General features: G+C 71.4%; 103 protein-coding genes and 1 tRNA gene (1 of these 104 running past the window's edge). 62 read left to right on the plus strand and 42 right to left on the minus strand.

What is annotated here, in order from left to right; all coding sequences use genetic code 11:
* Window positions 1-652 precede the first annotated feature (652 nt).
* On the minus strand, window positions 653-1,144 hold the full coding sequence (locus ABD340_RS04470; protein WP_344587149.1) for a hypothetical protein: 492 nt from the start codon (window positions 1,142-1,144) through the stop codon (window positions 653-655).
* Between the two features lie 78 nt (window positions 1,145-1,222).
* Complete coding sequence (locus tag ABD340_RS04475) at window positions 1,223-2,176, minus strand: NmrA family NAD(P)-binding protein (protein ID WP_344587151.1); 954 nt, start codon at window positions 2,174-2,176, stop codon at window positions 1,223-1,225.
* On the opposite strand from ABD340_RS04475, the gene ABD340_RS04480 reads away from it, so the two are divergent.
* The 4 genes from ABD340_RS04480 (at window position 2,138) to ABD340_RS04495 (ending at window position 7,586) form a co-directional block, all read left to right on the plus strand.
* Window positions 2,138-2,824, plus strand: a complete 687-nt coding sequence (locus tag ABD340_RS04480; protein ID WP_344587152.1) for a serine/threonine-protein kinase — start codon at window positions 2,138-2,140, stop codon at window positions 2,822-2,824. The two genes, ABD340_RS04475 and ABD340_RS04480, sit on opposite strands and share 39 nt — an antisense overlap.
* Window positions 2,821-3,504 carry a hypothetical protein gene (locus ABD340_RS04485; RefSeq protein WP_344587153.1) on the plus strand — a complete coding sequence of 228 codons (684 nt, stop codon included), beginning with the start codon at window positions 2,821-2,823 and terminating at the stop codon, window positions 3,502-3,504. The genes ABD340_RS04480 and ABD340_RS04485 overlap by 4 nt, the downstream gene beginning before the upstream one ends.
* Before the next feature lie 102 nt (window positions 3,505-3,606).
* A complete protein-coding gene (locus ABD340_RS04490) occupies window positions 3,607-4,209 on the plus strand; it encodes a hypothetical protein (protein ID WP_344587154.1) in 603 nt (200 codons plus the stop codon).
* A gap of 80 nt (window positions 4,210-4,289) precedes the next feature.
* On the plus strand, window positions 4,290-7,586 hold the full coding sequence (locus tag ABD340_RS04495) for a DUF4132 domain-containing protein (RefSeq protein ID WP_344587155.1): 3,297 nt from the start codon (window positions 4,290-4,292) through the stop codon (window positions 7,584-7,586).
* A gap of 315 nt (window positions 7,587-7,901) precedes the next feature.
* Here the strand turns inward: ABD340_RS04495 and ABD340_RS04500 are convergent, their stop codons facing one another.
* Both ABD340_RS04500 and ABD340_RS04505 read right to left on the minus strand, forming a co-directional pair.
* Window positions 7,902-8,561 carry a response regulator gene (locus ABD340_RS04500; protein WP_344587157.1) on the minus strand — a complete coding sequence of 220 codons (660 nt, stop codon included), beginning with the start codon at window positions 8,559-8,561 and terminating at the stop codon, window positions 7,902-7,904.
* The gene (locus ABD340_RS04505; protein WP_344587158.1) at window positions 8,549-9,823 is read right to left on the minus strand and encodes a sensor histidine kinase; all 1,275 of its coding nucleotides are present in this window, start codon (window positions 9,821-9,823) and stop codon (window positions 8,549-8,551) included. The genes ABD340_RS04500 and ABD340_RS04505 overlap by 13 nt, the downstream gene beginning before the upstream one ends.
* A 190-nt stretch (window positions 9,824-10,013) precedes the next feature.
* Between ABD340_RS04505 and ABD340_RS04510 the strand changes: the two genes are divergently transcribed.
* The 12 genes from ABD340_RS04510 (at window position 10,014) to ABD340_RS04565 (ending at window position 21,205) form a co-directional block, all read left to right on the plus strand.
* The gene (locus tag ABD340_RS04510) at window positions 10,014-10,238 is read left to right on the plus strand and encodes a hypothetical protein (RefSeq protein ID WP_344587159.1); all 225 of its coding nucleotides are present in this window, start codon (window positions 10,014-10,016) and stop codon (window positions 10,236-10,238) included.
* On the plus strand, window positions 10,235-10,999 hold the full coding sequence (locus ABD340_RS04515) for an ABC transporter ATP-binding protein (RefSeq protein ID WP_425547312.1): 765 nt from the start codon (window positions 10,235-10,237) through the stop codon (window positions 10,997-10,999). Before ABD340_RS04510 ends, ABD340_RS04515 begins: the two co-directional genes overlap by 4 nt.
* Window positions 11,000-11,002: 3 nt before the next feature.
* Window positions 11,003-13,531, plus strand: a complete 2,529-nt coding sequence (locus ABD340_RS04520; RefSeq protein ID WP_344587160.1) for an FtsX-like permease family protein — start codon at window positions 11,003-11,005, stop codon at window positions 13,529-13,531.
* Window positions 13,532-13,585: 54 nt separating this feature from the next.
* Complete coding sequence (locus ABD340_RS04525) at window positions 13,586-14,146, plus strand: serine hydrolase (protein ID WP_344587161.1); 561 nt, start codon at window positions 13,586-13,588, stop codon at window positions 14,144-14,146.
* 157 nt (window positions 14,147-14,303) lie between these two features.
* Window positions 14,304-15,536 (plus strand): serine hydrolase domain-containing protein, encoded by a 1,233-nt coding sequence (locus tag ABD340_RS04530; protein ID WP_344587162.1) that lies wholly within the window; start codon window positions 14,304-14,306, stop codon window positions 15,534-15,536.
* 231 nt (window positions 15,537-15,767) lie between these two features.
* Window positions 15,768-16,400 (plus strand): TetR/AcrR family transcriptional regulator, encoded by a 633-nt coding sequence (locus ABD340_RS04535; RefSeq protein ID WP_344587163.1) that lies wholly within the window; start codon window positions 15,768-15,770, stop codon window positions 16,398-16,400.
* A 301-nt stretch (window positions 16,401-16,701) separates the two neighbouring features.
* Window positions 16,702-17,586, plus strand: coding sequence for an SDR family NAD(P)-dependent oxidoreductase (locus ABD340_RS04540; RefSeq protein ID WP_344587164.1), 885 nt, complete (start codon window positions 16,702-16,704; stop codon window positions 17,584-17,586).
* A gap of 5 nt (window positions 17,587-17,591) precedes the next feature.
* Window positions 17,592-18,041, plus strand: coding sequence for a cytochrome P450 family protein (locus ABD340_RS04545; RefSeq protein WP_344587165.1), 450 nt, complete (start codon window positions 17,592-17,594; stop codon window positions 18,039-18,041).
* Window positions 18,042-19,535, plus strand: a complete 1,494-nt coding sequence (locus ABD340_RS04550) for an aldehyde dehydrogenase family protein (protein WP_344587166.1) — start codon at window positions 18,042-18,044, stop codon at window positions 19,533-19,535.
* Between the two features lie 415 nt (window positions 19,536-19,950).
* Entirely contained in the window at window positions 19,951-20,349 is a 399-nt protein-coding gene (locus ABD340_RS04555; RefSeq protein WP_344587459.1) for a phytanoyl-CoA dioxygenase family protein, read from the plus strand.
* Between the two features lie 17 nt (window positions 20,350-20,366).
* A complete protein-coding gene (locus ABD340_RS04560) occupies window positions 20,367-20,663 on the plus strand; it encodes a phytanoyl-CoA dioxygenase family protein (protein ID WP_344587456.1) in 297 nt (98 codons plus the stop codon).
* Window positions 20,663-21,205 carry a P-loop nucleotide/nucleoside kinase family protein gene (locus ABD340_RS04565; RefSeq protein ID WP_344587167.1) on the plus strand — a complete coding sequence of 181 codons (543 nt, stop codon included), beginning with the start codon at window positions 20,663-20,665 and terminating at the stop codon, window positions 21,203-21,205. The genes ABD340_RS04560 and ABD340_RS04565 overlap by 1 nt, the downstream gene beginning before the upstream one ends.
* Before the next feature lie 140 nt (window positions 21,206-21,345).
* Here the strand turns inward: ABD340_RS04565 and ABD340_RS04570 are convergent, their stop codons facing one another.
* The gene (locus ABD340_RS04570; RefSeq protein WP_344587168.1) at window positions 21,346-23,652 is read right to left on the minus strand and encodes an ATP-binding protein; all 2,307 of its coding nucleotides are present in this window, start codon (window positions 23,650-23,652) and stop codon (window positions 21,346-21,348) included.
* Between the two features lie 325 nt (window positions 23,653-23,977).
* On the opposite strand from ABD340_RS04570, the gene ABD340_RS04575 reads away from it, so the two are divergent.
* Window positions 23,978-24,415 (plus strand): hypothetical protein, encoded by a 438-nt coding sequence (locus ABD340_RS04575; RefSeq protein WP_344587169.1) that lies wholly within the window; start codon window positions 23,978-23,980, stop codon window positions 24,413-24,415.
* Window positions 24,416-24,550: 135 nt separating this feature from the next.
* Here the strand turns inward: ABD340_RS04575 and modA are convergent, their stop codons facing one another.
* The 3 genes from modA to ABD340_RS04590 all read right to left on the minus strand — a co-directional run bounded on the left by modA (window position 24,551) and on the right by ABD340_RS04590 (window position 26,373).
* A complete protein-coding gene (gene modA / locus ABD340_RS04580) occupies window positions 24,551-25,351 on the minus strand; it encodes a molybdate ABC transporter substrate-binding protein (protein ID WP_344587170.1) in 801 nt (266 codons plus the stop codon).
* A gap of 39 nt (window positions 25,352-25,390) precedes the next feature.
* Entirely contained in the window at window positions 25,391-25,798 is a 408-nt protein-coding gene (locus tag ABD340_RS04585) for a TOBE domain-containing protein (protein WP_344587171.1), read from the minus strand.
* Window positions 25,799-26,121: 323 nt separating this feature from the next.
* Complete coding sequence (locus ABD340_RS04590) at window positions 26,122-26,373, minus strand: hypothetical protein (protein WP_344587172.1); 252 nt, start codon at window positions 26,371-26,373, stop codon at window positions 26,122-26,124.
* A 186-nt stretch (window positions 26,374-26,559) separates the two neighbouring features.
* Here ABD340_RS04590 and ABD340_RS04595 point away from each other — a divergent pair, with 186 nt between their 5' ends.
* The 15 genes from ABD340_RS04595 (at window position 26,560) to ABD340_RS04665 (ending at window position 42,611) form a co-directional block, all read left to right on the plus strand.
* Complete coding sequence (locus ABD340_RS04595) at window positions 26,560-27,876, plus strand: acyl-CoA dehydrogenase family protein (RefSeq protein ID WP_344587173.1); 1,317 nt, start codon at window positions 26,560-26,562, stop codon at window positions 27,874-27,876.
* The gene (locus ABD340_RS04600) at window positions 27,873-28,241 is read left to right on the plus strand and encodes a carboxymuconolactone decarboxylase family protein (RefSeq protein WP_344587174.1); all 369 of its coding nucleotides are present in this window, start codon (window positions 27,873-27,875) and stop codon (window positions 28,239-28,241) included. Before ABD340_RS04595 ends, ABD340_RS04600 begins: the two co-directional genes overlap by 4 nt.
* Window positions 28,238-29,374 carry an acyl-CoA dehydrogenase family protein gene (locus tag ABD340_RS04605; RefSeq protein WP_344587175.1) on the plus strand — a complete coding sequence of 379 codons (1,137 nt, stop codon included), beginning with the start codon at window positions 28,238-28,240 and terminating at the stop codon, window positions 29,372-29,374. Before ABD340_RS04600 ends, ABD340_RS04605 begins: the two co-directional genes overlap by 4 nt.
* A complete protein-coding gene (locus tag ABD340_RS04610) occupies window positions 29,364-30,290 on the plus strand; it encodes an acyl-CoA dehydrogenase family protein (RefSeq protein ID WP_344587176.1) in 927 nt (308 codons plus the stop codon). The genes ABD340_RS04605 and ABD340_RS04610 overlap by 11 nt, the downstream gene beginning before the upstream one ends.
* A gap of 11 nt (window positions 30,291-30,301) precedes the next feature.
* Window positions 30,302-31,435, plus strand: coding sequence for a thiolase family protein (locus ABD340_RS04615; protein WP_344587177.1), 1,134 nt, complete (start codon window positions 30,302-30,304; stop codon window positions 31,433-31,435).
* On the plus strand, window positions 31,432-31,833 hold the full coding sequence (locus ABD340_RS04620) for a Zn-ribbon domain-containing OB-fold protein (RefSeq protein WP_344587178.1): 402 nt from the start codon (window positions 31,432-31,434) through the stop codon (window positions 31,831-31,833). Before ABD340_RS04615 ends, ABD340_RS04620 begins: the two co-directional genes overlap by 4 nt.
* 41 nt (window positions 31,834-31,874) lie before the next feature.
* Window positions 31,875-33,131: an amidohydrolase family protein gene (locus ABD340_RS04625; RefSeq protein WP_344587179.1), complete on the plus strand. Its 1,257-nt coding sequence runs from the start codon at window positions 31,875-31,877 to the stop codon at window positions 33,129-33,131.
* The gene (locus tag ABD340_RS04630; RefSeq protein WP_344587180.1) at window positions 33,128-34,330 is read left to right on the plus strand and encodes a CaiB/BaiF CoA transferase family protein; all 1,203 of its coding nucleotides are present in this window, start codon (window positions 33,128-33,130) and stop codon (window positions 34,328-34,330) included. The genes ABD340_RS04625 and ABD340_RS04630 overlap by 4 nt, the downstream gene beginning before the upstream one ends.
* Window positions 34,330-35,217, plus strand: a complete 888-nt coding sequence (locus ABD340_RS04635; protein WP_344587181.1) for an HpcH/HpaI aldolase/citrate lyase family protein — start codon at window positions 34,330-34,332, stop codon at window positions 35,215-35,217. Before ABD340_RS04630 ends, ABD340_RS04635 begins: the two co-directional genes overlap by 1 nt.
* Window positions 35,214-36,668 carry an aldehyde dehydrogenase family protein gene (locus tag ABD340_RS04640; protein ID WP_344587182.1) on the plus strand — a complete coding sequence of 485 codons (1,455 nt, stop codon included), beginning with the start codon at window positions 35,214-35,216 and terminating at the stop codon, window positions 36,666-36,668. The genes ABD340_RS04635 and ABD340_RS04640 overlap by 4 nt, the downstream gene beginning before the upstream one ends.
* Window positions 36,669-36,711: 43 nt before the next feature.
* Window positions 36,712-37,836 (plus strand): NDMA-dependent alcohol dehydrogenase, encoded by a 1,125-nt coding sequence (locus ABD340_RS04645; RefSeq protein ID WP_344587183.1) that lies wholly within the window; start codon window positions 36,712-36,714, stop codon window positions 37,834-37,836.
* 78 nt (window positions 37,837-37,914) lie between these two features.
* Entirely contained in the window at window positions 37,915-39,099 is a 1,185-nt protein-coding gene (locus ABD340_RS04650; RefSeq protein ID WP_344587184.1) for an ABC transporter substrate-binding protein, read from the plus strand.
* A 53-nt stretch (window positions 39,100-39,152) separates the two neighbouring features.
* On the plus strand, window positions 39,153-40,034 hold the full coding sequence (locus ABD340_RS04655; RefSeq protein WP_344587185.1) for a branched-chain amino acid ABC transporter permease: 882 nt from the start codon (window positions 39,153-39,155) through the stop codon (window positions 40,032-40,034).
* On the plus strand, window positions 40,031-41,845 hold the full coding sequence (locus ABD340_RS04660) for an ABC transporter permease subunit (RefSeq protein WP_344587186.1): 1,815 nt from the start codon (window positions 40,031-40,033) through the stop codon (window positions 41,843-41,845). The genes ABD340_RS04655 and ABD340_RS04660 overlap by 4 nt, the downstream gene beginning before the upstream one ends.
* A complete protein-coding gene (locus ABD340_RS04665) occupies window positions 41,838-42,611 on the plus strand; it encodes an ABC transporter ATP-binding protein (protein WP_344587187.1) in 774 nt (257 codons plus the stop codon). Before ABD340_RS04660 ends, ABD340_RS04665 begins: the two co-directional genes overlap by 8 nt.
* A gap of 5 nt (window positions 42,612-42,616) precedes the next feature.
* On the opposite strand, the gene ABD340_RS04670 is transcribed toward ABD340_RS04665, so the two are convergent.
* Window positions 42,617-43,375: a FadR/GntR family transcriptional regulator gene (locus ABD340_RS04670; RefSeq protein WP_344587188.1), complete on the minus strand. Its 759-nt coding sequence runs from the start codon at window positions 43,373-43,375 to the stop codon at window positions 42,617-42,619.
* 61 nt (window positions 43,376-43,436) lie between these two features.
* Between ABD340_RS04670 and ABD340_RS04675 the strand changes: the two genes are divergently transcribed.
* Genes ABD340_RS04675 through ABD340_RS04685 form a run of 3 tightly spaced genes read left to right on the plus strand, consistent with a single transcriptional unit; the run spans window position 43,437 to window position 46,092 of the window.
* The gene (locus ABD340_RS04675; protein ID WP_344587189.1) at window positions 43,437-44,234 is read left to right on the plus strand and encodes an SDR family oxidoreductase; all 798 of its coding nucleotides are present in this window, start codon (window positions 43,437-43,439) and stop codon (window positions 44,232-44,234) included.
* A complete protein-coding gene (locus tag ABD340_RS04680) occupies window positions 44,231-45,187 on the plus strand; it encodes a phosphotransferase family protein (RefSeq protein WP_344587190.1) in 957 nt (318 codons plus the stop codon). Before ABD340_RS04675 ends, ABD340_RS04680 begins: the two co-directional genes overlap by 4 nt.
* Window positions 45,184-46,092 (plus strand): LLM class flavin-dependent oxidoreductase, encoded by a 909-nt coding sequence (locus ABD340_RS04685; RefSeq protein ID WP_344587191.1) that lies wholly within the window; start codon window positions 45,184-45,186, stop codon window positions 46,090-46,092. Before ABD340_RS04680 ends, ABD340_RS04685 begins: the two co-directional genes overlap by 4 nt.
* Before the next feature lie 214 nt (window positions 46,093-46,306).
* On the opposite strand, the gene ABD340_RS04690 is transcribed toward ABD340_RS04685, so the two are convergent.
* On the minus strand, window positions 46,307-47,425 hold the full coding sequence (locus ABD340_RS04690; RefSeq protein ID WP_344587192.1) for an RICIN domain-containing protein: 1,119 nt from the start codon (window positions 47,423-47,425) through the stop codon (window positions 46,307-46,309).
* Between the two features lie 100 nt (window positions 47,426-47,525).
* On the opposite strand from ABD340_RS04690, the gene ABD340_RS04695 reads away from it, so the two are divergent.
* The 3 genes from ABD340_RS04695 (at window position 47,526) to ABD340_RS04705 (ending at window position 50,483) form a co-directional block, all read left to right on the plus strand.
* Window positions 47,526-48,770, plus strand: coding sequence for a sensor histidine kinase (locus ABD340_RS04695; RefSeq protein ID WP_344587193.1), 1,245 nt, complete (start codon window positions 47,526-47,528; stop codon window positions 48,768-48,770).
* Window positions 48,767-49,441, plus strand: coding sequence for a response regulator (locus ABD340_RS04700; RefSeq protein WP_344587194.1), 675 nt, complete (start codon window positions 48,767-48,769; stop codon window positions 49,439-49,441). The genes ABD340_RS04695 and ABD340_RS04700 overlap by 4 nt, the downstream gene beginning before the upstream one ends.
* 157 nt (window positions 49,442-49,598) lie before the next feature.
* Window positions 49,599-50,483, plus strand: coding sequence for a glycoside hydrolase family 16 protein (locus ABD340_RS04705; RefSeq protein ID WP_344587195.1), 885 nt, complete (start codon window positions 49,599-49,601; stop codon window positions 50,481-50,483).
* A 46-nt stretch (window positions 50,484-50,529) separates the two neighbouring features.
* Here the strand turns inward: ABD340_RS04705 and ABD340_RS04710 are convergent, their stop codons facing one another.
* Complete coding sequence (locus ABD340_RS04710; RefSeq protein WP_344587196.1) at window positions 50,530-51,039, minus strand: hypothetical protein; 510 nt, start codon at window positions 51,037-51,039, stop codon at window positions 50,530-50,532.
* Window positions 51,040-51,295: 256 nt separating this feature from the next.
* Between ABD340_RS04710 and ABD340_RS04715 the strand changes: the two genes are divergently transcribed.
* The gene (locus tag ABD340_RS04715; RefSeq protein WP_344587197.1) at window positions 51,296-51,835 is read left to right on the plus strand and encodes a hypothetical protein; all 540 of its coding nucleotides are present in this window, start codon (window positions 51,296-51,298) and stop codon (window positions 51,833-51,835) included.
* 715 nt (window positions 51,836-52,550) lie between these two features.
* Here the strand turns inward: ABD340_RS04715 and ABD340_RS04720 are convergent.
* On the minus strand, window positions 52,551-53,117 hold the full coding sequence (locus ABD340_RS04720) for an NUDIX hydrolase (RefSeq protein ID WP_344587198.1): 567 nt from the start codon (window positions 53,115-53,117) through the stop codon (window positions 52,551-52,553).
* A gap of 410 nt (window positions 53,118-53,527) precedes the next feature.
* Between ABD340_RS04720 and ABD340_RS04725 the strand changes: the two genes are divergently transcribed.
* Window positions 53,528-54,187 carry an LOG family protein gene (locus ABD340_RS04725; RefSeq protein ID WP_344587199.1) on the plus strand — a complete coding sequence of 220 codons (660 nt, stop codon included), beginning with the start codon at window positions 53,528-53,530 and terminating at the stop codon, window positions 54,185-54,187.
* Between the two features lie 876 nt (window positions 54,188-55,063).
* On the opposite strand, the gene ABD340_RS04730 is transcribed toward ABD340_RS04725, so the two are convergent.
* From ABD340_RS04730 to ABD340_RS04755, 6 genes are all read right to left on the minus strand, one after another.
* Window positions 55,064-56,086 (minus strand): LacI family DNA-binding transcriptional regulator, encoded by a 1,023-nt coding sequence (locus tag ABD340_RS04730; protein WP_344587200.1) that lies wholly within the window; start codon window positions 56,084-56,086, stop codon window positions 55,064-55,066.
* Window positions 56,087-56,138: 52 nt separating this feature from the next.
* Entirely contained in the window at window positions 56,139-57,617 is a 1,479-nt protein-coding gene (locus ABD340_RS04735) for a purine-cytosine permease family protein (protein ID WP_344587201.1), read from the minus strand.
* A complete protein-coding gene (locus ABD340_RS04740) occupies window positions 57,607-58,308 on the minus strand; it encodes a gamma-glutamyl-gamma-aminobutyrate hydrolase family protein (protein WP_344587202.1) in 702 nt (233 codons plus the stop codon). Before ABD340_RS04740 ends, ABD340_RS04735 begins: the two co-directional genes overlap by 11 nt.
* Window positions 58,305-59,654: a glutamine synthetase family protein gene (locus tag ABD340_RS04745; protein WP_344587203.1), complete on the minus strand. Its 1,350-nt coding sequence runs from the start codon at window positions 59,652-59,654 to the stop codon at window positions 58,305-58,307. The genes ABD340_RS04740 and ABD340_RS04745 overlap by 4 nt, the downstream gene beginning before the upstream one ends.
* Window positions 59,655-59,666: 12 nt before the next feature.
* Entirely contained in the window at window positions 59,667-60,905 is a 1,239-nt protein-coding gene (locus ABD340_RS04750) for a YlbE family protein (RefSeq protein WP_344587204.1), read from the minus strand.
* 82 nt (window positions 60,906-60,987) lie between these two features.
* Window positions 60,988-61,647 carry a flavodoxin family protein gene (locus ABD340_RS04755; protein WP_344587206.1) on the minus strand — a complete coding sequence of 220 codons (660 nt, stop codon included), beginning with the start codon at window positions 61,645-61,647 and terminating at the stop codon, window positions 60,988-60,990.
* A gap of 244 nt (window positions 61,648-61,891) precedes the next feature.
* Here ABD340_RS04755 and ABD340_RS04760 point away from each other — a divergent pair, with 244 nt between their 5' ends.
* The gene (locus tag ABD340_RS04760) at window positions 61,892-62,104 is read left to right on the plus strand and encodes a hypothetical protein (protein WP_344587208.1); all 213 of its coding nucleotides are present in this window, start codon (window positions 61,892-61,894) and stop codon (window positions 62,102-62,104) included.
* 61 nt (window positions 62,105-62,165) lie between these two features.
* Here the strand turns inward: ABD340_RS04760 and ABD340_RS04765 are convergent, their stop codons facing one another.
* Window positions 62,166-62,519: a hypothetical protein gene (locus tag ABD340_RS04765; RefSeq protein ID WP_344587209.1), complete on the minus strand. Its 354-nt coding sequence runs from the start codon at window positions 62,517-62,519 to the stop codon at window positions 62,166-62,168.
* Here ABD340_RS04765 and ABD340_RS04770 point away from each other — a divergent pair.
* From ABD340_RS04770 to ABD340_RS04780, 3 genes are read left to right on the plus strand one after another with little or no spacing between them, the layout of a single operon-like run.
* Window positions 62,518-62,964, plus strand: a complete 447-nt coding sequence (locus ABD340_RS04770; RefSeq protein WP_344587210.1) for a type II toxin-antitoxin system Phd/YefM family antitoxin — start codon at window positions 62,518-62,520, stop codon at window positions 62,962-62,964. The genes ABD340_RS04765 and ABD340_RS04770 overlap by 2 nt on opposite strands.
* Complete coding sequence (locus ABD340_RS04775) at window positions 62,954-63,412, plus strand: type II toxin-antitoxin system VapC family toxin (protein WP_344587211.1); 459 nt, start codon at window positions 62,954-62,956, stop codon at window positions 63,410-63,412. The genes ABD340_RS04770 and ABD340_RS04775 overlap by 11 nt, the downstream gene beginning before the upstream one ends.
* 30 nt (window positions 63,413-63,442) lie before the next feature.
* The gene (locus ABD340_RS04780) at window positions 63,443-63,604 is read left to right on the plus strand and encodes a hypothetical protein (protein ID WP_344587212.1); all 162 of its coding nucleotides are present in this window, start codon (window positions 63,443-63,445) and stop codon (window positions 63,602-63,604) included.
* A 298-nt stretch (window positions 63,605-63,902) separates the two neighbouring features.
* Here the strand turns inward: ABD340_RS04780 and ABD340_RS04785 are convergent.
* Both ABD340_RS04785 and ABD340_RS04790 read right to left on the minus strand, forming a co-directional pair.
* Window positions 63,903-63,975 (minus strand) — tRNA-Glu (locus ABD340_RS04785).
* Window positions 63,976-64,045: 70 nt separating this feature from the next.
* Window positions 64,046-65,632: a metallophosphoesterase family protein gene (locus ABD340_RS04790; RefSeq protein ID WP_344587214.1), complete on the minus strand. Its 1,587-nt coding sequence runs from the start codon at window positions 65,630-65,632 to the stop codon at window positions 64,046-64,048.
* Between the two features lie 40 nt (window positions 65,633-65,672).
* On the opposite strand from ABD340_RS04790, the gene ABD340_RS04795 reads away from it, so the two are divergent.
* Together ABD340_RS04795 and ABD340_RS04800 are read left to right on the plus strand one after the other, a co-directional pair.
* Complete coding sequence (locus ABD340_RS04795; RefSeq protein ID WP_425547317.1) at window positions 65,673-66,005, plus strand: metallopeptidase family protein; 333 nt, start codon at window positions 65,673-65,675, stop codon at window positions 66,003-66,005.
* A gap of 103 nt (window positions 66,006-66,108) precedes the next feature.
* On the plus strand, window positions 66,109-67,569 hold the full coding sequence (locus ABD340_RS04800) for an MFS transporter (RefSeq protein WP_344587216.1): 1,461 nt from the start codon (window positions 66,109-66,111) through the stop codon (window positions 67,567-67,569).
* 76 nt (window positions 67,570-67,645) lie between these two features.
* Here ABD340_RS04800 and ABD340_RS04805 read toward each other — a convergent pair whose 3' ends face one another.
* The gene (locus ABD340_RS04805; RefSeq protein WP_344587217.1) at window positions 67,646-67,975 is read right to left on the minus strand and encodes a PspC domain-containing protein; all 330 of its coding nucleotides are present in this window, start codon (window positions 67,973-67,975) and stop codon (window positions 67,646-67,648) included.
* Window positions 67,976-68,431: 456 nt separating this feature from the next.
* On the opposite strand from ABD340_RS04805, the gene ABD340_RS04810 reads away from it, so the two are divergent.
* A complete protein-coding gene (locus ABD340_RS04810; protein ID WP_344587218.1) occupies window positions 68,432-69,451 on the plus strand; it encodes an aspartate-semialdehyde dehydrogenase in 1,020 nt (339 codons plus the stop codon).
* Between the two features lie 25 nt (window positions 69,452-69,476).
* Here the strand turns inward: ABD340_RS04810 and ABD340_RS04815 are convergent, their stop codons facing one another.
* From ABD340_RS04815 to ABD340_RS04830, 4 genes are all read right to left on the minus strand, one after another.
* Entirely contained in the window at window positions 69,477-69,689 is a 213-nt protein-coding gene (locus ABD340_RS04815) for a DUF2277 domain-containing protein (RefSeq protein ID WP_344587219.1), read from the minus strand.
* A 105-nt stretch (window positions 69,690-69,794) separates the two neighbouring features.
* Window positions 69,795-70,778 (minus strand): M28 family metallopeptidase, encoded by a 984-nt coding sequence (locus tag ABD340_RS04820; RefSeq protein ID WP_344587220.1) that lies wholly within the window; start codon window positions 70,776-70,778, stop codon window positions 69,795-69,797.
* 100 nt (window positions 70,779-70,878) lie between these two features.
* Complete coding sequence (locus tag ABD340_RS04825; protein ID WP_344587221.1) at window positions 70,879-72,525, minus strand: M4 family metallopeptidase; 1,647 nt, start codon at window positions 72,523-72,525, stop codon at window positions 70,879-70,881.
* Window positions 72,526-72,965: 440 nt separating this feature from the next.
* Window positions 72,966-73,997 carry an alpha/beta hydrolase gene (locus ABD340_RS04830; RefSeq protein WP_344587223.1) on the minus strand — a complete coding sequence of 344 codons (1,032 nt, stop codon included), beginning with the start codon at window positions 73,995-73,997 and terminating at the stop codon, window positions 72,966-72,968.
* A 285-nt stretch (window positions 73,998-74,282) separates the two neighbouring features.
* Here ABD340_RS04830 and ABD340_RS04835 point away from each other — a divergent pair, with 285 nt between their 5' ends.
* Entirely contained in the window at window positions 74,283-74,702 is a 420-nt protein-coding gene (locus tag ABD340_RS04835; protein ID WP_344587224.1) for a T3SS (YopN, CesT) and YbjN peptide-binding chaperone 1, read from the plus strand.
* A 209-nt stretch (window positions 74,703-74,911) separates the two neighbouring features.
* Window positions 74,912-75,673 carry an isocitrate lyase/PEP mutase family protein gene (locus ABD340_RS04840; protein ID WP_344587225.1) on the plus strand — a complete coding sequence of 254 codons (762 nt, stop codon included), beginning with the start codon at window positions 74,912-74,914 and terminating at the stop codon, window positions 75,671-75,673.
* Between the two features lie 172 nt (window positions 75,674-75,845).
* Here ABD340_RS04840 and ABD340_RS04845 read toward each other — a convergent pair whose 3' ends face one another.
* Genes ABD340_RS04845 through ABD340_RS04865 form a run of 5 tightly spaced genes read right to left on the minus strand, consistent with a single transcriptional unit; the run spans window position 75,846 to window position 81,006 of the window.
* Complete coding sequence (locus tag ABD340_RS04845; protein WP_344587227.1) at window positions 75,846-76,799, minus strand: 2-hydroxyacid dehydrogenase; 954 nt, start codon at window positions 76,797-76,799, stop codon at window positions 75,846-75,848.
* Window positions 76,796-78,244 (minus strand): xylulokinase, encoded by a 1,449-nt coding sequence (locus ABD340_RS04850; RefSeq protein WP_344587228.1) that lies wholly within the window; start codon window positions 78,242-78,244, stop codon window positions 76,796-76,798. The genes ABD340_RS04845 and ABD340_RS04850 overlap by 4 nt, the downstream gene beginning before the upstream one ends.
* A 27-nt stretch (window positions 78,245-78,271) precedes the next feature.
* Window positions 78,272-79,105 (minus strand): class I fructose-bisphosphate aldolase, encoded by an 834-nt coding sequence (locus tag ABD340_RS04855; protein WP_344587229.1) that lies wholly within the window; start codon window positions 79,103-79,105, stop codon window positions 78,272-78,274.
* A gap of 33 nt (window positions 79,106-79,138) precedes the next feature.
* Window positions 79,139-80,182 carry an alcohol dehydrogenase catalytic domain-containing protein gene (locus ABD340_RS04860; RefSeq protein WP_344587230.1) on the minus strand — a complete coding sequence of 348 codons (1,044 nt, stop codon included), beginning with the start codon at window positions 80,180-80,182 and terminating at the stop codon, window positions 79,139-79,141.
* Window positions 80,182-81,006: a DeoR/GlpR family DNA-binding transcription regulator gene (locus ABD340_RS04865; protein WP_344587231.1), complete on the minus strand. Its 825-nt coding sequence runs from the start codon at window positions 81,004-81,006 to the stop codon at window positions 80,182-80,184. Before ABD340_RS04865 ends, ABD340_RS04860 begins: the two co-directional genes overlap by 1 nt.
* 357 nt (window positions 81,007-81,363) lie before the next feature.
* On the opposite strand from ABD340_RS04865, the gene ABD340_RS04870 reads away from it, so the two are divergent.
* From ABD340_RS04870 to ABD340_RS04885, 4 genes are all read left to right on the plus strand, one after another.
* The gene (locus ABD340_RS04870; RefSeq protein WP_344587233.1) at window positions 81,364-82,695 is read left to right on the plus strand and encodes an MFS transporter; all 1,332 of its coding nucleotides are present in this window, start codon (window positions 81,364-81,366) and stop codon (window positions 82,693-82,695) included.
* 303 nt (window positions 82,696-82,998) lie between these two features.
* Window positions 82,999-84,600 (plus strand): CocE/NonD family hydrolase, encoded by a 1,602-nt coding sequence (locus ABD340_RS04875; protein ID WP_344587234.1) that lies wholly within the window; start codon window positions 82,999-83,001, stop codon window positions 84,598-84,600.
* Between the two features lie 19 nt (window positions 84,601-84,619).
* Window positions 84,620-85,240: a TetR/AcrR family transcriptional regulator gene (locus ABD340_RS04880; RefSeq protein WP_344587235.1), complete on the plus strand. Its 621-nt coding sequence runs from the start codon at window positions 84,620-84,622 to the stop codon at window positions 85,238-85,240.
* Between the two features lie 124 nt (window positions 85,241-85,364).
* Window positions 85,365-85,877, plus strand: coding sequence for a hypothetical protein (locus ABD340_RS04885; protein WP_344587236.1), 513 nt, complete (start codon window positions 85,365-85,367; stop codon window positions 85,875-85,877).
* A 4-nt stretch (window positions 85,878-85,881) separates the two neighbouring features.
* Here ABD340_RS04885 and ABD340_RS04890 read toward each other — a convergent pair whose 3' ends face one another.
* Window positions 85,882-86,496, minus strand: a complete 615-nt coding sequence (locus ABD340_RS04890; RefSeq protein ID WP_344587237.1) for a class F sortase — start codon at window positions 86,494-86,496, stop codon at window positions 85,882-85,884.
* Between the two features lie 569 nt (window positions 86,497-87,065).
* On the opposite strand from ABD340_RS04890, the gene ABD340_RS04895 reads away from it, so the two are divergent.
* A complete protein-coding gene (locus tag ABD340_RS04895) occupies window positions 87,066-87,206 on the plus strand; it encodes a hypothetical protein (RefSeq protein ID WP_344587238.1) in 141 nt (46 codons plus the stop codon).
* Between the two features lie 8 nt (window positions 87,207-87,214).
* Here ABD340_RS04895 and ABD340_RS04900 read toward each other — a convergent pair whose 3' ends face one another.
* Window positions 87,215-87,775, minus strand: coding sequence for an OmpA family protein (locus ABD340_RS04900; RefSeq protein WP_344587239.1), 561 nt, complete (start codon window positions 87,773-87,775; stop codon window positions 87,215-87,217).
* Window positions 87,772-88,317: a hypothetical protein gene (locus ABD340_RS04905; RefSeq protein WP_344587240.1), complete on the minus strand. Its 546-nt coding sequence runs from the start codon at window positions 88,315-88,317 to the stop codon at window positions 87,772-87,774. The genes ABD340_RS04900 and ABD340_RS04905 overlap by 4 nt, the downstream gene beginning before the upstream one ends.
* A gap of 239 nt (window positions 88,318-88,556) precedes the next feature.
* On the opposite strand from ABD340_RS04905, the gene ABD340_RS04910 reads away from it, so the two are divergent.
* Window positions 88,557-90,476: a TolB family protein gene (locus tag ABD340_RS04910; protein ID WP_344587241.1), complete on the plus strand. Its 1,920-nt coding sequence runs from the start codon at window positions 88,557-88,559 to the stop codon at window positions 90,474-90,476.
* Between the two features lie 225 nt (window positions 90,477-90,701).
* On the opposite strand, the gene ABD340_RS04915 is transcribed toward ABD340_RS04910, so the two are convergent.
* Window positions 90,702-93,584 (minus strand): helix-turn-helix transcriptional regulator, encoded by a 2,883-nt coding sequence (locus ABD340_RS04915; RefSeq protein WP_344587242.1) that lies wholly within the window; start codon window positions 93,582-93,584, stop codon window positions 90,702-90,704.
* Window positions 93,585-93,777: 193 nt separating this feature from the next.
* On the opposite strand from ABD340_RS04915, the gene ABD340_RS04920 reads away from it, so the two are divergent.
* Window positions 93,778-97,899: a HAMP domain-containing protein gene (locus ABD340_RS04920; protein ID WP_344587243.1), complete on the plus strand. Its 4,122-nt coding sequence runs from the start codon at window positions 93,778-93,780 to the stop codon at window positions 97,897-97,899.
* Between the two features lie 175 nt (window positions 97,900-98,074).
* Window positions 98,075-98,935, plus strand: coding sequence for a sensor histidine kinase (locus ABD340_RS04925; protein WP_344587244.1), 861 nt, complete (start codon window positions 98,075-98,077; stop codon window positions 98,933-98,935).
* Between the two features lie 10 nt (window positions 98,936-98,945).
* On the opposite strand, the gene ABD340_RS04930 is transcribed toward ABD340_RS04925, so the two are convergent.
* Both ABD340_RS04930 and ABD340_RS04935 read right to left on the minus strand, forming a co-directional pair.
* Complete coding sequence (locus ABD340_RS04930; protein ID WP_344587246.1) at window positions 98,946-99,629, minus strand: ABC transporter ATP-binding protein; 684 nt, start codon at window positions 99,627-99,629, stop codon at window positions 98,946-98,948.
* Window positions 99,630-99,718: 89 nt separating this feature from the next.
* On the minus strand, window positions 99,719-101,017 hold the full coding sequence (locus ABD340_RS04935; RefSeq protein WP_344587247.1) for a sensor histidine kinase: 1,299 nt from the start codon (window positions 101,015-101,017) through the stop codon (window positions 99,719-99,721).
* Between the two features lie 88 nt (window positions 101,018-101,105).
* Here ABD340_RS04935 and ABD340_RS04940 point away from each other — a divergent pair, with 88 nt between their 5' ends.
* Window positions 101,106-101,798, plus strand: a complete 693-nt coding sequence (locus ABD340_RS04940; protein ID WP_344587248.1) for a response regulator transcription factor — start codon at window positions 101,106-101,108, stop codon at window positions 101,796-101,798.
* A gap of 123 nt (window positions 101,799-101,921) precedes the next feature.
* On the opposite strand, the gene ABD340_RS04945 is transcribed toward ABD340_RS04940, so the two are convergent.
* On the minus strand, window positions 101,922-103,097 hold the full coding sequence (locus ABD340_RS04945) for a hypothetical protein (protein WP_344587249.1): 1,176 nt from the start codon (window positions 103,095-103,097) through the stop codon (window positions 101,922-101,924).
* Between the two features lie 220 nt (window positions 103,098-103,317).
* On the opposite strand from ABD340_RS04945, the gene ABD340_RS04950 reads away from it, so the two are divergent.
* Together ABD340_RS04950 and ABD340_RS04955 are read left to right on the plus strand one after the other, a co-directional pair.
* Window positions 103,318-104,325, plus strand: coding sequence for a hypothetical protein (locus ABD340_RS04950; protein WP_344587250.1), 1,008 nt, complete (start codon window positions 103,318-103,320; stop codon window positions 104,323-104,325).
* A gap of 12 nt (window positions 104,326-104,337) precedes the next feature.
* Window positions 104,338-104,838: a hypothetical protein gene (locus ABD340_RS04955; protein ID WP_344587251.1), complete on the plus strand. Its 501-nt coding sequence runs from the start codon at window positions 104,338-104,340 to the stop codon at window positions 104,836-104,838.
* A gap of 63 nt (window positions 104,839-104,901) precedes the next feature.
* Here ABD340_RS04955 and ABD340_RS04960 read toward each other — a convergent pair whose 3' ends face one another.
* Together ABD340_RS04960 and ABD340_RS04965 are read right to left on the minus strand one after the other, a co-directional pair.
* Window positions 104,902-106,407 (minus strand): hypothetical protein, encoded by a 1,506-nt coding sequence (locus ABD340_RS04960; protein ID WP_344587252.1) that lies wholly within the window; start codon window positions 106,405-106,407, stop codon window positions 104,902-104,904.
* Window positions 106,408-106,461: 54 nt separating this feature from the next.
* On the minus strand, window positions 106,462-108,018 hold the full coding sequence (locus ABD340_RS04965) for an AAA family ATPase (protein ID WP_344587253.1): 1,557 nt from the start codon (window positions 108,016-108,018) through the stop codon (window positions 106,462-106,464).
* Between the two features lie 156 nt (window positions 108,019-108,174).
* Between ABD340_RS04965 and ABD340_RS04970 the strand changes: the two genes are divergently transcribed.
* Window positions 108,175-110,700, plus strand: a complete 2,526-nt coding sequence (locus ABD340_RS04970; RefSeq protein WP_344587254.1) for an ATP-binding protein — start codon at window positions 108,175-108,177, stop codon at window positions 110,698-110,700.
* 136 nt (window positions 110,701-110,836) lie between these two features.
* Here the strand turns inward: ABD340_RS04970 and ABD340_RS04975 are convergent, their stop codons facing one another.
* Window positions 110,837-111,247 (minus strand): hypothetical protein, encoded by a 411-nt coding sequence (locus ABD340_RS04975; protein WP_344587255.1) that lies wholly within the window; start codon window positions 111,245-111,247, stop codon window positions 110,837-110,839.
* Window positions 111,248-111,256: 9 nt separating this feature from the next.
* On the minus strand, window positions 111,257-111,433 hold the full coding sequence (locus tag ABD340_RS04980; protein WP_344587256.1) for a hypothetical protein: 177 nt from the start codon (window positions 111,431-111,433) through the stop codon (window positions 111,257-111,259).
* On the opposite strand from ABD340_RS04980, the gene ABD340_RS04985 reads away from it, so the two are divergent.
* Window positions 111,432-113,159, plus strand: the 5' portion of a protein-coding gene (locus ABD340_RS04985) for a hypothetical protein (protein ID WP_344587257.1). Its footprint extends 1,554 nt past the window's final position; only the first 1,728 of its 3,282 coding nucleotides appear in the window; it begins with the start codon at window positions 111,432-111,434; the stop codon falls past the right edge of the window. The two genes, ABD340_RS04980 and ABD340_RS04985, sit on opposite strands and share 2 nt — an antisense overlap.

Here is a 113,159-nt window from a genome sequence, read left to right on the forward strand (position 1 = left end):
TGCGCGACACCGACGAGGACGTCTTCCGCGCCGCGGAGGAGCTCGGCATCGACCTGTCCCGGCGCCCCAACGAAGGCGCGATGAACGTCGACGACATCTGAGGAACGACGGCCCGGCCCGAGAACCGTCCGCTGCGATGAGCGGCGGACGCTCGGGCCGGGCCGGGCTCCACCTGCTTCGGCGACGCCGGGCGCACCGGCATCCGCTGGGGCGTCTGGCCACCGTCGATGCCTCCGGGCAGCGGCCCTCGCCGTCGACGACCTGTCGTCGGCCTGCGGAATCGAGATCCGCGGCACTGCCGCGCTGAGCACCGGCTCCCACCAGCTCGGCAAGCACTTCAAGTTGGAACTCGACGCCTGAGCCTGCGCCGCATGCCTGAACAAAACGAAGCGGCACCCCGGTACGAAAGGCAACTCGTGGGTGCCGGTTCCGATTCAGGCTCATGTCCGAGCACCGGCGACAGCCCGACCCAGCCGAATCACCCCACGTTCGGCCGCCCGCGCAGATGGCGAGCTGCGAACGCGGTGGGCTGAGCAGATGAAGCGGGACAGGATCGCCGACGAGGCGCGGTGGCCAGATCAGCGTCTGGGGGTCACGGAACCGGTGTGGTGACGCTTGACCGTAAGGGGCCGCAGCAGCGGTTTGCCAGCCGTTAGAGGGTGGAGATCGCCTTTGTGGTCAGTTGCTGGGCGATGGCTGGTTGGCGGTTCTGGTCGTGTTGCGGTGTGCCTGGGCCCTTGTAGCCGATGCGGGCGAAGACCGGGCCTTTGAAGAGCATGACGCCCGAGTCCATGGGGGCCTTGTAAGCGCATGCCTTTGAGCGGCCGGCGCGGGGGATGGTGAGGGTGGTGTGGCACTCCCAGGTCTGCGCGGATCGGTAAAAGTCGGCCTCGGCGGTTTTGGTGTCGTTGGGGTCGTAGACCTTGGCGTCGACGGTCAGGGAGTCGGTCTTGTTGCGGCCGGTCCAGTAGCAGCCGGCGTAGTTGTAGGCCTGATCGTTGCTGATGATGCTGGGTTCGCCGGCGCGGTCGCCGACCAGGGACTCTGCCAGGGACGGGTCGACGAGGGCGCATGCGTCCAATGATCTCCTCGTGCCTCCGCCGCAGGAAGTAATGGGCAGCAGGCCGACGAGCACGGAGATCACCAGGAATGACCGCATAGAGCCTTCAGGAACGAGGGGTCGGGCTCATGAGCGTATCGCTCTGATGTCGCGGCAGTCGATTTATGCGCTGTTTGTTGCGATCCCGATTTGCTGAAATTGGGAAATATTGGCAGTTGTCCAGGTTTTGAAGGTTCGGGGTGGGTTGGTGGTGATTTGTTCTACCGTGCGGAGGACTTCCGCAGGGGTGTTGACGGCGGCGGCATACATGCTCAGGAGGGCGTCGACGACTTCAGCGGGAGCGAAGCCGCCGGTCATGGCCTCTCGGGCGGCTTCGGGGGATATTTCTTCGTAGCGGACGGGACGGCCAAGTGTTTCGCCGATGATTCTGGCCTGGTCGGCGTTGGTGAGGGACTCGGGGCCGGTCAGCAGCGGTTTCGTGCCGATGTGGGCGTCGGTGGTCAGGGCCTTGGCGGCCACGGCGGCGATGTCGCGTTCGTCGATGGGGGCGGTGTGCGCGTCGGCGTACGGGCCGCGGACGACGCCGTCGGCGCGGATCTGGTCGGCCCACTGGAGGGTGTTGGCGGCGAACGCGCCCGGCCGGAGGAAGGTCCATTCGAGGCCGGACGCCTCGATCTGGTTCTCGAACTCCAGGTGGTGCGCGCCGATGGGGTTGGGCGGGGCGGCCGCGGCCAGCGACGACAGCAGGACGACGCGGCGGACGCGGTTCTCGACGGCCCGGGTCAGGAGGTCGCCGAGGCCGTTCCAGAACACGGCCGGATTCATGAAGATCGACGTCACGCCGTTCAGGGGCAGGTCTTCGGTGCGGGCGACCTCGACCTCGGGTGGAAGGCCGGCGGTGGCGGGGGTGCGGGTGAGCGCGCGGACCTTGTGGCCGGCGCGGGCGAGTTCGTGGACGAGTGGGCGGCCCACGGCGCCGGTGGCGCCGGTGATGAGGATCATGAGATCCATCTTCATCTGAACGGTTGAACTTGTCAAACGAATGGATGAGTCAGCTCGCGGACACCTTTCGACAGGTTGCGGGCCGAGGCGCGTGCGCTGGCCCGTTTCAGTCATCCGCACGTTGTCACCCTGTACGACGCCGTACGTGAGAAGGGCACGTCCTGGCTTGTCCTGGAGTACGTGCCGAGCGGCAGCCTCGACAGGTGGCCGACCATCGAACCCGCGCTTGCCGCGCGTATCGGGGCGCAGATAGCGGACGCGTTGGCGGCGCTGCATGCCGAGGGCATCGTCCACTGCGACATCAAGCCGGGCAACATCGTCATCACCGAGAACGGGTCGGCCAAGCTGACCGACTTCGGTGCCGCCTACCGGGTCGAGGGCAGGGAGACGATCACCCCGAACGCAGGGATCGGTTACACGCGCGCTTTCGCCGCGCCGGAGGTCGTGCGGCGGCGTCCCGAGCCGGCGTCGGACGTGTTCTCGCTCGGCGCGACGGTCTACGCGCTGGTGGTGGGCGAGCCTCCGCGCCAGGGCGACGGCGATCGCTTTGCCGACGTGGGGCCGCTGGGCGAGGTGCTGGAGGCCATGCTCCGCCCAAGCCGGAGTCCCTCATCCGCGATCCCCGGATCGCCGACCCGTGCGCCCTCACCGAGCCCGCCGCGCTCCGCCGTTCCGGCCAGACCGAGCTCGACCGCGACTACGGCAACTTCGACCGCTGCGACGTGCTCGTGTACTCGGGCAAGGACCGCGTCGTTGACGTGAAGGTCGAGCTCAACAACGCGTCCGAGCCGGAGACGGCGGCACCGGCGAAGAGCGTCGGCACGGTCCGGCTCTTCGAGGATCCCGCGGAGAGCGACGAGTGCAACCGCACGCTGATCCTGACGACCGACCCCGGCACCAACGTCACGGTGACCGCGCGGCAGACCGAGGACGGCAAGGCGCCGCTCTGCGAGATCGCCGACGTCGCCGCCGCCGGTGCGATGGGCGTGCTGAACAAGGGGCCGATCGCGCGGCGTTCGCCGCCGTTCCCGGCGCGCTCGCTGGCGCATCGGAACGCCTGCGCGCTGCTCGGCGCCGACGCGCTCGACATCGTCCCCGGGATCGATGCCGGCGACCCGGACGTCGGGTTCGGCGGGTGGGACTGCGAGTGGCACAGCACCACCCGCGACCTCGACATCGAACTGCGTTTCGACCGGGACCAGCCCCTGACCGCGGCCGACGGCAACCCGACCAGGCTGCGCGGCTACCGCACGTTCATCGAGGCCGAGGGGGACGGCGAGGAGACCTGCCTGGTCAGGACGGTCGTCCGCGAATACGTCGACCAGAAGGGCCGGACCGCGATCGAGATGCTGTACCTGGTCGTGTCCGGAGAGCAGCCCGCCGACCGGCTCTGCTCGATGGGGACCCGGCTCGCCGATTCGGCCGCCGCCGCGCTCCCCTAGGAACGTTCCTGTTCACGTAAATGACAGGTTTCGCCGCTGTATGTGATCGTTATGATGCCTGGCCGGGACAAACCAGAGCATGACGACCACAGGGGTGAGACAGTGACGGATTCGGAGCAGGCGCCCGCGAAGCAGGGGCAGCGCCCTGCCGGGCAGAGCGGCGAGCGTCAGTGGGGCAGGGTACTGGGCGCGCTGGCGGGAGGGGCCTTGATGCTCTTCATGGGCTGGGGCTTCTTCGACGACAACTACCGGCAACCCCAGAGCGCCCTCAAGGAAGGCGTGCCAGGGGTGTACACCCTGGGCCACTGCACCAAGTCCAGGGGGAAGAGCTACTGCGGCGGCTCCTGGCGTTCCAACGACGGACGGGTCGTACGGGACCAGGTCGAGCTTCCCAACAAGAACGACGCCTCGGGTCTGAAGGAAGGGCAGACATTCCCCGCACACATCCGGGTCAGGGAGAGCGGAATCGAGCCGTTCGCACGTTCCGATGACGAGGGCCGCTCCAACATCACGCAGAAGGGGATCAGCGCGGCCGGGGTCGGCGTGATCGGCCTGATGCTGGTGGGCTTCGCCGGCCGCGGTGCCGTCCTTCGCCGGGACGCGAAGGCGTGGGGAGCGGTGGGCGTCCCGCTTTGGCTGGGCGTTGCCGCGGGCATCGTGATCTACGTGGTCTGGGCCGTCATGGGCGGTGGTTTCTGGGCTTGACGGCGGGGAGGCCGGCGCGGTTCACAGCGAGTGAGGGAGCTCGCGGCAGAGTGTCACACCCATCCCGTACGTTGCTCGCCATGGAGGAACAGCTCTCGGACATGCCGGACACCTGGCTGGCGCGGGCGCACCCGCGGCACGGCGGGCGGCACGTCCCGAAGGTCGAGATCGACGGCTCGGCGTCACGCCGGCTCGCCGAAGGGGTCGAGAAGGAATCGCACCGCGTCCAGAAGGCACTGGGGGCCAGCGGCGATCCTGGCATGATCGAGAGGACCCGCCGCTACCTGGACGGCCACGCCGATCCGGTGGGGGCCGCCGCGGTCGCGCTGCTCATGGTCACGAACCCGCTGGGCCGCCGCGGGTTCGTGCCGAGCTGGGTGGTGGACGCCTGGGCCGCCGACCACGGGGTCGCCTTCGCGGCGTGCGCCACCGCGGAACTCGACGAGGTCGAGGTCGTCAAGACGGGCGGCGGGGAAACTCCGATCATTCATTACCGGGACGGCGGCCTGCGTCTCCGAGGCAAAGACTGCCTGCTCCGCGCCCGCGCGCTCCTGGCGGCGGCCGGCGCGGGAGAGTACCGCGAAGCCGTCGAGGGTCTGGCGCGCCATCGCAGGTCACCGGGGCAGCGGCTGGAAACGGCCTACCTGGCGCCCACCCGGCTCGACTGGGTGGAGCACTGCTGCACCGATCCCGTGATCACCGGCCGCGACGCGCGCATGCACCATTGGATGCTGATCTGCGCGGTGAGCACGCCCGTCCACGCCGACCTGCTGGAACGCAATTTCAGCCCGAACAGGTACGTCTTGGCCGACGACAACATCGCCACGATGGTCGACGCGCTCGGCGAGGCGGCCGTCCCGCTGCTGACGAAGTGGATGCACGGCTGCGAGGTGGACACGGTCAAGATCCTCCTCCGCGGCCTGGCCGCCGTGCCGTCGGACGAGGCGGTCCAGGTCCTGGTCGACCGGGTCGGCGACAAGCACGCCCAGCCCGCGCTGATCGAGGCGATGCGGCGGTTCCCGGTGCGGGCGCTGCGGCTGCTGGGGCCGGTCGCCGCCGGTGCGAGCCGTCCCGCCGAGGTGGCCGCCGACATGTTGCGCGGTCACCTGCGCGCCCATCGCGACCTGGCCGTGTCCGCGCTGCCCGGCCTCCCCGACGAGGCCCGCAAGGTCATCGAGCCGATGCTGGACGCCATGGCCACCGACCTCGTTCCGGACGCGCCCGCCGACGCGCTGCCGAAGCTGCTGGTCGAGCCGCCGTGGACGGCCCGCCGCAAGAAGGCCAAGCCGGTCGTCATCACAGGCTTGACGGCGCCCAGCACCACGTCGATCGTCTGGGCGCCCGGTGAACGCGACCGGTGGGCGAACCTGTACAACACCCCGAGATTCGATGCGGACGACCCGGACGAGGTCATCGCGCGGTTCCGCCGGATGGGATCCTATGAGGTGGTCAACAGGCTCGCCGGAGGCCCCGAAGACGTGGCCCGGTGGCTGCTGGAACGCTGGAAGCCCGACCCGCGCTACCTCCACCCTGACTACTACGCGACGCGGGCCGTCCTCGCGAGGTTCGAGTACGACGCGCTCCATCTCGTCTCGGAGGTGCTCAACGCGCACAAGTCCGAATGCGGCGACCTGCTGCTGCCGTACCTGAGCGCGGAGACGGCGGCGCTCGCGGCCCGCTGGCTCGCCCGGGTGCGGCGGCAGCGCAAGGTCGCGCTGGCCTGGTTCGACCGGCACGGCCTCGAAGCCGTCCCGTTCCTGGTGCCCGCGGCCCTGGCCAAGCCCGGCGCGGCCCGGGGCGACGCGGAGGCGGCGCTGCGGCTGCTGGCGTCCCGGCATGGCGCCGCACCGATCGTCGAAGCCGCCCGGGCGCACGGCGACCAGGCCGCGGACGCGATCGCCGCGATGCTGGACACCGACCCGCTCGACGCCCTCCCGCCCCGGATGCCCAAGCTCGGCGCGTGGGCCGACCCCGGGCTGCTCCCCCAGGTGCTGCTGCGCGGCCGTGACCGCGCCCTGCCCGCCGAGGCCGCGGGGCACCTGCTCACCATGCTGGCGATCTCCAAGCCGGACGAGGTGTACCCGGGCGTGTACGCCGTCCGCGACCTGTGCGACCCGGAGTCGCTGGCCGGGTTCGCGTGGGAGGTCTTCCGCCGCTGGGACACCCACGGCGCCCAGTCCAGCGACGGCTGGGCGCTCACCCAGCTAGGCATGCTCGGCGACGACGGGACGGTGCGGCGCCTGTCGCCGCTGCTCCGTGCCTGGGCGACCGAGAAACGGACCCCGAGAATGGCCGCCGGCCTGGACGTCCTGGCCGCGATCGGCTCCGACGTCGCCCTCGTGCACCTGAACGGCATCGCGCTGTCGGCGCGTTCCGCGGCGCTGAAAAAACAGGCCCGCGAGCGTCTCGGCCAGGTCGCCGCCGACCTGGAACTGACCCCCGAGCAACTCGACGACCGCCTGGCCCCCGCCTTCGGCTTGGACGACGACGGCGGCATGACCCTCGACTACGGGCCGCGCCGCTTCAGGGTCGGCTTCGACGAGCAGCTCAAGCCGTACGTCATCGACCCCGACGGCAAGCCGCGCAAGGCGCTGCCCAAGCCGTCCGCGTCCGACGACCCGGAGCTCGGGCCCGCCGCCCACAAGCGGTTCGCCGCGCTGAAGAAGGACGTGGCCACGGTGGCGGCCGACCAGATCCGCCGCCTGGAACGCGCGCTGGCAGACCAGCGCCGCTGGCCGGCCGCCGAGTTCCGCGCGTTCGTCGTGGAGCACCCGCTGGTCTGGCACCTGGCCCGGCGCCTGGTGTGGACCGGCGAGGCGGAGGGACGGACCTTCACCTTCCGCATCGCCGAAGACCGCACCTTCGCCGACGTCACCGACGACGCGGTCACCCTCCCCGCCGAGGCCGAAGTCGTGATCGCCCATCCCGTCCACCTGGGGGAAGAGCTGGCGGCATGGTCGGACGTGTTCGCCGACTACGAGATCATCCAGCCGTTCCCCCAGCTCGGCCGCCGTGTCCACGCCCTCACCGACGAGGAGGGCGCCGGCGACCGCCTGGCGCGCTTCGAGGGCCTGGAGGTGCCCGGGGGCAAGCTCCTGGGCCTGCGCAACCGCGCCTGGGACGCGAGCGAGGCCGAGTACGGCAGCATCGACGAGATCTCCCGCAAGATCGCCCCCGGCCACCGCGCCGTCATCGCGTTCCGGCCCGGCTTCCAGGGCGAGCTCTACAGCCCCGACCTCGAGCAGAAGATCACCCGGGTGTCCGTGGTCGCCGCCGACTCCCCCCGCCCCCGCCCCCGCCTCGCCGACCTGGACCCGGCCGTGACCTCCGAGATCATCGCCGACCTGACCAACCTGACCTTCCAACCCCCAACCTGACCACCCACGCCAAGCCCCCAACCTGACCACCCACGCCAAGCCCGCCGACCTGTCCGATCGCGGACGGCTCCAACCGGTTCCGCTTCGCCGACCTGGACCCGGCTGTGACCTCCGAGATCATCGCCGACCTGACCAACCTGACCTCCCAACCTGACCACCACTGCCAAGCCCGCCGTCGCTGCGCGCGCACGCCCGCGCTCTGGCGCATCATGCGCCGCCGACGTCCGACGCGCTGCGGGAAGGGGGCCGTGCTGGGCGTGCCGCCTATCGCTTGCGGCCTGACACCGGGGTCATTGCACGCGGGGGTGCTCGTCGTCAGGGGCGGGGCTGGGTGCTTTCCAGGTAGCGGAGGACGGCGGTGACGCGGCGGTCGGCGCGGTCGGTGGGGGCCAGGTCGAGCTTGGCGAAGATGTTGCGGATGTGCTTGTGGACGGCGCCCTCGGTGACGAAGAGGCGTTCGGCGATGGCGGCGTTGCCCAGGCCCTCGGCCATCACGGCGAGCACGTCCCGCTCCCGGGGGCTCAGGCGTTCGAGCGCGGTGTCGGGGCGGGTGCGGGTCAGCAGTTGGGCGACGACGTCGGGGTCGATGGCCGTGCCGCCGTCGGCGACCCGGTGGAGGGCGTCGAGGAACTCTTCGACGCGGCCGACGCGCTCCTTGAGGAGGTAGCCGAGCCGGACGGCGCCGCTGGAGAGCAGTTCGGTGGCGAACGCCTGCTCGACGTACGCCGACAGCACGAGCACTGCCAGGTCGGGCCGGCGGCGCCTGGCCTCGACGGCCGCGACGATGCCTTCATCGGTGTGCGTCGGCGGCATCCGGACGTCGACGATGGCGACGTCGGGCTTGTGGGCGTCGACGGCTTCCAGGAACGCGTCCGGACGGTCGGTGGTGGCCACCACGTCCAGCGACTCCGCGCGCAGCAGCAGCGCGAGGCCTTCGCGCAGCAGCAGATCGTCCTCGGCGATCACAATCCGCATGGCAGTTCCACCTGGAGAATCGTCGGCCCACCGGCCGGGCTGGAGAGGGTGAGACGGCCGTCGTACGCCTCGATCCGGCGGCGGATGCCGACGATGCCGGAACCGTGGTGCTCGTCCGCGCCGCCCTTGCCGTCGTCCTCGATGCGCAGGGACAGCCGGTCGTCGTGGCGGCGGACGGTGACGGCCGCGTCGCGGGCGCCGCTGTGCTTGGAGATGTTGGTGAGCGCCTCGGCGACCACGAAGTAGGCGGTGGCCTCGACGGAGGCGGCGCACCGGCCGGGGACGTCCACGTCGAGCCGGCACGGCACGCCGCAGGACGCCGCGAGCCCGGCGAGCGCGCCGGCCAGTCCTCGGTCGGCCAGGACGGGCGGCAGGATGCCGCGCACGACCGTGCGGAGTTCGGCCAGTGCCTGCTCGGAGGCGGCCTGGGCGCGTTCGAGCATCTCCTCGGCGGCGGCGGGGTTGCGGGTGAGGGCCCGGCGGGTCGCGCCCAGCATGACGGTGACGGCGACGAGCTTGTTCTGCGTGCCGTCGTGCAGCGCCCGTTCGATGCGCCGCAGTTCGGTGGCGTGGGCGTCCAGTGCAGCGGCGCGGGTGGCGGACAGTTGCGCGATCCGCAGCGACAGGTCGGTGTCGGAGGTGGGGGCCAGGAGCCGCCGACCGGGCCACGCCTGGAGCCGGGCCATGCCGGGCCCGAGGCCCACGAGGACGGCGGCCCACACCAGGCCCATGAGCGCGATTCCGAGGGCGCCGACGAAGTCGTGCACGGCCCACAGTTCGGGGGAGCGGTCGGCGGCGTCGCCGGGGACCAGCCACCAGTACAGCGGGTACGTGAGGTTCCGCATGATCCAGATCGGCAGTGTCAGGCCGAGCACGCCGACGACCAGCCCGAGGGTGGCGTGCGCGGCCACCCAGCCCAGCTCCCGCCGGACGGCCGGATCCTTGAGCGCGGTGAGCGGGCGGGACGGGACCCGCTCCGGTCCGATGATCTCCGGGCCCCAGCGGGAGAGCCGGGCGCGCTCCCGGTCGGCGACGCCGCGCACCCCGCGCAGCGTGATGGGGACGAGCAGGAGGCCCACGCCGAGCAGGCAGGCCAGCGCGACCGCGACCAGCCAGGCCAGCGCGGTCAGCGCCAGGACGGCGGTGCCCAGACCGCCGATGAGATGTTCGAGCGCGTCCAGCGTGGCCCGGCCGGCGGCCATCACCTGCGGCCGGCCGATCCGCCGTGCTGAACCGGCCGGCGCGGACTCGCGGGTCGGCATCCGCACCTCCTCAGCGATCGCATTCCCCTCGGCCGGAGACGATATGGCACCTTTCGGACGCCTGTCAGGCCGTCACGCAAGGAGTACAGCCTGCTGTACCAAGGCTGACTTGCGTGCTGGATCGTCCCTGATGGCCGCGGCTCCTAGCGTGATGGCGCATTGAGCAGTCGATCGGTGAAGGAGTAACGCAGTGAGCGACCCGTACCGGATTTCGGAGGTCACCGAGGGGCCGCGTGCCGCTCGGCAGGGCGGGGCTCTGCGCCCGCTGCTGTGGCTGCTGCTGGTGATCTGCGCGTCCATCAACGCCCTGACCTCGGCCATCGGCCTCATGGCCGTCAGCGTCGTGTTCGGGGTGGCGGCGATGGGCTGCGTCGCCGCGCTGATCGTCCACCACTACAAGCACCGGCGCCCGTGAGGACCGCGGCCGCCGAGCACGGCCACCGGCAGGCGCCGGCGCAGGCGCCCGCCGTGGCGCTGGAGCGCGTCACCAAGACCTACGCCGGCGAGGTCCGCGCGCTGGACGAGGTGTCCCTCACCGTGGAGCCGGGCACTTTCGTCGCCGTGATGGGCCCGTCGGGGTCGGGCAAGAGCACGCTGATGCACTGCGCCGCCGGCCTGGACAAGCCGTCCAGCGGAAGCGTCTTCATCGACGGCACCCGGATCGACGGGATGAACGAGACCCGCCGTACCGAGCTGCGCCGGGAGCGTGTCGGGTTCATCTTCCAGTCCTACAACCTGGTGCCGTCGCTGAGCATCGCCGACAACATCACGCTGCCGCTGCGGCTGGCGGGCAAGGCACCGGACCGGGACTGGGTGCGGATGCTGGTCGAGCGGGTCGGGCTGGCCGAACGGCTGGGACGCCGTCCCGCCGAGTTGTCGGGCGGCCAGCAGCAGCGCGCCGCGATCGCCAGGGCGCTGGTCACCAGGCCGGCGGTCGTGTTCGCGGACGAGCCGACGGGCGCGCTGGACCTGCGCACGGCCCGCGAGGTGCTCGCCCTGCTGCGCGACCTGGTCGAGGGCCTCGGCCAGACCGTGGTGATGGTCACGCACGATCCGGCGGCCGCCGCGCGGGCGGACCGGGCGCTGGTCATGGCCGACGGGCGGGTCGTCGACACGATGGAGTCGCCGACCGCCGCCGACCTGGCCCACCGCATCACCACACTGGAAGTGGGGTAGGCGATGCTGCACCTGGCATTGCGGATGGCCCGCCATCGGATCGCCGCGCTCGTGGCCATCGCCTGCGCCACCTTGGGCGGCGGCGCGTTCGTCACCGGCATCGGCGTGCTGGCGGAGTCGGGGTTGCGGTCGCACGCGCCGGTCGACCGGCTCGCGCGCGCCGACGTCGTCGTGACGGCGAACCAGACGTACAGGCCGGGCGGAGACCTGCCGATCGCGCTGCCGGAACGCGCGCGGGTGCCGGGCGACCTGGCCGGACGGCTGGCACGGCTGCCCGGTGTCACCGCCGCGATCGGCGATCTGAGCTTTCCCGCCGCCGCCGTCGACGGGCGCGGCCGGATCGTCGCATCGGTGCGGGATCCGCGCACCGCGGGGCACGGCTGGTCCTCGACCGCGCTGCTGGACGCACCGCGCGTGGCCGGCACGGCACCGGCCCGTCCGGACGAGGTCGCCGTGGACGACGACACCGCGGCCGCCGCGGGCGTGGCGCCGGGCGGCCGGCTGACGGTGGTCGCGTCCGGCCGGCAGGCCACGTACCGCGTCTCGGCCGTGGTCACCGCGTCCGGGGGCGGGATCTTCTTCGCCGACCGGACGGCGATGGCGCTGGCCGGCCGTAGCGGGGGCACGGCCGACCTCGTCGCGTTGCGCACCGCTCCGGGCGCCCGCGAGTCGGTCGCCGAAGCGGCCCGGAAGATCGCGGGCGGCGGGCTGACGGTGTCCACCGGGGCGGACCGCGGTGACGCCGAGACGCCCGAGGCGATGTCCGCCCGGAACGTCCTGCCGCTGATGGCGGGCTCGCTCGCCGGGGTCACCCTGCTGGTCATCGGGTTCATCGTCGGTGGCGCCCTCGCGGTGTCGATCGGGGCGCAGCGACGGGACCTGGCCCTCATGCGGGCCGTGGGCGCGACCCCGAAACAGGTCCGCAGGCTCATCGCCCTGCAGGCCGCACTGGTCACGTTCGTGACGCTGGTTCCCGGTGTCCCGCTCGGCTACCTGATCGCGGAACGGTTGCGGGTGCTGCTGGTCAAGTCCGGGATGCTCGCGTCCGAGCTGCCGCTGACCGTCGGCCCGGCGCCCGGGGTCGCTGCGGTGCTCCTCATGGTCGTCGTCGTGCTGGCGTCGTCCTGGTGCGCGGCCTGGCGCGGCTCCCGGATGCCCGCGACCGAAGCGGTCGCCGAATCGCGCAGCGAACCCCGTACCCCTTCGAAGCGGCGCGGTTTCGCCGGGCTGCTGCTGCTCGTCGGGGCGAACATCGTCGCGGTCGCGCCGCTGCTGGCACGGTCGCAGGCCGGCGCGGCGGTGACGGCCCTCGCCGGCATCCTCGCCACCATCGGCCTGGCCCTGGCGGGCCCGGTCATGGTCAGCCGGCTCAGCCATGCGCTCGCTCGCAAGCTCCCCCCGCGCGCGTCGGCGCCGACCTGGCTGGCCGTGGCCAACACCCAGGGGTACACGCTGCGCGTCGCCGGCGCCGTCACCACCCTCGCCATGGCCGTGGTCTTCACCCTCACCTACGCCCTGAGCCAGACCACCATGCTGGGCGCCACGTCCGGTGACATCCGCGACGCAGGCCGCGCACAGTTCAGCCTGAGCGCGCCGGGCCTCGGTGGCCTGCCGGACGGCCTGCCCGCCGCGGCCGCGGCCACGCCCGGGGTGCGGGCGGCGGCCCCGGTCACCTCCACCACGGTCCTGTGGCCGTACAAGATGCTGGGTGAGACCGAGGTCGACAGCCGGTCCGCGCTGATGCTGACCCCGGCGGCGCCGGGCGTCCTCGACCTGGACGTGCGGTCCGGCAGCCTGGCGAACCTGAAGGGCAACACCGTCGCCGTCGACGCCGACGCCGCCAGGACGCGGAACGCGAAGGTCGGCCGCACGATCAGCCTGGTGCTCGGGGACGGTGCCCGGGTCGAGGCCCGGGTCGTCGCGGTCTACTCCCGCGGCCTCGGCTTCGGCCCCGTGGCGGTCTCCCGCGACCTCGCCGCCGGGCACACCACCACGGGACTCGACCAGAAAGTCCTGATCCGTACCGACGGGACGGACACCGCCCGGCGCAACGTCACCGCGCTGGCCGCGTCCCGTCCGGGCCTGGCCATCGGCGTCGAGGACGCGGGCCACGGCCCGGAGGGCGCGGACAGGATCCCGCCCGAACTGTGGATCAACATCGCGGTGCTCGGGGTGCTGCTCGGCTACCTCCTCCTCGGCATCGCCAACAAGCTCATCGCGACCACCGTCCAGCGCCGCCACGAGATCGCCGCGCTCCAGCTGATCGGCGCCACGCCGCGCCAGATCCGGTCGATGATGCGGCGGGAGGCGGCACTGATCTGCGCCGCCGCGCTCGGCACGGGCGTCCTGCTGTCGGTCGTGCCGCTGGTGTTCCTGGCCATCGGCTTCCTGAACCGGCCCTGGCCCGCCGGACCGCTCTGGCTGCTGCCCGCCGTCGCGGCCGTCGTGACCGCGATCGCGTTCCTCACCACCGAGATCCCCACCCGCCGGGCGCTGCGGACCCCGCCCGCGCAAGCCTTCACCCGTGCCTGACAGGCACAGCGGGCCGCCGCTCCCGACCAGTCTGATTCCAGAGGAAGTGTTCCCATGCCAGCCCCCCACGCCGAACCGCACACGACCGGCCGGAGCGATCGGTCTCGTCGACGGCGGCGGGTCATCGACCGCGTCGGGCTGCGGCACACCTACTGGCCCGGAGTCGGGGAGCAGCGGATCCGCGGCCGCCACCCGCACGGCTACCACCCCAAGAAGCCCGGGGGACCGCTGCTCGACGTCACCACCATGGACCCGTCCTGGGGCTGGGCGGCCGGCCAGCTGGTCACCCGTCCCAGCGACATCAACCGCTTCCTGACCTCGCTGCTGGGCGGCGAACTGCTCAAGCAGCAGCAGCTCAAGCAGATGCAGAAGACCGTCAAGGCGCCGGGCTTCCCGGCCGGCTGGCAGTACGGGCTCGGCCTCATGAAGATCTCGCTGAGCTGCGGCGGGGTGGCCTGGGGGCACGGCGGCGACATCCATGGCTACGAGAACCGCAACGCCGCCACCACCGACGGCAGGGCGGCAACGGTCGCCGTGACCGCACTGCCCCCCTCGGACGCCGCCGGCGAACACGTCAACGCCGTCCTCGACACCGCCATTTGCGACCGCCGTTAGGCGGGGGTCGCGGGCCTTCCCCGGAACGGCACACGGCGAGAGCCCCGAGTACAGCCAGCTGTACCAAATGCTGTGCAGCCAGCCGGATCGATCGCACAGGCCCCCGGCGACATCCTGATCAAGTCAGACGATCGCTCCCCTCCAGCAAGGAGTTCCCGTGCCCCTCCGGGATGAAAAATCATCGCGCACCGACGCCCCGCGGCCTTCCAAGCGCCGGCGGCCCCGGTTCGCACTGGCCGCCCTGAGCGGCGTCGTTCTGGCCGGCACGCTGACCGCGCTTTCGGCGAATTCCGCCCATGCCGGTGCGCCGCCCGCGCTCGCGGCGAATTCCACGCGCACACCGGCAACGGCCGATCGCGTGCAGCAGAGCCTCGACAAGCTCGTCCAGAGCGAATACCCCGGCGCCCTCGCCGCGGTGCGGGGACGCGACGGGCGGACCCGCCACTACACCGCCGGCGTGGGCGACGTGAAGACGAAGGCCAAGGTGCCCGTCAACGGACGAGTGCGCATTGCCAGCAACACCAAGATGTTCACGGCGACGGTCGTCCTGCAGCTGGTGGGCGAGGGCAAGGTCGAGCTCGACGCGCCGATCGAGAAGTACCTGCCGAACCTCGTCCGCGGCGACGGCATCGACGGCCGGAAGATCACCGTCCGGCAGATCCTGCAGCACACCAGCGGCCTGGCCGACTACGACGAGGAGATCATGCAGGGCTTCCCGGAGTCGCGGCACACCTATTACGAGCCGCGCGAACTGCTCGACGTCGGCATGGGGAAGAAGGCCCTGTTCGCTCCCGGCAAGGGGTGGAGCTACAGCAACACCAACTACATCCTGGCCGGCCTGCTCATCCAGAAGGTCACCGGGCGCCCCGTCGCCGAAGAGATCACCAGGCGGGTCATCGACCGCGCCGGGCTGCGGCAGACGTACTGGCCCGCCGTCGGCGACCAGACCATCCGCGGCCCGCACCCGAAGGGCTACTTCGCCGCCAAGCCCGGCGAGCCGTGGGTCGACGTCACCGACATCGACCCGTCCACCGCCTGGGCCGCCGGGCAGCTCATCAGCACCCCGAGCGACGTCAACGCCTTCCTCACCTCGCTGCTGGGCGGCGGGCTGCTCAAGCCGCGGCAGCTGGAGCAGATGAAGACCACCGTCGCCGCGCCCGACTTCGACGTCACCGGCGGGGCACGCTACGGGCTCGGCATCGGCACGTTCAAGCTGAGCTGCGGCGGCTTCGCCTGGACGCACGGCGGCAACGCCCCCGGCTACAGCACCATGAACGCCGTGACCGGCGACGGACGGGCGGCCACCGTCGCCGTCACCGCCCTTCCCACGTCGCTGCCCGCCGCCCAGCACCACGCGGCCGCCCTCGACACCGCCCTCTGCGCCGGCTGAGACGTGCCGATGACCCCCGGCGGACTCGTCCCCGACGAGTCCGCCGGGGGTTTCGGCTGACCGCCCGCAATGCGGGCGGCGACTGGGGAGCCCCCGCCGCCCGGAGGCAGCGCGCCGGACTCGCCGCCGCCGACCGCGGGCCGGCGTGTCCTCTCCCGAGGATCTGTACGAGCCGTTCCGCAGTGGGCCCGTGGTCTGCCGGGGGACGCCCATGGGCAATGATGGCTGGTAATGGATTCTGGTCTGCCGAGAGTGCGGCGCAGTCCGGCGACGGTACGGGCGCTGGTACTGGAGGCCGCGCGGGAGCTGTTCGCCGAGCAGGGATACGCGCAGGTCTCCACGCGGGAGATCGCGCGGCGGGCAGGTGTCACGCAGGCGCAGGTTTTCCGGCACTTCGGCTCCAAGGCCGTGTTGTTCGTGGAGGCCGCTTACCGGCCGTTCGGCGACTTCGTCACCGACTACGTGCACCGCTGGGCCGAGCAAGGGCACGGCGCGAACACCTCCGCCCACGACACAGAGGTCTTCGTCGGCGGTCTGTATCGGCTCCTGCGGGAGAACCACGGGCTGCTGGGAGCGATGGCGGGTTCGGCGGCGGGGGACGCGCCTGAACTGGCCGCCGCGACGGCGCAGTTCTTGCGTGCGGTCTTCGACCGGCTGGAAGGCGAGGTCGCGCTCGAGAGCGGGGCCAAAGGCAGCAAGTCCATGGACCCGGCCTACGCGGTGCGGTTCTCCTTCGCGCTGGTCTTCGGCGTGTCAGTGCTCGACCAGGCGCTGTTCCCGCTCGACGGCCGGCCGAGCCAGGCGCGGACCGTCGAGGAGATGGCCGGCTTCATCCTGCGCGGAGCGTCGATCCCAGAGTCCTGAATCGTCGATCGCGTCGTCCTGCCCGTGCCCGGCGAGGTACGGCAGCAGCCGGTTCCCGATCAGTGCCAGGTCGACGGGATGGACCGTCCCGCGCGTGCGTGACCGCCGCGCCTCGGCGCAGGCTCTCGGAAGATAGCAGCGATATCTTGACGATCCCACCCTCGGGTGGCAGTGTGACCTAGCAAGAAATAATTCAGCTATTTCAGATCTTTTGCTGGTCTGGTTGCCCTCGCCGGCCGCCGATCACCTTTCCGGTCCGCTGGGCCCCGGCGGCACCGCGGCACATGACGGGAGACTCAGCATGAGCGGAAGGCTGGACGGCAAGGTCGTCCTCATCACCGGCGCCGGCTCCGGCCTGGGACGGGAGAGCGCGCTGCTGTTCGCCGCCGAAGGCGCGGCGGTGGTGGTCACCGATCTGATCCCCGACCGCGTCGACCGCGTCGTCGAAGAGGTGCGGGCCGCCGGCGGGCAGGCCGTCGGCGCCAAAGCCGACGTCCGCGAGGCGCCGGACAGCGCCGACGCCGTGGCCCTGGCCGTGGACGCCTTCGGGCGGCTGGACGCGCTGATGTGCTCGGCGGGGGTGCCCGAGGAAGGGTTCGGCACGCTGGCGTTCGAGGACATCAGCGTCGAGGGCTTCACCTCGATGCTGGCCACCAACCTGACCGGCGTGTTCCTGGCCGCGCGGGCCGCGGTTCCGGTGATGAAACGGCAACGGCGCGGCACGATCCTCGCCGTCTCCTCCATGGCCGGCTTCGTGGCCTACCCGGGTTTCCCCGGCTACGCCGCCGCGAAGCACGGCGTCAACGGGCTGGTGAAGGGCATGTCGCTGTCACTCGGCGGCTATGGCATCCGCGCCAACGCGCTGTGCCCGGCGCACGGGATGAGCGTCAACTTCGCGATGCCGCCCAGCGCCGAGGTGCTCGGCAAAAGCTATGAGCAGATGGAGCCGTGGGATCCCGCCGCGACCTCGATCCCCCTGAAGCTGGACCGCCCGCCGAGCCTGCGTGACAACGCCAACGCCGCGCTGTTCCTGGTGTCGGACGAATCGGCCTACATCTCCGGCGTGTGCCTGCCGGCGACCGACGGCGGCAACCTGGCCCGCACATCGATCATCTTCCCCGGCGATCTCGGCGGAGAGGCCGGCGTGCTCCCCCCGCGCCTGTCCGACGAGATCGGCGAAAGGTGATCACGATGGGGTCGGAAAGATTCGACACACGGCTGTCGGCCCTGATGCCGGCCGTGCGCGAGATGCCGTCCCCGCAGCGGCTCTACAGGGACAAGGCGACGCTCCGGTTCGAGCGCGTGGACGGCGTGCTCCACCTCTACCGGCACGGCGACATCATCACGATCAACCGGCACCCGGCCGTCCTGGGCCCAGGCGGGCGCGGCGGGACCTTCGCCACCGACTCGCCGCTCATCCCGCTGGAGATCGACGGGGACGCGCACGCGATGTGGCGCCGCCTCCTGGACCCGCTGTTCGCGCCCAAGCGGGTCAAGCTGCTGGAGGACGCGGTCCGCGGCCTGGCGCGGGAACTCGTCACCGGGTTCATCGCCAAGGGGGAGGTGGAGCTCTACTCGGAGTTCTGCGTGCCCCTGCCCTGTCTGACCTTCCAGCGGGCACACAACTCCGAGGAGGACTGAATGGTTACCGTGGACGTCGCGTTGCACCAGCGCAAGGCGGCCGAGGACCTGCCGAAGCCGCGGCTGATCATCGGAGGCGAGGACGTCTTCGAGGGGAGCGGGGGTGTTTACGGGCACGTCAACCCGGCCACCGGCTTGGAGCAGATGGGCGTCCCGCTCGCGGGAGCGCAGGAGGTCGCCCGGGCGGTGCGGGCGGCGCGGCGCGCGTTCGACGAGGTGTGGGGGCCGATGCGTCCGGCCGAGCGGCGCCGCCTCCTCACCCGGTTCGCGGAACTGATCCGCGAGAACATCGACTCCTTCGCCGCGATCTGCCCGCTGGAGAACGGGGTCTGCGTCGGCGGATGGGTCGAAGGCGTCGGCCCGCACGTCGCGGAGTGGACCGAGTACTACGCCGGATGGGCCGACAAGATCGAAGGGACCGTCGGCGCGGCCTACAGCCCGAACGAGCACGTGGAATACACGATCGCCGAGCCGTACGGCGTGATCGGCCACATCATCACCTGGAACTCGCCGGCCCTGTCGCTGGCGATGAAGGTGCCGGCGTCGCTGGCCGCGGGCAACACCGTCGTGATCAAGCCGGCGGAGAGCACCCCCTTCTCCGCCATGCTGTTCACCGACCTCGCCCGGCGGGCGGGCATCCCGGACGGAGTGATCAACATCGTCACCGGGCTCGCCGACGCCGGAGAGGCCCTGGTCACCCACCCGGGCATCGACAAGATCTCCTTCACGGGCGGTCCCGGCACGGCGCGGCACATCATGGCCTCCGCGGCTCGCAGCCTCAAGCCGGTGGTCTTCGAGCTGGGCGGGAAGTCGGCGAACCTGCTGTTCGCCGACACCGACCTGGACGCCGTCGTCCCGTACTGCGCCGCCTTCTCCATGAGCAACTCGGGCCAGGGGTGCGCGCTCCCGACCCGTCTGCTGGTCGAGCGCTCCATCTACGACGAGGTCGTGGAACGCACGGTGGGCGTGGTGGCGTCCCTCAAGGTCGGGGACCCCCTCGACGCCGGCACCTACATCGGCCCGCTGATCAACGCCGCCGCGCGGGACCGAATTCGGACCGCGGTCGAGAAGGCCGTCGCCGAGAACGCCGGCCGGCTGGTGTTCGGCGGTGAGCGCATCGAGTCCGACGGCTACTTCGTGGCCCCGGCCGTCTTCGCGGACGTCGACAACAGCAGCGAACTGGCCCAGCTCGAGCTGTTCGGCCCCGTCCTGGCCATCACGCCGTTCGACACCGAGGACGAGGCCGTGGCGCTGGCCAACGACAGCCAGTACGGGCTGTCGGCCTACATCCAGTCACCCGACATCGAGCGGGTCAACCGTCTCGTCCCGCGACTGAAGGCCGGAACGGTCTTCGTCAACCCGGGACCCAACCCGATCACGTGCGCCGGCACCCCCTTCGGCGGGGTGGGGATCAGCGGGTTCGGCCGTGAAGGCGGCAGGGCAGGGCTGAACGAGTTCCTCCACATCAAGGGCGTCGGCGTCAGGCGTTCCTGAAAGGAGAGAACAACTGTGCGCATTCGCTTCGATCGTGAACGCCGCGCCGGACGCGCCCAGTGCGCCGCGCACGGTCGCAGAACGCCGATCGGCTGCGAATCACCGGCCGTGTCTTGATGCACGCCGCAGAGCACCACCACCGGCCGATCGGGTGCTCCGTGCCCGGTGACGCTGCCACCAGTGCCGGAGTGATGGCCGTGAACGGTGCTGCCTACCGCCGCGCGTTTGAGCAGTTCGCCCGGTCCGCAGGCGCAGGTGGGCCCGTCGACCTCTACCGGGAATTGGTGCCCTGGTTGCTTGGCCACGACCATCCGGTTCACGTGTGGGACATCGCCTGTCCCGCACCCGATCTGGGCACCCCCGAACGACTCCAGTGGCTCGGTCTTCCGTCCGGCGATAGTTGAGAGAGCTCACCGTGCGACTCACCGATCTGCACATTCGGCACTTCCACGACACCGGCTACCTGCTGGTCCCACATGCCGTCCCCGTCGCGTTGTGCGAGCGGCTCATCGCGTTCATCCGGCAGGAGACCCGGCGAGAGAACCCGCCAGCCGGCAAGCTCCACCGCTTCCACGACCGGGCGCCTGCCCTGGTCCGTGACGTGATCGCCGGCCCTGCGCTGGTGGGGGCTCTAACGCGCCTGCTCGGCCCGAACGTCGTGTGTGTCACCAATCGGCACAACCATGCCGGCCTCAACCCGCCGGGCGCTGCGATCGTCCGCTACCACCGGGACATCCTGCAGCCCACCCGCGGCCTGGTCACCGCCATCCTCTACCTACAGGAATCCACCTCGCCAACGGCTGCACACACCTGATCCCCGGTTCTCACCGGCTGCCGAGTGTTGGCGTTCCGCAACGTGACGGGGGCGGCACCTGGATGGACGAGCACCCGGTTCTCGACGGCTTCGCCCACCAGGGCCTGCCCGTCCCTGCCGCCGCCGGTGACGTACTGCTGTTCGACGCCCTGACCTTCCATACCCCCGGCGCCAATCACAGCCATGCCGACCGGCCGAGCCTCACCCTGGGCTACCGTGCCGTTGACGAACTCGACCGCCGCGCCGCCCCACCCGATCAAGTACTGGTGGCTGGCAGCAATCTTTACCGCGGAAACAGCTGCTGGAGGCGCTGATGCCTGGTCCGGCATTGCTCGTCAACGGGATCCCCGGGGCAGGCAAGACCACGCTGGCGCGCGCCCTGTCACAGCGACTTGGCCTGCCCCTGATCAGCAAGGACGTGATCAAAGAAGCGCACGCCGATGTGCTGGGCTGCCAACCCGGCGACGGCGGGTCCCAGCGGGCCTGGAGCCGGAAGCTGGGCGTGGCGGCCAGTGAGACGATGTGGTCGCTGCTGGGCGATTCGCCCTGCGGGGCGGTGCTGGAGTCGGTCTGGTCGGCTGAGTCCGCTCCCTTCGTCCTCGCCGGCCTGCGCCGTGTGGGGGCCGAGTGGCCCATGGAGATCTGGTGCCAGGTACCGGCCGCGACGGCCCGTGCCCGATTCGAACAGCGTGGGTCAGATCGGCATGCCATTCACGGCCAGACCGACGCCGCCTGGCAGGACGACTGGGCGAAAGCCCAGCCTCTCGGGCAGTTCCCGCTGCTGCGAGTGGACACGACCCGGCCGGTAGCGCTTGCCTCCGTCATTGCCTGGATCAGTCAGAATCGTGCAGAGTGATCACACATTTTTGTCAGGAGCGGCCGGTGTAGGCGGCGCTGCCCCAGGATCTCCTGGTAGCTCTCTTCCCAGATCATCGACGTCCTCGCCATGAACGAACACCGCGTGCGCCTGTGGGAGAGCCCGCTCGGTGGGGCTCGTCACCCGGCTTCGCCCTTGCCGGGCGGTCGGTCCTGCTCGGTGACCCAGGTGGCGATCTGAGCGCGGCAGGTGAAGCCCAGCTTGGAAAGGATGTGTTCGACGTGTGCTTCCGCCGTGCGCTGTGCGATGACGAGTTCGGCGGCGATCTGCTTGTTGGACATGCCCCCGGCGATCAGCGCGGCGACCTCCACCTCGCGCCTGGTCAGCGTGCCGGCGGACGCCTGCGCGGACGGCGCGCCGGCGCTGGGCGGCGCGAAAGCGTCCGCGCCCAGCGCGTCAGTGATGAGTTCCGGCTGTGCCAGCTGCGCGCCTTGCTGTGAGATGGCCGTGAACGCCGCATCCCCGAGCGCCTTGCGGCAGTCGGTTTCGCACTGCCGGGACCAGTCGAGGAACCTCTGTGCCCCGAACAACGGGTGGTCGATCGGCTCGCGCATGCGGGCCGCGGCGCCGTACAGCACGGCCGCGCGTTTCCAGTCGCCCTCGGTGCCGGCGACCAGGGACAGCATCTCGAGGCAGTACATGATGCCCAACTGGTCGTCGAGGTCCGCCTTCTCCCGCAGCGCTTCGATCAGCGGCTCCCTGGCCTTGGCCGGTACTCCCGCCATCCACCACATGACGCCGACGCCCCACCCGATACAGGACAACATCCAGCGGTCACCCAGTGACGCGCCGAGGGAACGGGCTTCGGCGACCAGTTCCATCGCCTCGTCCATCCGCCCCTGCCGGGAGGCGGCGTCGGCGCACAACGCGAAGATCAGCAAGGCGAACGCGGTCCAGTCACCCGAAGCGCGATGGCGGGCCAGCACCTGATCCAGCAACGGCAGCGCCGCGTCCAGCTCACCGGACCACAGGAGCACGCCGGCGAAGCACTGGGTGGCGTAGGTCAGTGCGGTCTCGTCGCCCAGTTGCCCGGCCAGCTCGCGGCTCTCCTCATCCAGCCTCAGGGAGGTGGTGCAGTTGCCCTGGAGATGGGCGATGAAGCCGTTGACCCACAGCGCTCTGGCCCGCTCGGAACTCGGCGCGGTGTCCAGTGCGAGGAGGCGGTCCAGCCACCGTCGGCCATCGCGGACGAAGCCACAGGCGAACCAGTAGTACCAGAACCCTGTCGCCAGCCGCAGTCCCGCCCTGGCCTCACCGGGCGTCGTGCAGCAGTAGTCCAGCGCGGCCCAGATGTCGGCGCGGTCCGCCCTCGCCCGTCCGGCCAGCTCGGCCTGGCGGGGACCGGAGGCGTCAATGTCCGTCTGCTCCGCCAGCCGCAGATAGTGGTCACGGTGCCGCCTGCGCAGGATGGCTTCCTCGCCGCGTTCGGCGAGCCGCTCCTGCCCGAACTCGCGGATCGTCTCCAGCATCCGGTACCGGACCCGCAGGCCGTGTTCCACCCGGGTCAGGACGGACTTGTCCACCAGCCCCGCCACGGACGACAGCACCTGATCCGCGGGCAGCTCGTCGTCCGAGCACACCGCCTCGGCCGCGTCCAGGTCGAACTCCCCGGCGAACACCGAGCACCTCGCCCACAGCGTCCGCTCGGACGGCGTGCACAGGTCGAAGCTCCACTCGACGGCGGCGCGCAGCGTGCGATGCCGCGCCGCGGCGAGGGGGGCGCGCGCGGCCAGCAGCCGGAAACGGTCATCGAGCCGCGCCAGGATCTGCTCCACCGACATCACGCGCATCCGCCCCGCGGCCAGCTCGATCGCCAACGGCAGACCGTCCAGCCGCTGGCACAGCCGGGCCACGTCCGTCACGTTGTTCTCGTCGACGGCGAAGCTCGGCGCCACGGCCGCGGCCCGCTCTCCGAACAAGGTGATCGCCTCGTGCGCGGCATCCGGCCCGGTGGACGAGGTCCCGTCCGGCCGGTTCACCGTCGGCAGCGACAGCGGCGGCACCGGCCAGACCCGTTCCGCGCCGATGCCCAGCGGCTCGCGGCTCGTGGCCAGAACCCGAAGCCCCGGCGCGGCCGACAGCAGCCTGTCCACCAGGTGGCCACAGGCGTTCAGCAGGTGCTCGCAGTTGTCGAGGACCAGCAGCATCCGCCGGTTCGCCAGGCCGTTCAGCAGGACGGTCTCGGCGTCGAGGTTCGAATGGTCGATCAGCTCCAGTGCCGCGGCCACGGCGCTGGGCACCAGCGTCGGCTCCGTGATCCCGGCCAACTCGATCAGGACGGCGCCGTCCGGGAAGGCCCGCCGCACCCGACGGGCGACCCGCAACGCCAGGCGGGACTTGCCCACGCCGGCGGGCCCGGTCAGCGTCACCAGCCTGGCCCTGGACAGGGCAAGCCTCAGCTCGCCCACCGCTTGGCGACGGCCCACAAAGCTCGTCACCTCATACGGAAGGCGGTCTACCTTCAGCTCAGCCTGTTGCACCATGACCTGCACCTACTCACCGATCCTACTACCGGATATCTACGTAAAACCTTCGCCAAAATGAGTAAGAAGCACGTCATAATTCGCAGCGCCGATTCGTCCGAGCGACCCCCAGTCCGGCGCCGGGGGAGCTCGGAAAGGCCGCCGCCGGCATTCCCGAGCAGGCATCTGCTCAGCGCTAAATGTCTGTGACACAGAGTTCATGGCTCTGTCGCTCTTTCGGTGGCGTGTCGGCTAAAATGGCATACTGGCCGGAAGTTGATCATTCTGAGTGAATGGCCGTTATTTACCGTTCGTAAGTATTTCGACGCAGATAGTCGGCATCCGCGTCGAGGGCGGTGAACTCGTGGCGGAGGGCCCGACCGGAGGTTTCGGCGATCTCCCGGGCGGCATCGTGAATCCCTGGGACCGGCAGGTGTCCCACGGCGACCTGTCCTTCACCGACAAAAAGCTGTACAAGCTGTCTTTCGACGCCCGGGCCACCCGCAACGTCACGATCGCTGCGACCGTCAACACCTTTACCGACGGCCAGTACATCCCCCGCTGGGAGCGTCCCATCACGCTGACGACCGGCATGCGGCACTTCGAGCTTCCCGTCGCAGTCTACGGAACCGGCACCCGCACATTCAGTTTCAACGTGGGAACGTACGACGTCTCCTACACCCTGCACCTCGACAACGTCTCCCTGACGCCCGTACCAGAAAGCTGACCCCAGCTCTCAAGGGGCAGCCGCTCGACTCCGTTAAAACGCGCACTCGCGAGACTTCGGCCGGATCACGTTCCTGCTGCGGCTCCGCGACACCGCCTGAACTGACCACGAGCGTTCACCAGGGCTGCTGTGCTCTTAGGGTGCGTCGAAGCCGGCCCCGGTCAGCACGGTTCGGCCTTGGGGGGAGAGCACCAGTTGGAGGAACTGCTTGGCCAGGTCGGGTTGGGGGGCCTTGGTCAGAGTGGCGATGGGGTAGTCGTTGATGGCTTGGGCGGATTCAGGGAAGTCGATGCTGTGGACTTTGGCGCCGGCGGCTTTGACGTCGGTGCGGTAGACGAGGGCGGCGTCGGCCTCGCCTAGGGTGACCTTGTTCAGGGCGCCCTTGACGTCCTGTTCCAGCGACACCGGCTTGACCCTGACGTTGGCGGCGGCCAGGGCTTTCTGGGCGGCCGCGCCGCAGGGGACCTTCTGGGCGCAGAGCACCACTTTCGCCTTCGGGTCGGCCAGGCCCTTGATTCCGGTGATCTTGGCGGGGTTGTCGGCGGGGGTGGCGATCTGGAGCCGGTTGCGCACGAAGGTCTGGGGTTGCCCGTTGGCCAGGCGGGCGTCGGTGACGGGTTTCATGGTGGCGGGGCTGGCTGCGGCGAAAACGTCGACCGGGGCGCCCTGGGTGATCTGCTGGGCCAGGGTGGAACTGCCGCCGAAGTTGAAGCGGACCTTCACTCCCGGATGTGAGCCTTCGAAGCTCTTGCCGAGCGCGGTGAACGACTCGGTCAGGGACGCGGCGGCGAAGACCGTGACCGTCTTGTTTCCCCCAGAACCGGTGTCGCCGCAGCTGGTGAGTGCGGTGGCGAGCAGGGCCAGGCCGGTGACCCCGATGCTCAGGCGAACCTTCGGCCGGGTCGCCAGACGGGCCGCGAGGTCTTTGGAGGGCATGGTGACTCCTTGGGCACGGGGAGAGCCAGGCGGGTGCGCTCAGGTGGGGTCGGGTGGGGTGGGGCGTTCGACGACGACGTTGGTGGACTTGATCACTGCTTCGGCGAGCACGCCGACCTGCAGGCCGAGTTGGTCGGCCGCCTCCCGGCTCATCAGCGACATCACCCGGTAGGGGCCGGTGGCGATCTCCACTTGGGCCATCACCTGGTCCCGGACGACCTCGGTCACGATCCCGCGCAGCCGGTTGCGTGCCGAGGAGGTGGTGTTGCGGTCCTGCCCGGAGGTGAGCTGGGATCGGGCGAAGGCGGCCAGGTCCACGCCCTCGACCACGCGCCGCCCTGCTTCGTCGCGATGTGCGGGCAGCCGCCCGGCGTCGATCCAGCGGCGCACGGTATCGGGGCTGACTCCCAGCACCGCCGCCATCTCGTTGATCCGGTACGTCGCCACGTCTGTCACCTTCCCGCAGAAGCAATCTGTTAAGCCGATCTGGCATCGCATCTGCCCTGCAATTCGCTTGAGAAGGGCGGTAGATGCGTGACCTTATCTGGCAGTGGGTCGTGCTGGGTGGTCCACCCCCCGTGCTCATGGACGAGCTGATGCCGACCCTCCTCTCAGTCGGCGCCCCCACCCGACGGCGCAGGGTGTGCACAGGTGCACTTGCTCGGAGAATTGGACCATCCGGCAGCGTTGCCTGTCGCCGATCTCCGGCGGGGTACGTGTGCGCGCGCCGGGGACACCAGCCGCACACCTAAGACCGGGTCCGCCGTCGCTCACCCAAGCTGGAGGTGCCCACCGCTACGACCCTCATGCTCGGGTGCAGGCGGCAGGTCCGTCGCGCCTGGGAAGGCGGATCGGGCTGGGGTGAGGGTGCCCCGTTCGAGGGCGGTCTCCTGGGCGGCGATCTCCTTCGCCGGACGGTCGCAGCAGGCCGAGGTGAGCTGTTCCGGTGGCGGCTGGGCGACCCGGCTCTCCCGGGTCGCGCCGCACCCGGAGCACGTGAAGTCGACGAGGATCTGGCCCATGGGTCGAATTATTGCCATAGATGGTGGGCAGGAACAAGGATGGAGCACCGCTGATCACCTCTGGTCGGAGCGTTGCTCGCGGGCTGACCTGCGAAAATGATGATCTCCGAGTAGAGGGTTGCTTCTAATCTATTTATCCGCATAAACTCGCCGCACCCCGAGGAACGCAGGGAGGCGGCACAGTCGATGTGGGACTTCGAGACCGAACCCGGCTACCAGGAGAAGCTGGATTGGGCGGATCGGTTCATGCGCGAGCACGTCGAGCCCGTGCAGTACGTGATCAACCACCCGCTCGATCTGGCCGACCCGGTCCGGCAGGAGCTCGTCCCGCCGCTGCAGGAAGAGGTGCGGCGCAACGGCCTCTGGGCCTGCCACCTCGGCCCTGAGCTCGGCGGCCCCGGCTACGGCCAGGTCAAGCTCGGTCTGCTCAACGAGATCCTCGGCCGGACGGGCCCCGGACCCACGATCGGCCCGGTGGTCTTCGGCTGCGCGGCCCCCGACACCGGCAACACCGAGATCCTCGCCCATTACGGCACTCCCGAGCAGAAGGAGCGGTATCTCGGGCCGCTGCTGGACGGGACGATGTTCTCGGCCTTCTCGATGACCGAGCCGCAGGGCGGGTCCGATCCCAAGGTGTTCACCACCACCGCCCGCCTCGATGGCGACGAGTGGGTGCTGGACGGCGAGAAGTGGTTCTCCTCGAACGCGCGCTGGGCGTCGGTCCTGTTCGTGCTGGCCGTCACCGACCCGGATGCCCAGGCGTCCCGGCGGATGTCGATGTTCCTGGTCCCCGCTGGCACCCCGGGTGTGGAGTTCGTGCGGCACGTGGGCGTCGCCGGGTGGGTCGAGGGTGAGGGAGGCGGCGACCACTCCTACATCCGCTACCGCGAGGTGCGGCTGCCGCGGGACGCGCTGCTCGGCGAGCGCGGATCCGGGTTCAAGGTCGCGCAGACCCGCCTGGCGGGCGGCCGGATCCACCACGCGATGCGCAGCGTCGGGCACATGCGCATGGCGCTGGAGGCGATGTGCGAGCGCGCGGTCTCCCGCGTCACCGACGGCGAGCGGCTCGGTCGCAAGCAGCTCGTCCAGGACATGGTCGCCGAGGCGTGGATGGAGATCGAGCAGCTGCGCCTGTTCGTCCTGCACACCGCCTGGAAGATCGACAAGTACGACGACCACCGCCGCGTGCGGCGCGACATCTCGGCCGTCAAGGTGATGGCCTCGCGGGTGCTCACGGACGTGGCCACCAAGGCGGTGCAGCTGCACGGCGCGCTCGGCCTCTCCGACGAGATGCCGTTCGTGGCGATGCTGGTCAACGGGCTGCACGTCGGGCTCGCCGACGGCCCGTCCGAGATCCACCGGCTGCTGATCGGCCGCGAGCTGCTCGCCGAGGCCGAGCCCGCCGAGGGGCTGTTCCCCTCCGGGCACCTGCCCGCGCGGCGCGCTCTGGCCGCCGAACGTTACGCCGCCACGCTCGCGGCGCACGGAAGGAGCATCGCGTGACAGCGGAAGCGGGCCGCGCCCGGCGCCGCCTCGCCCAGGGCGCGAAGGCCGACGCACTGCAGTCGTCGCTCACCGCGGTCGATCCGCGGCTGGCCGGGTGGGCGGACGAGTTCATCTTCGGCGATGTCTGGGAGGACGAGGACCTCGACCACGAGGCCAAGATGCTCGTCGCGATCACGGCGCTGGCCGCCACCGGCAAGGTCGGGCAGCTGCGCAACTACCTGCACGGCGCGCTGCAGTCGGGCGTCCCGGAGCCGCGCCTGCGGGCCGCGCTGCGCATGCTCGTCGTCTACGTGGGCTTCCCGACCGCCATCGCGGCGATGGACGAGCTGCGCCAGGTCGCGGACCGGGAGGAGTACCGGTGAGCTCCGTCGCCGACCGGCATGGCGGCGTGCTCCGCGCCTGGCTGGAGGAGCGGCGCGAGGCGCTCGACCCGTTCCGCCGCCCATGCGGCATCGAGGACGACCGCCGTCTCATGCGGATCCTCTTCGACGCGGGCTGGTCGCGGTGGGGCTGGCCGGAGCAGGCGGGCGGGCTCGGCGGGTCCGCGGTGCTGCGGGCCGTTCTGTACGACGAGCTGGCCGCCGCGGGCGTGCGGATTCCGGAACCGTTCGTGCTGCTGGAGACGCTCGGGCCGGTGCTCACCCGGTACGCGCCCGAGCTGGCCGGCCGGCACCTGACCGACTACCTCTCCGGAGAGCGGCTCTGGGGCCAGGGGTTCTCCGAGGCCGAGGCCGGCAGCGACCTGGCGAGCGTGCGCACGAGGGCCCGGCAGGACGGCGACGGGTTCGTCCTCAACGGGCACAAGCTGTGGACGACCCTCGGCCAGTTCGCCCGGTGGGCCGCTGTGCTGGCCCGCACCGGCGCACTCGACAGCGGGCATCGCGGACTGTCGCTGCTGTGGGTGGACCTGACGGCGCCCGGCGTGACGGTGCGTCCGATCCGTGCCGCGAACGGCCGGGACGAGTTCGCCGAGATGTACTTCGACGACGTCCGCGTGCCGGCCGGCCATCTGATCGGCGGAGTCGACGAGGGCTGGGCCGTCGCGATGTACCTGCTGCAGTTCGAGCGCGGCACGTACGCCTGGCTGCGGCAGGCGGTCCTGCACCACCGGATCGGCACGATCGCGGCGACGGCACCCGAGGGAGCCGGCCGGACGCGGCTCGCCTCCCTCGGCCGCGCGCATCTGGCGGCGACGGCGCTGCGGGCCAAGTCGCGCGGGACCGTCCACCGGCTGGCGGCGGGCCTGAACCCGGGGCCGCTGATCTCGGTGGACAAGCTGCTGTTGTCGCGGGCCGAGCACGCCGTGTTCGACGCGGCGCGCCGCCTGCGCTGGGCCGACCTGGCGCTCTCGGACGACGAGGAGGCGGCGGCGCTGCGCGCGGAGTGGTTCTGCAGCCGCGCGTCCTCGATCTTCGGCGGCGCCGCCGAGGTGCAGCGCGACATCGTCGCGGACCACGTGCTCGCGCTGCCCAAGGGGGACCGCCGTGGACGCTGACGAGATCGCCCTGCTCGCCGAGACGGCCGAGCACGTGTTCGCGGGCGACGACCCGGAGCGGATGGTCGCCGAGCTGGCCGAGGCGGGGATCGGCGATCCGGTCGCGGACCCTGCCGTCGCCGCCGCGCTGCTGGGCACGCAGGGCCGCGTCGTGGGCCGCTCGACGCTGCTCGACCTGGCGCTGGCGGGCGACGATCACGCCGGCGGCGTCCGGGTGGTGCTTCCGCTGCCCGGAACCTGGCGGCCGCCCGGTTCGCGGGACGGCGGCGCGATCGATGTCGACGGCATCGTGCTGATCCCGGAGAAGGCCACCCGGTATCTGGTGCACACGGGATCCCACGTGGTGCCGGTGGCCCCGGAGGCCCTGCACGGCGGGCCGGTGGAGGGCTTCGATCCGGGTCTCGGCGCGCACCGAGTGATCGGAACGCTCCCATCCGGTGCCGCGGCGGAACGGGCATGGCATCGGGTGGTCGGCACCGGCCGCCGGGCGATCGCGCACGAGCTCGCCGGCGCCGGGCAGCGCGCCTTGGACCTCGCGATCGAGTACGTCGGCACCCGGCACCAGTTCGGGCGGCCGATCGCGGCGGCGCAGGCCGTCCGCCACCGGCTCGTGGACGCGCACGTCGGGCTGGAGGCCGCGCGGGCCGCGCTCGACGCGATCCCCGCCGACCCCGGCGGCGAACTCGGGGCGCTCACCGTGAAGGCCCTGGCCGGACGGGCCGCGCTCGCGGCGGTGGCCGCCGCCCAGCAGCTGTGCGGCGCGATGGGCTTCACCGCCGAGCATCCGCTGCACGCCGTGGTCCGACGCGCGTACCTGCTCGATTCGCTGTTCGGCTGCGCCGAGGACCTGGAACCGGAGATCGGAGCGCTGCTCGCCGCGCGCGGAGCCCGATCCGCGCCGCTCGTGGCGCTCTAGGAGGGAGATCGATGCGCAACGTTGTCGTGGCGGGGGTGGGCATCCATCCGTTCGGCCGGTTCGAGTACGGCTACCGGGAGATGGGCGCCTACGCCGCGCAGGAGGCGCTGGCCGACGCGGGCGTCCCCATCGAGGACGTCGAGATGGTCCTGGTGGCCAATGTCGGCGCCGAGATGGCCAAGGGGCACAACCTCGTCAACCGGCTGCGGTACCTGAGCAAGCCGGTGATCAACGTGGAGGCGGCGTGCGCCTCCAGCGGGTCGGCGCTGGCGCTGGCGTCATCGCTGATCGAGTCCGGCTCGCACGGTGTGGTGCTGTGCGTGGGCGTCGAGAAGGCGGCCCGCGGCTTCATTCCCGAGTCGGGCTTCGAGCGGTGGCAGATCGAGACCGGGCTCGGCGTGAACCCGCTGTACTTCGCCGTCCAGGCGCAGGAGCTGCTGCGGGACACCGACGCGACCGTCGAGGACCTCGCCGACGTCTCGGTGAAGAACCACCGGCACGCGGTGCACAACCCGAACGCCATGTACCGCAAGGAGGTCTCCCGGGAGGAGGTGCTGGCCAGCCGGGACGTGTGCCCGCCGCTGCGGCTGCTGATGCTGTGCGCCCCCAACGAGGGCGCCGCCGCGACCGTTCTGATGAGCGCGGACGAGGCGCGCCGCAGAGGCGTCGGGGACCCGGTGCGGCTGGCGGCGGTCGGGCTGGTCTCGCGGGGCCCGGACGACTGGTTCGTGCCCGCGCCGTCCTTCCAGGCCGAGCGCACGAACCTGACCGCCCGCGCGATGGCGCTCGCCGCCGAGCAGGGCGGGATCGGCGCGACGGACGTGGACCTGGTCGAGTGCCAGGACACCGACGCGGCCTCCGAACTGCTGGCCTACCGCGAGCTCGGGCTTTGCGAGCACGGGGAGGAGGCGCGGCTGCTGCGCTCGGGTGACACGGCGCTCGGCGGGCGGATTCCCGTCAACGTGTCGGGCGGCCTTTTGTCCAAGGGGGAGCCGCTGGGCGCCTCCGGGCTGGGCCAGCTGCACGAGCTGGTCACACAGGTACGGGGGCGCGCGGGCGCCCGTCAGGTCGAGGGCGCGCGTACCGGGCTCGGGCACGTGATGGGCGCCGGTCACAACGCGTGCGTGGTGGTGGTTCAGCGATGACGATGTCCTTCGAGCCCGTGGACCTGCTCCAGGAGGCGGAGCGGTTCGTCCTGGCCGCGCCCGGCGAGCCGACCGCGCTGATCGCCTCGCGCTGCCCCGCCTGTGGCCGGACGGCGTTCCCGCGTGCCGTGTGCTGCCCGGCGTGCGGCGCGGCGCCCGAAACGGTGGAGCTGCGCGGACCGGCCGTGCTGGACGTCCGGACCGCGGTGCTGAGCCCGCCGCCCGGCGCGCTCGTCCTGGCCCCGTACGACGTGGGCGTCGCGCGGTTCCCCGACGCGGGCCTGTGCGTCATCGGCCTGCTCGCCGGGCCGGCCGAACAGGGCGACGCCGTGGACGTGGTGGCGCACGCCTACCACGAGGACAGGCTCACCTTCGCCTTCCGGCGCCACCCCGAGTGACCTTCAGTGACCTTCCGACACCTACTGAACGAGGAGCGGAGATGACGGCGACCCTGCCGGAGACCGGAACCGACGTCCTGGCCGACATCAAGATCATTGATGCCGACGCGCACCTGACCGAGCCCGCCGACCTGTGGACCTCGCGGGTGCCGGCGTCCAGGCGCGACCGGGTGCCGGTGCAGAAGACCATCGACGGCATCACCGCCTGGTACCTGCACGACGAGCTGTGGGCCAGCACCGGCGGCAACACGATCTCGACCGGCCGGGAGAAGATCCTCGGCTCGCACGTGGTCCAGCCGTTCGAGCGGGTGGACGTGTCGGCGTGGTCGGTGCGCGAGCGCCTGGAGCTGCTGGACTCGATGGGGATCTACGGGCAGATCCTCTACCCGAACGGCATCGGCTTCGCCTCCAACCACATCTTCGCCATCGAGGACGAGGCCGAGCGCGCCGAGATCCTGCGGATCTACAACGACTTCCTGGCCGAGTCGCAGGAGGAGTCGGGCGGCCGGCTGTTCCCGCAGGCGCTGCTGCCCATCTGGGACATGGACCTGACGGTCAAGGAGATGACGCGCCTGGTCGACAAGGGCATGCGCGGCTTCACCCTGTCGGACAAGCCGGAGCTGCTCGGCCTGCCGGAACTGATCGACCCGTACTTCACGCCGATGTGGGACGTGTTCAACGAGGCCCGGCTCGTCGCCAACTTCCACATCGGGGCCGGTGCGCGCCGCGAGGAGATGGAGGCGATGCGCGGCAACATCGGGCAGAAGGCGCCGAACACGTCCGGCCCCGGTGTGCCGTCCGTGGCGCCGCCGGCGTGGAAGTACTACGGCAAGCAGCGGCGGCTGGCCGTCGGCGCGACGCAGATGTACATGAGCAACGTCCGCATCATCGTCAACCTCTGCATGAGCGACCTGTTCGACCGCCACCCCAACCTCAAGATCGTCTCCGCGGAGAGCGGCATCGGCTGGATCCCGTTCATCCTGGAGGCGATGGAGTTCCAGTTCGACGAGATGGTCACCGACCCCGCCGAGCTGGCGCTGGCGCGGCGGCGGCCGACCGAGTACTTCCGCGACCACCTCTACGTCATGTGGTGGTTCGAGCAGGTCGCCCCGGCCAAGCTGATCCACGACATCGGCGTGGAGAACGTGCTCGTCGAGACCGACGTCCCGCACCCGACCTGCCTGTACCCGGGGCCGCGCGAGCACTTCACCCGCGTCATGGGCGGGCTGGACGCGCGCTCCCAGCGGCGCGTCCTGCAGGACAACGCCGCCGAGCTCTACCGGATCGAGCTCCCGTGACGGCGCGGGCGGGCGCCGGCCAGCTGGCCGGTGTGAAGGTCGTCGAGCTGGCCCACGTCATCGCGGGCCCGCTCGCCGGCACGCTGCTGGCCGACCTCGGCGCGGACGTCGTGCACGTCGAGGCGCCCGGCACCGGCGACACCGCCCGGCGGCAGGGACCGGCGAAGGACGGGGTGCACCTGTGGTGGAAGGTCGCCGGGCGCAACAAGCGCTCGGTGACCCTCGACCTGCGCACCGCGGCGGGCCGCGACCTGGCGCGCGAGCTGGTGGCCTGGGCCGATGTGCTGATCACCAACATGCGGCCGGACACGCTGCGCGGCTGGGGGCTGGACTGGGAGACGCTGCACGCGGCGCACCCGCGGCTGGTCATGCTGCAGATCACCGGCAACGGCGCGTCCACGAGCGTGGCGAACGAGCCGGGGTTCGGCAAGGTCGGCGAGGCGCGCAGCGGCGTGGTGCACCTGACCGGGTTCCCGGACGGCCCGCCGGTGCACACCGGGTTCTCGCACGGCGACAGCGTGACCGCGCTGATGGGCGCGTACGGCATCTGCGCCGCGCTCGTCCGGCGGCACGAGCCGGACTTCACCGGCGAGTGGATCGACCTGGCGCTGTTCGAGCCGCTGTTCCGGCTGATCGAGTGGCAGGTCATCGTCGCCGACCAGCTCGGCGTGACGCCGGCGCGGGCCGGGAACCAGCTCGCGGTCGCGCCCGCGGCGGTGGTCAACACCTTCCACAGCGCGGACGAGGTGTGGATCACCGTGACGTCCGGGACGCCGCGGTCGGTGCGCAACATCGCCGTCCTGCTGGGCGAGCCGGCGGCGGAGTACGCGACCGTCGAGCAGCAGACCGCCCGCAAGGAGCGGCTGGACACGCTGCTGCGCGCGTGGATCGGGGCGCGGAACGCCGCGGACGCGCTGGCGGAGATGACCGCGGCCGAGGTGACCGCCTCGCGGGTCTACACCGCCGCCGACATCCTCGCCGACCCGGTCTACGCCGAGCGCGAGGACATCGTCGAGGTGGACGATCCCGAGCTGGGCCCGGTCCGGATGCAGGCCGTCGTCCCCCGGATGGCGGAGCGGCCCGGGCGGGTGTGGCGCACCGGCCCGGACCTTGGCGAGGACAACGGCCTCGTGCTCGGCGAATGGCTCGGGCACAGCGCCGAAGAGATCGAGAAGTTCCGCGCGGCGAAGGTGATCTGATGACCACGAGCGGGCCCGGGCGGCACGACTATCGCGCGCTGCGCAGCATCCTGGAGACGCCCATCCTGGACGACCGCAAGTGGGGCAAGCTGCCGGGCATCCCGGCGGACGCGGTCTTCCTCGACCTGGAGGACTCCGTTGCCCCGGCGGGAAAGGAGGAGGCGCGCGAGCGCGCGGTGCGGGCGCTGCGCGAGCGCGCGTTCGACGGGACGAAGCTGCTGCTGCCCCGGCCGAACCACCTCACCACCCCCTGGGGCGCCGACGACATCGAGGCGCTGGCCGGGTGCCGGCCGGACTGCGTCGTCTACCCCAAGATCTCGTCGGCCGACGACGTCCGCGAGGTGCAGGAGCTGTTCCGCGGTCACGGCGCCGACCCGGACATCTTCGCGATCATCGAGACCAGCCGGTCGGTGCTGGAACTGCGGGACATCGCGACGGTGCCGGGCGTGGTCGGCCTGATGTCGGGTCCCGGCGACATCAGCGTCGACGCGGGGGTGCCGCTGTACGAGCCGGACGGCGCCCTCAACGGGATCTTCCACGTGACCAAGACGCTGACCGCGCTGGCCGGCGCCGCCTACGGGCTCGCGACCACCGACATCGCCTACGCCCACGACATCCGGGACCTGGCCGTGATCCGCGACCGGGTGCGCGCGTCGCGGCGCATGGGGTTCACCGCGATGACCACGTTCTATCCGCCGCACGTCGACATCATCAACGACGAGTTCACACCGGGCGAGGAGGAGCGGCGGGCCGCGCGGGAGTGCGTCGCCGCCTACGAGGAGGTGCTGGCCGGGAACCGGGCGGCGGCGCTCTCCCCGGACGGCGAGCCGATCCTGGTGCACGACTACGAGAAGGCCCGCAGCCTGCTCGCGAGGGCCGAGCGGTGAGCCGCGCGGCAGCCGTCCGGGCCGACCTGCGCCTGCTCATCGACGGGCAGGCCGTGCGCGGCGAGGGCGAACCGCTGCACGTCGTGAACCCCGCCACCGAGGACGAGTGCGCCGTGGTGGCGGGCGCCTCGCCGGAGCAGGTGGCGGCCGCGGTCGAGGCGGCGGCCGCGGCCTTCGGCGAAGGGCCCTGGGGATCGCCCGAAGAACGCGCGGGCGCGCTCGAACGCCTCGCCGACGGGATCGAGCGGCGGCATCGCGAGCTGGTCGAGGCGATCGTGACCGAGGTCGGCTCCCCGGTCGCCCTCGCCGAGTCGCTCCAGGTCGCCGTCCCGGCCGCGCACCTGCGCCACTACGCCAAGCTGGCGCTGGAGGACAGGACGGAGCGGCTGCCGCCGGATCCCGGGCCGCCCGGCTCGGCGAGCATCGTGGCCTACCGCCCGGTGGGCGTCGTCGCGGCGATCGCCGCCTACAACTACCCGCTGCTGCTCGCGGTGCACAAGCTCGGCGCCGCCCTCGCCGCCGGCTGCACCGCCGTGCTGCTGCCGTCGCCGCGCACCCCGATCGCGACCCTGCTGTTCGGGGAGGCCGTCCGCGCCGCCGGGCTGCCGGCGGGGGTCGTGAACGTCCTGGCCGGCGGCGCGGAGGCGGCCCGGGCGCTGACCGAGCACCCGCGCGTCGACAAGATCGCGTTCACCGGATCCGAGGCGGTCGGCACGCAGGTGATGCGGCAGGCCGCCGCCGGGACGCGCGGGGTCGTCCTCGAACTGGGCGGCAAGTCGGCGGCGCTCATCGCCCCGGACGCCGACCTCGCGGCGGTCGTGCCGGGCATCCACTTCCGGTACGCGCGCAACGGCGGCCAGGCGTGCGCCGCGCCGACCCGGCTGCTCGTCCCGGAGTCCGCCTGGGACGACTTCGCCGCCATCAGCGAGGCCGCCTACCGCGACCTGCGCGTCGGCGACCCGTGGTCGGCGGACGTCACCGTCGGCCCGATGATCAGCGCCGCGCACCGCGACCGGGTCGAGCGGTTCGTGGCCGACGCCGTCGCCGGCGGCGCGCGGATCATCGCCGGCGGCGGCCGGCCGCCGGTCGAGCGCGGCTGGTTCACCAACCCGGTCCTGCTCGCCGGTGCCGCGCCGGGCTCCCCGGTGGCGCAGGAAGAGATCTTCGGCCCGGTCGCGGTGGCCTTCCCCTACCGCGACCTGGACGAGGCGGTCGCGCTGGCCAACGGCACCCGGTACGGCCTGCACGCCTACGTCTACACCGCCGACACCGAGTCCGGCGTCGCGCTGGCCGCCCGGCTGCGCAGCGGATCGGTGTCGGTCAACGGCGGCGGCGCGTTCCGGCCGGACGCCCCCATGGGCGGATTCGGGGCCAGCGGCGTCGGGCGCGAGCTCGGCCGCTGGGGAGTCCACGAATACCTCGAACCTCAGCACGTCCAGTGGGCCCGGTAGCGAGGGCCCGTCCACCCACCCCCAGGGATCGAAAGGAAGATCCATGAAGACGCGTGCGGCCTTGCTCTGGGAGGCACCGGGCAAGTGGGACGTCCGGGAGGTCGACCTCGACCCGCCCCGTGACGGCGAGGTCCTGGTCAAGATGATGGCCAGCGGGCTGTGCCATTCCGACGACCACTTCGCCCAGGGCGACATCCTGTTCCACAACTATCCGGCCTGCGGCGGGCACGAGGGCGCCGGCATCGTCGAGGCCGTCGGGCCGAACGTCACCCGGGTGAAGCCCGGTGACCACGTCGTCGCCTCGTTCATCCCGTCCTGCGGGCACTGCCGGATGTGCACCGGCGGCCACCAGAACATCTGCGACAACGGCGCGCTGATCACCGTCGGCACGCAGCTCGACGGCACGTTCCGGATGCACGCCGACGGCCGGGGCGTGGCCCAGAACGCGTGCGTCTCGACGTTCTCGGAGTGGACGGTGATGCCGGAGGTCTCGGCCACCAAGATCCGCAAGGACGTCCCGTTCGACGTGGCCGCGATCGCCGGCTGCTCGGTGCCCACCGGGTGGGGCTCGGCGGTCCGCGCCGCCGAGATCGAGCCCGGCGACGTGGTGATCGTCATGGGCACCGGCGGCATCGGCATGAACGCCGTGCAGGGCGCCCGCCACGTCGGCGCGGAGCGCGTCATCGCGGTCGATCCCGTGGACGCCAAGCGGGCACTCGCCCTCGAACTCGGCGCCACCGACGCGTTCGCGCACATCGACGAGGCCGCCGAACTGGCCCGCGGCGTCACCAACGGGCAGGGCAGCGACGCCACGATCCTCAGCGTCGGGGTCGTCACCGGCGAGCACATCGGCCAGGCCTTCTCGACCATTCGCAAAGGCGGCACGCTGGTCCTCACCAGCGCGGCCAGCCACGAGCTGACCGACATCCCGATCCCCGCACTGGACCTCACCATGCACCAGAAACGCATCCAGGGCGCGCTGTTCGGGATGGGCGCCCCCGCCCGGGAGATCCCGCTGATGCTCGACCTGTACGAACGAGGCTCGATCAAGCTGGACGAGCTGATCACCCGTCGCTACCCGCTGGACCAGATCAACGAGGCGTACGCCGACATGCACGCCGGCCGCAACATCCGCGGCGTGGTCACCTTCGGAGGCGGCGATGCCTGACCGGGCTGGCGCCGCGGTCTGGATCGCCCACGATCCGACGCACTGGGAGCGGTTCCGAGGCAAGGACGGGCTGCTGACATGAGGGAACGGGCGTGGCGACGCGCCGTCGCGTGCGCCGCCGTCGCGGCATGCTTCCCGGCCGGCGGGTGCGGCACCGGCGGGAGCGACGGCTATCGGGTCGGGTTCACCACCGACCTTTCCGGCAAGTACGCGCTGAACGGCGTCGGCCAGCGCGACGGGTTCAAGGCCTACTTCGACCTCCTCAACGCCGAGGGCGGCATCAACGGCCGCAAGGTCGAGGTGACCTACCTCGACGACGGGGGCGAGGTCGGCCGCGGCTCGGCCAACGTGGCCCGGCTCGCCGCCTCGCCGGACACCTCCGCGATCGGCGGGCTGCTGGTGAGCAACGGCTGCGGGGCCGCCGCGCCGCGCGCGACCCGGCTGCGGGTGCCGCTCGTGTGCAGCGCGGTGGCCGACGACCTGCTGCGGCCGGTGTCGCCGTACGTGTTCGCCGCCCGGACGTCGCAGGGCAACCAGGCCGCCCCGATGATCCGGTTCGCCGGGACGCTCGTCCGCGCCGCCAAGCCGCGGATCGCGATCATCTACTTCGCGTCCGCGGCCAGCGCCAACCTGGAGAAGAACCTCCGGGCGTCGGCGCAGAAGCGCGGCTGGCAGGTCGTGGCCGACGAGAGCGTCCCGCTGACCGCGACCGACGTGAGCGCGCAGACCGCGCGCATCGTCGCCGCCAAGCCGGACATCGTCGTCGGAGCGCTGTACGACCCGCTCGCGATCCTGTTCCTGCGCAACATGGCCGCCCGCCAGGTGCGGGTGCCGTTCGTCAACTACGACGGCACCACGGCCGCGGGCAGCCTGCTGCCGCTCAAGAACCCGGACTACTACGGCCTGTCCAACGCGGCGATGAGCGGTGACGGGACCGGCGCGGGCGTGCGGCGGTTCGCGCGCGCGATGCAGCGCAACGGCAAGCCCGCGACCACCGCCTACGCCAACATCGGCTACCTGCAGGCGGCCGAGATCGCCGAAGGGCTGCGCGTCTGCGGCCACCCGTGCCCGGGGGCGAAGATGCGGCACGCCCTGGAGAACCTGAGGTTCGACTCCGGCGGGTTCGCCAGCGGGCCGGTCGGCTTCTCGCCAGATGATCACGAGGGTGTGCGCGCGGTCAGCTTCTACGCCTGGGATCCGCGTGCCAAGGCGCTGCGCGAAGTCGCGTCGAACGTGCCGGCGGGCGGGGGCCCCGGGGCATAGCCGGACAGCGGGCGGCCCCCCGCTGCCGTTCCCCTTCTCTCCTAGGAGTCGGTATGACCCCTGAATTGGCTCAGGCCCTGGTCGGCGCGCTCGTGCTGGCCGGGCTGTACGCCGCGGTCGGCGTCGGATTCGTCATCCTGTACAAGGCGACCGGAGTCCTCAACTTCGCGCAGGGCGGCCTGATGCTGCTCGGCGCACTGATCTTCTACAGCGTCACGACCGGGCTCGGCGTCCCCTGGGCGGCCGCCATCCCGCTGACGCTGCTGGCGCTCACCGCGATCGGCGCGCTCACCTACGGCCTGCTGTTCCGCAGGCTCGTCGGCGCCGCCGAGTTCTCGCTGGTCATCGCCACGCTCGGGCTGAACGTGGTGCTCGTCGTCATCGTCCTGATGATCTGGGGGCCGAGCACCCGGACGATGCCGGAGCCGCTGTCGCGGTCCCCGTGGTTCTCCCTCGGACCGGTGTCGTTCTCCCGGCTGGACGTCTTCCTCATCCTGTTCGCGCTCGCGACCGTGATCGTCTTCGACCAGCTGATCCGGCGCAGCCGCGTCGGGGTGAAGATGCGCGCGGTCGCGGACGGGCCCCTGCTGGCCGCCCTGACGAAGATCAGCGTGCATCGGATGTCGGCGATCGCGTGGGGCGTGGCGGCGCTGTGCGCCGGGGTCGCCGGGATCGTCCAGGCGATGCGGCTGTCCATCGACCCGACCGGGATCCAGGCGCTCGGCCTGACCGCGTTCCCCGCGGTGCTGCTCGGCGGCCTCGACTCCATCCGGGGCGTGGTGCTGGGCGGGGTCGTGCTGGCCGTCGTGCAGACCGGGGCCACCTACCTGATCGGGGGCGCCTGGTCGGACGTGCTCGCCTACGCCGTCCTGCTCGCCGTGCTGCTGGTGCGGCCGCAGGGATTCTTCGGGAGCCAGAAGGTGGTGCGGCTATGACCGCGGTGGACACGACGGCCGGCGGCGGGTTCCGCGGACGCGTCCGGCTCGGCGGGCGCGGCAGGGCGATCCTGCGGTGGGTGATCGGCGGCATCGCGCTGGTCGCGTTCGCCGCGACCGCGAACGACTTCCTGCTCCTGGTCGGCGGCACCGTGCTCATCTACGCGATGAGCGCCGTCGGGCTGAACTGGCTGATGGGCGAGGCCGGGCTGGTGTCGCTGGGCAACGCCGCCCTGATGGCGACCGGTGCCTACACCACGGCCGTCCTCGGCGACCTGCCCTTCCCGGTGCCGCTGCTGGTCAGCGGGGCGGTCGGCGCCGCGACGGGCTTCCTCGTCGCGATCCCCGCGCTGCGGCTGCGCGGCATCTACCTCGCGCTGGCCACGCTGGCCCTGCAGTACTTCGTCGCGTTCGCCGGCGACCGGTACCAGACCGCGACCGGCGGCGCGTCCGGGCTGCAGGTGCGGCCGCCGAGCGTCGGCGGGTACGAGCTCGACCTCGGCGGCCCGCTGATCGTCGTGCTCGGCGGGTGCCTCGGCCTGACGATCCTGGTCGTGCGCGGGCTGTCGCGGCACGCGCCGGGACGGATGTGGAACGTCATCCGGGAGAGCGAGCTGGCGGCCGGCGCGATCGGCGTCAACGTGGTCCGGTGGAAGATCAGCGCCTTCGTCGGCAGCTCGATCGTCGTCTCGGTCGCCGGGTCGCTGCTGGCCTACCACGCGCAGCTGGTCTCGTCCGACATGTTCTCGCTCGACTTCGCGATCTCGTTCATCGTGATGCTGATCATCGGCGGGCTGGGCACGGTCTCCGGCGCCGTGCTGGGCGCGGCGGTCGTGGTCGTGCTGCCGTACCTGCTGTCCTCGCTGCCCGGCGCGCTGCCGTCCACCGGGGCGGGCGAGTGGCTGAGCGAGAACATCCACTACATCAACAACGGCCTCTACGGCGTCCTGGTGCTCGGCTTCCTGCTGTACCGGCCGGAGGGCATCGCGCCCACGGTGCGCGGGGCGTTCCGCCGCCGTGACCGCGACCGCGACCGCGGCCGGACGCCGGCGGACGAGCCGCGGCCCGAACGCCCGCGCGTCCGCGAGAACGACGGGCGACGACCCGCCGCGCTGGAGATCCGGGACCTGCACGTCACCTACTCCACCGGTGCCCGCGCGGTCGACGGGCTGGACGTGCTCGTCCGGCCCGGCGAGATCGTGGCGGTGTACGGCCGCAACGGGGCGGGCAAGAGCAGCACCCTGCGCGCGGTGACCGGCTTCCTCGCCTGGGAGCAGACGCGCGTGCGCGGGGAGATCTCGGTGTGCGGCACCCCGGTCACCACGCTCCCGCCGGAGAAGACCGCGGCGGCCGGTGCCGTCCTGGTGCCCGAGCGGGACAAGGTGTTCCCCAGCCTCACCGTCGGCGAGCACCTCGCGCTCGCCGATCCGGACGGTGCCGCCCAGCTGCTGGAGCGGCCGTACTTCGCGGGGCTGAGCGAGCGGCTCGACCAGCAGGCCGGGCTGCTCAGCGGCGGTGAACGGCAACTGCTGGCGCTGTCGGTCGCCGCCCTGCTGCGTCCCGATCTGCTGCTGGTCGACGAGTTCTCGCTCGGCCTCGCCCCCGCGATGATCCAGCGGATCGGCGACGTCATCCGGGAACTGCGCGACGAGCAGGGCATGAGCGTGCTGCTGGTGGAGCAGAACGCGGCGGCGGCGCTGCGGCTCGCCGACCACGTCTACCTCATGGAGGCCGGCCGGATCGTCGCCGCCGGGCCGCCGTCCGAGATGGCCGATCACGAACTGCTGAGCGGGGTGCCGGGCAATGTCTGACGAGATCGCGCTGAGCGTGCGCGACGCGGTGCTGCGCTTCGGCGGGATCACCGCGGTGGACGGGGTGGGCTTCGACGTCGAGCGCGGCGAGACGTTCGGGATCATCGGGCCGAACGGCGCGGGCAAGACCGCGCTGCTGAACTGCGTGTCCGGCGTGTACCGGCTGGACGGCGGGACGATCTCGCTGTTCGGGACGCGCGTGGACGGCCTCGCCCCGCACCGCGTCTCGGCCCTGGGCCTGGCCCGGACGTTCCAGAACACCGAGCACTTCAAGCGGTTCACGCTGCTGGACTACGTCCTGCTCGGGGCCGTCCACCGCGGCCGCGCGTCGGCGCTGTGGTCGGTGCTGGCGTGGCCGGTGATGGAACGTGCCGAGCGGCGTGAACGGGCCGCGGCCCGCGAGGTCCTGGACCTGCTCGGGCTGGCCCCGCTCGCCATGGAGGAACTCGCCGAGCTGCCCTACGGCGTGCAGAAACGGGCCGACATCGCGCGTGCCCTCGCCGCGCGTCCCCAGGTGCTGCTGCTGGACGAGCCGACCTCGGGCACCACGACCGGGGAACGGGCCGACGTCGCGGACGCGATCGACCAGGTGTGCGCCGCCGGCGTCACGACCGTGCTGGTCGACCACGACGTCGACTTCGTCTCCCGGCGCTGCGGCCGCACGCTCGTGCTCGCCCACGGGACACCGCTCGGCGTGGGCACTCCGGCGGAGATGCTGGCCCGGCCGGACGTCGTCGAGGCGTTCCTCGGGGTGCCGTCCGCGTGAGCCGCTCAGCCCCAGTCGACGATGTCGTCCAGCCTGGCCGGATACCGCAGCTCGCAGTACTGCTGGTAGAACTCCATGTGCTGGCGCATGAGCCATTCCGCCTCGCGCCGGTCGTGCGCGACGATCGCGCGGGCGACCGTGTCGTGGGCGGCGGCGATGCTCGGGCGCTGGTCGGGCGGGAACAGCACGGCGGTGACCCGGACCGACCAGATGTGGCGGAACGCGTTGGCCGACAGCGCCAGCACCGGGTCGCCCGCCGCCTGCGACACGGCGGCGTGGAACTCCGAGTGGGAGTTGGCGTAGGTCGTGTCGTCGCTCTGCGAGTTGAGCTGGCCGGCTTCGAGGGCGGCGGTGACGAGCCGCCCGGCCTCGGGGCCGGGACGCGCGGCGGCGAGCCCGGCGAGGAGCGACTCGACGTTGACCCGCGCCTGCAGCAGCTCCCGGTAGGTGGTGCCCATCGCCTGCAGGTGCAGGGTGGTCATCTGCCCGTAGTCGCTGGTGCTCGGGGTGGCCACCACCGGACCGCCGCCGGGGCCGGTCTTGATGGTGACCAGCCCGTTGATCTCCAGGATGCGCAGCGCCTCGCGCACCGACGCGCGCCCGACCCCGAACGCCTCGGCCATCACGGCCTCGGACTCCAGGAACGTGCCGGGGGCGAGCCGACGCTCGCCGATGTCGCGCAGGATGCGGCGCGCGATGCGCTCGGAGGTCTTCTCCGTACGGCGCGGCTCGTGCCGGAGGAGCGGTTCGCCTGCCTTGCTCACCGTTTCTCATCCATCCGTCGTCGCTATTTGTTGCAACTATACCGATAAATTGGGGAACTACGTGACCACCACACCCACCGGGGAGTTCGACGGGCGGGTCGCCATCGTGACCGGAGGAACGCGGGGGATCGGCCACGCGATCGCCGTGCGGCTCGCCGCCGGAGGCGCCGCCGTCGTCGTCAACGGCCGCGACGCGGACGCGGTCGAGCGCGCCGCCGCTGAGCTCCGCGCTTCCGGAGCCCGCGCCGCCGGCGTTCCCGGCAGCGTATTCGACGAGGACGTCCCGCGGCGGCTGGTCGACACGGCCGTCGCGGAATTCGGCGTCCCGGACGCGCTGATCAACAACGCCGGCACCAGCGCGCACTACGGCCCCCTGCTCAAGGCCGGCCGGGCCGCGTTCGAGAAGACGATGCTGGCCAACACCTGGCCCGCGCTCGCGCTGGTCCAGGCCGCGGCGGAGGCGGGCATGGGACCCGGCGCCGTGGTCAACATCACCACCACCGGGGCCCATCGCGTCCACCCGGTGGCCGGCCCCTACACGGCGAGCAAGGCGGCCCTGGAAATGCTCACCGCGACCCTGGCCAGGGAACTGGGGCCGCGAGGCATCCGGGTCAACGCGGTCGCGCCGGGACTCGTCCGCACCGACATGGCACGCGTGCTGTGGGAGGGGCAGCGCGGGCTCGCCGAGCAACAGCTCGTACCGCTCCAACGGCTCGGCGAGCCGGCGGACATCGCGGAGGCGGCCTGCTTCCTGCTCAGCGCCCGCGCGGACTGGATCACGGGCGCGACCCTCTGCGTCGACGGCGGCCGCATGCAGGTCGGCGGCGAGCCCGCGGACCTGATCGGGGTGTTCGCATGACCCGCCTGGCCGACGCGATCCGCGCCGAGATCGGCGACGCGGAGCTCTCCGAGCTGACCCCGATGGCCGGCGGACGGTCCGGAGTCACACTGGCGGGCCGGCTCACCCGCGACGGCGTGACGCGGGAGATCGTGGTCAAGGCCAAGCCCCCCGGCCGTCCCGCCACCGGCAGGCACGACGTCCTGCGCCAGGCCGACGCCCTCGACCTACTGGCCACGGTGCCCGGCGTGCCCTCCCCGCGGGTGCTGGCCCGAGTCAATGGCGAGGAGGTCTGCTTCGTGATGGAACGCAGCCGCGGTTCCGTCACCGAGCCCATCCTCGACGACGACGACCGGCCGCCGCCGGACATCGTGCGGGAACGAGCTTTGCGGTCCGCCGGGATCCTCGCCGCGCTGCACCGGTTCGATACCGCGCCCCTCCGCGAGCCGATCTCTGACCTGGCCGACGAGGTCGGCCGCTGGTCCGGCACGGCGAAGTCGGCCGGGATGGCGCCCGGCATCGATCGCCTGGCCGAGTCGCTGGCCGCGTCGGTACCGGCCGTGGACGGCCCGCCGGTGCTGGTGCACGGTGACTTCCGGCTGGGCAACCTCGTCTTCGACGGGGCCGAGCCGACCGGCCTCATCGACTGGGAGATCTGGGGGCTGAGCCGGCCCGGGGTCGACCTGGGCTGGTTCCTTGTCTTCTGCGACGCCTCGGCCTTCCCCGGGGTGGGCCGCCCGGTCGATGGCCTGCCCAGCGCGGACGAACTCGTCGAGGCCTACCGCCAGGCCGGCGGCGACGTGCCGGACGACCTCGCCTGGTACGAGGCGTTCGGCCGCTTCAAGATGGCCGCCATCATGGCGCACAACCTCCACCGCCACCGTGCGGGCCGCCATGTGGACCCGTACCAGGAACGCCTCCCGCCGACGATCGCGCGGCTCGTCGAGTCGGGCGCCGAAATGCTGAAACGATGAGCCCGTTGAATGCGGGGTCGGTGTCGCTCGGCCTGTCGCTGCCGCCGGGATACGCGCGGGACGCGGTCGCCCAACTCAAGCGCACCGCGCGGCTCGCGATCGACGCGGGCTTCGACGGCGTGACGCTCAGCGAGCACCACGGCGGGTTCCCCGGGTACCCGCCGACGCCCATGCTGCTGAGCGCGCTGCTGCTGGAGCATCTCCCCGCAGGCTGGGCGATCCCGTGCCCCACGATCCTGCCGCTGCGGCCACCGGCTCTCGTGGCCGAGGAACTGGCCTGGCTCGCCGCCGCGCACCCGGGACGCGTCGGGGCCGGATTCGTCCCGGGCTATCAGGAGCGGGACTTCGCCGTGGCGGCGGCGGACTTCGCCACCCGGCGAAGCCGGCATTGGACGGCGCTCGCCGAGGTCACCGCCGCCCTGCGGGGCGAGAACGGACTGCGGGACGATCCCGCCGTGGCCCAGTGCGCGCCGTCGGGTTTGCCCATCGTCACCGGGGTGGCGGGGCAGGTCGGCGCCCGCCGTGCCGCCGAGGCGGGCGCGGGCCTGCTGCTCATGTCGCTGACGCCCGCCGCGGATCTCGCGCCGCTCGTCCAGGCGCACCGCGACGCGGGCGGCGGCGGGCCGCTGGTGCTGATCCGCCGGGTCGGTTCCGTCGACGGCATGGTGGAGCGCTGGCGCAGCCGCGGGTCCGGTTCGTGGCTGGCGGCCGAGCCCGCTGCGATCGTCTCGGGCCCGCCCGAAGAATGGGCCGACACCCTCGCCGCCGACCTCCGCGAAAGCGGGGCGACCGCGCTGAACGTGCGTCTCGACGGCGCCGCCGCCGAGACGCACACCCGAATCGAACGGTTCGCAGCCCAAGTGCTACCTGAACTCAGGAGCGGCATCGCCTCACCGGCCAGGTAGCGCGCTCGCGCGGTACCTGGGGTTACCCCGAGACAGGCCCTAGGCTGTGTTTCAAAGTCCCGGCCTACGGCGCTCGCCTAGCGGCTCGCCCCTAACCGGGCCTTGGCGAGCGCGACATCGCTTCGCGATCTGGCCGGTGAGGCTCGCCTCCGGCGTCACCTCGCCGGCCAGGTAGCGCGCTCGCGCGGTACCTGGGGTTACCCCGAGACAGGCCCTAGGTTCCTGCGGGGGCCATGGTCGGCACGAATGTGTAGCCCCAGATCGTCGTCTTGGTGCAGGTCGTGTGCACTGCGTGGATGGTGCCCGGGTGCGAGGAATCGATGCCCACGCACATTTCGTTCCGACGGGTCTGGGCGGACTGCAGGTTGTAGAGGGGCGTCGGCTGGGACGTCCCCTGCTGTGCTGTGGTTTGGGCCTGTGGCTTGGTTCTCTCCAGGTTGAAGCGTTGCCACTTGTTTCCGCTGTCGCAGACGCTCAGGTGCAGGCGGGCGCCGTCGTTGGGGGTGTCTAGCGTGAGGCACCAAAGCTGGTCTTTGTTCGTACGGGCCTGGACGACATAGGTGCCGTTGGAATGGGTTTCAAGCCGGATGCGCTGCAGTCGGTCCTCGTCGTCGCACTTGTCCTGGGAAAGCGTCGGCGCGAACTGGTCGTCGGGAAGGATCGTCAGGCAGTTCCCGGCAGACACGGCGGTTTCGGGTTGGACGAAGTACCAGCCGGTGGTCGGCGGGGCGGAGGCGGACAGTTCGCCGCTGTGCTTGTTCTCGTTCTTGCCGGAGTCGTCGTCGAGCGCGGTGAACATGGCCACCCCGATGACCGCCACGGTGATGAACGCCGGCGCGGCCACCAGCGGGGAGAGTGAACGGCGCGTTCGCTTTGCGGAGGACTTCCGATGCCGGGGGCGGCGCCGTTTCGCCTGCTCCTCTGGTTGCGTCTTGTCCGGCGGCGGGGGCACGGTCGGCTCCGAGGCGGCGGCAGGCTTCGCCGGTGGGCGGGGCTCGGAATCCGGTGACGGTGAGGCGACCCTCGTATGCACACGCAGCCATTCGGCCTGAATCTCGGGCACGCATCCGCAGGCGCTGATGAACGCCGACACCAGGTCAGGACTTGGAAGAGTGCCGCCGTCCAGCATTCCGGCGAGCCCGTCCGGAGGGAGCGCGTGGATGTTCGCCGTCCGGGCCTCAAGCTCCTCAAGGCTCAGTCCGGACCAGTGCTGAAGCTGCCGCATCAGGGCGACGAACTCGGCGGGGGTGCGGACGTCGTCCGGCTGCGGGACGGCCCTGCGAGTCGGCACTCTCGGCCCTTCTTGAGTGGAAATGTCGTTTATCGTGGGCATCGTAGCGACCTCCACTAAAGATTTGGCTAGGGTTTCCTTCGCAGAAACCCGCGCCGACCGGTTCCGGGCCGACGGAACGAACTCGCGGAGGGGCACCCCGATGGCCGACCTCACCGACCACGCCTCCGGGTCTTTGCGCAGGTCCGTCCAATCCCGGATCAGCACGACGTTCGTGCTGCTCATCCAGGTGCGGGTGCTGGTCGTGGGGGTGACCGTTCTGGTCGACCGCCAGGTCCGCGGCAACTTCTGGGCGCTGGGCGTGCTGGCCTTGGTCGCGCTTCTCTCCGGGCTGATGCTGCTCGGCTGGGAACAGGTGGTCTCGCGGCTGTACGCGCAGCCCGCTCTGCTGGCCTGCGACGTGCTGGTCGGCTACGCGGTGCTCGAAGCCGGCGGGATCATCGGCCCGTACTTCCTGGTCACGGTGATCGCCGCCGGTCTGGCGGGTCTGCTCTACCGTTGGCCGACGACCGCGGTGCTCTGCCTTCAGCAGGCCGTTCTGTACTACGTCGCGCTCTTCCAGGGCGGTGCGGACGACATACGGAGCAGCGCCGCCCTCCCGCTGCTGCTCGCGATGCCCGCGTTCTACGGGATAGGCGCCCTGGTCGGGGCCGTGATCCGGCGGCTGTTCGACGAGCAGGCCGCGGCCGAGGAAGCGCTCTGGCGCTCGGAGGCGCTGGCCATGGCCGCCGACGAACGTTCCCGCCTGGCCCGGGAGATGCACGACTCGCTGACCGGAACGCTGTCCGGCATCGCGCTGACGGCGACCAGCCTCCCCGCGTTCGTGCGGAAGTCGCCGGACCGAGCGGAGAAGGAGGCCCAGCGCATCGCCGCCGCCGCGCAGATCGCCACCCGGCAGGCGCGTTCGCTCATCGGCGAACTGCGCGCGGACGCCGTGCAGCGCCCTCTCCACGTCGTGGTCCGCGAACTGGCCGCGGAGTGGGGCCGGACGACCGGCGTCCGGGTGCACGACCGAGTCCAGAACGGTGCCGACCTGCCGCTGCACCCCCGGCACGAGACCGTGGCGATCATCAAGGAGGCGCTGGAGAACGTCCACAGGCACGCCGGGGCCTCGGCCGTGGAGGTCGCCGTGACCGACGGTCCGGACGGCCTGCGGGTGGTCGTCCGGGACGACGGCCTCGGCCTCCCCGGACGCCCCGGCCGGAACGGCTGGCTGGACGCGCTCGCCGACGACGGCCACTACGGCCTCCTCGGCATGCACGAACGAGCCCGGCGGGCGGGAGGAGAGCTCACCGTGGACTCGACCCCGGGCGGCGGCACCGGCATCACCGTCCGGTTCCCCCGCGCGACCAGGACCGCCGTGCCGATGGACCGGAGGAGCCGATGAACGTGGACGCACCGTGCCGGGTGCTGGTGGTGGACGACAATCCGTTCATCCGCTCCGGGCTCACGCTGGCGCTCGAGGCGAGCGAGGAGATCGAGGTCGTGGGGGAGGCGGGCGACGGCCGCCGGGCCGTGGAGCTGGCGCGGGAACTGGTCCCGGACGTGATCCTGCTGGACGTCCGCATGCCGAACGTCGACGGAATCGCCGCCGCGGCCGTGCTGAGCGAGATCGGCCGGGTCATCATGCTCACCCAGGTCGATGACCCCGAGGTGGTGCTGGCGGCCGTCCGGAACGGGGCGGTGGGCTATCTGGTGCACAACACCTTCACCCCCGGGGAACTGGCCGCGGCGGTCGTGGAGACCGTCCGGCAACGGGCTCACCCCCTTTCCCAGGCGGCGTCGGCGGCCCTGATCGACGCCGCTCGGACGGACCGGGCCACCGCGCCGGCCGCGGTCGACCCGGCCGAACAGCGGAAACGCTTCGGGCTCTCGGAACGCGAGGCCGAGGTCATGGACCTCATCGCGCAGGGACATCCGAACTCGACGATCGCGGCCAAACTATTTCTCACCGAGAAGACCGTCAAGAATTACATCAACCGGCTCTATGCCAAACTCGGCGCCCCCAACCGTTCCACAGCCATCGTGACCTGGCTCGGAATGCCGCCGCGGGGCTGACCGGCTCCGTCGAATTGAGGTCCCCCCGTCCCGTTCCCAGGGCTCTAGGGCCCTAGGGCCCCGGTGCGCGCCCCGAGTAGATTTTCGCCGAATTAGTCGAGTGCGGAACGGCCGGAGTCCGCGGCCGGCGCAATTCGTTCGGTTCGGAGGTTGTAGCGTGCCTTTTTCTTTCCGAAGACGGGCCGTCGTGGTGGCGGTCACCGCGGTGACCGTCGGAGTCTCGGCGTTCGCCGCCCTGCACGAGAGCTCGGCCGACGTCGGTTACGCCGGCGCGAGGACCGACGCCCAGCGGCTGCCGGCCCCCGGCAAAACCAAGAAGCCCGGCAAGCCGACCGCGGCGCAGCGCCACGGGTGGGGGCGTCCCCTGGCGGCAGACGAGTTCAACGGCACCCTCGACACGAAGGCCTGGGAGGTTTACGACGGCGCTGGACACGCCGGGAAGGGGCGGCGCAGTCCGAGCGCGGTGACCGTTCGCGACGGGGCGCTGCGAATCACCGGCAGGACCGACGGGACCACCGGCGGGCTCGGCTGGCGCCGCGGCAGCCGGATGCTGGGCCGCTGGGAGGCACGGCTGAGGATCAACCGCTCCTGCGCCTGCTACAACGCCAACATGCTGCTGTGGCCCGTCGGCGGCGGGGGCGGCACCGCGCCTGAGGGCGGTGGCGGCGAGATCGACTACATGGAGACCTACGGCGACAACGGTCTCCGGAAGGGCGCGAACTTCTTCCTCCACTACGACCAGCGGGAAGGGTCGACGCAGAAGGGGCGGGAAGGCAACTCGGGCCGCATCTCCGACCGAGTGGAGGTCGACCTCACCACCTGGCACTCGTTCGCGGTCGAGTGGACCGAGAAGGAGATCAACGGGTACGTGGACGGCCGCCGCTGGTTCCACACCTCCAGGCGGGACGTGCGGCCGCCAGGTCCGATGGGCCAGGCGATCCAGCTCGACTGGATGCCCGAGCTGGCGGGGAAGAGCGCGCCCGGCATCCGCCGCAGGGCAGCGGTCCTCGAAGTCGACTGGATCCGGATGTACGGCGCCTGAACGACCCGGTGAACGCGGCCTCCGGGAGGCCGCGTTCACCGGTGCCTCAGCGAATGATCTGCCACATTCCCTCGGCGTCGCGGCGCAGCACGAACTTCGATTGCAGCGACGACTCCGTCAGGTGCCCGTCGGTCCAACGCAGTCCCGAGAACGGCAGGACGGCCTCGCCGTCGGTGATCTTGCCGCCGGTGACCATGACCTGGCCGAGCGCCTGCCTTTCCTTCGGCCTGAGGAAATGCGGGGTGTTCTTCACACCCTTGCGGCAGTCGCCCTTCAGAGCCGGGCTGTTCACGAAGTCGCTGTCCTTCACTACATACCGGCACACCGAACTGTCGCCCGCGGCCTGCCCCTGGAGGAACCCCTTCAGCGCGGCGCGCGCCCCCGGAAGACCAGGCGCGGCTCCCGGATCCGACTGGGCCGTCCCCGGCGGCGTGGTCGTCGGCGCGGGCCGTCTCAAGGACGGCTGCGTGTAGACCTCGCCGTCCTTCGACCCGCCGCAGGACGTGGCGGCCAGCATTCCGATGAGGAGAAGGCCGGCTGTTTTCCGATGAGCCATCGAACGCCTCCCTGGAACCCGGATCAGCCGGATGATCATACCGTGCCATATCAAATTCTCGCAATGGATTCCAGAATGGCCATCTGGCCTCGTCCGATGGCGGCATTGGGGCCCCCTTCGCAACCCCTAGGGCCCTTCGGCCCTGGCCGCGGATTCTCCGCCATTTCTATCCTTCTGGCCATTGGGTGCAACATGGAACACAGAAAGGCGGAGGGCAATGAACCGGAAGGTAGCGGTCGTCGCCGCATCCGGAGTCGTGGGCACCGCCGCGGCGGTCGGACTGGCGGTCCTGCCGGGTTCGGGCGGGCAGCAGGCGGCGGGCCGCGTTTCGAACACCAAGGCCGCCGGCCTTCCCTGCAAGGCGGAGCGGTTCGTGAAGAACGGCAGGTTCGTCGGAACCCAGAAGACCTGGCCGAACGAGGGCGCCTGGCGCGTGTCGGGCTGGGGTCCGGACAGCACGCTGGAGATCAGGAAGATAGTCCAGATCAGCAACAGCGTCAGCGCCACGTTCGGCTTCACACATAGGGACATCAGCGCCGCGGTCGGCTTCGACGTGACCAAGACCGAAGCCACCGAACTCGCCCATACCGCGAGCCTGAAGAAGAAGGCCCACTACACGCTGCGCGCGGGTGCGGTCTACAAGCTGTACAAGTTCGACATCTACGAAGATGACGGCCATATCGACGAGGCCCTGGGGCGGTGTGTTCCGAACGGCCGGCCGCTGCGCATGACCACGGGCACCGCCAAGAAGTTCTGGACGCTCGACTACCGGCTGACCAAGGGCCGCAAGGCCTGACAGCCGCTCGCCGACTCGTGGGGAGTGAACGCGGGGGCGACTCCCCCAACGATCACTGAGCGCATGGGCCACCTCCGAAGCCCGGGGGTGGCCCTCGGTCGGACCATGCGCAGCAGCGCGGCGCAGAACCGGCTGACCTCGGACACCATTGCCCAGGCAGCCGGTGTCCTGCTCGGTCACGTCGATGTAGCCGCGAGGGTGCGGGCGGTACGAGTGTCGCAGGTCCAGCGGACGGACCGACCTCGTCGCGCCGGCTCCGCGCGCCCGTGACCGCCTCGCCAGGTAGCCGGTGTACGACCAGGGGGCCGTGGTGGGTTCGCGGGTGAGCGCGTACCGGATCGGCTCGTCCCGGGTCGCGGTGCCGGAACCGCTGGTCGGCCCATTCCCTGCTGAAGGTGAGAGCGGGCCCGACCCCTGCCGGATCACAATCGGAGCGCGGCTCCATGAGTGAACCCGGCATCATGAGAAACTCCCGGGTGGCAGCTGAACGCTGCCCACCCGGGAGTTCATTGGATCGGAATCCGCCCGTTGGGCGGCCCCGGGTCCGTGCGGAGGCCTCTCCGCCGCCGGCGTGGCAGACCATGTGACCGCGCACTCCACGCGATCAACGACGTGAATTCATTCCACGTCGTCCAGCGAGATCATGCGCCTGTCTTGCTGAGGTCGGCCCGGCACGTGCGTCTGGCCCGCCCGGATGTCGTGCCCTGAGAGATCGTTACGCTTTCTCCCAGTTCTTGATCGCCAGGTTGACCAGTTTGCGGCCTTCCTTGCTCAGGTCGATGAGGCCGGCCACCGAGAGGAAGGGCAGCCACATCGGGTCGATGAACGTGCCTTTCCGGCCCAGTCGACGCGTCCTTCCCGATGTTTCGTGGAGGGACTCCAGCGTCCGGTACCCGAGAGACCGCACCTTCTTGGGAGCGAGCAGGTAGGCGGTCTCGAAGGCCTTGCCTTCGAGAACCGGCTCCCCTTGGACCCGGGCCCGGTACAGGTGCCAGTGGTGTCCACGCTCCCTGAAGCTGTACGGGCGCCCGCAGGTGTTCCGCGTCACGAGCATCCTTTCGTTCAGCTTCTCCAGACTGCGGGCCCTGAAGCCCATCTCCTCCCGGAGTTCAGCCCTGGCAGCATTGACGGATTCCTTGAACCTGTCGAAATGCCCGGCGGGGCAGTAGAGCCCGCCTGTCTTGGGGCTGACGCCGAGCCACAGGTTCTCATTCTCGTCGACCGGCAGGATTGTGACGCACAACCCGTCACACCTCTGCCGACTGATGGTGGCGTTGCTCATTCCGACCAACTCCTGTCTTGGCTTCGTTTTGCGTCTGCTGTGCGGCCATGGACCGCAGCAACTACCGTCCGGAGCGGATGAGCTACGGCAACCTGGGAGTAGAGCGGCAGAAAGATCTGAGGCGACCCCACCAGCCGTACGCCAGAATTTCCATTCTGTTCACGAACTCGTAATGAGTCGGATCTGCACACCGCCATGTTTGTGATCCCTGCGCCGACTTCGTGGGATCTGCGGTCCCGGGGCTTTGCACGGTCTGGAGCGGCTGCGATCAGCCGCCCGGTCGCCCATGGGTTTCCTCGGCTTCAACGGTGGTTGCAAGTGGCTGCCGTCGCCGGACGGTCTCGCGTGGCACCTGAGACGCAGGTGCCACGCGACGCCATGGGCGTCGTCCGGCAACAGAGAGGAAAACCATGACCGCGGAACTGAATCTCTCCCCCGAGAGGGACAGTGCACGACTGGCAGCGATTCAGGCCGAGTTCGCGGAGGGCTTCAAGCTGCTCCACGGGCTCCCGAAGGCGTTCACCGTCTTCGGTAGTGCCCGGACCCCGGAGGGGTCCCCGCACTACAAGGCCGGCGTCGAGGTCGGTCGGCTCGGGCACGAGGCGGGCTACGCCGTGATCACCGGCGGCGGGCCCGGAGCAATGGAGGCGGCCAACCGGGGCTGCCGCCTCGCCGGCGGGAAGTCGGTGGGGCTGGGCATCACGCTGGAGTGGGAGCAGAAGATCAATCAGTACGTCAACATCGAGATGACGTTCCGGTACTTCTTCGCCCGCAAGATGATGCTCGTCAAGCACAGCCAGGGCTTCGTGGTCCTGCCGGGAGGCCTGGGGACGCTCGACGAGCTGTTCGAGGTCGCCACCCTCGTCCAGTGCATGAAGACCGGCGCGTGGCCGATCGTGCTGGTCGGCGGCGAGTACTGGGACGGCCTGAAGGACTGGCTCAAGAACACCGTTCTGGAGGCGGGCTACATCGACCTCAAGGACCTCAACATGCTCCAGGTCGTCGACGACGCCGAAGCGGCGGTCGACGCGATCGCCAACGGCGGTCGCCGCATCCTGAGCGGCGTGTAGAAGGGCCCCACCCGATGGTCGGGGCCTGAGCGACAAGACTCCCGGCCGGGCTGCATTCAGCAGCCTGGCCGGGAGTTCTCCGTTGAGCAGAGCCGGTGCCGGAGCGCGAGCATGGCTGACCCTGTGCCCACGGCTCACCGCCGGTGGTGGTGCTGCCGACGCCAGGCCATTGGTATGACCACCGTGTTGCGAGCCCTGGTTGGGGCGATGGCCTTGGAGGTATGGCTACCGCGAATGTACGGCTAATAGTGAGTTGGCCGTGTGGCGGGTAGCCGCTGGCGGCGCACCGATGCTTGTGGTACCCCCTACCGGACCCCAGACACACGGCTGCACCACCAACCCCCACCGCCCCGGCCGCTGCGCCCTATCGATCACCAACCGATTCGACATCCCCTGACGGTGCAGCGTCCATTGACGATGGGTATGTCGACCACCCGCTCGCGCGGCGCGAACGCAGCCATGCCAGGGCGTGCGTCGACGCGCTCTAGCCGCCCCGTAGCCAAATTGTCGGCGGCGGCTGAAGAATGACCCCCTGGGGAGACGGGCGGGTTCAACGCGCCCGCCCTCAGGGGGGCACGATTGAGGCGCCGTTGACAGCCAAATCACCGCCCGCGGCATCTGGCCAGTATCTGCAGCAGAGGCCGAGGGCGCCGCCCCTTGATCCGACCCGGTAGGACGGCCCACCCACGCCGAGTCGCGGCCAGGCGCGGCCCAGGGGGTCCTTGCGGTCCCGGATCAACGTTGCCTCCGCGTCCCCTGACCGCGGCGGCCCGGCCGGGACGCACGGCGGGAGCCCGGCGACCCCGAACGCCCGGTTGGCGCCGACGTCGGGACCGTTCGCCGGTCGCCTCCATGACCCACGCGAGGAATCTGCCCTCAGGCGCGGGTGGTGGAGGCGCGCTCGTTGAGCTTCACCGGGATCTGGATCGCCCGCTCCGCGGTCTCGCCGTTCTCGATGAGCCCCATGAGGGCGACGGCCGCTCGGCGGCCCACCTCGCGCGGATGCACGAACATGCCGGTGACCTGGGGGGAGGTCAGCTGGAGCGAGCCGCTGTCGACAGCGCTGCAGATGCCGAGGGACTCCGGCACCCGCAGCCCGCGTGCCTGCGCCTCGTGCAGGACGCCGAGCGCGAGGTTCTCCGAAGTCGTGAAGATCGCGTCCGGCGGTTCCGGCCGGTCGAGCAGGACGCCGAGCGCGTGCGCCGAGCCCTCGATGGTGGGCGGCTCGTCCAGCTCGACGACCAGGGGTTCGATGCCTCGCTCCTTTGCCCAGCCTGTGTACCCGGCGACGAGGTCGTGGGTGTAGGAGCGGGAGGTGTCCGTGGTGATCACCGCGGGCCGCCGGTAGCCGTTGCGCTCCAGATGCGCCAGCATCAGCCCGGCCGCGGCCTCCAGGTCGTTGTCGACGGTGACGGGCACGTCGCGGCGCACGCTGATCGGCCGGCCCGTCGTCACCAGGGGGTGGTCGCGCGCCCATCCGGTGGCGAAGAACGGCTCGTCGCCGCGGGGGTCGACGACGATCGCGCCGTCCACCGCGAACGCGTTGAGGCTGTCGAGATCGGCGTCGGGCGGCGTCAGAAGGAGCGCGTAGGACCCTTCCAACGCCGCCTCGGCGGCGCCGTTCAGCACTTCGAGGAAGTAGTCGGAGTTCGGGACGAGGGCCGCTCCCGTGGTCGCCTCGACGGAGTTGGCGATCTGGATCGCCAGGATGCGGCTGCGCCGGGTCACCAGCTGCTGGGCGTGGATGTTGGCCTGGTAGCCGAGGCCGGCCGCCGCCTGGGCCACCCGCTTGCGGGTGCTCTCGGAGATCCTCCCCTGCCCGCTCAGGACGTGGGACACGGTCGTGATCGAGACTCCGGCCGCCGCGGCCACATCATGGATCGTGGGTGACACCGACACGGTCCAACCCTACTTGACCAAGCTGGTCTCCGGCCTGGTCGGTGCGGCCGCCTCAGCCGGGCGGGCCGAGCACCTCCGGCGGGTCGGGCACGAACCGGACCGCGAGCGGATACAGCACGGCGGCGGTGACCCCGGCGGCCAGGAAGCCCAGATCGGCGTCCCCGGCCAGGGCCGCGCCGGGGCCGACATACCAGGCGTTGCTCGCGAACAGCAGCCCCGTGCACGCCGCAACACCCCACACCGCCATGCCGCACGGGTTGAAGCCGTGCCAGAACCAGTAGATCCCGCCGCGCTCGCCCCGGTTGAACACCTGCAGCGCGTCCGGGTCGTAGTAGCCGCGTCGGCGGCGGTGCCCGATCGCGACCATGACGATCCACGGGATTGAGAAACAGGCGAGCAACTGCAGGAACACGCTGACCGTGTCGGCGACGGCGGAGCTGAATTGGCCCACGTAGACCAGCACCGTGGCCAGCGCGCACGCGACGAGCGTCGCCCGGACGCGGTCGAGCCTCGGGATGATCGCGGACGTGTCCAAACCCGTCCCGTAGGTGTTGATGACGGCCTGGGCGGTCCCCGACGCCAGGCCGAGGTAGATGAGCGCGGGCACGAACCAGATCGGCGTGCCGTCCACCAGGCCGAGGACGTACGGGGTGTCGGCGTCCGCGTGCCCGGAGCCGAACATCGCCGCTGCCGTGAACGTGCCCCACATGAACGGGCCGCCCATGCCGAACAGCCCGCCGAGCAGCAGCGCCCGCATGACGGACCCGTCCGTGTGGAGCTTCCGCGAGATGTGGCGCGTCCAGTCCCCGGCGTAGGCGCCGTAGGACGCCACCGTGGAGGCGCAGATCAGCGCCGACACCAGCCACGTGGACACCGCGGACCCGAACGCGTAGCTGCCCGTGCCCTGGTAGGACGGGTCGAAGTCCGGGGCGTAGACGGCGATCCCGACCAGCAGGCACAGCCCCGCAGTGGGGATCATGAACCGCTGCGCCGCGACCATGTTGGCGTGCCCGAGCACCGAGACCAGCGTGACGACGACGCTGAGCACCGCGTACGCGACCAGCCGGGGCACCGTGGCGTCCTCGATGTCGAAGAACGCGGCGAGCGCGCCCGCGAGGGCGTCGCCGCCCGTCCAGATGCTCAGCGCCGCGAACGCCAGCGACGCCGTCGCCTCCAGGAGCGAGCCGATGATCCGCCCCGCCACGCCGAAGAACGCGCCGCTGGAGACGGGGTTGTTCGTGCCGGTCCGCGGGCCCATCAGCCCCATCGGCGCCAGCAGCGCCGCGCCCGCGGCCGATCCGGCGACCACCGCGGTCGCCGCCTGCCAGAACCCGAGCCCGAAGCTGATCGGGAACCAGCCGATGATGATCACGCTGAAGGTGAGGCTGCCGCCGAAAAGGATCATGAACAGGTTCCGCGGCGCGGACTTGCGGGCGCTCTCCGGGATGTGCTCGATCCCGCAGCGCTCGATCCTGCCCAGCCTGTCCTCGAAGGCCGCCGGCCGGGGAGGCTCGGCCACATCAGAGACCATCGCCCAGGTTCCTTTCTCCGTGCACCAGCCATTGGAATACGCGCAGGTGACGCCGCTCAAGGCGCAGTTCGGTCTCGGGGTGCCACTGGACCCCGAGCACGTCCGGCCCCTCGACCGCCTCGATCACCCCGTCGGGGGCCCACGCGGTGGGCCGCAGCGACTCGCCGGGGTCGGCGATCGCCTGATGATGATGGGAGTTGACGGTGTCCAGACCGGCCAGCACACGGTCGGCGAGGCTGCCCGGCTCCGTCTTGACCGCGTGCCGCAGGGCCGCGTAACCGCTGTCGTGCAGGACGCCGAGATGCGGGGCGTAGCCGCCCGCGGGCAGGTCCTGGATCAGCCGGCCGCCCGTCGCGACGGCCATCAGCTGGGCGCCCCGGCAGACCCCGAGGACGCGCATCCCCCTCGTCCGCGCGAGGCCGAACGCTCGCAGCTCCGCCTCGTCCCGGTCGAGGTCGACCTCGGTGAGCGTCGTGGCGGCCGTGGCGCCGTAGCGCTCCGGCTGGACGTCCCCGCCGCCCGCGAGCAGCAGCGCGTCCGCGCCGGCGAGCGCACCGGCCAGCCGCCCGTCGAGGACGGACGCGGGGACCAGCACCGGCGTGCCCCCGGCGGCGAGCACGCCGTCGGCGTAGCCGTGGTGCAGCCGCAGGTGCTCGCGCGCCCGGCCGACGATGATCGCGACGACGGTCATAGGTTCAGCAGGTAGGCCGCGCGCTCGTGGTCGGTCACCTCGAGATGCGCCCGCTCCCACTCGGCGACCTTCATCTCCGCGTAGTCGCGGACGAAGCGCTCGTGGAAGACCTCGCCGGTCAGCGGGTCGTTCTCGAACGCCTCGACCGCCTCCAGCAGGGTGCGCGGCAGCCGCTCCACGTCCGCGAGATAGGTCAGGTCGTCCCTCGCGCGTCCGGGGTCCATGCCCTGCCGGATGCCGTCCAGCCCCGCGGCCAGCATGTACGCGGCGGTGAGATAGGTGTTGGCGGAGCTGTCGACGGCCCGGTTCTCGATCGCCGGGCGGTTGGCCGGTAGCCGGATCATGCACGAGCGGTTGTTGTACCCGTAGCTGATCTTCGTCGGCGCCCAGGAGATCTCGCCGTCGGCAAGGCGCTCCACGAGCCGGCGGTAGGAGTTCGTCGTGGGGTTCGCCAGGGCGGACAGCGCCGGCGCGTGGTGCAGGACGCCCGCCACGAACTGGTACGCCTCCTTCGACCAGTTCTCGCGGCCTTGCGCCGCGCGGAAGAGGTTCCTGCCCGCCATGTCCTCCAGGCTCATGTTGAAGTGCGCGCCCGACCCCCACAGCTCCGCGCGCGGCTTCGGCATGAACGTGGCGAGCAGCCCCGACTCCTTGGCGGCCTGACGCACCGCGAGCCGGAACAGCGTCACCTTGTCGGCCGCCTCGATCACCGGCGCGTGTGCGAAGTCGAACTCGTACTGCCCCTCGCCGCCCTCGGCGTCGAAGCTGAACACCCCGAACCCGAGCTCGTCCAGGTAGGAGCACACGCGGTCGAGGAACGGCAGCGAGTCCAGCGTCGCCTCGACGTCGTAGGCGGGCGACGGCTCGATCTCCTCACTGAGCGTCATCGGGACGAGGCGCCCCGCTTCGAGAGACTCCGGCCGGAACGCGTAGAACTCAGGCTCGACGCCGAGCTGGCACACGTACCCCGTCTCCGCGGCGGCCTCGACCTGCCGGCGCAGGATCGAGCGGGGACACAGCGCGTACGGCTCGCGCCCGCCCCACGACATGTCGGCGACCATCCACGCGACCCGCCGGTCCCAGGGCAGCACCTGCAGGGTCGCCGGATCGGGGATCCCCGCGATCTCCTCCTCGACCGGGTCCATGCGCCCGATGCCGCCCATGCCGCGCGGCGTGTAGCGCTCCGAGCCCGCCAGCAGGTTGGGCAGGTGGTCGATCGGGACGGTCTTGGACTTCGGGCGGCCGAGGACGTCGATCCACGCGGCCACCGCGTACTTGACGCCCTGCGCGGCGAGGTCGCGGGCGAGGTCGCCGTGTTCCGCGGCGATGCGGTGAACAGTGTCCATGCGGGTTCTCCTTCAGGGGGCGGGGATGGTGGAGAGGGCGTCCCAGGCGTCGGCGAACGGCCGCAGCGGCGCGCGGAACGAGCCCGCGCCGATCTGGCCGCCGCCCTTGCCCGCGAGGCCGACGTCGAGCGCGGGGGTGATGCCGGTGGTGGCGACGCGGGCGACGTCGATCCCGGCCGGCGTGCCGCGGTAGCCGAGGAAGGGGATGCGGAAGGACGGGTGCTCGCCCGCCGTGATCTCGTACATCTCGAGGTTGCGGCGCACCATGGCCTCGGGCTCCCCCTGGTATGCCTGCAGGGGGAACGCCGCCGCCTGGGCGAACGCGCCGAGGCCGCACACCTCGGTGATCAGGCTCTCGCCGCCGATGGCCTCGATCTCGGCGCGGCCGCGGCCCGGCAGGAACCCGGCCGTCTCATACTCCGGCAGGGGCCCACGGAACCAGCGCGGGCCGAGTCCTGCGACGCGGATGCCGAACTCCTTGCAGGAGAACGCCATCGCGGTCACGATCGACGCGCCGTCCGCGGCGTACATCCGGTCCGCCATGGACTTCGCGGCGGCCATCGACGGCCGGAGGAAGAAGTAGTCGTCGCTGGTCAGGTAGGACGCGAGCGTCCGCGCCCGCGGGCCGTCGAGTTCCAGCAGCGCGGGCAGCAGGGCCCGCAGGAACAGGCCGGAGGCGGCCGTGTTGCGGCTGTGCAGCTCGTCGCCCTGGCGCAGCGCCCGTTCCATGATCGGACGCAGCCGGATGCCGCCCTCGACCGAGCGCACGGCCTCCCCGAGCAGGGGGCCGATGACGCCGGCGAGGTGCTCCAGGTTCCGCTGGACGCCGTCGTCGTAGACGCCGTAGTTGAGCCGGCCGGGCCCCGCCCCTTCGAAGAGCGTGCAGAAACCCCGGCCGCCCGACCCGGCGTCCTCGACGACGAGGACCGGCATCGACGCCGTCGTGATCCCCGCGACCGAGCCGACGCACCCGAAGTCGTGGCATCCCGCGACGCGGACGTCACCGCGGTCGAGGAGGCGCTCGGCGTCCCCGGCCGTGGGCGCGAGCTCCTCGTACCGGACGCCGCCGATGATCCCCGCGCGCTGGCCCCCGGTGTACTCCCGCCACGGCAGCGGCGGGCCCGAGGTGAGCACCGTGTCCTTGGTCATTCCGGGCAGGACGTCGATCGCCGGGCGGACGTCGACGAGGACGGGATCGGACGCGAACAGCAACTCCAGCGCGTGCTCGTTGCGCTCCTTGAGATCCGTCATGGCCACTACCTTTCGCCTTGAAAAAACGTTTTTGCAAGCACGCGCGTGGGCCCGCTTCCGCGGCGGGACGGAGCGGCGCCCGCTAGTAGAGCTCGTCGTCCTCGTGCTCCGGGGCGCCCCAGACGCGGTTGGAGCGGGGCGTGTCCAGCCGGTAGTCGGTGACCCGCACGTCGAAGAGCCGGCGCCCGAGGTCCTCGGCCCGCTCCAGCGGACGGGACGGATCGGACCCGACCTCGCCGCGGCTGTTCCCGACGCCCACGACGATGCCGACGAGCTCCTGGTGCAGGTAGCGGGTGAGCTCCTGGAACTGCGCCTCCAGGCCGAGGGTCGCGCCGCGGTAGCTCTCCTCGCAGGAGATCAGCGCGGCGACCCGCTTGCCCGGCAGCGCGGCGGAGACGGTCTCGCCGACCGGGGAGCTGCCCGCGGTGTAGCAGAAGAGGCGGTCGAAGAAGGTCTTGAGGCGCCCGTTCATCCCGTACCAGTACAGGGGGGTGGCGATGATCAGCCCGTCCGCCGGAAGGACGCGGTCCATGAGCAGCCGCTCGTACCCGTCACCGATCCCGCAGGCGCCGTCGCTCAGCCGACAGCGCCGGCAATCGTCCAGCATCCCCCCGACGTGGTCGGCGAGGTAGACCGACTCGACCTCGTGACCGGCCTCCCGCGCCCCCTTGGCTGCGGCCTCGGCCATGGTCCACGAGTTGCCGTCGCGGCGCGGGCTGGAGCTGATGGCCAGGACCTTCATGTGCGACCTCTCTTTGCAAAAGCGTTTTTGCATATCGCGCCCCAGTGTGCGAGGACGACGCGACAGCTGTCAAGAGGGTCGTCACCAGGCCGTCCACGACCGCATCGCGCGGGAACCGGCTGGTCGGGCGCCGATCAGTGCTCGACAAGGCCTCGCGGACCGCGCGTCCGGCGGCGTAGCTAGCGCCGCGGCCTCGCCCGGCGAAGGCGCGGCTCTGCGCCATCTCCGGCAGGGATGGTGGGCCATGTTCGTGGGCGATACGTGCGTGATCCGGGTCTACCGGCACGGCGAGGTCGAGCGGGTCGGTGGCGAACCTGAGCCCGGGGGCGGGTACGAGGGCGTCGATCCTCGCGACCTGGAGGGCGCGGTGATTCCCGAACTGCTCTTGGTGCCGTGGGCGGTTCGCGCAGCCGCCTCGTACCGGCGGGCGGGCAAGGACTCGTTCGAATGGTTGTAGGTGAACAGGGCCGCACCGCGCGCATCTTGGCGGGTACAGCGCGTACGAGGCTGTGCAGCGGTCACTGGCCGGGGTGCGCGAGGAGATCGACCGTGCCGAACGCGAGGAGGCGGAGGCCGCCGGCCGTCTGGAGGCGGCGCGGATCGAGCACGCCGAGCAGACGGCGGTCCGCGAGGAGCTCGGTTCCGACCCGCGGCTGAAGAATTTCGCCGACGCGCAGCGCTATGCCGAGCAGGCCGAGCAAGCCGCGGCGCATGCCGGGCGGGCCGCCGAGCGTGCCGAAAAGGCCCGGACGGAACGCCTGGCGCGGCGGGACAAGGCCGCTGAGGCGGCCGAGCGCAGCGCCGCCGACATCGTTGAGGCGCACGTGCCGGCCGCGGACGCCGCCGGCCGTGCCGGCATCGGTGACCGGCATGCCGCGATCCCTCGACCCGTCCGCCGAGGCCACCCTGGTCGCGGCCGGGCGCGAGATCGCGCGGCTGGCCGACGGCCGTGCCGAGGGACAGGCGAAGCCGGCACGGGGTGACAGGTGCCTCATGATGATGTGCCACCTTGTGGCACCGCGTGGCGCGGCCAGGTATCGTGATGGTATGAGCGTGCAGCCTGAGATCACTCAACGTGACCTGCGTAACAGGTCCAAAGAGATCATGGACGCGGTCCAGGGAGGCCAGGCGTTCACGGTCACGCGTGACGGACACCAGATCGGCGAACTGATTCCGTTGCGGCGACGCAGGCGGTTCGTGCCCCGCGGCGAGTTCGCGGCGATGTCCCGCAGCGCCCCCGGCATCTCCCTGGATGCCTTCCGGGCCGACCAGGATGCCACAGCCGACCAGGAACCGGACGACCCTTATGGTCGGTGAGTACGCGCAGGGGCTGCTCGACACGAACATCATGATCCTGCGCAAGTGGGTGGACCCTGAAGAGCTCCCCGTAGAGATGGCGATCAGTGCCATCACCTTGGCGGAACTGTCCGCAGGGCCGCACGAGGTGCGCAGGAATGAAGAGCAGGACGACTACGACGAGTACGCCGAGCGCGCCCGGCGGCTGGACGTGCTCCAGCGTGCGGAGAACGAGTTCGACCCCATCCCGTTCGACGCGGAAGCAGCCCGCGCCTACGGCAGGGTCTGTGCGGCCGTGATCAGCGCCGGGCGCAAGCCCCGACGCCGAGTGGCCGACCTGATGATCGCCGCCATCGCCATCGCCGAGGACCTGCCGCTGTTCACCACCAATCCCGACGACTTCAAAGGATTGGACGACCTCCTCACTGTCGTCCCCGTAACACGTCCGAAGACGCCAGGGGACCGGTAAGGCGCTCTACCGACAGATGAGCCGGCCGGTTTGCTGGCGGAGCGGCCGGAGGCGATGGCCGAACCGGAGCCGTTGACGCTCGGTGAGCTCGCGGAGCGGTTGTCCGGGCCGCGTGAGGTGATGATGGCGTTCGCAGCGTGCGATCTGCCCTCGACGCAGCTCGCCGAGGGGCAGTCGTCCATCGGCCAGTGAGCACTGCGGCCACGGGTTACTTTGGCGCCGACGCCTTCCAGCCCGCGCCCCGGGTCGACGCAGGACAGGAAGGCCGGCTCCAGGGCGAGCACGTGCACCGTGGTGGACCGGCGACAACGTCTCCCCATGGAAGAAAGTCCACGGCCGGAATCGAGGGTCCTGGACGGTCGGGGACTCGGTGCCCCGATTGCCCGCGCAGGTCCATTCTGTCGCCGCTCCGCGCACAAGGCCCCTGTGGAGCGCTTGACATGCTTCGCGCGTTTCCGACCACCGCGACGAAACCGCGCAGACCGGGGCGTACCCCCTACCGGATTCGAACCGGCGCTACCGCCTTGAAAGGGCGGCGTCCTAGGCCGCTAGACGAAGGGGGCCCCAGTGGCAGGTGGGCTGCCACTTGACCGGACCAGCATAGGGGACAACCTGGCTGGACGCATAAACGGTTTAGTCGCCTTCTGGTGGACGGGACGGGGTTGAGCTGGTTGCGGGGGGCGATTCGGTCGGCCACTGGGATGGGGGCAGGGACGGGAACGTGGGCGAGTTGGTGGGGGCTGGGCTGGTCGGGGTGCCTATGGTGCGGTCCGGGGCGGGTTCCAGGTGGCGTTCGATCTGGGCCGAGGAGAGGCCCAGGCCGCCTAGGCGGAGGTCGTCCCAGCCTTGGAGGCGGTGGGTGGCGCGGCTGAAGTAGAGGACGGAGAGCTCGATGGGGGTGGGCTGTTCGTGTTCGAGGCCGCGGAGGCCGGCTCCGCCGGTGGAGCCTTGGACGAAGAGGCGGGTTCCGCTGGGGAGCAGGCGGGTCGCGCGCTTGTGGCCGTGGCCCGACAGGACGATCGGCGTGGTCCCTGAGAAGCCCTCGCCTTCGTTGGGGTCGTGGGTGACGACGAGGTCGGGGGTCTGGCCGGAGGTGCGGACCTTCTGGGCCAGTTGGGCGCCCCGGGCGCGTAGCTGGTCGGCGCCGAGGTTGTCGTCGCGGGTGGTCTTGTCGGGGGTGAAGCGGGGGTCGCCCACGCCGTAGATGCGCAGGCCCGAGACCTCCTGGAGCTTGTCGTCCAGGACGACGGCGTTCTTCTGCCGGTCGACCGCCCGTTGGATGCTCTGGGAGTCGTGGTTGCCGCGTACGAAGACGTAGGGGACCTTCAGGGACTCGATGTCGTCGGCGAACTTCTCCTCCGGCTTGCTGCCGTGGTCGGTGAGGTCGCCGCTGTCGACGATGAGGTTCACCTGGAACTGGGTGCTGACGGAGCGGATGACGGACCAGGCGGCCGGGTTGAGGTGGATGTCGGAGACGTGCAGGACGCGGAGGGTCGACGGGTCCGGCTCGTAGGTGGGGAGGCTGGAGGTGGCCGCGTACAGCTTGGAGACGTTGCCGACCAGGCGGGCCAGTTGGGCGCGGTAGGCGGAGAAGCGTTCGACGATGCTGCGGGCGTCGCCGACCACCTGGGGGGCGTTGGCGAGCAGGCCGCTGTAGCGGGGCTCCGCGACGGCCTGGGGGTTGAACGTGAGCCAGGCGAGGAGGGTCAGGACGAGCATTCCGGCGACGCTGGCGCCGAGGCTGACCAGTGCGCGGCGCCAGGAGCGGAAGAGGACCAGGCCCGCGAGGAAGGAGAGCGTCAGGGCCAGCGCGGTGGCGCGTAGGAAGAGGACGATCACGCCGTGCCGGAGCTGGTCGCTGATCTGGTCCGTGAGGCCGTTCAGGCCGTTGGGGCTCTCGATGAGTTCACGGGCCGGTTCCGGCCGCAGTTCCGTGATGCGGGCCTCCAGGGCGATCGGGCCCCAGTGGGTGTCCAGATTGAGCGCGCCGAGCGGGGGGACCTGGATCGTGGTGCCTCCGCCCCAGCGGGGGCGTAGGAGGAGTGAGACGTCGGTGGGGCCGACGGGTGTTTCGATGCGGCCGCCCAGGAGGAGTCCTATGAGTCCGCCGGTCAGGCCGGCGATTACCACCGCGAAGACGCCTCCCCAGCGACGCACTCTGGGGTTGGAAAGCGCGGTCCGGACGAGGGCGAGCGCGGTCCGGAGGTGCGCGACGAACACTTTGTCTCCTTCCGTCTTGCACAATGATGACGTGATCCAGATGTCGCGTGAGGTGTTCGAGGAGTTGGTCGGGGAGGCCCTCGACACTGTCCCGCACGAGTTGACCGCGCACATGCGCAACGTCGTCATCGTCGTCGAGGACGACGCTCCCGAGCCCGGCCTGCTCGGCCTGTATCAAGGCGTACCCCTGACGGAGCGGGGCGACTGGTACGGCGGGGTCCTGCCCGATCACATCTCGATCTACCGCAACGAGATCCTTGAGATCTGCGAGACGGAGCGGGACGTGGTCGACGAGGTGCGGATCACGGTCGTGCACGAGATCGCCCATCACTTCGGTATCGACGATAAGCGGTTGCACGAGCTGGGCTACTGAGCCGTACCCGCAACGAATTGGGCACTGTAGGTCACATGACTGCCACGCAGCGTGAGTTAATAGAGGGGGCGCCCAAGGCGGGCGGCCCCGACGGGGAGCGCGCGTGGCGGAGAGGCAGACCGGTCGGCATCGGCGGCCGCCGGAGGCGCAGGCCACCTACCGCGAGGTCTTCGCGGTAAGTGAGTTCCGCGCGCTCTGGCTGGCCCAGGCCCTGTCGTTCGTGGGTGACCAGCTGGCGCAGGTGGCGCTGGCCGTGCTGGTGTACGAACGCACCGAGTCGCCTCTGCTCACGGCCCTCACCTATGCGCTGACCTATATTCCGCCGATCGTGGGCGGGCCCGTACTGTCCGGCCTGGCCGACCTCTTCCCGCGCCGCCGGGTCATGGTGATATGCGACGTGGTGCGGGCGGCGCTGGTCGCGCTCATGGCGTTGCAGGCCATGCCGTTCTGGATGCTGTGCGCGCTGGTGTTCCTGACCGTGCTGCTGGGGGCGCCGTTCAGCGCGGCGCGGGCGGCGGTGCTGCCGGACGTGCTGCCGGGCGACCGGTACGTGGCGGGCTCGGCGATCAACAACATCACCCACCAGGCCACCCAGATGCTGGGCTTCCTGGCCGGTGGGGCGGTGGTGGCGGTGGTCGGCACCCGGGAGGCGCTGGCGCTCGACTCGGTCACCTTCGCGTTGTCGGCCGTGATCCTGGTGGCGGGACTGCGGCGGCGTCCCGCGCCCAAGCGGCGCGAGCGGGAGTCGCTGGGGTTGTGGAAGGGCACCTGGAACGGGGGCCGGCTGGTCTTCGGCGATCCGACCCTGCGTTCGCTGGTGTCGTTCGCCTGGCTGTGCGCGTTCTACGTGATCCCGGAGGGGCTGGCGGCGCCGTACGCGGCCACCTTCGACGGCGGCGCGGTGACGGTGGGGCTGCTGATGTCGGCGATGCCGACGGGCATGGTGATCGGCGCTTTCGTGTTCAGTCGGTGCGTGCGGCCCACCAACCGGATCCGGTCGATGGGCTGGATGTCGATCCTGGCCTGCGCCCCGCTGATCGGGGCGGCGGCGCATCCTCCGCTGTGGCTGGTGGTGGTGCTGTGGGCGCTGTCGGGGATGGGCAGCGCGTACCAGCTGGCCGCGAACGCCGCGTTCGTGGCGGCGGTGCCGGCGTCGGGGCGCGGGCAGGCGTTCGGTCTGGCGCAGTCGGGCATCCTGGCCGGTCAGGGCCTTGGGATCCTGGTGGCGGGGGCCGCGGCGCAGGTGCTGGGGCCGGAGACGGTGGTCGCTTTCGCGGGCGCGTTGGGGCTGTCGGTGGCGGCCGTCCTGACCCTCTCCTGGAACCAGGTGCGCGGCCAGGTGATCGCGTCCATGTACGAGCAGGCGGGCGGCGGCTCGGACTCGGGCCCGCGGTCGGGGTCGGGGCCGGGGGCAGGGGCGCCGGATACCGAACGGGTGCCGCCCAGGGGCGTGGAGGACGTCCCGGACTCCCCGGGAACGGAGGGCGCGCCGGTGGCCGAAGCGGTGGACGCCCGTCCGGAGAGGCCGCCGCGCGGGGTGTGGCGCTCCGCCCCCGCTCCCTGATCGGGAGCCGGGCGTGCTCCCAGGGAGCAGCCCGGCTCGCTCAGCGGGAATCGGCGGCGAGGGCACGGCCACGGGCTCAGACGTGGGTGCGGTCCTTGCTGGAGTCCTTGCTGACGGCGTTCTTGGACTTCTGCACGGCGTCCTGGACGACGGGGCTCTCGTTGGCCTTCTTGATGAGGTCCTCGCCGATCGAGGTCTCGTGGCCCTCCTCGGGGATCAGGATCCAGGCGATCGCGTACAGCGCGACGCCGGCGCCGCCGAAGATCGTGATGACGGCCATGGCCAGCCGCAGGATGTTGGGGTCCACGCCCAGGTAGCGGCCGGCGCCGGAGCAGACGCCCGCGACCATCCGTCCCTCCTGGGTGCGGCGCAGTTGCTTGCCGGTGGTGCTCTTCTCGATGTCCATGCTCTGATCCTGCCCATCTCCGTCTGGCTTTGACATCGGGATTCGCCCTGATTCGCCCCTGAGCCGACCCTGGCCCGGAGGGCGTTCGCCCTGGCCATACCCTGACGGCGTTGCCCAGAGCCCATGTCTCGTTCCCGCGTGGACGCAGATCGGGCGGCTCAGGGACGAGGGCAAGGTCACATCGCACCGCGTGTCGTGCGGGAAGCTCGCCAACGTCAGCCCCGGAACATGAACGACCTGGAGCCCGTCCTGGCCTGCGAGGGAACCCAGGAGGTCCAATTGCTCACGCTGGGTAGGGCCATTACGGGACTGGGCGCCTTCCGCTGACCGGCACTGCTTAAGGTTGTGTGGAACGGTGTATTTGACTGGACGTTCCGGCGTCGCCCTGGGCAGACTCGTTGGCCCAGGTCAGCGACCTGGACACTGGACGAGCAGCGGGACGACAGAAGGAGCGGCATGAGAATCGGGATCGTCGGCGCCACCGGGCAGGTGGGGGGCGTGATGCTCAGAATCCTGGCCGAACGCGGATTCCCGGTGGAGGAGGTGCGGCTGTTCGCGTCGGCCCGGTCCGCCGGGCGCAAGCTGGCGTGGCAGGACACCGAGGTGACGGTGGAGGACGCGGCCACCGCCGACTACGCCGGCCTGGACATCGTGCTGTTCTCCGCGGGGAAGGGCAGTTCCAAGGAGCTGGCCCCCAAGGTCGCCGCCGCGGGCGCCGTCGTGATCGACAACTCTTCCGGCTGGCGGATGGACCCCGAGGTGCCGCTGGTCGTCGCCGAGGTCAATCCGCACGCGGTCCGGCAGCGGCCCAAGGGGATCATCGCCAACCCGAACTGCACCACCATGGCCGCGATGCCGGTGCTGCGGCCGCTGCACGCGGAGGCGGGGCTGGTCTCGCTGGTGGTGTCGACCTACCAGGCGGTCTCCGGCAGCGGGCTGGCGGGGGTGGCCGAGCTGCACGAGCAGACCCGCAAGGTCGTCGAGGGCGCCGACCGGCTGACCCACGGCGGCAAGGGGGTGGAGTTCCCCGACCCGCAGGTGTACGTGCGGCCGATCGCGTTCAACGTGCTGCCGATGGCCGGGGCGATCGTCGAGGACGGGCTGGCGGAGACCGATGAGGAGCAGAAGCTCCGCAACGAGAGCCGCAAGATCCTGGAGATCCCGGATCTGAAGGTGTCGGGCACCTGCGTGCGGGTGCCGGTGTTCACCGGGCACTCGCTGCAGATCAACGCCCGGTTCGAGCGGCCGATCGGGCCGGAGCGCGCCGCCGAGCTGCTGTCGGGCGCCGCGGGCGTGTCGCTCACGGACGTCCCCACGCCGCTCCAGGCGGCCGGGCAGGACCCGACGTACGTCGGCCGTATCCGCCGCGACGAGACGGTGGACAACGGGCTGGCGCTGTTCTGCGCGGGCGACAACCTGCGCAAGGGCGCCGCTCTCAACGCCGTCCAGATCGCCGAGCTGGTCGCCGCCGAGTGATCACTGCCCGCTGAACGAGGGGCGGTCAGCGGCGGCCCTTGACCTCCAGGGTGGACAGGAGGTCGGCGGTACTGCGGGCGATCTCGTCCACGGCGCGGTCGAACGCCTCGGCGTTGTGCGCGGCGGGGGCGCGGAAGCCGGAGATCTTCCGGACGTACTGGAGTGCGGCCGCCCTGACGTCGTCGTCGGTGACGGTCTCGGTGAACGGTGGTCTGAGGGTCTTGATGCTGCGGCACATGACCCCATTCTCGCCAACGGGTGTGACATTGCGATCCGGCCCCCGGTGCGCAGGCACCGGGGGCCGGATCTTCTTCTCGGCGGGGGGCGGTTCGGGGAGGGCGGGTCAGGCGCCGCCGGCCAGCGTCCAGACGGCGTGCGCAATGGAGTCGGAGTTGCGGTCCAGGGCCGTGTCGTTGATGTTGGAGCTCGAGTCGCAGGAGCCGTGGTAGCAGCGGTCGAAGGCGACTCCGGACTGGCCGCCCCACAGCTGTACCTGGGCGGCGGTCTTGCGGCCTTCGGCACCGGTGAACGTGCCTCCGGCCGGGATCCCGGCGCGGATGAACGGGCCGTAGTCGGAGCGGCCGTCGAAGTCGGTGCCGCGAGTGGGCACGCCGATCCCGCTGAAGTAGCCGTTGATCGTGCGTTCGATCTCGGCGGAGCCGGCCGGGCCGGGGCCGGAGCCGACGCCGTCGGAGTTGTCCCCGTCATAGACGAAGTAGCCGGGGTTCGGGGAGCCGATCATGTCGTAGTTCAGATAGCCCTTGATCTTCGTCCGTTCGGCGGCGGGCAGGCTCGCGACGTACCGGTTGGATCCGATCAGGCCCAGCTCCTCGGCGCCCCACCAGCCGAAGCGCAGGTGTTTGGCGGGCCGGTAGCCGCTGCGGGCGACGGCCAGGGCGGTCTCCAGGACGGCGGCCGAGCCGGAGCCGTTGTCGTTGATCCCGGCGCCCGCGCGGACGCCGTCGAGGTGGGCCCCGGTCATCAGCACCTGGTTCGCGTCGCCACCGGGCCAGTCGGCGATCAGGTTGTAGCCGGTGGCGCCGCTGGCGGTGAACGACTGGATGGTGGTCTGGTATCCGGCGGCGTCCAGCCTGGCCTTCACATAGTCGAGCGAGGCGCGGAAACCGGGCTGGCCGTGGGCGCGGTTGCCGCCGTTGGCGGTGGCGATCGACTGCAACTGGGCCAGGTGGGCCTTGACGTTGGCGATGGGGATGTCCGGGGCCGCCGCGACGGCCGGTGCGGGGGCGGCCGCGGCCGTGGTGGGCGCGGCCAGGGCGCCGGCCGCCAGAGCGGCGGCTCCGGCGAGGGCGAGCAGGCGGGATTTCATGCGGTCTCCTCCGCTAGGGGGCGGAACGCGGCGGGGGGCTGGCGGGTGCGGCCGTACGGGACGGGCCGAGATCCCGTCCCGCACGGCCGGGTTCGAAGGGTCAGCTCGTGCAGGTGGTGGGCTCGCCGCTGGCCGCCGGGACGCTGACGGCGGTCCACGCGTCCCGGGTCCTGGTGAAGTCGGTGCAGGTGGCCTTGCCGACCCGGACCAGGTTCAGCACGGCCTGGAGCGAGGCGCGGCGGGCGGTGCCGTGGGTCCAGGTGCTGGTCTTCAGGTTCAGGGTCTCCATGAAGATCCGGCCGGCCTTCTGCACGCCGACCCCGGTGACGGTCGATCCGTTGCAGGTCGGGCTGTTGGGCCGTCCGTTCGCCGCGTCGTTGGCGTTGGAGCCCTCGGCCAGCAGGTAGAACCAGTGGTTCTGGACGCCGGCCGCCGCGTGCACCTCCATGCCGGGCACGGACGAGGAGTAGCAGTTGGGGTTGTTGCTGATCGCCGACGGGTTGTACATGTTGCGGATGGCCCCGCGGCCTACGAGGTCGACCTCCTCGCCCACCAGGTAGTCGGGCGGGTCGTAGTTGAGCAGCGCGGTCGTCCCGGAGATCTGCTCGGTGACGCGCGGCTCCTTGAGGTACCACTCGGTGAGGGCGCCGAAGATGTCGCCGGTGGACTCGTTCAGCCCGCCCTTCTCGTTGGAGCCGCCCGAGCCGCCGGGGGTGTTCTGGAAGATCCCGTGGCCCAGTTCGTGTGCGACGACGTCGGTCGGGGTGGCCTGGCGGGTGTTGGCGCTGTTGCGGCCGAAGTTGGCGTAGCTGCCGTTCCAGAACGCGTTGGCCTGGTTGAGGCCGACGCGCATGGGCCAGCCGCCCCCGCTGCCGTTGAGGCCGTTGCGCTCCAGCCAGGTCTTCGACATGTCGAACTCGGCGGCGGCGGCGCGCATCGCGTCCGCGCAGGCGGTCTCCATGTTGGTGCCGCCGGCGTTGCCCCAGACGTCGTCGGCGCCCGAGAAGACGGTGCCGCTCTGGTTGGCGCAGCTGATCCCGGGCCGGTTCGGGTCGCGCATGCTGCGGGTGCTGCCGGACGCGGTGGTGTCGATGTGCGAAGGCCGCTGGCTGCCTCCGTGGTAGTAGGTCAGGTCGTCGTCGGCGTCCTGGACCTCGTCCCACTGCTGGACGACGGTGCCGTCGTTGGCGTCGACGAGGACGTGCAGGCGGCTGGGCCGCGCGTTCGCGCCGGCGCTGGAGCCGTCCACGACGGTCTCGTACACGAGCCGGCCGCCCGCTTCGGCGAGGACGGTCAGGACCGGTGCGGAGACGCGCGACGGTTTGGCCAGCCGTCCGCGCGAGACCGTGGCCGCCTTGGCCGCGGCCAGCTTCGGTGTCGTGGAGACCGACAGCGGGGCGGTCTGGACGACCGAGGTGCTCAGGACGTTCCCGGCGGCGTCGGTGGCCACGACGAAGTCGCCGCCGCGGACGGGGAGGCCGTCGTGCGTGCGGTCGTAGGCGACGTACTGCAGCCCGCCGGCTCCGGCCGTGACGCCGCGGCGGACGATCTTGTCCTTGGGCGAGACGTGCACGCGGGCGGCGCCGGAGGCGACCAGCCGGTCGGCCGAGGCGGCGGCGCGGGCGCGGTCGACCTTGTACGAGGGGGACGGGGCCGGGGGTGCGGCCGTCCCGGCCGCGGGCGAGGACATCGACACGGCGAGGCCGACGGAGATCGCCGCGGCCGCGAGCGCGGTCTGGTGTCGCACGGGGGGTGCTCCTTCCAAGGGCCGGGCGGCCGCGAGCGGTTCCGTGAAGGTCCTTGTGGGAGGGCTCCGCGGCCGTTCGGGTCCGCCTGGCGGCGAATGGGGAGTGGAACCCCGCTCGGGGCCGGCACGGGCGCGGCGGGTGGGGCCCGCCGCGTCCGCGATCCCCCGTGGCGGGGCACGGGACGCTTGGCGCGGGCTCCGGAACCCGGGCCGGACGACTGAACTGTCCAGAAGTGCACCCTGATGCGAGTGATGTGTCAATCAATCAATTCCATACTGGATTTTCAATATTTGCCGGGCGTGCTGTGAAAGGTCTGAAACCGCCCTCCGAGCAGGAGGAATGGGCGTAACGAAAACGACACCGGCCGCGTCCGGGCCTGTGACGGCCCGGTCGCGGCCGGTGCTCGATCCTGCTGGAACGTTCTGGAGCGGGGCCGGGGTCAGGCGGGCGCGATGCGCTCGCAGAGCCAGGCCAGGGAGAGCGGGTAGCGGTAGTCGATGCCGCCGTGGGCGGCGTCGAAGAGCTCGAAGTGGATCACGGTCTCGTCCACCCCGTTGTCGAGCAGCGCCTGCCGGAACGCCTGGGCGCCGACGTCGAGGTACCACTCGTCGCGGGTGCCGCCGTCGATCCAGACGGCCCGCTGGGAGCGCAGCGCCTCGGCGTACCGCGGCACCATCCGCACCGGGTCGAGGTCGAGCCAGCGCTGCCAGACCTCCGGCTTCAGCACCCCGGTGACGGTGTCGAACGGCAGCTCGGGCGTGCCGTCGTCGCGGGCGGAGTAGGCCGCGGTGTAGCCGATGAATTCCAGCAGATTGGCGTCTTCGGGCTTGGTGAACGAGACCCGGGAGTTGAAGTCGTCCCACCAGCGGCCGATGTCGCCGTCATAGGCGCGCAGGTGCCGCACCGCGGCGGGGAAGTCGCCCAGGTAGCAGTACTCGAAGAGCGCGTCGCCCGCGTGGGTGGCCAGCGCGCCGAAAAGGTCGGGCCGCAGCATCGGCGTGATCATCGCGCCGTACCCGCCGGACGACTTCCCCGTGATGGCGCGGTGCGCGGGCGTGGGCAGCGTCCGGTATTGCGCGTCGACCCACGGGACGACCTCGTCGCACAGGTAGGTGTGGTAGCGGCCGGTGCCGGGGGAGTCGAGGAACTGGCTGCCGCCGTAGGAGGTCCAGGCGTCGACGTACACGACGATCGCGGGCGGGGCCTCGCCGCGGGCGAACACCGCGTCGGCCGTCTCCGGGAAGGGCTGCCGGAACGGCATGCGGTTGCGCCACATCGTGATGTGCCCGGTGAACCCCTGGATCACGTACACCGCGGGGTAGCGGCGGTCGGGGTCGTCGTCGTAGCCCGGTGGCAGGTACACCCACACTGGGCGCTCGTGCGGGTCGTTCAGGGGGTTGCCGCGCAGCACCTCGCTGCTGACGACCCGCTCTTCGAGGCGGCCGGCGAACTCGGCGGACCAGGGCAGCATGCGCTCTCCTTCGGCATCGGAGACCCTCGCCGTCATCGGCGATCTTCGTCGACGCTAACCCATGGCATGGACGGTTCACCTTTCCGCGCGTTCCGTCCGATGTCCGCCGCGGCTACTGTCGATTTCGGCGGGTATTCACCGTCGCGAACGGGCTGGTCAGGTCGGTCCATTCGACGTTAAGTCAGAGTTGATCGCGGTCTGCTAGCCTCCGCCCATTGGCGCCGTGGCCGGATCGGTCATCGGCGCCTGCCCGAAAATACCGATTCCCATCGGAGGAGCGCGCACATGAGCCGAGAGACGACCGTCGCCTACGTCGACAAGATCCTCAGCGCCTACCTCGAGACCGACAGCCTGGTCAAGGACGATGACGGCGACGTTCCGGTGCGCCGGGGCAGCGCCCTGTACTACGTCCGCGTGGGCAACCGCGAGCCCTACCGCGTCGAGGTCGTGTCCTCGGTGCTGAGCGGGGTCGAGGAGAGCTACGAGCTGCTGCGCGAGCTCAACGAGATCAACGCCGGCATCTACGGCATCCAGGCCTACTTCCGCAAGGGCCGGGTGATCTTCAGCGCCGACATGCTGGCCGACTCCCTGCAGCCCGAGGAGCTGGAGCGGGCGTGCGCGCTGATCAGCGGCGCGGCCGACAGGTACGACGACGAGCTGCAGGCCAAGTTCGGCGGCAAGAAGACGTTCGAGGAGAACGCCTGACACCGGCGCGCCCGCTGAACGCGCCGTGACCTGACCGGTGCCGGGACGGTACGCAGCCGTGCGGCTCGGCTCCCCGCCCGGCCGGCAGGTCACGGCCCGGGGCGGTCCCGGACCGTCCCTCCCCCGCGCCTGTCACGAACCGCCTCGCTTTGAGGTCTTCTCCAGTGACAGTGCCGTCGCCCCATGAGGGGCCGACAGGGGGAGAGACCGTGACCGACCGCAATGCCAAGGCCGCCCGGCTGCGCGAGCTGCACCGGCCCGGCGAGCCGCTGCTCCTGCCGAACGTGTGGGACGCCGCCAGCGCCAAGATCGTCGAGGAGGCGGGCCACCCCGCCATCGCCACCGCCAGCGCGGCCATCGCCGCCATGCTCGGCCTCCCGGACCACGAGGGCGCCCCGGCCGAGGAGATGTTCGCCGCCGCCGCCCGGGTGATCCGCGCGGTCGAGGTGCCGGTGACCGTCGACGCCGAGGCGGGCTACGGGCTGCCCGCCGCCGAACTGGTGGACCGGCTGGCCGCGATCGGCGCGGTCGGCTGCAACCTGGAGGACACCGACCACCGGACCGATGAGCTGGTCGAGGTCTCCGCGCAGGCCGACCGCATCGCCGCCGTCCGGGACGCCGCCACGGCCGCGGGCGTCGACCTGGTCGTCAACGCCCGCGCGGACGTGTTCGTCGCCAAGGTTCCCGACCCCGTCGCGGAGGCCGTCGAGCGCGGCCGCCGCTACCTGGAGGCGGGCGCCGACTGCATCTACCCGATCATGGTCTCGGCCGACGAGGACATTGCCGCACTCGTCAAGGGCATCCCCGGGCCGATCAACACCAACGCCTTCCCCGGCGTCGACATCGCCCGGCTGGCCGAGCTCGGCGTCGCCCGCGTCTCGTTCGGTCCGATGCCGTACCTGATGGCGCTGGAGACGCTGAAGGGCATGGCGAACCGCCTCCTGGCGGGCGAGGACCCCTACGACGTCTAGGGCTGTCTCGACGTGGCCTTGAGTATCGCGCGAGCGCGCTACCTGGCCGGTGGGGCGAAGCCGGAGGCGAGCTTCACCGGGCAGATCGCGAAGCGATGTCGCGCTCGCCCAAGCACGGTCAGGGTGCGAGCCGCCAGGCGAGTGCCCTGGGCCGGGATTGCATAGATACAGCTCAGTTGACCGGTGTCGGTGGCTCGCGTCCGGCGAGCACGGCCGCGGCGTTGGCCACCGACAGCCCGCACATCCGCTCCCGGGTCGTCACGCCCGCGCTGCCCAGGTGCGGGGTCAGCACGGTGTTGTCCAGTTCCACCAGCCGCGGATCCACCTCCGGCTCGCCCTCGAAGACGTCCAGCCCGGCCGCCGCGATCGTGCCCGAGCGCAGCGCCTCCACCAGCGCGTCCTCGTCCACGATGCCGCCGCGAGCGGTGTTGACGAGGATCGCCGAGGGTTTCATGCGGCGCAGCGCGGCGGCGTCGATCAGGTGCCGGGTGGCCTCCGTCAGCGGGCAGTGCAGGCTGACGACGTCGCTGCGCTCCAGCAGCTCCGGCAGCTCCGCGAACTCCACGTCGTCGTCCGGCGCGGGTGTACGGGTCGGAGTGGCGAGGACCGCCATGTCGAACGCCCGGGCGCGCCGGGCCACCGCGCGGCCGATCCGGCCGTAGCCGACGATCCCGAGGGTCGTGCCCGCGCTGAGGTCGAGGCCGAGCATCATGCGCGGCCCCCACACCCACGGGGTGCGCTCGCGCAGCAGGCGGTCGCCGTCGAGCACCCGCCGCGCCGCCGCCAGGATCAGCGCCATCGTGAGATCGGCGGTCGCCCCGTCCAGCACCCCGGGGGTGTTGGTGACCCGGACACCGCGTTCGGTGGCGGCGGGCACGTCGATGTTGTCGTAGCCGACCGCGGTGTTGGCCACCACCTTGAGCCCGGGGCCCGCGGCGTCGAGGAACTCGGCGTCGACGCGTTCGGTGAGGGTGCACACGACGGCGGCGGCCCCGGCCGCGTCGCGCAGCAGTGCGGTCCGGTCCGGCGGCGCCTCGGAGCCCGCGACCACGGGATGGCCGAGTTCCCGTACCCGCCGCATCGCCGCGTCCGTCAGCAGGCGGGGAACGTACACATGCGGTTTCACTTTGTGATCCGGCTCCAGACCTCGGTGAAGGTGTTCCAGCGTGAACGCGCGAGCGGCGCCCGGTCCGGGCGCGGGACCAGCCGGACGGAGGGCGGCGGCGCGGGCGGCACGCCGTCGACGGTCCGTGCCGCGATCGCCGCGGCGCCCATCGCGGGCAGGCACGATTCGTTGATCAGATCCACCTCGCGGCCGAACAGGTCGGCGACCATTCTGGCGTACGCCGCTTCCGCGCCGAACGAGCCCGCCAGGAAGAGCCGCCCGCCGCCCGCACTGCCCGGACCGCCCGCGCCGTCCGGCTCGGTCATCGACAGCATCAGCCGCGCCGCGAACGCCACCCCCTCGACGCAGCCCCACGCGGCCGAGCACGGGTCGGTGTCCGGCAGGTGCCCGACCAGGGCGGTGCGCGGACGATCGAACCAGAACGGCGCCCGCTCGGGGGTCGTGTGCGGCACGAAGACGGGCGCCGCGGCGGCCTGCCGCGGCGTCGCCGCACCGGCCAGGTCGATCATCTTCTCCACCGCGTCCCCGTGCCCGAGCAGCCGGGCCGCGGCGGCCAGCGCGATGCCCCCGTTGGTCGCCGCGTGCCACAGCCACCGGCCGGGGCGCACGTCCGCGCGCTGGAGCGCCCGCGGCGCCGGATCGGGGACGGCGGTAGAGCGCGTGATCACATGGGTGGTGCCGACCGTGTAGAGCGGCCCCCGGCCCTCGTCCAGGCCGATGAGGTAGGCCGCCGCGGCCGTGTCGGCGGCGCCCACCACCACCGGGATGCCCGCGCGCAGGCCCAGCGCCTCGGCCGGTCCGGGCAGCAGCGGCCCCAGCTCCGACAGGGACGGGCGGATCGGCGGCAGGGCCGCGCGGGGGACGCCGGTGCCGTCGAGCATCGCGTCCAGCCAGTCCCCCTCGCGGTCGGTGGTGCCGAACAGCCCGCTGTAGGACGCCTGGGTGGGGTCCAGCGCGTCGCGTCCGGTCAGCAGCCGGCCGAGCCAGGTGCCCACGAAGCCCAGCGTGCTCGCCCGCCTCGCCGAGTCCGGCTCGTGCTCGGCGAAGAACCGCCAGGCCAGGCCCATGGACGTGGACGGGTGGGCGACGTTGCCGACGCGCTCGGCCAGGCCGTTCGCACGCACCTCGTTGTACCGTTCCATAAGCGCGGGCAGCGCGTCGTGGTCCCAGCACAGGCCCGGCGCCGTCGCCGTCCCGTCACGATCCATCAGGACCGCGACCGGGCAGTGCACGGCCAGGCCGACCGCGGTCGCGCGCGCGGCCGCTCCGCCCAGGTCGAGGCACGCCTCCCGGACGCTGTCCGCCCACGACCCGGTGTCGACGCGGCCGCCCGCCGGGGTCTTGCGGTGCGTGGCCCGGCCCCTGGCCAGGACGCGTCCCGCCGCGTCGGTCAGCACGGTCTTTGTCGCCGACGTCCCGAGGTCGATGCCCAGATAGATGCTCATCGTCGTGCCCGTCCCGCCGTCCGCGGCCTACTTGAGGAGCTCCGCGGCCTTCTCCGGGTCCAGCCCGTCATGGACGACCGCGCGCAGCGCGGAGACCATCCTGCCGGGATCGTCGGCCCCCCAGACATTGCGCCCGAAAGTGACGCCGTGCCCGCCGGCCGCGACGACCGACGCCGCCTGCCGCAGGACCTGCATCGGGTCGCCGGCCTTGGCGCCGCCCGCGGCCACCACGATCGCCGGGGTGCCCTCGACGATGCTCCGGAACTCCTCGGTGGACCCGGTGTACCACGTCTTGACGATGTCGACGCCCAGCTCGGCGGCCATGCGGGAGGCGTACAGGACCGCCTCCACGGTGCCCTTCTTCTCCTCCGGCCACAGCTCACCGGTCGGGTAGGCGTGGCAGACGACGGGCAGCCCCACTTTGGCGGCCTCCTCCACCGTCCCCGACAGCATCTCCAGGTCACGGGGCTGGTTGGACGACCCGGCACTGATCCCGACGGCGACGGCGTCGGCGCCCATCCGCACCGCGTCGCGCACGTCGCCGATGACGGCGTCGTAGTGCGGGTGGAAGTCGACGGAGAACATCGACGCCTTCAGGATCCACGGCACCGCCGAGGTCGTCCGCGCGAGCACGTGCCCGGCGACGCCCTTGCACATCGTCACGGCGTCGGGAGCGCCTCCTGCGATACCGGCGTAGGTCGTCCCGATCGTGGCGAGCCGCGGCGCGACGCCGCGGGGGATGGCCTGGTCGAGGGCGACGGTCACGGTCCGGCCGGACGTCCCGAACAGCCGCCGCAACCGGATGGCGCGACCCAGCGCGCTCGTCGTGCCGGTGGGATTGATCTCAAGGGGGGAGGTCATGGTGATCCTGCCTTCAGCGGTCGGAGAGGGGGGCTAGAGCCAGGGCGCGATGCCGACGCGCATGTCCCGGCCGGAGGCGACCAGCTCGATCGCCTTGACGGTGTCGTCGATGGGAAGCTGCGTGCCGACCAGGTCGCCGACGCGCAGCTCGCCGGCGGAGATCATCCCGGCCACCGCGCGGAACCCGTCGAGGCGGCAGGAGGACGCGCCCACGACCGTCCACTCGTTGTAGTGCACGTCGTTGGCCGGGATCTCCAGCATCGAGCCCTCGCCGCCGAACCCGGCGAACATGCTGACCCGCGCGCCCGGGGCGAGGCAGCGCAGGTAGGGGTGGACGGCGTCGGTCCTGCCGACCGCGACGACGAGCACGTCCACGCCCGCCCCTTCGCTCCACTCCAGGACCTGGCCGGCCGCGGCGTCCCCCGGCTCCAGCGCCAGTTCCGCGCCCGAGGCGAGCGCCGCCGCCCGCCGTTCCGGGATCGGGTCGACGGCGGCGATCCGCTCCACGCCGAGCCGCAGGGCGAGCCTGATGTGCATGAGCCCGAGCGGGCCGCACCCGCTGACCAGCATCCTCGGCGCGCCCTGCGCCCGCGCGAGCAGCTGGCCGTTGTAGGCGCAGGCGACCGGCTCGACGATCGCGGCCTCGGCGGCGGACACGCCCGGGACGGGGACCACGTTGCCGGCCTCCACGGCCGCCTTCGGCACCCGGACGAACTGGGAGAACCCGCCGGGAAGCTGGTATCCGAACGCCACCCGGTCGCGGCAGATGTTCTCGTGCCCCCGCACGCACGCCACGCAGCCGCCGCAGGGCAGCAGCGGGTAGACGGCGACCTGGTCGCCGCGGGACAGCCCGTCCGGGAGGGGGCCGGCCGAATCGGCCACGGTCGCGGCGAACTCGTGCCCCATGACCGTCGGGTAGGTGACGTTCCGCTTCTTCGAACCGTTGTAGATGCGGACGTCGGTGCCGCACACCAGGGCGCTCTCCACCCGCAGCAACAGGTCGCCGGGCTCCAGGGCGGGCGGGTCGCCCTCCTGGATCTCCATGCGCTCGGGGGCCTGCAACACGGCCTGCTTCATCACATACCTTCCTCGGTGTGCTCTGCGGATACGGGGCAGAGCAGGATCTGCGGCGCGGGGTCGGACTGCGTGCGCAGCGCGTCCAGGGCCGCGGGGTCGGCGCCGTCGTCGGTGACGAGGGTCCACGGCCCGGCCAGCGGCGACCAGTAGGAGCCGCCGCCGTCCCGCAGCTTCGTGGAGTCGGCGACCACGACCACCTTCCGCGCGTGCCGGCTCATCAGGGTCTTCAGGGAACTCTGCTCGAAGGTGCGGGAGGCGATGCCGCGGGCGGGATGCACCGCGTCGGCGCCCAGGAACAGGATGTCGGCGTACAGCCCGCTGACGGCCTGGTCGGCGACGGGGCCGGTCATCGTCTGGTTGATGCGGCGCAGCCGGCCGCCCAGCACCACCACGTCCACGTTGCCGTCCTCGACGAGCGTGTTGACCGCCCCGAGGCCGTTGGTGAAGACGGTCAGGTCGTCCAGGCCGCGCAGGTGGCGGGCGAGCCGCTCGGTCGTCGTGCCGGCGTCGAGGAGGACCACCTGGCCGTCGTCCACCAGTTCGGCGGCGCGCGCCGCGATCGCCTCCTTCTGCCGGCCGTTGCGCATGCGCCGCTGCCGGACCGAGACCTCCGAGGTGTTGCCGAGCACCGCGCCGCCGTAGGTCCGCGTGATGCGGCCCTCCTCGCGGAGGCGCGTCAGGTCGCGGCGTACCGTGGCCAGCGACACACCGAGGGCCTCGCTCAGGGACTCGACCTGGATGGCGCCCTCGGTGTCCTCCGCGAGCAGCTCGATGATGCGTTCACGCCGTTCGCGGCCGGAGAGACGGCTGTTCGGCTCGCTCACCACACGCACCCCTTGATGACTGAATCGATCAGATTTTTGCGTACATCGAGCACACTAGCAGTCCGATGTCCGACCGGACGCGGGTCCAGCATGACATCCGTGAGCGATCGATTCAATCATCAAGTTGAGCGAATCAATCAAAATCAGCCGACAAAGCCCAGGGGGTTGACAGGAGGCTTGCGCGAACCAATCATCTCCGTAACGTTTCAGACATCGAGCGGTCATCCCTCTGACACGACGCCAGGGGATCCCCGTCCCGCCGCGACTTGATCGAAAAGTTCAGCCGTGGCGGACGGGTGCCCGTCGCCTCCCGCCTCGTAGCGACGCCGCCGCCGATGCCCGTGAGGAGGACCCCGCATGGTCGAGCAGCAGTCCGGCACACAGCCGTCCCCGGTACGAGGCGCGCGGGAGACCGCGTCACGACCGTCCCGAACCCGCTGGGCGGTGGCGGCGTTCTGCTTCGGCGGGCTGGCCATCAACTACGTCGACCGCGCCGCCGTCTCGGTCGCGCTGCCCTTCATGACCGACGACTTCCACCTCACCAAGACCGAGCAGGGCCTGATCCTCAGCGCGTTCTCGTGGACGTACGCGGTCATGCAGCTGCCGGCCGGATGGCTGATCGACAAGTTCGGCACCCGCCTCGTCTACGGCGCCTGCGTCCTGTGGTGGTCGTTCTTCACCGGGCTGACCGCCCTCGCCTCGTCGTTCGCCGCCCTCCTCGGGATGCGCCTGGGGCTCGGCATCGGCGAGAGCGGCGCGTACCCGTCGAGCGCCAAGGCCGTCTCGGCCTGGTTCCCCGCGAGTGAACGGGCCCGCGCCACCGCGTTCTACGACAGCGGCGCCCGGATCGGCTCGGCGCTCTCGGTCCCCATCATCACCGCGATCATCGGCGCGTTCGGCTGGCGGGCCGCGTTCGTGACGATGGCGCTGCTCGGCGTCGTCTGGGCGATCGGCTGGTGGGCGTACTACCGCTCGCCCGAGCGGCACCCCGGCGCCAACGCAGCCGAACTCGCCCACATCAACCAGGGCCGCGACACAGGGCCCGTCCCCGAGGGGCCGTCCGGCGGCCGGATCCGCGACCTGTTCCGGCACCGGGTGGTGTGGGGCATGATCGCCGGGTTCTCCTGCCTCAACTTCGTCGTCACCTTCTTCCTCACCTGGCTGCCCAGCTACCTGGTGGACGAGCGCGACTTCGACCTGCTCAAGCTCGGCTTCTTCGGGATGGTCCCGGGCCTGATGGCGGTGGCCGGCAGCTGGGCCGGCGGGCTGGTGGGCGACTCGCTCCTGGCACGGGGCTGGAGCCTCACCCGGACCAGGAAGACCTGCCTGGTGTCGGGCATGCTGCTCAGTTCGGCCGTCGCCGGGGCCGTGCTGGCCTCCAGCGCGGTGCTCGCGCTGGTGCTGCTCAGCGTCAGCTACGCCGCCATCGCGTTCGCCATGGTGTCGGTCTGGTGCCTGCCCGCGGACGTCGCACCGGCCGACCAGGTCGGCTCGCTGGGCGGCACCCAGAACTTCGCGGCGAACATCGCCAGCGCGCTCAGCCCCATCGTCATCGGCGCGCTCGCCGAGGCCACCGGGTCGTTCGTCGTCCCGCTGCTGCTCACCGGCGTGATCGCGATCCTGGGCGCGGTCTCCTTCGGCCTGCTGATCCGCCGCGTCGAGCCCATCGCGCCGTCTCCGTCCGCCTGAACGCCGGCCAGGCCCGGGTAGGCGGGGGCGCCTACCCGGGCCTGGCGACCGTCCCCTACGCGGTAGGCGGCCTTTCCGGGCCGGTGCGTGCCGGAGGACTCCCTGACCCCTCGCCTCCGGTCCGCACCGGCCCCACCCCCGGACGGACGCTTGCTCATTTCTTGTCAGCTGTCCATTATCTGGGTGTGACGCGTCCGAGCCGATCACCAGCCGGACCCGCTCGACCCCGAGGAAGTTCACCGGCCGGCTTATGCGGACGGCGTCCGTCCTCACCGAATTCGCGCACGGCGGGGAGGCAGGCCGATGCACCTGATCAGCCATCTCATCCAGCGGCGGCTCAAGCTCTCCCCGCCGCTCACCCGCGACCTCACCGTCCAGCGCGACCTGCGGGTGCCGATGCCCGACGGCGCGGAACTGCTGGCGGACAGATGGGCGCCGAAGCGCGGCGGCGCGGCGCTGCCGACCGCGCTTGTGCGCTGCCCGTACGGCAGGCGCGGGCCGCTGGCCTGGGCCATGGTCAGGCCGCTGGCCGAACGCGGGTTCCAGGTGCTGGTCCAGAGCACCCGCGGCGGGTTCGGCTCCGGCGGGACCTTCGACCCGATGCGGCAGGAGCGCGAGGACGGCCTGGCGACGCTGGACTGGGTGGTGAAGCAGCCCTGGTTCGGCGGCTCCATCGTGCTGGCCGGCATGAGCTACATGGGGTACGTGCAGTGGGCGGTGGCCGACAGCCTGCCGCCGCAGGTCAAGGCGATGATCCCGCAGATGACCGAGTCGGCGCTGACGCTGGAGTTCCTGCGCCCGGACGGCCTGTCGCTGGAGACGCCGTTCGGCTGGGGAGTCCTGATCGACGGCGTGGAGAGCCGCTTGGGGCTGCTCCGGCAGCCCTTCCAGGCGAGGCGGATACGCCGCGGGCTGAACACGCTCCCGCTGGAAGGCGCCGACACCGCCGCGCTGGGCCACCGCTCGGGCTACATCCAGGACATCCTCGCCCACGACGCCGACGATCCGTACTGGGCCGCCGCCGATCACCGGCACCGGGTGGCCGGGACGACCGTGCCGGTCAGTTCGATCGGCGGCTGGTACGACATCTTCCTGCCCGGACAGCTGCGCGACTTCCAGGCCCTGCAGAACGCGGGGTGCCCGGCCCGGCTGACGGTCGGCCCGTGGACGCACCTCACCGGGGACGGCACCGGCATGAACGAGGCCGTCGAGTTCGGACTCGCGCACGCCCGCGGCGAGCGGCCACCGGAGCGTGCGCCGGTGCGGCTGTTCGTGATGGGAGAGGAGGCCTGGCGCGATTTCGAGTCCTGGCCGCCGCCCGGCTACCGGCCGCGGCGGTTCCACCTCCAGGCCGGCGGGACGCTGTCCGGCGACCGTCCCGCCGAAGCGGAGCCCGACCGGTACCGGTACGACCCCGCGGACCCGACGCCCGCGGCCGGCGGCGTGCGCATGGTCCCCGGCAGCGGCCGGGTCGGCAACGCGGCTTTGGAGGCCCGCGCGGACGTGCTCACCTACACCACCGCGGCGCTCGACCGCGACGTCGAGGTGATCGGCGAGGTCGGCGCCGAGATCTGGTTCCGCTCCAGCCTGCGCCACGCCGACGTGTTCGTGCGCCTCTGCGACGTCGATCCGCGGGGCCGCTCGGTCAACGTCTGCGACGGCCTGGTGAGCCTGTCCGGCGCGGACGAGATCTCGCGGGCCGACGTCCGGCTCTGGCCCACCGCGTACCGGTTCGGGCGCGGCCACCGGATCCGGGTCCAGGTCTCCAGCGGCGCCTTCCCGCGCTACGCGCGCAACCCCGGCACCGGCGAACCGCACGCCACCGCGACCACCCTCCGGGCCGCCGACCAGGAGGTCCACCACGATCCGGAGCACCCTTCCGCGGTGATCCTGCCGGTTGGATGATCGTGGCTACGATGGCCCCGTGGAGGAGACGACCAGGCGGCCTCGGCGTTCGCCTCGTCCGGGTGAGCGGAAGCTGGACGCCGAGCGGTCCCGGCGGCTGCTCCTGGACGCCGCGCTGGAGGAGTTCGCCGCCAAGGGGTACGCGGGCGCCCGCGTCCAGGACATCGCCGACCGCGCCGGGGTCAACAAGCAGCTCATCAACTACTACTTCGGCGGCAAGGAGGGGCTCTACTCCGAGCTGGGCCGGCAGTGGCTGGAACGCGAGGCCGAGCTCAACGACCCCGAGACGCCGATCGACGAGCTGTGGGTCCGCTACCTGCGCGATTCGCTGGACGATCCGCGCGGTGTCCGGCTGAACGCCTGGCGCGGCCTCACCGAGAACGACGTGCGGATTCCCGAGGACTTCGCGGAGGACCTGTCCGACCTGCGGCGCCGCCAGGCGGCCGGGGAACTGGCCGGCGATCTGGAGCCCGAGGCCGTGATGATGCTGATGACGGCCATGGTCGCGATGCCGACGGTGATGCCGAACGCGGTCCGCCGCATCTACGGGCTGAGCCCCGATTCGCCGGAGTTCCAGGAACGCTACGCGGACCAGCTGCGCCGGATCGTCCGCCATCTCGCCGGTCCGGCGGAGGCGTAGCCCAGGATCTCCTGGCCGCATGTCGTCACCGGGCACCCGAACCTCGCTTGAACTTCATGGGGTGTTGACTTTAGAAGCCAGAGAGAGGTTAGGTAAGCCTTAGCAAAGTGCCTCGGGAGGTTTCATGTGGTCGACGGTGCTCGCGTACGGCGTCGCCTACGGGTTGGGCTTCAGCGTGCTGTTCACGGTGGGGTTGTTCGCCGGGGCCGCCGCCGGCCGGGACTTCCTCCTGAACGACTACCCGCCCGCGATCCAGGCGCGGTACGGCAAGCCCAAGAGCGCGCGCGGCCGCCGGGTGGCGGCGCTCTTCGGCGTGTTCGTCTGGGGCGTCTGCGGCATTCCGCTGATGATCGCGGCGCTGTCCGGGCTGGACGGCGCGCTGGGCGGCGATCTGGACTTCCTGCCCGCGGCCGGCTGCGCGGCCCTCGTGTTCGCCACCCTGACACTCTGGGACCTGGTCGTCCTCGACTGGATCATCTTCGCCGGGCTGCGTCCCCGGCTGCTGGTCCTGCCCGGCACCGAGGGCATGAAGGAATACCGGGACCTGCGCTTCCACCTCGTCGCCGCGCTCAAGGGCAGCCCGCTGATCGCCGTCGTGGGCCTGGTCGCCGGAGGCGTCGCCGCCGCCCTCGCCTAGGCCGCTACCGGACCGCGGTCTGGGCGGCGTAGACGATGATGTTGTCCCGGTAGCCGCCGCCGGCCCGGTCGAACGAACCGCCGCAGGTGATCAGCCGGAGCCCGGGGTGGTCGAGCGGGCCGTAGACGCGCCGGGTCGGGAACCGGTCCTTGGCGACCCGCTCGACCGACTCGACGGTGAACACGGCCACCCTGCCGTCCGCGCGGTTCACCTCGACGCGGTGTCCGGGCCTCAGCCGGCCCAGGTCGTAGAAGACCGCGGCCCCCTCGGAGGAGTCGACATGGCCCAGGATCACGGCCGGACCGCGTTCTCCCGGGGTGGCCTCGCCGTCGTACCAGCCGGCCTCGTCGGGCCGGTCGGCCGCCGGGACCTGGACCGAGCCGTCACGGCCGACGCCCAGGCGGGCCAGCGGGGCCCGTACCCCGATCGACGGGACGGCCACCTGGACGGGAGCCGAGCGGGTCAATACCGGCCCGCCGTGATCGACCGGCCGCGGGGTCGCCGCCCACGCCGGAGGCCGCGGCGGACCGGCCGGTCCGCGCAGCCCCAGGCCCAATGTCACCAGACCGACGGCCAGCAGGACGGCCCACATCGTCCACAGGCCGAGCTTTCGCGGCATTCTCCGATCACCTGCCCGGTGGAGTCGGTTGCGGTGGCGGGCGGCCACGGTGCCGATTGCCGCCCGCCCCCGGCAGCAGGGTGCTCCCGCCCTGGCGCGGTGCCCCCTACGCCCTCATGTGATGGAGCCGGGCGTCCGGCCGGTTCGGGCCTTTGTCCGTTTTTGAGGGCATTCAGCAGGTGTGTTTAAGGGGCGGCGGCGGGCTTCGCGTCGGAGACCTCGGCCGCCGATGGCGTACCGATCCGCCACACTATTCCAATTGTAGTTGGATGGTCGGCGCACGCCCGCGGCGACGCCGTTAAGCTGCACGCTGAGCGCGGTGTCCCGGAGGTGACCACCGCTACCTCACGCTCGGCACGCTGGCCGCGGGCACCGTCTCGCCGCTGCGGCGCCTGAACGCACGCCTGCGCTTCGCCCTGGAACGCTGGGCCGACGAGGACGCCGCCGAAGCCGTCGGCGACCGCACGCTCGTCGCCCACACCATCGCCCGCGTCGCCCTGGCCCGCTCCTCGGACGGCCCGGCCGCGCCGCCCCTGCCCGCCTTCACCGAGTCCGGCGTCGTCCAGCGGGTGGAGGCGCTGCTCTCCACCGCGCCGGACAAGAACACCATCACCGGCCCCGTCATCCTCGCCGGAGCCGGCCTGGGCACCGGGCTACTGGCCTCGGCCGCCTGGCAGCTCGACCACGCGCTGGGCCTGACCTTCCTCTGAAACCGCCCTCAGCGGCCGGAGAAGCTGATCTCGACGCGGCGGTTCTCGGCGCGCCCCTCGGGGTTGTCCTCGCCGTTCTTGGTGTTGGGCTGGACGGGATCGGCCTCGCCGCGCCCGACCGCCTTGATCTGGACGCCCCCGGCGGCCCGCGCGAGCTCGGCGCGGACGGATTCGGCGCGTTGCTGCGACAGCCGCAGGTTGTCGGCCGGTGCTCCGACGGAGTCGGTGTAACCGGTCACGCTCACCTCGCCGGTGGCGCCGCGCAGGCGTGCGGCGACCCCGGCGATCACGCCGCGGGCCGCCGGGGTGAGGTCCGCCGCGCCGAAGGCGAACAGCACGTCGGCGCTGATCTGGACGGTGGTGATCGAGCCTTGGGTGCGTTCCTGCCGCAGCGGGACGATGGACGCCGCCAGGTCGATGCCGTCGATCGACTCGGCGATCCCCAGGGCCTCCACCGACTCCGCCAGTTCCAGTCCCGTCGGCTGGGGCTCGGCCGCGGCGGCCGGGGAGGAGAACGACGCGCCCGCGAGGAGAAGGGCCAGGGCCACGCCGCGCGCGGCCCTGGTCACCGGGTCACCGGCACGCTGCGGAACGGCGCCCACTGGCCGAACGACACGTCGACCGTGCGGACGTTCGCGGGCGGCGCGGCGAAGGTGTAGGTCTGGACGGTCGCCTGGTTGTTGCGGATCTTGTCGAAGATGAAGTGCGGCTGGAGCGGGCGGTTGCCCGCCTTGACGACCTTGTGGCGTTTGAGGTTGACGGTGTCCAGCAGGCCCACGTCCGGGTCGCTGTTGCCGTTGAGGCTGTAGACGTTGACCATGTCGGAGCCCGCGTTGCGGGGCGTGAGCACCAGAGTGAGGTGCGCGAGCGGGCCGGACACCTTCAGGTCGATGATCCCGACCTCCAGCGTGGCGCCCTGGAAGATCGGTGAGTTGAACGTCTGGCGCGCGATCGTCTTGCTCGGGTCGGCGGTCACGGCGACCTGCTTGGCGGGCCGCGTGTCGGCTGGGCCGCTGTCGGCCTGCTGCCCGGAGTCATCGCCGCCGCCGCAGCCGGTCAGGCTCAGGGCCGCGACGGTGGCGACGCCCGCGACCTTCCGTGCACTGTGCATGTGTCCTCGCGGTGACGCGCGGAACCCCGCTAGGTCGATGGCCGGTACGAAATTCCGCTTCATGCGTGTGCTCCTTTTCCTGTGGGGGTGAGGATACGCAAGATCAATCGGTTGAGCTGCGGGATTGGTGATCTTTGTCGGGTATGACTACGTACGGTGGCTTCTGGCTGTGGAGAATGTTGTTCTTGATTTCTGTCAGTCCTATTGCCATCCGCATTGGGTCGGCTTACCGTGCGGTCATGTCGAAGCCGACGTTGGCACGCATGTGGACGGTCCTGCTGCTCGTCGTCGCGGTGACGGCGGCGAGCACCGGCTGGCGACCCGCCGCGCCGGACGGGCGGAACGGCCCGCCCCCTCCCAAGCCCGAGCCGGTCTCGGTGACCGAGCTGCCGCTGCCGCCGGTGACGCCGAGCACCGAGGCGGGCTCGTGCACCAGGAAGATCAACCCCCGGGGGACGGGCTGCGTGGGACGTTCCGTCGGTCTGCAGTCGGGCGGTTTCCTGCCGGACGGCCGGCACGTCGCGGCGCAGGTCAGTTTCGCGGGGGCGCCCGCCGGGCCCGACCCGGCGGGCATCTACACGGGCCGGCAGCTGATCATCGTCAGGACCGACGGCACCACCTTCCCCAACGGTGATCCGTGGAAGTGCGTCACCTGCGGCGTGCCGGCCGAGAACGCGGTCGGCCGCGTCGACGCGCTCGACTACCCCCAGCCGTTCGCCGACGGCAGGCGGGTGCTGGCCGGGCCCAACATCATCGACTGCGGGCCGCGGCTGCTCGTCGACTGCGCTCCGGAACGCGCGCACATCTATCCGATCCGCTGGAACGTGACGCCCGAAGGAGCAGGGAAGGGCGGAGAGATCCGGGAGCTGCGTCTGCACCCGGACAACGTCCACCTCGGTTTCAACAGCTTCACCGCCGACAACGGCAAGCTCGGCCAGTTCGCCTACCTCGGGCGCCTGAAGTTCGATCCGGCGCCCAAGACGGGCGAGCCGCGGACACCGCGCTACGACCTCGCCAAGGTCACCCGGCTGTTCGACCCGGCGGACGAGCAGCCGGTCGAAGCGGACCCCCGCCGCCCCGGCGAGCTGAAGGTCAACCCCGGCGCCCGCGCGGTCGGCGAGTTGCGGGGATTCTCCAAGGACGGCAAGGAGGTCACCTACATCGGCCACTCGGCCGAGTCGTCCAACATCGACGTCTTCGCGGCGAACCTGACCACGGGCAAGGTGCGCCGCCTCACCAGCCACCCCGAATACGTCGACCCGGTGGACCTCTCACCCGACGGCAAGTGGCTCGTGGCCATGGACACCCGCGGGACCGACCGGCAGATGTTCATGGCCGGCATGCGCGCCATCCCGCCGGTCACCGACCTGATCACCAGCAGCGCCGCCTCGTCGACCCGCAACAACGGGCAGCGCCGCTTCTTCCAGCCCTACCTGATCGACCGGTACGGCGACCGTGGCGATTACCAGGGCCAGCGGCTCAACGCCGCCGGCGACGGCGGCCCGGGGAGCGTGAACGATCCCAACTGGAACGGCAGGGCCGACCCCCAATGGTCGCCCGACGGCACCAGCGTCGCCTACTGGCAGGCGCTCGTCGTCCCGCCCGCGTGCGGCGGCCACAATCCGCTTCCCTGCCCGCGGTCCACCGCGCCCGGCGGCCGCACCGAGCGCATGATGATCGCCCGCCTCACCGGCCGCGGACCGGCCCCGGCACGCCCGGTCGCCCCCATCTCGGACCGCGTCCCCTGGGGAACCCCGTACCAGCCCGGCAGCCCGACGCCCACGCGGCCGTATCCCCGGGAGGGCACGTACACGCTGCGCGGCAAGGTGTCCGGCTCCGCCCAGGTCAAGATCACGGAGACCGCCGCGCGTACCGCCATCAGCACGATCGCGGTCGCCTACAAGGGCTTCTCCGACGACGGCCTGCACGTGCTGAACGGCACCGAGCGCGTGACGGCGGCGAACCCCACCCTGACCACCACCAAGGTCGACTGGTACTCCGACCTCGTCCAGACCGGCCGCACCAGGGCCACCAAGAAGAGCAGCCCCGACGGGTTCCACCTGACCATCGACGTACTGACCAACATCTTCCAGGCCACCGGGACGCTCACCACCACCATCAACGGCCGGACGTACCTCCAGCCCGCGAACGGGACCTGAGACAGGCCCTAGGCCAGGCGACGTGGCCTCAGGTACCGCGCGAGCGCGCTACCTGGCCGGTGGGGCGACGCCGGAGGCGAGCCTCACCGGCCAGATCGCGAAGCGATGCCGCGCTCGCCCAAGCACGGTCAGGGTGCGAGCCGCCAGGCGAGTGCCCTGGGCCGGGGTTGAATAAACACAGCCCTCTAGGCGAGTGCCCTGGGCCGGGGTTGCGAAGAACACGCGTCAGTCGGCGGTCCCCTCGTTCGGTGACACGCTGTCCGGCGGCTGCTCGGCCGCGATGCGGGCCAGTTCCACCCGGGAACCGATGCCGAGCTTCCGGAAGACCTGGCGCAGGTGGAACGACACCGTGTGGGGCGAGAGGAACATCTGCGTGGCCACCTGGCGGTTGGTGAGCCCCTGGGCGACCAGGGACGCGACGCTGCGTTCGGTGTCGGTGAGGCTTTCCCACCCGGTGCTCGGCCGGTCGGCGTAGGTCCAGTGGCGGCGCCGCACGCCCAGGTTCCGCAGCCTGGCGCGCACGCGGGCCGCGTCCCGCAGGGCGCCGATCTTCCGGTAGCCGTCGGCGGCCTCGTCGAATCTCGCGATGGCGGCCTTGCGGTCGTCGATCAGCAGGAGCCCCAGGTCCTCCGCGGCGGAGGCGGTGCCCCAGGGGTCGTCGTACTGCGCCATGGCCTGCGTCAGCGCGGCGGCGTCCCGGCGCAGGACGCCGTGCGCGTGGGCGGCCGCGGCGGCGAGAGTGGGGAAGCCGGGGTTGTCGTCGGCGATCTGCCGGGCCGTCTCCACAATGTCGGCGGCTACCGAGCGGCGGCCCGCGGCCAGGGCGGTGCGGGTCATCCACCCCGCCGCGTGGGGTTCGAGCATCAGTATCCAGCGGCGATGCCGGAGGTCGCCATAGCAACTGGCCAGCGATCGCATCGCCTGCTCCGGGCCGCCCTGGGCCTCAACGACGAGCGCGACCGCCCAGGTGCCCCAGACCGACCCGTACATCGCACCGTGCGCGGCCTGCTGCTCGGACTCGAAGCGCTCGACGTACCGCGTGGCCGCCTCCATATTGCCGCGCCGCAACTCGACGATGGCCAGGACGGTCAAGCCGAGCAGCGCGTACGCGTAGTTGCCCAGCTCGTCCGCGGCCTTCAACCCGGCCTCGGCCTCCGTGGCGGCATCCTCGGGGCGGCCTGCGGCCAGCGACAGGCAGGCCCGGAAGAATGCCGGAGTGGCGGCCTGCGCGGTCGGCCCGTACGTCTCAAGGTCCGCGGCGGCGTCCTGGAGGACGCTCTCGGCCTCGCTGTGCCGGCCCACCCCGAAGAGGCAGCGCACCAGGAAGAGGCGCGGGTGGGCGCGCCGGGCCCCGAGCGATCCGGTGCTCGCGATGCGCACGGCCTCGCGGACGTCGCGGAACCCGTCGGCGGCGCGGGCCTCCTCCCAGGCGAGGTGCGCGCTGAGCAGCAGCGCCCCGACCAGCGCCGTGTCGGCGTGCGCCGCCCGGTCCGCCAGGATCACGTTCGCCCGCGCCCGGCCCCGCCCGAAGTCGTGCAGCGCTATCAGCCCCTGGAACACCGCGAGTTCCGTGAGGTCGCGCAGCTCGCCGACGGTCTCCCGCTGCGCGAGCAGCTTCTCGGCCTCCGCCACGGCCTCGGCCGGCCGCCCGGCCAGCAGCAGGATGGACGTCAGCTCGTACCGCATCCGATCGGCCCACGGCCCGGAAGGCGACCGCCGCAGCGCCTCCCGCGCCGCCTCCATCGCCTCGGTGAGCCGTCCGGCGGCGGTCAGCGCCTCCACCGCCGTCGCCGTCCGGGGCAGCAGTTCGGGATCGGCCGGGTCGGTGAGGTCCAGCGCCCGGACGGCGAGGTCCACCGCGGACGGCGGAGAGTAGGGCAGCACCGCGCGCGCCGCCCGCTCCAGCCCGTCCAGCGCCCGCGCGTCCCCCGGCTGGACGGAGCGCTTGAAGTACGCGGCGGCGGGCACGACCGCGCCGCGTCGCAGCAGCATCTCCCCGGCCTGCCGCTGCAACGCCATCCGCACCGGCTTGGAGATCATTTCCGTCGCGACCTGCCACAGCAGGTCGTGCCGGAACGCCAGCCGGCCCGCGGCGGGCACGACGATGCCCGCCCGCACCACCTCGGCGAGCCGCGGCAGCAGCCGGTCGACCGGCTCGCCGAGCATCTCGGCCAGATCGTCCACCGAGAAGGTGCGGCCCAGGACCCCGGCCACCTGGAGCAGCTCGCGGGTCGGCGCGGACAGGCCGATCAGGCGGCTGCGCGCGCTCGCCTGGACGCCCGCCGCCGAGGTGACCCGTGCGCTGCCCGAGACGACCTCGACCACGCCTTCGAGCTCGCACGTCCTCAGCAGTTCGAGGAGCAGGAACGGGTTGCCCTGCGCGCTCGCCGCCATCTCGAGGACGTCCGGACCGGGCGGCGCGCCCAGGACGTCGGTGGAGATCTCGGTCACCGCCCGCTCGTCCAGCGGCTCGACCTCGACGCGGGTGGCGCCCTCCTGCTCCAGCACGTGGTACAGCCCGTCCACGCCGGAGTCGCCGATGCCGCTGGTACGGGCCAGGATCCACCCGAGCGGGTAGGCGGCGAGCTCCGGTAGCAGGGACCGCAGCGCCAGCTGGGTCGTCGGGTCGGCCCAGTGCAGGTCGTCCAGTGTGATCAGCAGCGGGCCCTGCCCGACCCGCTCCTCCAGGTGGACGCGCAACCGCTCGACCAGCGACAGCCGCAGATCGGCGGTCTCGGCGCCGAGCGGCTCCGCCTTCGGCGCGGGCTGCGCCGGCGCGGACTCCGGCGACACCAGCGCCGGCTCCCCGAGCGCCGTCGCCAGCGGGCCCAGGGGCGCCAGCCGCCCGACCTCGTCGGCCGCGCCGTGGGCCACCGCGATCCGCGTCCGCACGGCGACCTCGGCGGCCTCCTGGAGCAGCCGGGTCTTGCCCACGCCCAGCCGGCCCTCGACCAGCAGCACGCCGCCGCGGCCGTCCCCGGTCGCCCGCAGCAATTCCGCGACGGGGCGCCATTCACGGGCCCGGCCACGCCAGCCGGGTCGGGACCAGAGCGGGTCGTTGTCCGCTCCGGCGACGTTCGAGAAATTCTCCCCCTCGTCCGCGCCCATGGCTCCATAACATAGCGCGGTACGTTTATGTGCAACCTTCGGGATCGTCCATTAGCTACGATGACCTGCGTGAACGTGGGATGTGAGCACCTCTCTCGCGGTTTCAAGATGGCGGATATGGCGGTGAATCCCAATGGGAGTCTCAAATAACTCCCACGGAAAAGTAAAATCTCGAAATTGGTAGCGTGTTCTCATGGGCTCTGAACCGATCCGAACGGTCGAGTTGCGCCCGCTGCTGGCGGCGATGGAAGCGCTCCGGGACGGGGACTTCCGGAGCCGACTGCCGACCGACCATGCCGGCATGCCCGGCGAGCTCGCCGCCGTCCTCAACCAGATAGCCGACCGCAACCTGCATTTCGCGGACGAGCTGAGCCGGGTCCGCCGCGAGGTCGTGCGCCACGGCCGGCTCGACGAGCGATTGTCGGCCGGCCCCGGCCACGGCGGTTGGGCGGTGACCATCGACGCGGCGAACTCGCTGGTGGACGCGCTGGTCGCGCCGACCGTCAACGCGACGCGCGTCCTGGAGGCGGTCGCCGGGGGCGACCTGAGCCAGCGGGTGGACCTGGACCACGACTGGCGGCCGCTGCGCGGCGGGCTGCGCAGGCTCGGGCAGATGGTCAACCACATGGTCGACCAGCTGTCGCTGTTCACCGGCGAGGTCACCCAGGTGGCCCGCGAGGTCGGCACGGAGGGGCGCCTCGGCGGGCGCGCCAAGGTGCACGGCCTGTCCGGCACCTGGCGGGACGTCACGGAGGCCGTCAACACGATGGCCGAACGGCTCACCGCCCAGGTCCGGGACATCGCCCTGGTGACCACGGCCGTCGCTCGTGGCGACCTGACCCGTACGGTGACCGTCGAGGCGACGGGGGAGCTGCTGGAGCTGAAGCTGACCGTGAACACGATGGTGGATCAGCTGTCGGCGTTCGCCGATGAGGTGACGCGGGTGGCGCGTGAGGTCGGTACGGAGGGTCAGCTCGGTGGCCGGGCGCAGGTGCGCGGGGTCTCGGGCGTGTGGAAGGACCTGACCGACAACGTCAACCTCATGGCCTCCAACCTCACCTCGCAGGTGCGCAACATCGCGGATGTGACGACGTCGGTCGCCAACGGGGACCTGTCCAAGCAGATCACCGTTGACGCGCAGGGTGAGATCTTGCAGTTGAAGCTGACCGTGAACACGATGGTGGATCAGCTGTCGGCGTTCGCCGATGAGGTGACGCGGGTGGCGCGTGAGGTCGGTACGGAGGGTCAGCTCGGTGGCCGGGCGCAGGTGCGCGGGGTGTCGGGTGTCTGGAAGGACCTGACCGACAACGTCAACTTCATGGCCGACAACCTGACGTCCCAGGTGCGCAACATCGCCCAGGTCGCGACCGCGGTGGCGCAGGGCGATCTCGGCAAGAAGATCGATGTCGACGCCCGCGGCGAGATCCTCGAACTCAAGACGACGATCAACACGATGGTGGACACGCTGTCGGCGTTCGCCGATGAGGTGACGCGGGTGGCGCGCGAGGTCGGCACCGAGGGCAACCTCGGCGGCCAGGCGCAGGTGCGCGGGGTGTCGGGGGTGTGGAAGGACCTCACCGACAACGTCAACGAACTCGCCCTCAACCTCACCAACCAGGTGCGCAACATCGCGGATGTGACGACGTCGGTCGCCAACGGGGACCTGTCCAAGCAGATCACCGTTGACGCGCAGGGTGAGATCTTGCAGTTGAAGCTGACCGTGAACACGATGGTGGATCAGCTGTCGGCGTTCGCCGATGAGGTGACGCGGGTGGCGCGTGAGGTCGGTACGGAGGGTCAGCTCGGTGGCCGGGCGCAGGTGCGCGGGGTGTCGGGCGTGTGGAAGGACCTGACCGACAACGTTAACTTCATGGCCGAGAACCTGACGTCCCAGGTGCGCAACATCGCCCAGGTCGCGACCGCGGTGGCGCAGGGCGATCTCGGCAAGAAGATCGATGTCGACGCCCGCGGCGAGGTCCTGGAGCTGAAGTCGACGATCAACACGATGGTCGGCACGCTGTCGGCGTTCGCCGATGAGGTGACGCGGGTGGCGCGCGAGGTCGGCACGGAGGGCAACCTCGGCGGCCAGGCGCAGGTGCGCGGGGTGTCGGGGGTGTGGAAGGGCCTCACCGACAACGTCAACGAACTCGCCCTCAACCTCACCAACCAGGTGCGCGCCATCGCCGAGGTGACCTCCGCCGTCACGCAGGGCGACATGTCGCGCACCATCACCGTCGAGACCCGCGGCGAGGTCTCCGAGCTGAAGGACAACATCAACCAGATGGTGTCCAACCTCCGGGAGACGACCCGGGCCAAGGACTGGCTGGAGTCCAACCTCACCCGCCTGGCCGGTCTGATGCAGGGGCACCGCGACCTCACCGAGGTCGCCGACCTCGTCCTGCGCGAGCTCACCCCGCTGGTCAACGCGCAGTACGGCGCCTTCTTCCTGACCGACACCGACGGCGAAGGCGCCCTCGGCAAGGGGCTGGCCTACATCGCCGGCTACGCCTCGCAGGGGCAGACCGTCGACACCGTCGCGATGCCGGGCCACGGCCTGGTGCAGCAGTCCGTCCGCGAGCAGAAGCGCATCCTCATCGAGGACGTCCCGCCCGACTACATCACCATCGACTCGGGCCTCGGAGCGGGGACGCCGGCGTCCGTCGTCATCATCCCCATCCCCTTCGAGGACAAGGTGCTCGGCGTCATCGAGCTGGCCTCCTTCAGCCGCTTCTCCGACGTGCACCTGGCCTTCTTCGACCAGTTCGTCGACACCATCGGCGTCGCGATCAACACCATCATCGCCAACTCGCGCACCGAGGCGCTGCTCGGCCAGTCGCAGCGGCTGACGACCCAGCTCCAGGAGCGCTCCGCCGAACTGCAACGGCAGCAGGCCGAGCTGCAGCGCTTCAACGAGCAGCTGGAGGAGAAGGCGGCGCTGCTGACCTCCGCCTCGCAGTACAAGTCGGAGTTCCTGGCGAACATGTCGCACGAACTGCGCTCCCCGCTCAGCTCGCTGCTCATCTACGCCCGGCTGCTGTCCGACAACACCGAGGGCAACCTCTCCCAGGACGAGCAGCTGTTCGCACGCAACATCTACCAGTCGGGGTCCGACCTGCTGCAGCTGATCAACGACATCCTCGACCTGTCGAAGGTCGAGGCCGGCCGGATGGACATCCGGCCGAAGTACCTTCCGCTGGACAAGCTGCTCGACTACGTCAACGCGACCTTCCGGCCGATCGCGGCCGACCAGGGGCTCGACTTCGACATCGCGGTGGCCCCGGACACGCCGCACGACCTCTACTCCGACGCGCAGCGGCTCCAGCAGATCCTGCGCAACCTGCTCTCCAACGCGTTCAAGTTCACCTCGGACGGCCACGTCCGGCTGCGCGTGGAGCGGGCCACCGACCCCGACGAGCCCCGGGGCGCGGGCTCGGACGTCATCGCGTTCACCGTCGAGGACACGGGCATCGGCATCCCGCACGACAAACTCACGACGATCTTCGAGGCGTTCGAGCAGGCCCACGGCCCGTCCGGGCACATCGGCGGCACCGGCCTCGGCCTGTCCATCAGCCGCGAGCTGGCCGGCCTGCTGGGCGGCAAGATCGTGGTCGAGAGCGAGCTGGGCCGCGGCAGCTCCTTCACCCTGTACGTCCCGGTGGTCCGGCCGATCCCGGCGGACCTGGGCGAGCGGCTGCCGGAACACGCGGAGGCGACGATCTGGACCACACCCGTCCAGCCCGCGCCCGCGGAGGCGCCGCCCGCGCCCGAGGAGGCGCCGCCCGTGCCCGCGGAACCGCGTCCGGCCGCCCCCGTGCCCGACGGCCGGGTGCCCGACGGCCGGGTGCCCGGCGGCCGCGCACCCGAGCTCGTGGTCCGGCCCCGTTCGGCCCGCACGGACGAGCAGCGGACCGACCGTGCGGCACGCGGGCTGTCCGGCCGCCAGGTCCTGATCGTCGACGACGACCCCCGCATGGTCACCGCGCTCACCCACGTCCTCGGACGGGCGGGGATGACGGTGGCGCACGCCGAGAACGGCGCGGCGGGCATCGAGGCGCTGGAGCACAACCCGGACGTGTCGCTCGTCGTGATGGACATCATGATGCCCGTGATGGACGGCTACGAGACCATGAAGGTGATCCGCAACGATCCCCGGTACACCGGCCTGCCGATCATCGCGCTCACCGCCAAGGTCGTCGCCGGGGAGCGGGAGAAGGCGATCGCCGCCGGCGCCAACGAGTACCTCCAGAAGCCGGCCGATGTGGGCCGTCTGCTCGGCGCCGCCCGCGACCTCCTGAACCCGGGCACCGCGGACTAGGCGGGTGGGATTCAGGTGGTCTCTTGTGACTTCAGAGCCCGGGGAGCGCGGCCGGAGGGCGCAACCCGCATGGATGTGGGATATGCGGGGGCCGGGGCCGTCGGCGACTATCAAAGGGTCACAAAGTACGCCTGGCTGGAGCGATACCTAGGCCGGCGAAACGAGGACGCTCGGAATGGATCGCCTGATCAAACTGCGCCAGTACGTAGAGGCCCTCGGCACCCCGCGTGCCGCGAACGGTGACGAGAACCGATGGCCTGTGCACAACGAGACACTCGCGTTCCAGGGTGAGGACGAGGTCACCCGCCTCACCCGGTCCGTCACCCGCAGCATGGGGAGGCTGGAGGAGGCGCTCGGACAGCAGCGCCGGTTCGCCTCCGACGCCTCGCACGAGCTGCGCAACCCCATCGCCGGGCTCCGGCTGCGCCTGGAGGAGGCCCGGCTCCATCCGGATCAGACCCGCATGGACGACCTGATCGACCAGGCGTTGAAGGACGTCAACCGGCTGGAGGGGATCGTCACCGACCTGCTCCTGCTGTCGCGGATCGAGGCGACGCAGAACGGCAACGGGAACGGGATCAGGAAGCTCGAGGCGATCGACCTGGCGGAGCTGGCGGCCTCGGAGGTCGTCCGGCGGCCGGACCGGCTGCCCAACGAGCTGCGGCTCGAGCCCGATGTGATCGTCCTGGGCGTCCGCAGCGAGCTGGTCCGGGTGCTGGCCAACCTGATGGACAACGCCCAGCGGCATGCCAGGCACGAGGTCGAGATCGAGGTCTGCCGCAGCAACGGCAGCGCCATGCTGACCGTCTCCGACGACGGCGACGGGATCGCCGAGGCCGACCGGGAACGGATCTTCGAACGGTTCGTCCGGCTGGACGCGTCCCGCAAGCGCGACGGCGGCGGCACCGGTCTCGGGCTGGCGATCACCCGTGAGATCGCGCGCGCCCACCAGGGCACGCTCGAGGTGGGCGAATCCGCCGACGGCGGAGCCTGCTTCGCGCTCCGGCTCCCGCCGGCCCGGCACGACCCCGAATAATCCCCGCTGATCAGGAGCCTCTCCGCGGTTCCTCGGCGGGCCGCTCGGTCAGGGCTCCGTCGCGCATCTCCCAATGCCGGTCCAGGCGTTCGGCCATCCGCGGGTCGTGGGTGGCCAGCAGCAGGGTGGCGCCGAGCTCGTCGGCGGCGTGGACGAGCAGGTCGACCACGGCCAGGGCGTGCGGGGTGTCCAGCCGTCCGGTGGGCTCGTCGGCGGTGATGAGCCGCGGCGCGACCGCGATCGCCCTGGCGACGGCGACGCGCTGCGCCTGCCCGCCCGACAGTTCCTCCGGGAGCCGCTCCGACAGGTCGGCGATGCCCGCCTGCTCCAGTACGGTGCGGGCGTGCCGCCGGGCCGAGTCGGCCGGACGCCCGTCCAGCCGCAGGGGGAAGGCGACGTTGTCCAGCACGTCGAGCGCCGGCAGCAGGCTCGGCTCCTGGAACACCAGGCCGATCAGACCGGGCCGCCCGAGCGGGTTCCCGCCGAGCCCCGGCCAGGTGATCTCGCCCGCGGTGGGGCTGTCGAGGCCGGCGATCAGGTGCAGCAGGGTGGTCTTTCCCGAGCCCGTGGGCCCGGTGACCGCGATCCGTTCGCCGGGCATGATCGTGCAGCCGATGTCGCGGACGGCGACCGCGGCGGTATGGCCGTTGCCATGGGCACGGGTGACATGGTGCAGCTCTACCAGGGCTGTCATTGCTCGCTCTCCTTCGCCACTCGCCCCACCGTAGAAAGTCCCTGGTCAGCGGCGCATTAGAGGCGGGTTACCATCCTGATTACCGTTGCTTACCCTTCGCTCCCGGGCAGCAGCAAGGTGAAGACGGTGGGTGCCGAGCCGCGCAGCGCCAGCCGTCCCCCCTCGGCTTCGGCCAGGGAGCGGGCGAGGGCCAGGCCGATGCCGTGACCGTCGCCGCCCGTTCCGCGCCGTTCGAAGATCGTCTCGGCGTCGAGGGGGCCGGTGCCCTCGTCGGCGACATCGATGGCCAGAGTGCCGCCGATGGCGGAGGCCTCCACGGTGACGCGGCCGCGGCCGTGCCTTGCGGCGTTGTCCACCAGGACGTCCAGGATCTGCCGGACCGCCGGCGCGGCGGCCGCGACCTCCGGCAGCGGCTCACCGGCCTCGACCGTCAGAGGACGCCCCTCGGCGGCCAAGGGGCCGTGCCAGTTCTCGCGCAGGTCGGCCAGCAGCCCGGCGACGTCGAGCGGTCCCCGCTCGGGACCGGTGTCGCGGGCCAGCCGCAGCAGATCATCGATGAGCCCCTCCAGCCGCCGCCCGCGGTCCAGCGCGGTGCGCAGCGCCGCCGAGTGATCCGCGCCGGGCCGCTCCAGGGCGGCCTCCAGGCCCAGCAGCAACCCGGTCAGCGGCGTCCGCAGCTGGTGGGAGACATCGGCGCTGAACGTGCGTTCCCGGTCGAGTATCCGGCCGAGCCGCCGTCCGGTCGCCTCCAGCGCCAGGCCGGCGGTATCGGCCTCCCGTATCCCGGAGTGCCGCGCCCGGACGCTGAAGTCCCCCTCGCCGAGCGCCTGCGCCGACCGCGTCAGCTGCTCCAGCGGGAAGGCGAGCCGTCCGGCCTGGCGGCGGGCCAGGCCCACCGCCAGCAGCAGGACCAGCGTGGCCAGGCCGCCCATCGCCAGCCAGGCCCGCTCGACGCGCTTGGCGACGTTGATGTCGGGCATGCTCACCCGCGCGGTCATCGCCACCCCCTGGCCGGAGCGGATCGGCGCCGCCACCGCCAGGTCTCCGCCCTCTTCCGCCTCATGCAGACGGCCGTCCATGGCGCGGGCCGCGACCGCCGAGGCCGGGGGGCCGTCCCCGGCCAGGAGCCGCCCGCCGGCCTGGTAGATGCCCACCGTCTCCCCGGGCCGCAGCCCGGCGGGCTGCCGGACGGGCCGCGGCCGGTTCCGCAGATCATCGGGCGTCACCGCGGCGACCAGCGTCGCGTCGCGTTCGAGATCGGTGATCGCCTCGTTGTGGTAGAGCCGTTGCACGACGAGGCCGAGCGGAAGCGCGAACAGCACGATCGTCACGGCCGCGATGCCCGCGATGGTGACGAGCAACTGCCGGCGAAGGGGCGAGAAGTCCACCCTTCCAGGCTTACACCGACCCGCGCACCGGCCCTCCACCCGGGCGCGTGAACCTGGCGTTAACCGGGCGGTGTCTACGATCGGAGGCATGTTCAGGGCGTTCGTGCTGGTCATCGAGGACGACCAGGACATCGGAGAAGAGCTCGCCCAGTCGCTGACCGGGCAGGGCTACCGGGCCGAATGGGCCACCACCGGCGCCCAGGCCCTTGACCACGCGCGGGAGCAGGCCCCCGACCTGATCCTGCTCGATCTCGGCCTGCCCGACATCGACGGCGTGGCGCTGTGCCGGCGGCTGCGCTCGATCGCCCGCGAGACCGTGATCGTCGTCCTGACCGCGCGGACCCAGGAGTTCGAGGTGATCGTCGCTCTCGACGCGGGCGCTGACGACTACCTCACCAAGCCGTTCCGGCTGACCGAGCTGATGGCCCGGCTGCGCGCCCACCTGCGCCGCAGCGCCGCCCGCCCGGAGGAGGACCGGCTCTTGACGGTCGGCCGCCTGCACCTGGACCTGGCCGCCCGGCGCGCGAGGGTCGCCGACGACGAGGTCTCCCTGCGTCCCAAGGAGTTCGACCTGCTCGCCTGCCTGGCGGGACGCGCGGGACAGGTGGTGACCCGGGAGGAACTGATCGACGAGGTCTGGGACATCAACTGGTTCGGCCCCACCAAGACCCTCGACGTCCACGTGTCGGCGCTGCGCCGGAAACTGGCCCGGCACGGCGAGAGCTCCCACCGCATCACCACCCTGCGCGGCCGCGGCTACCGCTACGAGATCGAGCAGTAGGTAAACGGCCCGCTTACCTTCCGGCCCGGTGTTCTTTCGAGCCGCCCTCGCAGGCCGCGAGGGCGGCTCGAAGATCACCGCCTGGCCGGCCCCGGCGCGGCGGCCGGTGCCGTGCCGCCGCGCTCAGACCGCGGGCTGGGGCGCCTGCTGCAGCGGTCGTACCTCGGCCTCGGCGGGCGTGGCGGCGAGGCCCGGGAGGTTGGCGGTGGCGTCGCGCAGGCTGGCGACGGCGGCCTGCCCGAGGTCGCCCAGCGCGATGTCGTAGGCGATGTCACGGACGGCGTCGGCGCCGAGGGACGATCCGATCACCCCTGCGAGGGTCTCGGTGAGCACCCGCTCGTAGGTCGAGTACCGCACCACGTCGGCCACCGCCGGGTTCCACTCCAGCCGGTCGCCCTCGTCCAGGTACACCCGCAGCCCGCCGGTCACCGGATCCAGCTGGTCGAGGTCGACCTCTCCGCCGACGTGGCCGCGGGCCGCCGGGGTCCCGTCGTCGGTGAACAGCAGCACCGGAACGGTGAAGGCGATGCGACCGGCCTCCTTGCGCCGCCGGATCGCGGTGCCGCCCGACCGGGCCGGGACCTCGATGCCGTCGAGCCCGGACAGCATCCGGAACGTCGCCAGGCCGAGGAGGCTGTGCAGGGTGAGAGCGGTCGCCCGGGTCACCGTCTCCGTCTCGCCGGGCTTGCGGGTGAGGTAGCCGCCGAACGCGTAGGCGATGACGCGCTCCCGGACCGGGGAACGCAGGAAGACGCGCAACCGGAGACCCTGGATCGGCAGCTCGAACTCGCCGTCGGCATCGCCGACCTCGGACCGGACGTATCCGCCCTCGCCCTCGCCCTCGGCCAGCCTGCCGACCAGTTTCAGCTCGTTCATGCCCGTCGCGCGGGTCAGCGCCAGGACGTACAGCTCGCCGTCCATTTCGACGATCACGTCGTCGCCGATGACGGCCGACAACGTGCGCGCGGTCTCGTTGAGGTCGTGCAGGGTCTTGCGGGGCATCCGCGGCCGCAGCACGTTCCGGCTGTTGACCGTGCTGGTGCCGATACTGGACTCGACGTGTTCGACCTCCCGCTCGGCCTGCTTGGCGGTGTAGTGCCGCAGGCTGAACGCGACCACCTCGTTGTCCGTCCACACGGCGCACGTGGCCTTCAGCGCCTTCTTGGCACTGAGCGGGTAGGGGGTGCCCTGCCTGACGTACCTGGTCGCGTCCACGAACACCGGGGTGCCGTCGTCGAACGCCCGCCGGATGTAGAACTCTTCCTTTACCCGTTCCTTGACCTGCGTGGTGGTAGTCACGGTGCACCTCTCCTACGTCCGGCCGCGGCCGGACGGTCATATCGTCGCCCGGCCCTGGAGCGGCCAGGCGTGGCACCGGTCGCCCCAGGCCGGTGCTGCCTCACGTCCGTACCGTTTCGGGCCGGACCGGATTGGCAACCACAAGACGAACACATGCGGGTCACCCTCTAACTAGGACAGTCATGCTTGACAAGAGCGCGGCACGACACAAAGGAGACCGATGCACAAGCTGACCGATTACCTGCTCGCCATCCGTACCAACGGCTCGCCGCCGGCGCCCGCGGGAGTCAAGACGGTCATGCTGGTGCCGGCCGAGGGCGATGACGTGATCTCCTCGACCATCGGCGGCCTGCGGGCCAGCGGGCTGACCGCGGCCGACTTCCGCTCCCGGGCGATCTTCCTCGCGCCGGACGGACCCGGCGGCCTGGTGGCGTACGCGGCGCTGTGCGGATTCGCGGGGCGCCGCGTCGACGCCTACGCCGACGGCGCCGTCCTGGAGTTCTCCCGGCTGGACCGCGACGGCGCGGCCTTCCCCGACGCCGGCCTGCCGCCCGAGTTCCTCACATGGGCCCAGGTCGGCGGACCTGAGGCGGACGGGATCCCCACCGTGCACCTCGGCTCCGGCGGGCAGGAGCTGGTCACCCCGGAGGCCGCAACGGTGATCCGGTACGCGGCGCGGCTGCGCATGGTCCCGCCGGACTCGGCCAGGGACGCGCTCGCGATGTTCCTGCTCGTCGCGGCGCTGCGGCGGCGGGCCGACGACCGGTTCCCGTTCCTGTCCACGGGGACCGAGCCCGTCCCGCTCGTCAAGAACGCTCCGGACCAGGGGATCGACCTGGAAAAGCTGCGCCAGGAGGCGGTGCGCTTCCGGCGGGCGCTGCGCATCGCGCGCAGGGGCGCCGAGATCGTGCCACCGGTCCCCGTCTCGCCGCACAACACCCGGATCGCCGAGGCCAACACGGTGGACGTCGAGGCCGTGCTGCGGCGGCTCGGCTCCACCGCCGGCGAGGAGGGGATGTGGCACTGCCCGCGCCCGCGCGGTCACAGCAACGGTGACGAGAATCCGTCCGTGCGGACGTACCGCGATAATCGGGCCAGGTGCCACCGCTGCGACGCCGAGAAGGTCGGTCCGCTCCGGCTGGCCGTCGACGTGCTGGGCGTGACCCCGGACGAGGCCGCGAGCTTCATCCTGGACTCCGATCGCGTGGTGGACCTGCACCGTGGCTGAACAGGGGATCGGATGGCGCGATTGCCGGGGGGCAGGAACATGGTGCTGCTGACCGTGGACGGGGATGACACGGGCCTGGTCCATCGCAGCGTGCTGGAACGGGTGGCCGAGATCGCCGGCCGGCTGGGCTGCTGCGGCGCCGTCGCGCTGGGCCGCCCGCCGGTCTCGTTCGACGGCGCCGACGTGCAGCGGCTGCGGCGCGACCTGGACCAGATCATCGCCTTCGCGGACGCCGCCCGGCGCACCGGCTGGGTGTTAGGGGACATCGCCGTCGCCCCCGGCGAGCAGCCGGTGGCGGTGCTGGACACGCCGCTGGGCGTGCTCTGGGCGCATCGCGACCGCGGGTTCGAACTGCGCGGGACGGGCGGCGTGCGGCCGGTCACCGACCTGGCCGAGGCGCCCGGCTCCGCGCGGCGGACGCCCCTGACCAGCCTCATCGAGCCCCTGGTCGAGGCGGCGGGGCGCGCCCGGGTGCTGAAGGTGTGCGAGCCGGACGCCGCGGGCACGAGCTGAAACGGGCCGGCCCCGGTCGCCGGAACGAACGGCGAACGGGGCCGCACTGTCGGCGCCCGGCGCTCAGGTCAGCGGGGTGAGCTTGCCGAGGGCCGCGGACTGCCCGGAGACGGCGAAACGCAGCGCCGTCGGGACCGCCGTCTCCGGATTGGCGATGAGTGCGCCCACCTGGCCCGCCGCCGCCATCCGCTCGGCCACCGCTCCCGGGCGGACGCCGATCACGTAGTCGGCCTCCATCGGGTGCGCGGCGGCGATGCACCCCGCGGGCAGCGTCGCGTAGGCCGCCAGGAAGACCCTGCTGCCGACCGGGATGAGCGCGGCGAGCGCGCGCACGACGATCCGCGCCGCCGGGCCCGTCACGGTCACCGCCTGCATGCCTTCCAGGGCCTGCTTGATCTGCGCGAGTTGCTCCTCGGTGGCGATCCCGCCGGTGACCAGCGCGGTCGCGTCCAGGCCCGTGCCGCGCCGGCGGCTCACCACCACCGAGGCGCCGACCCGTGAGATGACGGCGCCCGTCTTCTCCCGCGACGCCTTGATCGTCGCGATGGCGCGCTGGGCCGCGGCGAGGCTGGGGAATCCCGGGACCTGGTACACCCCGTTCGTCCCGCAGACGGTCACCTCGGTGCCCTGGATGTGCACTTCGTCGACGCGCTCGTCGCGCCACAGCTCACCCAGCAGGTGGGAGCCGCTGAGCACGTCGTAGACCCGGCCGGTCATCACCTGGTCCCCGTCGGTGTAGCGGCTGAGCAGTTCCATCCAGAGCTTGGACATCTGCGGCCGGAGCGAGTTGGCGATCTGTTCCGCGGCGAGCCATGCCGGATCCGCCGAGACCTGCGTCCGCGGCCCGGCCGAATCCGGAGCCTGAGCAGCCGCCTGTGGGGCCGCCGTTTGCGGGACCGGCGTCTGCGCGGGCGGCGTCTGCGCGGGCGGTGCCTGTGTAGGCGACGCCTGCGGGACCGCCGTCTGCATGGGCGGCGTTAGCGGGGCCGGCGTCTGTATGCCCGCCGTCTGCGGAGCCGCCGTCTGCGGAGGCGGTGTCGGTGTGGCCGCCGGTTGCGGGGCCGGAGTCTGCGCGGGCGGCTCCTGTGGGCCCGCGACCTGAACTGGAGGCTGTGCCGGGGCTGCCTGGGCTGCCTGTTGCCCGCTGGGTTCGGCCGTGCCGTTCTCGTCGGCCGAGTCCGAGCCCGAGAACATCGAGAACCAGTTTTTCGTTTGCTTGGCCGGCGCCTGCGAGGGGGGCGTCTGCGGGACCGCGGTCTGCGCGGGCGGCTTCCGCGAGGCCGGGGCCTGCGGCTGCGGAAAGGCCGGTGTTTCCGGCCACGCCTGCGGGGGCGCCTCTTGCTCGTCGGCTTCGGCCGTGTCGTCCTCGTCGGCCGAGTCCGAGTCCGAGGCCGAGAACATCGAGAACCAGTCGTTCCCCGTCTCCTGCTGCTCGCCCTCCGGCTCGGGTTCCGGGGGCGTGGACGTGTCCTGCGAGGCCCCCGCCTCCGGCCGGTCCCCGCCTTCAGGGGTGATACCGAGGGCCGACCAGAAATCCATCCCCTCGGCGGGGGCCTGATGTGGCGCCATGCTGTTCGTTTCCTTCCGTCGGGATTGATGAGGGTTCCGGTCCCGGGGCGTCCGTCACGAGGACCCCAGGAGCAGCCGCCGCCACCGGCTCTGGCTGCCGTTCGCGGATGGCGCGGCCGCGTCGAACACCGCGTCCGCGGTGACGATCCGCAGGATGTCGCGGAAGGTCGCCTCCAGATCCGAGTCGGCGTGCAGGTCGCCCAGCCGGCGGTTGTTCACCGCCTGCATCCGTGCCCGGTCGTCCGGGATCACCCCGACGAACCGCCACCCGGGCATCAGGTCCAGGACGTCCTCCGGGCCGCAGTCCACGTCGGCGCGGGCCCGGTTGAGGATCAGCGACAGCTTCTCCGGGTCCACGCCGCCGCCCCGGGAGTGCTGCGGCAGGGTGATCGCCCGCAGCCAGGAACGGGCGGCCTCCAGCGTCACCCGGTTCGGTTCGACGGGGACCAGGATCGCGTCGGCCTCGGGCAGGATCAGGTCGGTGAACGTGGTGTGGTAGAGCTCGGCGACCGGCGTGTCGATGAACACGTAGTCGAAGGCCCTCCGCAGTACCGGCAGGATCCGCCCGTACAGCCCAGAGTTGATCAAGGCGGGGTCGGCGTGGACGGCGTCCGGCGGCCCGAGCAGCGCGTACAGGTCGATCTCGGCGATATGCGCGAGATGGTTGCGCACCGTCTGCGACGAGAGCGATCCGCCGTCCCGGACCAGGTCCAGGATCGTGGGGGACTCCAGATTCAGGTAGCGGGCGACGTCGGCCTGCTGGAAGTTGGTGTCCACGAGCGCCACCGTCCCGGACCGGCCGACCGTCCGAAGGTGCCTGGCCGCGTGGACCGCCAGGCTCACGCTCGTGGTGGTCTTGCCCACCCCGCCCTTCGCCGACGTGACGGCGATGACGCGGCCGCGACGGGCCGCGGGGGCCGCCGCCGCGGCCGACGGGGCGGCGGGTGCCGGCTGGGGACCCGGCCATCCGTTCGAGGAGGCCCGGGAAGGGGATGGCGTCGGCGCGCTCGGCCCGGATGCCGGTGCGGGGTTCGGTGCGGGGTTCGGTGCGGGGTTCGGTGCCTGCGGCCCTGGCGCGGGCCGGGGTTGTGGAGCGTCCCGAAGGCTCGTCCCCTGCGGGGGCCCTGGCGGGGCCTGGTGTCCTCGTTCGCGCTGGGGCCATGGCGCCATCTGGGACCACGGCGTGGGCCCTTGCGGCCCCGGGTCGGGGTGCGGCTCTGGGGCCGCCTGGGACTGCGGCCCGGGCTCTGGGGCCGATTCGGAGGCGCCCAATGTCGCCAGCAGTTCCGACAGCCGCAGCTGTGCAGCGGTGACCCGTACCTTCGGGTCGAAGACGTCACCGCGCTCGGAGAAAAAGGCGTGCACCAGCACGGTGAACCCGCTCCCGGCCAGACCGTTGGCCAGGAAAGGCACCCCGGCACCCGGGAGGTCCTCGACGAACCCGGGGGCGAACATGAACGCGGCGGGGGGACTGACCTGTCCGCTCTTGGACAGGTCGCGAAGCTCCGTGGCGGAGGCGGCGTCGAACACCACGGGGAACCGGCCCGACTCCCGCAACTTCCGTGCGACGCCCGGGTCCCCCGCCACGACGAGGTTTGGCGCAGTTGCCATCACAGTTTCTTTCCTCAGGCTCTGGTTGTCGATCGGCCGCCGCCGGACGGTGGCCGGAGTCTTCAAGTCCGACTGTGCGGACAACTGCGGCTGCCGCCAGCGATGTATGCCGGACTGTCCCTGGGGAAAGTTCTCACAACCTGGGAGATGCCACGCATGGTCAACCTGAGAGCCACCTTCGAGCGGCTCACCGGGACCAGCCGCGCAGGTCGTTCCGAGGCCGACACCGCCACCATGTGGACGACTCCGTACGCATGGCGGACCGCCGACGGCGTCTACGTCGGCTACAACGGCGAGGTGTGGATGTACCGCACCGTACGGCTGTCGCCGATGAAGTGGGAGGACCCCGAGCAGCAGTTGTCGCTGGCCGCGCCGCTCGCGCGGCTTCTGGGCGACCTGGGCGGGACGTCGCGCCAGCCCATCGGCGGCCTGGCGACCCTGTCCAACAACCGGCGTATCCACCTGATCTCGATCTCCTGGGACGACCTCGTCACGCCGCCGCGCGAGAACACCGAGGCCCTGCGCGCCTACCAGGCGGGCGCCTTCGGGTTCCTGGCGCCCAAGCGGGTGCTGTTCGTCGGCGTGCAACTGCGGTCGTCGCTGCGGGACCAGGCGACGAAGGCCGGCCGGCGCCCCGACAGCCTGTCGTTCTTCAAGTCCCTGACCGACCTGGTCAAGGAGTCCGTCACCGAGGACCTTCCGGACCTGGCTCCCTACCAGCGGGACATCGAGACCGTCACGCCGCTCTTCGAGCGCAGCGACGCGCAGCTGCCGACCCGCCAGGAGCTGGACCAGCTGGAGTCCTGGTACAACCTCGGGCGCGGACCGGACGCGGTGATCGAGGAGCTGCCCACCCGGCTGGCCGTGAGCGGCGTCGGCGAGCTGGAGATGTCCGCCGTCATGCGCTTCGAGCAGCCGATCATGCCATCCCCGTACGCCCAGTGGGCGCTGGAGGCGATCAGCCACCCCGGCGACGCCCCGCACGTCGTCTCGATCCGCGCCGAGCTGGAACCGCCGAACCTGACGCGGGCGCGGGCCCGCCGCGCGCAGCGGCGGATCATGTCGAACATGGAGGAGGAGCGCAAGACCCAGGACCTGGAGAAGGTGGAGCTGTCGGAGACCTACCAGCAGGCCAAGGAGGTCGAGGACTACCTGGCGGGCTCCAAGCAGCCCATGCTGGCCAACTGCAGCTTCGTCATGGCGCGCGAGATCACCGACGCCACCGAGACCTACCTGGAATTCCTCTCCCAGACCTACGGCATCCAGATGAAGCCCCTGGAGCACCGGCAGATCCAGGCGCTGGAGGAGACCTTGCCGTGCTCCTCGGTGCGGGTCAACCCGTTCCTGCAGGACGTGAACGTGCCGATGGTCTCGCACGCCGGACTGCAGTCCTTCTCCCATCTGGGCGACGACGGCGGGGTCTTCGGCGGGCTCATCGACCCCGACGGCACCCCGTTCTTCGTCGATCCGCTCGGCGCCCCGCTCAAGAACCTGCCGCCGGTCTTCGGAATCTTCGGCGATCCCGGTAGCGGAAAGACGTTCTTCGCCCAGTCCGTCGCCGTCCAGTCCGCCCTCAACGACCTGCCGGTGATCTTCGTCAACCCCAAGGGCGGTGACTCGCTGTACGGGATGGTGGACTACGCCGGGAACATGGGAGTGTCCAGCGGGCGGGTGTCCATGTCGGCGCTGGAGGAGTCCCCGGGCGCCTTCGACCCGTTCCGGTACGCGCCGCCGGCCATCGCGGCGGAGATCGCCAACGTGCACATCCTGTCCGCGCTGGACGACCTCCGGGACGGCCTGACGCTGCCGGAGCGGCTGGCCCTCGGCTCCGGGCTGAAACGCGGCGCCCTCAACGGCGCGCGCTGCGTATGGGAGGCCCTGCAGTACGTCCCCGGTGACGAGGCGGAGCGGTTGCGCGGCCTGATCGAGCAGCAGATGGAGGCATCCAGCATGTTCTCCCTCGGCATCGCGCTCAAGCCGCTGCCCCGCCTCGACGTCGAGCAGCGGCTGACGCTGGTCGACTTCGACCGCGACCTGGGGCTGCCCGAGGGCAAGACCCCGAGCGAGTACTCGGCCTCGGAACGGATCGCGCTGGCGGCCGTCCGCCTGGTCATCCGGGCGTCCCTGGAGATCCTCATCGCCAACCGGTCCGGTGTGCTGATCGTGGACGAGGCGTGGACCTTCCTGTCGCAGGCCGAGGGCCTGGCCTCGTTGCAGCGAATCTCCCGGGAGGGCCGGTCGCTGAACATCCTGCCGGTGTTCCTCACCCAGCGGATCGCGGACGTGGTGACCAAGGACCTGGAGTCGTACCTCAGCCGGGTGCTGGTGCTCAAGCTGAACGAGGCCAGGGAGGCGGAGACGGCGCTGAAGCTGTGCGGCCTGGCGCCGACCCCCCAGCGGCTGGCCGAGATCCGCGATTTCGGCCCGCTGCCGCCGGAGGGCGACAAGCCGGCCCGCTGGGCGCGCGGCATCTTCCGTGATCTGGCCGGCCGGCACGCACAGGTCGTGCTGGGGCCCACGCCGCCCGACGCCGCCGCGGCCTACAGCACGAACCCCGAGGACCGCCGGCAGCGAGAGGAGCGGCGGCTGGCCCGGGAACGGGCCGAACGGACCGAGCACGACGCGGCGGTGATCGCCGCGGCCTCGGACCAGGAGGGAACCGATTCATGGCTCGTCGATTGAAGCGGGCGAAGCGGCGTCCGGCCCCGCCGCCGGGCGCCGCGCGGCGGCGCACACGTGCGGGGGCCGGTTCCACCCGTCCACGGCCCTCGGGACCGCGGCCCTCGAAACCGGATTCGCCGAGACCACGGCGCGGGCTTCAGCTGCTGGTGTGGGCGCTCGCGCTGACGGCCTTCTGCGGGGTGGCCGTGCTCTCCGGGCAGTTCTCCCGATCCGGATCCGAGACGACGGCGGCGGGGACGACGGCTCCGGGTTCGGCGGTCACGGGCTCCCCGGCCGCCACGGGCGCGGGGGGCCGGGTGCTCGCTGCCCCGCCCCCGCCCGACGGCGGCTCGGCCGGCGGCGACTGGGAAGAGTACGAGGTCAAGAAGAGCGGCTGCGCCGAGTACAACGAGAAGCGCGACTTCCTGCCGCTGAACCGGTGGACCTCCCTCAGCCTGCACACCGTGGACAACTCCTGGATCATCAAGACCCGGCTGTTCATCTCGATGATCGCCAGCTTGATGTTCATGGCGGCGGCGCTGGCCTGGCGGATCATCGGCACCCTCATGGGGTTCGGCTACTCGTTCGACATGATCTGCCGGGCGGCCGATCCGATCAACTCCGTCGTGCGGACCTTCTCCCTGTACGCGTCCTGGTTCCTGATCCCCGCATGGCTGTTCGTCCTGATGGCGGCGTGGAAGCGGTGGAACGGGAACCAGCGGCGCGGGGCCGCGTCCGCGGTGCGCATGATCATGGGGTTCCTGATGGCGACGGGCGTGGTCTTCTTCATGGGCGACCAGGCCGACCGGCACCAGAACGACCCGACGGCGGCGTACACGGCGCCGTGGATGGCCGCGACGGTGCAGGGCTGGTTCGGCACCGCGTCGGAATCGCTGTTGAGCCTGCAGCGGATCGGAAGGTTCAACAACAACACGGAAACGAACCCCGTGTTCTATGACAACGATCCGGAGAACGGCGGGGGGAAAGTCACCTGCGCGGCTCTCGACTCGGCGCTTTACGAGCGGTACATGTCAGATAACGAGGGCACCTCGCTGGGGAAAACAGGCAGCCAGGCGATGGTGCAGGTGAGCAAGATCTGGGAACTCTCGCTCATCCGTTCCTGGCAGACCGCGCAGTTCGGCGAGGGTACACCGCAGTATCCCTCGCCGGCCCACGCGTCCTGCCGTGCGCTCGAAGCCGGCTCCGAAGTGACCACGGCGAAGAAGCTGGCGGCCTACGACCTGTCGACCGGAAACGCCATAGGCACCACCACGACCGACATGGCGCGCGGGTACTTCCTCGACCCTCCCGGGAACGAGCAGGTCATCATGGTCGCCTGGGGTGCCTGCAAGGGGGACGACAACGGGCTCGGAAGCGAACACACGACCAAGCAGTGGGACAAGGCCAAGGGGGTGGACGACAAAGCAGATGCATGCGGGGCCCTCTACAGCAGCGATAGCACGGGCGATACCGGCAACATCTGGAATGTGCTGCTTCTGAACGGCGCGATCGACACCTTCTATTTCAATGGCGGTGACGAGCTCAACGATAAACTGGGCGGCTGCTACACCTCCGAAGAAGCCTGCCGTTTCAGCTGGGATTTCGTCAGCGCCTGGCTGGGCGCCAATCAGGTCGACCGGCTCACACAGGGCCTGATGTCGTTGATCATCGCCTTCGTCTTCCTGTTCGTCCTCGGTCCGATGGCGATCGGCATGACGGTCTCCGGTGTCGGGCTGGCCGGGCTTGTGATGATTCTGCCGTTCACAATGCTTTTGCTGGGCATGGGCTTGCAGCAAGGGAAGAGGCTGCTCAGACTCACCGGTGCCGCGGCGGCCGGTGACTTCATCTTCACCATGGGCCTGACATTCCTGACGATGTTCACCGACACCACGTATCAGGCCATCCACGCGACCATCGGCTCGACCACTCCGAACTTCTTCGAGCAGGTCGCGCAGGGTTCGGCTCCGCTGGTGGCGCTGTACCTGTTCCGGAGGATCAGCAGGATCCTCGGCATCGGGGACGTCTCCACCACGACCGGGGCGGTGGGTTTCGCGACCGCCGCGGTGCTGAGGAGCAGCGGCGACCGGAGGCTGTCGCGCAACTCGGGCCGGTTCATGTCCGACCGACTCGGTCGGCTCGGGATGGGCAGGATGCGGCTGGGCGCCCTGGACGAGAGGTCGCTGCAACGGCGTCTGCTCGTCAACAACGCGACGAGGGGGCTGGCCAGAGCCACGGGACGAGGAGCGAGGCGGGCCGCCCGGCCGCTCACCGACTGGGCGCAGGACAAGTACGACGCCGGCCGCAGGGGCGTGCACCGGGGTGTCATGGCCCTGCAGCACAAGGCCGCGTCGGGGTCGCCCGAACAGCGCGCTTTGGCGTACACCGGGCTGACCGCGGGCATGGCCGGGCTGACGATGCTGGCGCCGCCCGCCGTGCTGGCGACACTGCCGCTGATGGCCTTCACGGGCGCGCGCGGCGGC

It is taken from the genome of Actinomadura vinacea (assembly GCF_039532545.1).
GTDB classification, from domain to species: domain Bacteria; phylum Actinomycetota; class Actinomycetes; order Streptosporangiales; family Streptosporangiaceae; genus Spirillospora; species Spirillospora vinacea.

Bases quoted from the DNA above. Each gene is read 5' to 3' on its own strand.
- ABD340_RS04475 (WP_344587151.1), bottom strand. From the start codon at position 2,176: ATGACTGAAACGGGCCAGCGCACGCGCCTCGGCCCGCAACCTGTCGAA.
- ABD340_RS04495 (WP_344587155.1), top strand. From the start codon at position 4,290: ATGGAGGAACAGCTCTCGGACATGCCGGACACCTGGCTGGCGCGGGCG.
- ABD340_RS04500 (WP_344587157.1), bottom strand. From the start codon at position 8,561: ATGCGGATTGTGATCGCCGAGGACGATCTGCTGCTGCGCGAAGGCCTC.
- ABD340_RS04505 (WP_344587158.1), bottom strand. From the start codon at position 9,823: ATGCCGACCCGCGAGTCCGCGCCGGCCGGTTCAGCACGGCGGATCGGC.
- ABD340_RS04520 (WP_344587160.1), top strand. From the start codon at position 11,003: ATGCTGCACCTGGCATTGCGGATGGCCCGCCATCGGATCGCCGCGCTC.
- ABD340_RS04525 (WP_344587161.1), top strand. From the start codon at position 13,586: ATGCCAGCCCCCCACGCCGAACCGCACACGACCGGCCGGAGCGATCGG.
- ABD340_RS04535 (WP_344587163.1), top strand. From the start codon at position 15,768: ATGGATTCTGGTCTGCCGAGAGTGCGGCGCAGTCCGGCGACGGTACGG.
- ABD340_RS04540 (WP_344587164.1), top strand. From the start codon at position 16,702: ATGAGCGGAAGGCTGGACGGCAAGGTCGTCCTCATCACCGGCGCCGGC.
- ABD340_RS04545 (WP_344587165.1), top strand. From the start codon at position 17,592: ATGGGGTCGGAAAGATTCGACACACGGCTGTCGGCCCTGATGCCGGCC.
- ABD340_RS04550 (WP_344587166.1), top strand. From the start codon at position 18,042: ATGGTTACCGTGGACGTCGCGTTGCACCAGCGCAAGGCGGCCGAGGAC.
- ABD340_RS04565 (WP_344587167.1), top strand. From the start codon at position 20,663: ATGCCTGGTCCGGCATTGCTCGTCAACGGGATCCCCGGGGCAGGCAAG.
- modA (WP_344587170.1), bottom strand. From the start codon at position 25,351: ATGCCCTCCAAAGACCTCGCGGCCCGTCTGGCGACCCGGCCGAAGGTT.
- ABD340_RS04590 (WP_344587172.1), bottom strand. From the start codon at position 26,373: ATGGGCCAGATCCTCGTCGACTTCACGTGCTCCGGGTGCGGCGCGACC.
- ABD340_RS04595 (WP_344587173.1), top strand. From the start codon at position 26,560: ATGTGGGACTTCGAGACCGAACCCGGCTACCAGGAGAAGCTGGATTGG.
- ABD340_RS04615 (WP_344587177.1), top strand. From the start codon at position 30,302: ATGCGCAACGTTGTCGTGGCGGGGGTGGGCATCCATCCGTTCGGCCGG.
- ABD340_RS04620 (WP_344587178.1), top strand. From the start codon at position 31,432: ATGACGATGTCCTTCGAGCCCGTGGACCTGCTCCAGGAGGCGGAGCGG.
- ABD340_RS04625 (WP_344587179.1), top strand. From the start codon at position 31,875: ATGACGGCGACCCTGCCGGAGACCGGAACCGACGTCCTGGCCGACATC.
- ABD340_RS04635 (WP_344587181.1), top strand. From the start codon at position 34,330: ATGACCACGAGCGGGCCCGGGCGGCACGACTATCGCGCGCTGCGCAGC.
- ABD340_RS04645 (WP_344587183.1), top strand. From the start codon at position 36,712: ATGAAGACGCGTGCGGCCTTGCTCTGGGAGGCACCGGGCAAGTGGGAC.
- ABD340_RS04650 (WP_344587184.1), top strand. From the start codon at position 37,915: ATGAGGGAACGGGCGTGGCGACGCGCCGTCGCGTGCGCCGCCGTCGCG.
- ABD340_RS04655 (WP_344587185.1), top strand. From the start codon at position 39,153: ATGACCCCTGAATTGGCTCAGGCCCTGGTCGGCGCGCTCGTGCTGGCC.
- ABD340_RS04660 (WP_344587186.1), top strand. From the start codon at position 40,031: ATGACCGCGGTGGACACGACGGCCGGCGGCGGGTTCCGCGGACGCGTC.
- ABD340_RS04665 (WP_344587187.1), top strand. From the start codon at position 41,838: ATGTCTGACGAGATCGCGCTGAGCGTGCGCGACGCGGTGCTGCGCTTC.
- ABD340_RS04680 (WP_344587190.1), top strand. From the start codon at position 44,231: ATGACCCGCCTGGCCGACGCGATCCGCGCCGAGATCGGCGACGCGGAG.
- ABD340_RS04685 (WP_344587191.1), top strand. From the start codon at position 45,184: ATGAGCCCGTTGAATGCGGGGTCGGTGTCGCTCGGCCTGTCGCTGCCG.
- ABD340_RS04690 (WP_344587192.1), bottom strand. From the start codon at position 47,425: ATGCCCACGATAAACGACATTTCCACTCAAGAAGGGCCGAGAGTGCCG.
- ABD340_RS04695 (WP_344587193.1), top strand. From the start codon at position 47,526: ATGGCCGACCTCACCGACCACGCCTCCGGGTCTTTGCGCAGGTCCGTC.
- ABD340_RS04700 (WP_344587194.1), top strand. From the start codon at position 48,767: ATGAACGTGGACGCACCGTGCCGGGTGCTGGTGGTGGACGACAATCCG.
- ABD340_RS04710 (WP_344587196.1), bottom strand. From the start codon at position 51,039: ATGGCTCATCGGAAAACAGCCGGCCTTCTCCTCATCGGAATGCTGGCC.
- ABD340_RS04720 (WP_344587198.1), bottom strand. From the start codon at position 53,117: ATGAGCAACGCCACCATCAGTCGGCAGAGGTGTGACGGGTTGTGCGTC.
- ABD340_RS04725 (WP_344587199.1), top strand. From the start codon at position 53,528: ATGACCGCGGAACTGAATCTCTCCCCCGAGAGGGACAGTGCACGACTG.
- ABD340_RS04735 (WP_344587201.1), bottom strand. From the start codon at position 57,617: ATGGTCTCTGATGTGGCCGAGCCTCCCCGGCCGGCGGCCTTCGAGGAC.
- ABD340_RS04740 (WP_344587202.1), bottom strand. From the start codon at position 58,308: ATGACCGTCGTCGCGATCATCGTCGGCCGGGCGCGCGAGCACCTGCGG.
- ABD340_RS04745 (WP_344587203.1), bottom strand. From the start codon at position 59,654: ATGGACACTGTTCACCGCATCGCCGCGGAACACGGCGACCTCGCCCGC.
- ABD340_RS04750 (WP_344587204.1), bottom strand. From the start codon at position 60,905: ATGACGGATCTCAAGGAGCGCAACGAGCACGCGCTGGAGTTGCTGTTC.
- ABD340_RS04755 (WP_344587206.1), bottom strand. From the start codon at position 61,647: ATGAAGGTCCTGGCCATCAGCTCCAGCCCGCGCCGCGACGGCAACTCG.
- ABD340_RS04760 (WP_344587208.1), top strand. From the start codon at position 61,892: ATGTTCGTGGGCGATACGTGCGTGATCCGGGTCTACCGGCACGGCGAG.
- ABD340_RS04770 (WP_344587210.1), top strand. From the start codon at position 62,518: ATGCCGCGATCCCTCGACCCGTCCGCCGAGGCCACCCTGGTCGCGGCC.
- ABD340_RS04765 (WP_344587209.1), bottom strand. From the start codon at position 62,519: ATGCCGGTCACCGATGCCGGCACGGCCGGCGGCGTCCGCGGCCGGCAC.
- ABD340_RS04775 (WP_344587211.1), top strand. From the start codon at position 62,954: ATGGTCGGTGAGTACGCGCAGGGGCTGCTCGACACGAACATCATGATC.
- ABD340_RS04795 (WP_425547317.1), top strand. From the start codon at position 65,673: ATGTCGCGTGAGGTGTTCGAGGAGTTGGTCGGGGAGGCCCTCGACACT.
- ABD340_RS04805 (WP_344587217.1), bottom strand. From the start codon at position 67,975: ATGGACATCGAGAAGAGCACCACCGGCAAGCAACTGCGCCGCACCCAG.
- ABD340_RS04810 (WP_344587218.1), top strand. From the start codon at position 68,432: ATGAGAATCGGGATCGTCGGCGCCACCGGGCAGGTGGGGGGCGTGATG.
- ABD340_RS04815 (WP_344587219.1), bottom strand. From the start codon at position 69,689: ATGTGCCGCAGCATCAAGACCCTCAGACCACCGTTCACCGAGACCGTC.
- ABD340_RS04820 (WP_344587220.1), bottom strand. From the start codon at position 70,778: ATGAAATCCCGCCTGCTCGCCCTCGCCGGAGCCGCCGCTCTGGCGGCC.
- ABD340_RS04830 (WP_344587223.1), bottom strand. From the start codon at position 73,997: ATGCTGCCCTGGTCCGCCGAGTTCGCCGGCCGCCTCGAAGAGCGGGTC.
- ABD340_RS04835 (WP_344587224.1), top strand. From the start codon at position 74,283: ATGAGCCGAGAGACGACCGTCGCCTACGTCGACAAGATCCTCAGCGCC.
- ABD340_RS04850 (WP_344587228.1), bottom strand. From the start codon at position 78,244: ATGAGCATCTATCTGGGCATCGACCTCGGGACGTCGGCGACAAAGACC.
- ABD340_RS04855 (WP_344587229.1), bottom strand. From the start codon at position 79,105: ATGACCTCCCCCCTTGAGATCAATCCCACCGGCACGACGAGCGCGCTG.
- ABD340_RS04860 (WP_344587230.1), bottom strand. From the start codon at position 80,182: ATGAAGCAGGCCGTGTTGCAGGCCCCCGAGCGCATGGAGATCCAGGAG.
- ABD340_RS04870 (WP_344587233.1), top strand. From the start codon at position 81,364: ATGGTCGAGCAGCAGTCCGGCACACAGCCGTCCCCGGTACGAGGCGCG.
- ABD340_RS04875 (WP_344587234.1), top strand. From the start codon at position 82,999: ATGCACCTGATCAGCCATCTCATCCAGCGGCGGCTCAAGCTCTCCCCG.
- ABD340_RS04885 (WP_344587236.1), top strand. From the start codon at position 85,365: ATGTGGTCGACGGTGCTCGCGTACGGCGTCGCCTACGGGTTGGGCTTC.
- ABD340_RS04890 (WP_344587237.1), bottom strand. From the start codon at position 86,496: ATGCCGCGAAAGCTCGGCCTGTGGACGATGTGGGCCGTCCTGCTGGCC.
- ABD340_RS04905 (WP_344587240.1), bottom strand. From the start codon at position 88,317: ATGCACAGTGCACGGAAGGTCGCGGGCGTCGCCACCGTCGCGGCCCTG.
- ABD340_RS04910 (WP_344587241.1), top strand. From the start codon at position 88,557: ATGTCGAAGCCGACGTTGGCACGCATGTGGACGGTCCTGCTGCTCGTC.
- ABD340_RS04915 (WP_344587242.1), bottom strand. From the start codon at position 93,584: ATGGGCGCGGACGAGGGGGAGAATTTCTCGAACGTCGCCGGAGCGGAC.
- ABD340_RS04920 (WP_344587243.1), top strand. From the start codon at position 93,778: ATGGGCTCTGAACCGATCCGAACGGTCGAGTTGCGCCCGCTGCTGGCG.
- ABD340_RS04925 (WP_344587244.1), top strand. From the start codon at position 98,075: ATGGATCGCCTGATCAAACTGCGCCAGTACGTAGAGGCCCTCGGCACC.
- ABD340_RS04930 (WP_344587246.1), bottom strand. From the start codon at position 99,629: ATGACAGCCCTGGTAGAGCTGCACCATGTCACCCGTGCCCATGGCAAC.
- ABD340_RS04940 (WP_344587248.1), top strand. From the start codon at position 101,106: ATGTTCAGGGCGTTCGTGCTGGTCATCGAGGACGACCAGGACATCGGA.
- ABD340_RS04950 (WP_344587250.1), top strand. From the start codon at position 103,318: ATGCACAAGCTGACCGATTACCTGCTCGCCATCCGTACCAACGGCTCG.
- ABD340_RS04955 (WP_344587251.1), top strand. From the start codon at position 104,338: ATGGCGCGATTGCCGGGGGGCAGGAACATGGTGCTGCTGACCGTGGAC.
- ABD340_RS04960 (WP_344587252.1), bottom strand. From the start codon at position 106,407: ATGGCGCCACATCAGGCCCCCGCCGAGGGGATGGATTTCTGGTCGGCC.
- ABD340_RS04965 (WP_344587253.1), bottom strand. From the start codon at position 108,018: ATGGCAACTGCGCCAAACCTCGTCGTGGCGGGGGACCCGGGCGTCGCA.
- ABD340_RS04970 (WP_344587254.1), top strand. From the start codon at position 108,175: ATGGTCAACCTGAGAGCCACCTTCGAGCGGCTCACCGGGACCAGCCGC.
- ABD340_RS04975 (WP_344587255.1), bottom strand. From the start codon at position 111,247: ATGAGGGTGCCGATGATCCGCCAGGCCAGCGCCGCCGCCATGAACATC.
- ABD340_RS04980 (WP_344587256.1), bottom strand. From the start codon at position 111,433: ATGATCATGCGCACCGCGGACGCGGCCCCGCGCCGCTGGTTCCCGTTC.